Source organism: Micromonospora sp. NPDC047756, from assembly GCF_055587245.1.
On sequence record NZ_JBVJGQ010000009.1, the window covers coordinates 56,200 to 169,566 of the forward strand.

At 71.6% G+C, this 113,367-nt stretch carries 101 protein-coding genes, 1 tRNA gene and 2 pseudogenes (2 of these 104 cut by a window edge); 49 read left to right on the forward strand and 55 right to left on the reverse strand.

The window, feature by feature from the left end:
* Positions 1-178: the 3' end of a trehalose-phosphatase gene (gene otsB, locus ACZ6NZ_RS27900; RefSeq protein ID WP_366612781.1), read on the forward strand. It extends 2,387 nt beyond the left edge of the window; only the last 178 of its 2,565 coding nucleotides appear in the window; its start codon lies beyond the left edge, outside the window; the stop codon is at positions 176-178.
* Positions 179-372: 194 nt separating this feature from the next.
* On the opposite strand, the gene cobA is transcribed toward otsB, so the two are convergent.
* The 3 genes from cobA to cobC are packed head-to-tail and all read right to left on the reverse strand — an operon-like array spanning position 373 to position 4,047.
* Complete coding sequence (gene cobA / locus ACZ6NZ_RS27905) at positions 373-1,740, reverse strand: uroporphyrinogen-III C-methyltransferase (protein ID WP_465860944.1); 1,368 nt, start codon at positions 1,738-1,740, stop codon at positions 373-375.
* Between the two features lie 40 nt (positions 1,741-1,780).
* The gene (locus ACZ6NZ_RS27910) at positions 1,781-2,962 is read right to left on the reverse strand and encodes a nicotinate-nucleotide--dimethylbenzimidazole phosphoribosyltransferase (protein WP_465860945.1); all 1,182 of its coding nucleotides are present in this window, start codon (positions 2,960-2,962) and stop codon (positions 1,781-1,783) included.
* Positions 2,962-4,047 (reverse strand): Rv2231c family pyridoxal phosphate-dependent protein CobC, encoded by a 1,086-nt coding sequence (gene cobC, locus ACZ6NZ_RS27915; RefSeq protein ID WP_465860946.1) that lies wholly within the window; start codon positions 4,045-4,047, stop codon positions 2,962-2,964. The genes ACZ6NZ_RS27910 and cobC overlap by 1 nt, the downstream gene beginning before the upstream one ends.
* Before the next feature lie 121 nt (positions 4,048-4,168).
* Between cobC and ACZ6NZ_RS27920 the strand changes: the two genes are divergently transcribed.
* The gene (locus ACZ6NZ_RS27920) at positions 4,169-6,298 is read left to right on the forward strand and encodes a transglycosylase domain-containing protein (protein ID WP_465860947.1); all 2,130 of its coding nucleotides are present in this window, start codon (positions 4,169-4,171) and stop codon (positions 6,296-6,298) included.
* A gap of 66 nt (positions 6,299-6,364) precedes the next feature.
* Here the strand turns inward: ACZ6NZ_RS27920 and ACZ6NZ_RS27925 are convergent, their stop codons facing one another.
* Both ACZ6NZ_RS27925 and ACZ6NZ_RS27930 read right to left on the reverse strand, forming a co-directional pair.
* Positions 6,365-6,934, reverse strand: a complete 570-nt coding sequence (locus ACZ6NZ_RS27925) for a GNAT family N-acetyltransferase (protein ID WP_465860948.1) — start codon at positions 6,932-6,934, stop codon at positions 6,365-6,367.
* Positions 6,931-8,334, reverse strand: coding sequence for a cobyrinate a,c-diamide synthase (locus ACZ6NZ_RS27930; RefSeq protein ID WP_465860949.1), 1,404 nt, complete (start codon positions 8,332-8,334; stop codon positions 6,931-6,933). The genes ACZ6NZ_RS27925 and ACZ6NZ_RS27930 overlap by 4 nt, the downstream gene beginning before the upstream one ends.
* A gap of 205 nt (positions 8,335-8,539) precedes the next feature.
* Between ACZ6NZ_RS27930 and ACZ6NZ_RS27935 the strand changes: the two genes are divergently transcribed.
* Positions 8,540-9,361, forward strand: a complete 822-nt coding sequence (locus tag ACZ6NZ_RS27935; RefSeq protein ID WP_465860950.1) for an SURF1 family cytochrome oxidase biogenesis protein — start codon at positions 8,540-8,542, stop codon at positions 9,359-9,361.
* 10 nt (positions 9,362-9,371) lie between these two features.
* Here ACZ6NZ_RS27935 and ACZ6NZ_RS27940 read toward each other — a convergent pair whose 3' ends face one another.
* The 5 genes from ACZ6NZ_RS27940 to ACZ6NZ_RS27960 all read right to left on the reverse strand — a co-directional run bounded on the left by ACZ6NZ_RS27940 (position 9,372) and on the right by ACZ6NZ_RS27960 (position 14,642).
* Positions 9,372-10,964 (reverse strand): ATP-dependent DNA ligase, encoded by a 1,593-nt coding sequence (locus ACZ6NZ_RS27940; protein ID WP_465860951.1) that lies wholly within the window; start codon positions 10,962-10,964, stop codon positions 9,372-9,374.
* 141 nt (positions 10,965-11,105) lie between these two features.
* A complete protein-coding gene (locus ACZ6NZ_RS27945) occupies positions 11,106-11,312 on the reverse strand; it encodes a hypothetical protein (protein WP_030333429.1) in 207 nt (68 codons plus the stop codon).
* A 77-nt stretch (positions 11,313-11,389) separates the two neighbouring features.
* Entirely contained in the window at positions 11,390-12,733 is a 1,344-nt protein-coding gene (locus ACZ6NZ_RS27950; protein ID WP_465861125.1) for a M20/M25/M40 family metallo-hydrolase, read from the reverse strand.
* A gap of 36 nt (positions 12,734-12,769) precedes the next feature.
* Positions 12,770-13,915, reverse strand: a complete 1,146-nt coding sequence (locus ACZ6NZ_RS27955; protein WP_465860952.1) for a M48 family metallopeptidase — start codon at positions 13,913-13,915, stop codon at positions 12,770-12,772.
* A gap of 67 nt (positions 13,916-13,982) precedes the next feature.
* Positions 13,983-14,642, reverse strand: a complete 660-nt coding sequence (locus tag ACZ6NZ_RS27960; RefSeq protein ID WP_465860953.1) for a uridine kinase family protein — start codon at positions 14,640-14,642, stop codon at positions 13,983-13,985.
* 422 nt (positions 14,643-15,064) lie between these two features.
* Here ACZ6NZ_RS27960 and ACZ6NZ_RS27965 point away from each other — a divergent pair, with 422 nt between their 5' ends.
* A complete protein-coding gene (locus ACZ6NZ_RS27965) occupies positions 15,065-15,466 on the forward strand; it encodes a rhodanese-like domain-containing protein (RefSeq protein ID WP_366612779.1) in 402 nt (133 codons plus the stop codon).
* Between the two features lie 399 nt (positions 15,467-15,865).
* Here the strand turns inward: ACZ6NZ_RS27965 and ACZ6NZ_RS27970 are convergent, their stop codons facing one another.
* From ACZ6NZ_RS27970 to ACZ6NZ_RS27980, 3 genes and pseudogenes are all read right to left on the reverse strand, one after another.
* Positions 15,866-17,407 (reverse strand): cobyric acid synthase, encoded by a 1,542-nt coding sequence (locus tag ACZ6NZ_RS27970; RefSeq protein ID WP_465860954.1) that lies wholly within the window; start codon positions 17,405-17,407, stop codon positions 15,866-15,868.
* 146 nt (positions 17,408-17,553) lie between these two features.
* A pseudogene (locus tag ACZ6NZ_RS27975) lies at positions 17,554-18,513 on the reverse strand (cobalamin biosynthesis protein); the annotation flags it as partial.
* A gap of 303 nt (positions 18,514-18,816) precedes the next feature.
* Complete coding sequence (locus ACZ6NZ_RS27980; RefSeq protein ID WP_465860955.1) at positions 18,817-19,614, reverse strand: single-stranded DNA-binding protein; 798 nt, start codon at positions 19,612-19,614, stop codon at positions 18,817-18,819.
* Positions 19,615-19,916: 302 nt separating this feature from the next.
* Between ACZ6NZ_RS27980 and ACZ6NZ_RS27985 the strand changes: the two genes are divergently transcribed.
* Positions 19,917-20,336, forward strand: coding sequence for an HPF/RaiA family ribosome-associated protein (locus tag ACZ6NZ_RS27985; protein ID WP_465860956.1), 420 nt, complete (start codon positions 19,917-19,919; stop codon positions 20,334-20,336).
* Positions 20,337-20,487: 151 nt separating this feature from the next.
* On the forward strand, positions 20,488-21,498 hold the full coding sequence (locus ACZ6NZ_RS27990; protein WP_465860957.1) for an alpha/beta hydrolase: 1,011 nt from the start codon (positions 20,488-20,490) through the stop codon (positions 21,496-21,498).
* Positions 21,499-21,515: 17 nt separating this feature from the next.
* Here ACZ6NZ_RS27990 and ACZ6NZ_RS27995 read toward each other — a convergent pair whose 3' ends face one another.
* Positions 21,516-22,211, reverse strand: coding sequence for a hypothetical protein (locus ACZ6NZ_RS27995; protein WP_465860958.1), 696 nt, complete (start codon positions 22,209-22,211; stop codon positions 21,516-21,518).
* A 160-nt stretch (positions 22,212-22,371) separates the two neighbouring features.
* Between ACZ6NZ_RS27995 and ACZ6NZ_RS28000 the strand changes: the two genes are divergently transcribed.
* A tRNA-Arg gene (locus tag ACZ6NZ_RS28000) sits at positions 22,372-22,444 on the forward strand.
* A gap of 162 nt (positions 22,445-22,606) precedes the next feature.
* Positions 22,607-23,341 (forward strand): LPXTG cell wall anchor domain-containing protein, encoded by a 735-nt coding sequence (locus ACZ6NZ_RS28005; protein WP_465860959.1) that lies wholly within the window; start codon positions 22,607-22,609, stop codon positions 23,339-23,341.
* Positions 23,342-23,712: 371 nt separating this feature from the next.
* On the opposite strand, the gene ACZ6NZ_RS28010 is transcribed toward ACZ6NZ_RS28005, so the two are convergent.
* A complete protein-coding gene (locus ACZ6NZ_RS28010) occupies positions 23,713-24,015 on the reverse strand; it encodes a MerR family transcriptional regulator (protein WP_203122548.1) in 303 nt (100 codons plus the stop codon).
* A 706-nt stretch (positions 24,016-24,721) separates the two neighbouring features.
* On the opposite strand from ACZ6NZ_RS28010, the gene ACZ6NZ_RS28015 reads away from it, so the two are divergent.
* Positions 24,722-25,219, forward strand: a complete 498-nt coding sequence (locus ACZ6NZ_RS28015) for a SigE family RNA polymerase sigma factor (protein WP_465860960.1) — start codon at positions 24,722-24,724, stop codon at positions 25,217-25,219.
* The gene (locus tag ACZ6NZ_RS28020; RefSeq protein WP_465860961.1) at positions 25,219-26,259 is read left to right on the forward strand and encodes a hypothetical protein; all 1,041 of its coding nucleotides are present in this window, start codon (positions 25,219-25,221) and stop codon (positions 26,257-26,259) included. Before ACZ6NZ_RS28015 ends, ACZ6NZ_RS28020 begins: the two co-directional genes overlap by 1 nt.
* Before the next feature lie 8 nt (positions 26,260-26,267).
* Here ACZ6NZ_RS28020 and ACZ6NZ_RS28025 read toward each other — a convergent pair whose 3' ends face one another.
* Positions 26,268-27,260: a hypothetical protein gene (locus ACZ6NZ_RS28025; protein WP_465860962.1), complete on the reverse strand. Its 993-nt coding sequence runs from the start codon at positions 27,258-27,260 to the stop codon at positions 26,268-26,270.
* 196 nt (positions 27,261-27,456) lie between these two features.
* Between ACZ6NZ_RS28025 and ACZ6NZ_RS28030 the strand changes: the two genes are divergently transcribed.
* The 5 genes from ACZ6NZ_RS28030 to ACZ6NZ_RS28050 all read left to right on the forward strand — a co-directional run bounded on the left by ACZ6NZ_RS28030 (position 27,457) and on the right by ACZ6NZ_RS28050 (position 31,822).
* A complete protein-coding gene (locus tag ACZ6NZ_RS28030; RefSeq protein WP_465860963.1) occupies positions 27,457-27,852 on the forward strand; it encodes a VOC family protein in 396 nt (131 codons plus the stop codon).
* 118 nt (positions 27,853-27,970) lie between these two features.
* On the forward strand, positions 27,971-29,149 hold the full coding sequence (locus ACZ6NZ_RS28035; protein ID WP_465861126.1) for a sensor histidine kinase: 1,179 nt from the start codon (positions 27,971-27,973) through the stop codon (positions 29,147-29,149).
* Complete coding sequence (locus tag ACZ6NZ_RS28040; RefSeq protein ID WP_465860964.1) at positions 29,139-30,341, forward strand: hypothetical protein; 1,203 nt, start codon at positions 29,139-29,141, stop codon at positions 30,339-30,341. Before ACZ6NZ_RS28035 ends, ACZ6NZ_RS28040 begins: the two co-directional genes overlap by 11 nt.
* Entirely contained in the window at positions 30,314-31,027 is a 714-nt protein-coding gene (locus ACZ6NZ_RS28045) for a response regulator (RefSeq protein WP_091405585.1), read from the forward strand. The genes ACZ6NZ_RS28040 and ACZ6NZ_RS28045 overlap by 28 nt, the downstream gene beginning before the upstream one ends.
* A gap of 72 nt (positions 31,028-31,099) precedes the next feature.
* Complete coding sequence (locus ACZ6NZ_RS28050) at positions 31,100-31,822, forward strand: hypothetical protein (RefSeq protein ID WP_465860965.1); 723 nt, start codon at positions 31,100-31,102, stop codon at positions 31,820-31,822.
* 108 nt (positions 31,823-31,930) lie between these two features.
* Here the strand turns inward: ACZ6NZ_RS28050 and ACZ6NZ_RS28055 are convergent, their stop codons facing one another.
* The 4 genes from ACZ6NZ_RS28055 to ACZ6NZ_RS28070 all read right to left on the reverse strand — a co-directional run bounded on the left by ACZ6NZ_RS28055 (position 31,931) and on the right by ACZ6NZ_RS28070 (position 35,827).
* Positions 31,931-32,683: a lysophospholipid acyltransferase family protein gene (locus tag ACZ6NZ_RS28055; protein WP_465860966.1), complete on the reverse strand. Its 753-nt coding sequence runs from the start codon at positions 32,681-32,683 to the stop codon at positions 31,931-31,933.
* A 95-nt stretch (positions 32,684-32,778) separates the two neighbouring features.
* The gene (locus ACZ6NZ_RS28060; protein WP_465860967.1) at positions 32,779-34,839 is read right to left on the reverse strand and encodes an amylo-alpha-1,6-glucosidase; all 2,061 of its coding nucleotides are present in this window, start codon (positions 34,837-34,839) and stop codon (positions 32,779-32,781) included.
* The gene (locus tag ACZ6NZ_RS28065; protein WP_465860968.1) at positions 34,839-35,210 is read right to left on the reverse strand and encodes an SCP2 sterol-binding domain-containing protein; all 372 of its coding nucleotides are present in this window, start codon (positions 35,208-35,210) and stop codon (positions 34,839-34,841) included. The genes ACZ6NZ_RS28060 and ACZ6NZ_RS28065 overlap by 1 nt, the downstream gene beginning before the upstream one ends.
* A gap of 200 nt (positions 35,211-35,410) precedes the next feature.
* Positions 35,411-35,827 (reverse strand): CBS domain-containing protein, encoded by a 417-nt coding sequence (locus ACZ6NZ_RS28070; protein WP_030333361.1) that lies wholly within the window; start codon positions 35,825-35,827, stop codon positions 35,411-35,413.
* A gap of 255 nt (positions 35,828-36,082) precedes the next feature.
* Here ACZ6NZ_RS28070 and ACZ6NZ_RS28075 point away from each other — a divergent pair, with 255 nt between their 5' ends.
* Positions 36,083-36,664 carry a nucleotidyltransferase family protein gene (locus tag ACZ6NZ_RS28075; protein WP_465860969.1) on the forward strand — a complete coding sequence of 194 codons (582 nt, stop codon included), beginning with the start codon at positions 36,083-36,085 and terminating at the stop codon, positions 36,662-36,664.
* 136 nt (positions 36,665-36,800) lie between these two features.
* Here ACZ6NZ_RS28075 and ACZ6NZ_RS28080 read toward each other — a convergent pair whose 3' ends face one another.
* The 4 genes from ACZ6NZ_RS28080 to ACZ6NZ_RS28095 all read right to left on the reverse strand — a co-directional run bounded on the left by ACZ6NZ_RS28080 (position 36,801) and on the right by ACZ6NZ_RS28095 (position 41,296).
* Positions 36,801-37,241: a PPOX class F420-dependent oxidoreductase gene (locus tag ACZ6NZ_RS28080; RefSeq protein WP_465861127.1), complete on the reverse strand. Its 441-nt coding sequence runs from the start codon at positions 37,239-37,241 to the stop codon at positions 36,801-36,803.
* A 242-nt stretch (positions 37,242-37,483) separates the two neighbouring features.
* Entirely contained in the window at positions 37,484-38,509 is a 1,026-nt protein-coding gene (locus tag ACZ6NZ_RS28085; protein WP_465860970.1) for an aspartate-semialdehyde dehydrogenase, read from the reverse strand.
* A gap of 163 nt (positions 38,510-38,672) precedes the next feature.
* On the reverse strand, positions 38,673-40,010 hold the full coding sequence (locus ACZ6NZ_RS28090; protein ID WP_465860971.1) for a M16 family metallopeptidase: 1,338 nt from the start codon (positions 40,008-40,010) through the stop codon (positions 38,673-38,675).
* Positions 40,007-41,296 (reverse strand): M16 family metallopeptidase, encoded by a 1,290-nt coding sequence (locus ACZ6NZ_RS28095; protein WP_465860972.1) that lies wholly within the window; start codon positions 41,294-41,296, stop codon positions 40,007-40,009. The genes ACZ6NZ_RS28090 and ACZ6NZ_RS28095 overlap by 4 nt, the downstream gene beginning before the upstream one ends.
* Positions 41,297-41,398: 102 nt before the next feature.
* Between ACZ6NZ_RS28095 and ACZ6NZ_RS28100 the strand changes: the two genes are divergently transcribed.
* Complete coding sequence (locus tag ACZ6NZ_RS28100; protein WP_465860973.1) at positions 41,399-42,148, forward strand: phosphodiesterase; 750 nt, start codon at positions 41,399-41,401, stop codon at positions 42,146-42,148.
* Here ACZ6NZ_RS28100 and ACZ6NZ_RS28105 read toward each other — a convergent pair.
* Positions 42,115-42,333, reverse strand: coding sequence for a hypothetical protein (locus ACZ6NZ_RS28105; RefSeq protein ID WP_366608120.1), 219 nt, complete (start codon positions 42,331-42,333; stop codon positions 42,115-42,117). The genes ACZ6NZ_RS28100 and ACZ6NZ_RS28105 overlap by 34 nt on opposite strands.
* 281 nt (positions 42,334-42,614) lie before the next feature.
* Between ACZ6NZ_RS28105 and ACZ6NZ_RS28110 the strand changes: the two genes are divergently transcribed.
* The 3 genes from ACZ6NZ_RS28110 (at position 42,615) to ACZ6NZ_RS28120 (ending at position 44,631) form a co-directional block, all read left to right on the forward strand.
* Positions 42,615-43,700, forward strand: coding sequence for a 3-deoxy-7-phosphoheptulonate synthase (locus ACZ6NZ_RS28110; RefSeq protein WP_465860974.1), 1,086 nt, complete (start codon positions 42,615-42,617; stop codon positions 43,698-43,700).
* 479 nt (positions 43,701-44,179) lie between these two features.
* Positions 44,180-44,413, forward strand: a complete 234-nt coding sequence (locus ACZ6NZ_RS28115; RefSeq protein WP_465861128.1) for a hypothetical protein — start codon at positions 44,180-44,182, stop codon at positions 44,411-44,413.
* Between the two features lie 23 nt (positions 44,414-44,436).
* Entirely contained in the window at positions 44,437-44,631 is a 195-nt protein-coding gene (locus tag ACZ6NZ_RS28120) for a hypothetical protein (RefSeq protein ID WP_465860975.1), read from the forward strand.
* A 53-nt stretch (positions 44,632-44,684) separates the two neighbouring features.
* Here ACZ6NZ_RS28120 and ACZ6NZ_RS28125 read toward each other — a convergent pair whose 3' ends face one another.
* The 3 genes from ACZ6NZ_RS28125 to ACZ6NZ_RS28135 all read right to left on the reverse strand — a co-directional run bounded on the left by ACZ6NZ_RS28125 (position 44,685) and on the right by ACZ6NZ_RS28135 (position 45,968).
* Entirely contained in the window at positions 44,685-45,221 is a 537-nt protein-coding gene (locus tag ACZ6NZ_RS28125; protein WP_355008951.1) for a DUF1360 domain-containing protein, read from the reverse strand.
* Positions 45,222-45,288: 67 nt separating this feature from the next.
* Positions 45,289-45,627, reverse strand: coding sequence for an SRPBCC family protein (locus ACZ6NZ_RS28130; protein WP_238678168.1), 339 nt, complete (start codon positions 45,625-45,627; stop codon positions 45,289-45,291).
* Positions 45,627-45,968, reverse strand: coding sequence for a DUF6158 family protein (locus ACZ6NZ_RS28135; protein ID WP_465861129.1), 342 nt, complete (start codon positions 45,966-45,968; stop codon positions 45,627-45,629). The genes ACZ6NZ_RS28130 and ACZ6NZ_RS28135 overlap by 1 nt, the downstream gene beginning before the upstream one ends.
* A 131-nt stretch (positions 45,969-46,099) precedes the next feature.
* Between ACZ6NZ_RS28135 and ACZ6NZ_RS28140 the strand changes: the two genes are divergently transcribed.
* Together ACZ6NZ_RS28140 and ACZ6NZ_RS28145 are read left to right on the forward strand one after the other, a co-directional pair.
* Positions 46,100-46,522 carry a hypothetical protein gene (locus ACZ6NZ_RS28140; protein ID WP_465860976.1) on the forward strand — a complete coding sequence of 141 codons (423 nt, stop codon included), beginning with the start codon at positions 46,100-46,102 and terminating at the stop codon, positions 46,520-46,522.
* Between the two features lie 25 nt (positions 46,523-46,547).
* A complete protein-coding gene (locus tag ACZ6NZ_RS28145; protein ID WP_465860977.1) occupies positions 46,548-46,880 on the forward strand; it encodes a DUF3817 domain-containing protein in 333 nt (110 codons plus the stop codon).
* 55 nt (positions 46,881-46,935) lie between these two features.
* Here the strand turns inward: ACZ6NZ_RS28145 and ACZ6NZ_RS28150 are convergent, their stop codons facing one another.
* Positions 46,936-47,451, reverse strand: a complete 516-nt coding sequence (locus ACZ6NZ_RS28150; protein ID WP_465860978.1) for a DUF6232 family protein — start codon at positions 47,449-47,451, stop codon at positions 46,936-46,938.
* 500 nt (positions 47,452-47,951) lie between these two features.
* Here ACZ6NZ_RS28150 and ACZ6NZ_RS28155 point away from each other — a divergent pair, with 500 nt between their 5' ends.
* A complete protein-coding gene (locus tag ACZ6NZ_RS28155) occupies positions 47,952-48,929 on the forward strand; it encodes a C40 family peptidase (protein WP_465860979.1) in 978 nt (325 codons plus the stop codon).
* Positions 48,930-49,001: 72 nt separating this feature from the next.
* Here ACZ6NZ_RS28155 and ACZ6NZ_RS28160 read toward each other — a convergent pair whose 3' ends face one another.
* From ACZ6NZ_RS28160 to ACZ6NZ_RS28175, 4 genes are all read right to left on the reverse strand, one after another.
* The gene (locus ACZ6NZ_RS28160) at positions 49,002-49,991 is read right to left on the reverse strand and encodes a sigma-70 family RNA polymerase sigma factor (RefSeq protein WP_091405669.1); all 990 of its coding nucleotides are present in this window, start codon (positions 49,989-49,991) and stop codon (positions 49,002-49,004) included.
* Positions 49,992-50,369: 378 nt separating this feature from the next.
* Positions 50,370-51,311 carry an N-acetylmuramic acid 6-phosphate etherase gene (murQ, locus tag ACZ6NZ_RS28165; RefSeq protein WP_366608111.1) on the reverse strand — a complete coding sequence of 314 codons (942 nt, stop codon included), beginning with the start codon at positions 51,309-51,311 and terminating at the stop codon, positions 50,370-50,372.
* The gene (locus ACZ6NZ_RS28170) at positions 51,308-52,222 is read right to left on the reverse strand and encodes a MurR/RpiR family transcriptional regulator (RefSeq protein ID WP_355008959.1); all 915 of its coding nucleotides are present in this window, start codon (positions 52,220-52,222) and stop codon (positions 51,308-51,310) included. The genes murQ and ACZ6NZ_RS28170 overlap by 4 nt, the downstream gene beginning before the upstream one ends.
* Before the next feature lie 75 nt (positions 52,223-52,297).
* Positions 52,298-53,314 carry an NAD-dependent epimerase/dehydratase family protein gene (locus tag ACZ6NZ_RS28175; RefSeq protein WP_465860980.1) on the reverse strand — a complete coding sequence of 339 codons (1,017 nt, stop codon included), beginning with the start codon at positions 53,312-53,314 and terminating at the stop codon, positions 52,298-52,300.
* 306 nt (positions 53,315-53,620) lie between these two features.
* On the opposite strand from ACZ6NZ_RS28175, the gene ACZ6NZ_RS28180 reads away from it, so the two are divergent.
* On the forward strand, positions 53,621-54,313 hold the full coding sequence (locus ACZ6NZ_RS28180; RefSeq protein WP_465860981.1) for an SDR family NAD(P)-dependent oxidoreductase: 693 nt from the start codon (positions 53,621-53,623) through the stop codon (positions 54,311-54,313).
* Here the strand turns inward: ACZ6NZ_RS28180 and ACZ6NZ_RS28185 are convergent.
* On the reverse strand, positions 54,298-54,966 hold the full coding sequence (locus tag ACZ6NZ_RS28185; protein WP_355009013.1) for a nucleoside/nucleotide kinase family protein: 669 nt from the start codon (positions 54,964-54,966) through the stop codon (positions 54,298-54,300). The two genes, ACZ6NZ_RS28180 and ACZ6NZ_RS28185, sit on opposite strands and share 16 nt — an antisense overlap.
* Before the next feature lie 141 nt (positions 54,967-55,107).
* On the opposite strand from ACZ6NZ_RS28185, the gene ACZ6NZ_RS28190 reads away from it, so the two are divergent.
* The 5 genes from ACZ6NZ_RS28190 to ACZ6NZ_RS28210 all read left to right on the forward strand — a co-directional run bounded on the left by ACZ6NZ_RS28190 (position 55,108) and on the right by ACZ6NZ_RS28210 (position 57,593).
* Positions 55,108-55,734 carry a nucleotidyltransferase family protein gene (locus ACZ6NZ_RS28190; protein WP_465861130.1) on the forward strand — a complete coding sequence of 209 codons (627 nt, stop codon included), beginning with the start codon at positions 55,108-55,110 and terminating at the stop codon, positions 55,732-55,734.
* A complete protein-coding gene (locus tag ACZ6NZ_RS28195) occupies positions 55,731-56,006 on the forward strand; it encodes a hypothetical protein (RefSeq protein ID WP_366608107.1) in 276 nt (91 codons plus the stop codon). Before ACZ6NZ_RS28190 ends, ACZ6NZ_RS28195 begins: the two co-directional genes overlap by 4 nt.
* 10 nt (positions 56,007-56,016) lie before the next feature.
* Positions 56,017-56,793, forward strand: a complete 777-nt coding sequence (locus ACZ6NZ_RS28200; protein ID WP_465860982.1) for a metallophosphoesterase family protein — start codon at positions 56,017-56,019, stop codon at positions 56,791-56,793.
* A complete protein-coding gene (locus ACZ6NZ_RS28205) occupies positions 56,784-56,927 on the forward strand; it encodes a GPGG-motif small membrane protein (protein WP_007464364.1) in 144 nt (47 codons plus the stop codon). Before ACZ6NZ_RS28200 ends, ACZ6NZ_RS28205 begins: the two co-directional genes overlap by 10 nt.
* Positions 56,928-57,098: 171 nt before the next feature.
* The gene (locus tag ACZ6NZ_RS28210; RefSeq protein WP_465860983.1) at positions 57,099-57,593 is read left to right on the forward strand and encodes a TspO/MBR family protein; all 495 of its coding nucleotides are present in this window, start codon (positions 57,099-57,101) and stop codon (positions 57,591-57,593) included.
* Positions 57,594-57,644: 51 nt separating this feature from the next.
* Here the strand turns inward: ACZ6NZ_RS28210 and ACZ6NZ_RS28215 are convergent, their stop codons facing one another.
* Positions 57,645-58,418: a M23 family metallopeptidase gene (locus ACZ6NZ_RS28215; protein WP_465860984.1), complete on the reverse strand. Its 774-nt coding sequence runs from the start codon at positions 58,416-58,418 to the stop codon at positions 57,645-57,647.
* A 251-nt stretch (positions 58,419-58,669) separates the two neighbouring features.
* On the opposite strand from ACZ6NZ_RS28215, the gene ACZ6NZ_RS28220 reads away from it, so the two are divergent.
* From ACZ6NZ_RS28220 to ACZ6NZ_RS28240, 5 genes are all read left to right on the forward strand, one after another.
* The gene (locus ACZ6NZ_RS28220) at positions 58,670-60,016 is read left to right on the forward strand and encodes an ABC transporter substrate-binding protein (protein ID WP_366608103.1); all 1,347 of its coding nucleotides are present in this window, start codon (positions 58,670-58,672) and stop codon (positions 60,014-60,016) included.
* Positions 60,017-60,086: 70 nt separating this feature from the next.
* A complete protein-coding gene (locus tag ACZ6NZ_RS28225; RefSeq protein WP_366608102.1) occupies positions 60,087-61,133 on the forward strand; it encodes a carbohydrate ABC transporter permease in 1,047 nt (348 codons plus the stop codon).
* 1 nt (position 61,134) lies between these two features.
* Positions 61,135-62,103 carry a carbohydrate ABC transporter permease gene (locus ACZ6NZ_RS28230; RefSeq protein WP_366608101.1) on the forward strand — a complete coding sequence of 323 codons (969 nt, stop codon included), beginning with the start codon at positions 61,135-61,137 and terminating at the stop codon, positions 62,101-62,103.
* A gap of 69 nt (positions 62,104-62,172) precedes the next feature.
* On the forward strand, positions 62,173-63,219 hold the full coding sequence (locus ACZ6NZ_RS28235; RefSeq protein WP_366608100.1) for a LacI family DNA-binding transcriptional regulator: 1,047 nt from the start codon (positions 62,173-62,175) through the stop codon (positions 63,217-63,219).
* A 30-nt stretch (positions 63,220-63,249) separates the two neighbouring features.
* Positions 63,250-64,923, forward strand: a complete 1,674-nt coding sequence (locus tag ACZ6NZ_RS28240; RefSeq protein ID WP_465861131.1) for a glycoside hydrolase family 13 protein — start codon at positions 63,250-63,252, stop codon at positions 64,921-64,923.
* Positions 64,924-65,341: 418 nt separating this feature from the next.
* Here the strand turns inward: ACZ6NZ_RS28240 and ACZ6NZ_RS28245 are convergent, their stop codons facing one another.
* The 3 genes from ACZ6NZ_RS28245 to xylA all read right to left on the reverse strand — a co-directional run bounded on the left by ACZ6NZ_RS28245 (position 65,342) and on the right by xylA (position 69,495).
* The gene (locus ACZ6NZ_RS28245) at positions 65,342-66,775 is read right to left on the reverse strand and encodes an MFS transporter (RefSeq protein ID WP_465860985.1); all 1,434 of its coding nucleotides are present in this window, start codon (positions 66,773-66,775) and stop codon (positions 65,342-65,344) included.
* Between the two features lie 95 nt (positions 66,776-66,870).
* The gene (xylB, locus tag ACZ6NZ_RS28250) at positions 66,871-68,298 is read right to left on the reverse strand and encodes a xylulokinase (RefSeq protein WP_465860986.1); all 1,428 of its coding nucleotides are present in this window, start codon (positions 68,296-68,298) and stop codon (positions 66,871-66,873) included.
* A 9-nt stretch (positions 68,299-68,307) separates the two neighbouring features.
* Positions 68,308-69,495 (reverse strand): xylose isomerase, encoded by a 1,188-nt coding sequence (gene xylA, locus ACZ6NZ_RS28255; protein ID WP_465860987.1) that lies wholly within the window; start codon positions 69,493-69,495, stop codon positions 68,308-68,310.
* A gap of 78 nt (positions 69,496-69,573) precedes the next feature.
* Between xylA and ACZ6NZ_RS28260 the strand changes: the two genes are divergently transcribed.
* Together ACZ6NZ_RS28260 and ACZ6NZ_RS28265 are read left to right on the forward strand one after the other, a co-directional pair.
* The gene (locus tag ACZ6NZ_RS28260) at positions 69,574-70,812 is read left to right on the forward strand and encodes an ROK family transcriptional regulator (RefSeq protein ID WP_366608096.1); all 1,239 of its coding nucleotides are present in this window, start codon (positions 69,574-69,576) and stop codon (positions 70,810-70,812) included.
* Positions 70,813-70,938: 126 nt separating this feature from the next.
* The gene (locus tag ACZ6NZ_RS28265) at positions 70,939-72,552 is read left to right on the forward strand and encodes a SpoIIE family protein phosphatase (RefSeq protein WP_465860988.1); all 1,614 of its coding nucleotides are present in this window, start codon (positions 70,939-70,941) and stop codon (positions 72,550-72,552) included.
* 17 nt (positions 72,553-72,569) lie between these two features.
* Here the strand turns inward: ACZ6NZ_RS28265 and ACZ6NZ_RS28270 are convergent, their stop codons facing one another.
* Positions 72,570-73,226 (reverse strand): MarR family winged helix-turn-helix transcriptional regulator, encoded by a 657-nt coding sequence (locus ACZ6NZ_RS28270; protein ID WP_465860989.1) that lies wholly within the window; start codon positions 73,224-73,226, stop codon positions 72,570-72,572.
* Between the two features lie 67 nt (positions 73,227-73,293).
* Here ACZ6NZ_RS28270 and ACZ6NZ_RS28275 point away from each other — a divergent pair, with 67 nt between their 5' ends.
* Complete coding sequence (locus tag ACZ6NZ_RS28275) at positions 73,294-74,424, forward strand: PP2C family protein-serine/threonine phosphatase (protein ID WP_465860990.1); 1,131 nt, start codon at positions 73,294-73,296, stop codon at positions 74,422-74,424.
* 7 nt (positions 74,425-74,431) lie between these two features.
* Here ACZ6NZ_RS28275 and ACZ6NZ_RS28280 read toward each other — a convergent pair whose 3' ends face one another.
* The 7 genes from ACZ6NZ_RS28280 to ACZ6NZ_RS28310 all read right to left on the reverse strand — a co-directional run bounded on the left by ACZ6NZ_RS28280 (position 74,432) and on the right by ACZ6NZ_RS28310 (position 82,992).
* Positions 74,432-75,913 carry a sugar transferase gene (locus ACZ6NZ_RS28280; protein ID WP_465860991.1) on the reverse strand — a complete coding sequence of 494 codons (1,482 nt, stop codon included), beginning with the start codon at positions 75,911-75,913 and terminating at the stop codon, positions 74,432-74,434.
* Positions 75,914-76,128: 215 nt separating this feature from the next.
* The gene (locus ACZ6NZ_RS28285; RefSeq protein ID WP_465860992.1) at positions 76,129-77,886 is read right to left on the reverse strand and encodes a substrate-binding domain-containing protein; all 1,758 of its coding nucleotides are present in this window, start codon (positions 77,884-77,886) and stop codon (positions 76,129-76,131) included.
* Between the two features lie 158 nt (positions 77,887-78,044).
* Positions 78,045-79,082 carry a lactonase family protein gene (locus tag ACZ6NZ_RS28290; protein WP_465860993.1) on the reverse strand — a complete coding sequence of 346 codons (1,038 nt, stop codon included), beginning with the start codon at positions 79,080-79,082 and terminating at the stop codon, positions 78,045-78,047.
* Between the two features lie 87 nt (positions 79,083-79,169).
* Positions 79,170-79,772, reverse strand: a complete 603-nt coding sequence (locus ACZ6NZ_RS28295) for a GTP-binding protein (RefSeq protein ID WP_355008977.1) — start codon at positions 79,770-79,772, stop codon at positions 79,170-79,172.
* Positions 79,753-80,142, reverse strand: coding sequence for a DUF742 domain-containing protein (locus tag ACZ6NZ_RS28300; protein ID WP_465860994.1), 390 nt, complete (start codon positions 80,140-80,142; stop codon positions 79,753-79,755). The genes ACZ6NZ_RS28295 and ACZ6NZ_RS28300 overlap by 20 nt, the downstream gene beginning before the upstream one ends.
* Positions 80,132-80,554 (reverse strand): roadblock/LC7 domain-containing protein, encoded by a 423-nt coding sequence (locus ACZ6NZ_RS28305; protein ID WP_465860995.1) that lies wholly within the window; start codon positions 80,552-80,554, stop codon positions 80,132-80,134. Before ACZ6NZ_RS28305 ends, ACZ6NZ_RS28300 begins: the two co-directional genes overlap by 11 nt.
* A complete protein-coding gene (locus ACZ6NZ_RS28310) occupies positions 80,554-82,992 on the reverse strand; it encodes a sensor histidine kinase (protein ID WP_465860996.1) in 2,439 nt (812 codons plus the stop codon). Before ACZ6NZ_RS28310 ends, ACZ6NZ_RS28305 begins: the two co-directional genes overlap by 1 nt.
* Before the next feature lie 287 nt (positions 82,993-83,279).
* Between ACZ6NZ_RS28310 and ACZ6NZ_RS28315 the strand changes: the two genes are divergently transcribed.
* From ACZ6NZ_RS28315 to ACZ6NZ_RS28335, 5 genes are all read left to right on the forward strand, one after another.
* Complete coding sequence (locus ACZ6NZ_RS28315; protein ID WP_465861132.1) at positions 83,280-83,873, forward strand: hypothetical protein; 594 nt, start codon at positions 83,280-83,282, stop codon at positions 83,871-83,873.
* An 11-nt stretch (positions 83,874-83,884) separates the two neighbouring features.
* Positions 83,885-84,928 carry a hypothetical protein gene (locus ACZ6NZ_RS28320; RefSeq protein WP_465860997.1) on the forward strand — a complete coding sequence of 348 codons (1,044 nt, stop codon included), beginning with the start codon at positions 83,885-83,887 and terminating at the stop codon, positions 84,926-84,928.
* Between the two features lie 186 nt (positions 84,929-85,114).
* Complete coding sequence (locus tag ACZ6NZ_RS28325; RefSeq protein WP_465860998.1) at positions 85,115-86,773, forward strand: sodium:solute symporter family protein; 1,659 nt, start codon at positions 85,115-85,117, stop codon at positions 86,771-86,773.
* 16 nt (positions 86,774-86,789) lie between these two features.
* Positions 86,790-87,098: a hypothetical protein gene (locus ACZ6NZ_RS28330; RefSeq protein WP_124859979.1), complete on the forward strand. Its 309-nt coding sequence runs from the start codon at positions 86,790-86,792 to the stop codon at positions 87,096-87,098.
* Positions 87,099-87,204: 106 nt separating this feature from the next.
* Entirely contained in the window at positions 87,205-87,591 is a 387-nt protein-coding gene (locus tag ACZ6NZ_RS28335) for a hypothetical protein (protein ID WP_396790086.1), read from the forward strand.
* 125 nt (positions 87,592-87,716) lie between these two features.
* On the opposite strand, the gene ACZ6NZ_RS28340 is transcribed toward ACZ6NZ_RS28335, so the two are convergent.
* Complete coding sequence (locus ACZ6NZ_RS28340; RefSeq protein WP_465860999.1) at positions 87,717-89,504, reverse strand: glycoside hydrolase family 6 protein; 1,788 nt, start codon at positions 89,502-89,504, stop codon at positions 87,717-87,719.
* A 599-nt stretch (positions 89,505-90,103) separates the two neighbouring features.
* Here ACZ6NZ_RS28340 and ACZ6NZ_RS28345 point away from each other — a divergent pair.
* Positions 90,104-91,321, forward strand: coding sequence for a hypothetical protein (locus tag ACZ6NZ_RS28345; protein WP_465861000.1), 1,218 nt, complete (start codon positions 90,104-90,106; stop codon positions 91,319-91,321).
* Position 91,322: 1 nt separating this feature from the next.
* Positions 91,323-92,021 (forward strand): class F sortase, encoded by a 699-nt coding sequence (locus tag ACZ6NZ_RS28350; RefSeq protein WP_465861001.1) that lies wholly within the window; start codon positions 91,323-91,325, stop codon positions 92,019-92,021.
* A gap of 72 nt (positions 92,022-92,093) precedes the next feature.
* Here ACZ6NZ_RS28350 and ACZ6NZ_RS28355 read toward each other — a convergent pair whose 3' ends face one another.
* Positions 92,094-97,175: an NAD-glutamate dehydrogenase gene (locus ACZ6NZ_RS28355; protein WP_465861002.1), complete on the reverse strand. Its 5,082-nt coding sequence runs from the start codon at positions 97,173-97,175 to the stop codon at positions 92,094-92,096.
* Positions 97,176-97,464: 289 nt separating this feature from the next.
* Here ACZ6NZ_RS28355 and ACZ6NZ_RS28360 point away from each other — a divergent pair, with 289 nt between their 5' ends.
* Positions 97,465-99,429, forward strand: a complete 1,965-nt coding sequence (locus ACZ6NZ_RS28360; protein WP_465861003.1) for a penicillin-binding transpeptidase domain-containing protein — start codon at positions 97,465-97,467, stop codon at positions 99,427-99,429.
* 629 nt (positions 99,430-100,058) lie between these two features.
* On the opposite strand, the pseudogene ACZ6NZ_RS28365 reads toward ACZ6NZ_RS28360, so the two are convergent.
* The 6 genes and pseudogenes from ACZ6NZ_RS28365 to ACZ6NZ_RS28390 form a co-directional block, all read right to left on the reverse strand.
* Positions 100,059-101,024: pseudogene (locus ACZ6NZ_RS28365) on the reverse strand (arginase family protein); the annotation flags it as partial.
* Positions 101,025-101,093: 69 nt separating this feature from the next.
* A complete protein-coding gene (locus ACZ6NZ_RS28370; protein WP_465861004.1) occupies positions 101,094-102,017 on the reverse strand; it encodes a tetratricopeptide repeat protein in 924 nt (307 codons plus the stop codon).
* 200 nt (positions 102,018-102,217) lie between these two features.
* Positions 102,218-103,906, reverse strand: coding sequence for an acyl-CoA mutase large subunit family protein (locus tag ACZ6NZ_RS28375; RefSeq protein WP_366608077.1), 1,689 nt, complete (start codon positions 103,904-103,906; stop codon positions 102,218-102,220).
* Positions 103,907-104,020: 114 nt separating this feature from the next.
* A complete protein-coding gene (locus tag ACZ6NZ_RS28380; protein WP_465861005.1) occupies positions 104,021-104,437 on the reverse strand; it encodes an Asp23/Gls24 family envelope stress response protein in 417 nt (138 codons plus the stop codon).
* A 208-nt stretch (positions 104,438-104,645) separates the two neighbouring features.
* Positions 104,646-105,647, reverse strand: a complete 1,002-nt coding sequence (gene meaB / locus ACZ6NZ_RS28385) for a methylmalonyl Co-A mutase-associated GTPase MeaB (RefSeq protein WP_366608075.1) — start codon at positions 105,645-105,647, stop codon at positions 104,646-104,648.
* A complete protein-coding gene (locus ACZ6NZ_RS28390; RefSeq protein WP_465861006.1) occupies positions 105,644-106,843 on the reverse strand; it encodes an acetyl-CoA C-acetyltransferase in 1,200 nt (399 codons plus the stop codon). Before ACZ6NZ_RS28390 ends, meaB begins: the two co-directional genes overlap by 4 nt.
* Before the next feature lie 61 nt (positions 106,844-106,904).
* Between ACZ6NZ_RS28390 and mce the strand changes: the two genes are divergently transcribed.
* The 4 genes from mce (at position 106,905) to ACZ6NZ_RS28410 (ending at position 112,938) form a co-directional block, all read left to right on the forward strand.
* Complete coding sequence (mce, locus tag ACZ6NZ_RS28395; protein ID WP_366608073.1) at positions 106,905-107,381, forward strand: methylmalonyl-CoA epimerase; 477 nt, start codon at positions 106,905-106,907, stop codon at positions 107,379-107,381.
* A gap of 360 nt (positions 107,382-107,741) precedes the next feature.
* Positions 107,742-109,097 carry a crotonyl-CoA carboxylase/reductase gene (ccrA, locus tag ACZ6NZ_RS28400; RefSeq protein ID WP_366608143.1) on the forward strand — a complete coding sequence of 452 codons (1,356 nt, stop codon included), beginning with the start codon at positions 107,742-107,744 and terminating at the stop codon, positions 109,095-109,097.
* A gap of 307 nt (positions 109,098-109,404) precedes the next feature.
* A complete protein-coding gene (locus ACZ6NZ_RS28405) occupies positions 109,405-110,670 on the forward strand; it encodes a DivIVA domain-containing protein (protein WP_465861007.1) in 1,266 nt (421 codons plus the stop codon).
* Between the two features lie 177 nt (positions 110,671-110,847).
* A complete protein-coding gene (locus tag ACZ6NZ_RS28410) occupies positions 110,848-112,938 on the forward strand; it encodes a coiled-coil domain-containing protein (protein WP_465861008.1) in 2,091 nt (696 codons plus the stop codon).
* A 72-nt stretch (positions 112,939-113,010) separates the two neighbouring features.
* Here the strand turns inward: ACZ6NZ_RS28410 and ACZ6NZ_RS28415 are convergent, their stop codons facing one another.
* Positions 113,011-113,367, reverse strand: the end of a protein-coding gene (locus ACZ6NZ_RS28415; RefSeq protein WP_465861009.1) for an endonuclease domain-containing protein. It continues 618 nt past the right edge of the window; the window shows 357 of its 975 coding nt (coding positions 619-975); its start codon lies off the right edge, out of view — the gene reads right to left on this strand; its stop codon occupies positions 113,011-113,013.

Below are 113,367 nucleotides of genomic sequence, written 5' to 3' on the forward strand. Positions count from 1 at the left end.
CCGCACCGACGCCGAGGAGCTGTTCGCGCAGATGGTGCTGACCGCCGGCCCGACCGGGCTGCTCCCCGAGCAGTACGACCCGCTCGCCGAGCGCGGCCTGGGCAACCACCCGCAGGCGTACAGCCACCTCGGTCTGATCCGCTGCGCCCTGCTGCTGGACAACATGCTCAAGCAGTAGTCGACGCAGAGACCACGACGGGCCGGAGCAGCGCTGCTCCGGCCCGTCGTCTGTCCCAACTCCCGGCTCCCGGCTTCCGGCTTCCGGCTTCCGGCTTCCGGCGAGATCTTGGACAGTTTCCGTCAGCGCGTGACTATTCAGCGCGTGACGGAAACTGTCCAAGATCTCGAATCGCTGCGGATGCAGCGGCTCCCTCAACCGTCGAGGGTGTTGACCACGTCGCCTATGACGACGACGGCGGGTGGCCGTACCTCGGCCGTGAGCACGTCGGCGGCCACCGCGTCGAGCGTCGACCGCAGCACCCGCTGGGTGCCCGTCGTGGCTTCCTGAACGACGGCGGCTGGGGTCTGCGGCGACCGACCGTGGGCGATCAGGGTGGCCGTGATGGCGGCGAGGTTCTTCAGCCCCATCAGGATCACCAGGGTGCCGTGCAGACCAGCGAGGGCGTCCCAGCGCACCAGCGAGGCGGGGGCCTCGGGTGCCAGGTGTCCGGAGACCACGGTGAACTCGTGCGCCACTCCCCGATGGGTGACCGGGATTCCGGCCGCGGCCGGGGCGGCGATCGAGCTGGTCACCCCGGGCACCACTGTCACCGGGACACCGGCGGCGGCGCAGGCCAACAACTCCTCGCCGCCGCGCCCGAAGACGTACGGGTCGCCGCCCTTGAGCCGCACCACGAACGCGCCGGCCAGCGCACGGTCGACCAGGATCTGGTTGATCTCCTCCTGGGCCCGGGACGGGCCGTAGGGGATCTTCGAGGCGTCCACCAGTTCGACGTCCGGGCGCAGTTCGTCCAGGAGCAGTCCGGGCACCAGCCGGTCGGCGACCACCACGTCGGCCTCGGTGAGCAGCCGCCAGCCCTTCACGGTGATCAGCTCCGGGTCCCCCGGCCCCGCCCCGACCAGCGCCACCCGCCCGACCCCCCGCAAGCCGCCCGCACCGGCACCGAGCCCGCCAGACCGCGCGGCGACGGCACCGAGCCCGGCAGCCGGCGCAGCGACGGCACCGAGCTGACCAGGCGGGGCAGCGACGGCACCGGTCTCACCGGGCGGCGCAGCGACGGCACCGGCCTGACCAGACGGCGCAGCGACGGCACCGGCGGGTGCCAGGCGTACCGCGAGAAGGTCGCGGACGGCGTCGCGGACGGTCATCGCCCGGTGCGGGTCGCCGCCGCCGAGCACCGCCACGGTGACCAGGCCGTGCCGGGTCACGGCCGGGGTCCAGGCGGTGGCGGCGGTCCGGTCGTCGGCCCGGACGCAGAAGATCCGCCGCTCGGCGGCGACGGCGCTCACCGAAGCCGCCGCCATCGGGTCGTCGACCGCGACCTGGACCAGCCAGGCACCGTCCAGGTCCTCGGGCTCGAACCGGCGCGGCACCCAGTGCAGCCGACCCGCGTCGGCCCGGGCGCGCAGCGCCGGAGTCAGCTCCGGGGCCACCAGCAGGACGTCCGCGCCGGCATCCAGCAACGCGGGTACGCGCCGGGTGGCGACCGCGCCGCCGCCCACCACGACCACCCGCCGCCCGTGCAGCCGCAAACCCAGGGGGTACGGATTGGAGGTCACACCGCACCACCGAGGCGGACGGCTCGTTCGCGGTACGTGCTCACTTCTCGGCCACCCCCGCCGAGTCGAAGGTGGCCACCTCGTGCAGCACCCGGACCGCGCCGGTGACCACGGGCAACGCCAGCAGCGCGCCGGTGCCCTCACCGAGGCGCAGCCCCATATCGATCAGCGGATCGAGGCCGAGGTGTCGCAACGCGACAGTGGCACCGGGCTCGGCCGAGCGGTGGCCGGCGACCATGGCGCAGACCGCGTCCGGGGCGAACGCGGCGGCGGCGAGCGCGGCCGAGACCGCGATCACACCGTCCAGCAGCACCGGTGTGCGGCGCGCCGCAGCCCCCAGGATCAGCCCGGCCAGGGCGGCGTGCTCCAGACCACCGACGGCGGCCAGCACGCCCAGCGGGTCGGCCGGGTCGGGGGTGTGGCGGGCCAGGGCGGCCCGCACCACAGCCACCTTGCGCGCGTACGTCGGGTCGTCGACCCCGGTGCCCCGACCGGTGGTGTCGAGTGGGTCGGCGCCGGTGAACGCGGCGATCAGCACGGCGGCCGGGGTGGTGTTGCCGATGCCCATGTCCCCGGTGAGCAGGATGCCGGCGCCGGCGTCGATCAGTTCGTCGGCGATCCGGATGCCGGTCCGCACCGCCGCCAGCGCCTCGTCCCGGGTCATCGCGGCCGTCACCGTGAGGTCGCCGGTGCCCCGGCGGACGGACGAGACAACCAGCCGGGGCACGGCCGGATCGAGCACGGCCGGGTCGACGGCCAGGCCGCTTCCGGGGTCGAGCACGGCCGGGTCGCGCACGACCGGGGCGACGGCCCGGCCGCTGCCCGGGTCGAGCGCGGCCGGATCGAGCACGGCCGGGTCGGTGGGCAGCGGGGTGGCCACGCCGACATCGACCACGGTGACCGAGGCACCGGCCTGCCGGGCGAACGCGTTGACCACCGCTCCACCGGCCAGGAAGTTGCCGATCATCTGGGCGGTGACCTCCTGCGGCCAGGGGCTGACCCCCTGGGCGTGCACCCCGTGGTCGCCCGCGAAGATCGCCACAGCGGCCGGTTCGGGCAGCGGTGGTGGGCAGACTCCGGCCAGGCCGGCGAGGCGTACCGAAAGCTCCTCCAGCGCGCCCAGCGATCCCGCCGGCTTGGTCAGCCGGCCGTGCAGCTCCCGGGCGGCGGCCATTGCCGCTTCGTCCGCCGGGCGGATCGCCGCGATAGTGGTCTCCAGCATCATGCCTCCATGGTCTCGCGCAGCACGTCGATGAACGCGTCGGTGGTGTTTCGGTCACGTACGGCCACCCGCAGCCAGTCCGGGCCGAGGCCGGGGAACGTGTCGCCTCGGCGTACCGCCCAGCCGCGCTCGCGAAGGGCGGCCCGGACCGCTGTCGCGCCCGGCAGGCGTAGCAGGACGAACGCGCTGGCGGGACGGCCGACGACGCGTACACCGGGCAGTTCGGCGAGGCGCGCGACCAGGTGCTCGCGGTCGGCGGCGAGGTCGGCGGCGATCGCGCGTTCGGCCTGGACCGCGACGGTGCCGGCGCAGGCCGACGCGGCCGCCAACGCGGGTGTGCTGACGGCCCAGAGCGGTTGGACGGCGGCCAGCCGGGACAGCAGCTCCGGCGCGCCGAGCAGGTAGCCGACCCGCAGCCCGGCCAGGCCCCACGTCTTGGTGAGGCTGCGCACCACGAGCAGCCCGGGGAGGTCGCGGCGTTCGGCCAGCGACTCCGGTTCGCCGGGGTGCCCTGCGGCGATGGTGGTGTCGGCGAACGCCTCGTCGACCACCAGCACCCGGCCGGGGCGGGCCAGCGCGGCCACCGCCTGGGCGGGGTGCAGCACCGAGGTCGGGTTCGTCGGGTTGCCGATCATCACGAGGTCGGCGTCGGCGGGCACCCGGGACGGGTCGAGCCGGAAGTCGTCGGCGGCGTCGAGCAGCACCCGCTCGACCGGGTGACCGGCGGCCCGCAGCGCCGCCTCCGGCTCGGTGAACTGGGGGTGCACCACCACGGGGCGGCGCACGCCGCGCAGCGCCTGGGCGATCAGTACGAACCCCTCGGCGGCGCCGGCGGTGAGCAGCACCTCGTTCGGGTGACGGCGGTGTCGGGCGGCGACCGCCGCCCGGGCCGGCGCCGGGTCCGGATAGCGGGCCAGATCGGTCAGGGTCGCGGCGATCGGATCGGCCAGCCAGGCGGGCGGCCGTGCCCGACGGACGTTGACGGCGAGGTCGATCAGGCCGGCGGTCGCCTCCGCGTCACCGTGGTGGGCGAGGTCCGGCTCGACCCCGGCGGGTGGGACGACCGCGCTCGGCTGATCAGACATGTCCGCGATCCTGCCGGGAAGGCGGCCGGTGGGACAGCCGATCTCGGCGTAAGCCGCGTCACCACTCGCCGGTTTAAGAGTTCTTCTCATGTACGAATCGGAAATGTCATAACTTGACCAGGTGAGCAACCGACCCCTTGCTGCCGCTGGTCGTCTCGTCCCTCTCCTCCGCGCCGGGCTGATCGCCGGAATCGTGATCGCCGCCGTCGCGTACCCGGTCGTCGCCCTCACCGGGCTCGGCGCGAAGGCCACCGCGCACGCCGTCGACCAGAAGACCCGGGTGCTGAAGACCGCCCTGCCCGCCGAGACCTCGTACGTCTACGGCCCGGACGGCAAGACCGTGCTGACGATGTTCTACGAGGAGTACCGGCAGTACACGAAGCTGTCGGACATGTCGCCGAACATCCAGCAGGCGATCATCGCCGCCGAGGACTCCCGCTTCTACCAGCACCACGGTGTCGACCCGAAGGGCGTGGCCCGGGCCTTCGTCTCCAACGCCCGCTCCGGAGGCTCCCAGGGCGCGTCGACACTGACCATGCAGTACGTCCGGATGGCGCTGCGGGACAGCGCGACCACGCCCAAGCAGGTCCAGGAAGCCACCCAGCAGACCAGCCTGCGCAAGGTCAAGGAGATGCGGATGGCGCTGGACCTGGAGAAGGAGATCAGCAAGGACGAGATCATGGAGCGCTACCTGAACTCGGCGTACTTCGGGCACCGGGCGTACGGCATCTACGCCGCCAGCGAGATCTTCTTCTCCAAGACCCCGAAGGACCTCACCCCGGTCGAGGCCGCCACCCTGGCCGGACTGGTCAAGTCCCCCTCGGAGTACGACCCGGCCGACTCCGACCAGAAGGAGGCCACCGGGCGGCGCAACTACGTGCTGGACCGGATGAGCCAACTCGGCTACCTCTCCCCCGACTCGGCCGCCGCCGCCAAGGCCGAACCGATCCGGCTCAAGCTGACCACCCCACCGCACGACTGCGCCGCGGTGGCGGAGAAGTACAACAGCTGGGGCTTCGCCTGCGACTACCTGAAGAACTGGTGGAGCGCGCAGCCCGCGTTCGGGGCGAACCGGCTGGAACGGATGGACAACCTGCGCCGGGGCGGCTACCGCATCGTGCTCAGCCTCGACCCGAAGATCCAGGCGGCCGCGGAGAAGAACGTCGGCGCGAAGGAGGCCACCGGCAGCCCGTTCGCCAACGGAATCGTGGTCTCCGAGCCGGGCACCGGGCGGGTGAAGGCCATGGCGGTGAACCGGACGTACTCGCTGGACCTGGCCGAGAACCCGCTCAGCTCCAACCCGGAGGCCGGGCCGAAGGTGAAGGCCAACTACCCGAACACCGTGGCACCGCTGCTCGGCGGCGGTGACCTGGCCGGCTACCAGGCCGGATCGACCTTCAAGATGTTCCCGATGCTGGCCGCGCTCGACGCGGGAATGCCCCTGTCCACCTCGTTCAACGCCCCACACCGCTACCGCTCCGAGGTCTACGACGGCTGGGCCCCCTCCAACGCCAGCGGCGCCATGTCCGGTCAGCAGACCATGTGGTCCGGCTTCGGCAAGTCGGTGAACACGTACTTCGTCTGGCTGGAGGAGAAGGTCGGCGCGGACCGGGCGGTCCGGTTGGCCGAACAGCTCGGGCTGCGGTGGCGCACCGACGTCGACCGGGACCACGCGTCCCCGGACAAGGCGAAGAAGTGGGGCGCGTTCACCCTGGGCGTCTCCGACGCCACCCCGCTGGAGATGGCGAACGCGTACGCCGCCATCGCGGCCGACGGCCGCTACTGCGAGGCCATCCCCGTACAAGCGATCATGAACCGAGACGGCACGCCCGCCACGTACGCCACACCGGGCGGTCTGCACCGTGAGGTGGCCAAGCCGCGCTGCCGGCAGGTGGTGAGCGCGGACGCGGCACGGGCGGCCACCGACGCGGCCCGCTGCCCGACCGGCGACACCCCGGCGCGCGGCAGCTGCGGCGGCTGGTCCACCGCCGACAGCGTGCGGGGCACCGTCGGACGCCCGGTGGCCGGCAAGACCGGTACGACCGACAGCACCCGGTCGGCCTGGTTCGTGGGCTACACCCCGGAGTTGGCAGCGGCGAGCTTCATCTCCGACCCGGACAACCCGTTCAACGCGGTCGGTGACGGGCAGTCCCAGATCCCGATCAAGGCGGTGTCGGAGACCCTGCGCGACGGCTTGAAGGGCACCCCGACCCGTCAGTTCACGCCACCGTCGGACGCCATCGTCGGCTGACCCGCGCACCAGTCAGCCGAGAACGCTCAGCGCAGGCCGGCAGGGCGCAGCGCAGGCCGAGGACGCTCAGCGCAGGTCGGCGGCGACGAAGGACCACAGCTCCAGATCCACCCGGCCGCCGCTGACGAACCCGGCGTTGCGCAGCAACCCCTCGTAGCTGAACCCGGCCTTCTCGGCGACCCGGCGCGAGGCCAGGTTGCCGGGAGCCACCCGCAGCTCGACCCGCTGGAAGCCGTGCTCCAGGATCAGCGCGATGGCCACCGCGTCGACCGCCTCGGCGGCGAAGCCGAAGCCCCGCGCGTGCGCCGCCATCGCGTAGGAGATCTCGGTGAGGCGGGCGCCCCAGTCGGTGCGCCGGGTCCACAGCGAGCCGACCACCTGGTCGTCCTCCCGCCGGAGCACCGCGTAGTGGTCGCCCTCTCCGCTGTCGCGCCGCTGCCGGGCCAGATCGGTGCACCAGGCCAGCCCGTCGATCGGGCCGGAGTCGTCGGGCAGCGGCAGCCAACGCCGGGTGAGCTTGTCGGCGAAGATCTCCCCGGCCGCCGCCGCGTCGGCCGCCGTGAGCTGCCGCACCTCGGTACGCGGGGTGGAGACGGTCAGCACCGGGAATCGGCGCACCGCCACCTGACCGATCACACCGACACCTCGCCCGACTGCGCGGGCACCACCTCGCTCGTCGGATCGGCAGCCGCCGCGGCGACCAACCGGGCCGCCGTCGCCGGATGGCTCGCCCAGTGCAGCGTGAGCTGCGAGGCGTGCACGTTGCGCCAGACGAAGCCCTCGGGCGTACCGCCGTCCCAACTCCAGGCCGGGCGCTGACCGGCGCGGGGGGTGAGCACCGCGCGGTGTGCCTTGTGCCCCACCAGCACCGTGCCGTTGGCGGCGACGACGCTGTCGGTCTGGGCGGCCGCCTCCCGGTAACCGGCCACCACCCCGTCGCGGCTGACGCCCACCGCGTCCAGGACACCGCACATCGGCAACCCGTCCAGCTCCCGGGCCAGCCAGAGCAGGCCGGCGCCCTCGGCGATCACCGGGCGACCGGTCCGCGCCAACTCGGCCACCGCGATGCAGAGCCGCCGGTTGGCCGACAACTGCTCGGCGTACGCCTCGGGCAGCGCGCCGCCGACGACCAGCGCGCGGGTGCCGACCGGCAGCGCCTCGTCGCGCAGCGGGTCGACGACGACGACCTCGGCGCCGGCGGCCCGGAGCAACTCAGTGGTCTCCGGGTGGCTGAAACTGCCGCCGGGCCCACCGGCCACCGCCACCAGTGGGCGGTTCGCCGGCGGTGTGAAGGTGCCGAGGGCCTCCTCGGGAGACCAGGCCGGCGCCGGCAGCGGCGGGGCGGAGCGGGCCAGCCCGAGCAGCCGTTCCAGGTCGACGGTGGCGGCGACGGCCTCGCCCAGCCGGCGGACCGCACGACCGGCGTCGGCCGAGCCCTCGACCACCGGGGCCACCCCGTGCCGCCGCGACGGCAGCACCGCCGGAAGGTCCTGTCGACGCAGCGCGCCGTAGACCGGCACCCCCACGTCGTCCAACGCCTCACGCAGCATCCCCTCGTGCCGCGACGACGCCACCCGGTTGAGGATCACCCCGCCGAGCCACAACTGCTCGTCGTAGGAGCGGAAACCGTGCACCAGGGCCGCCACCGACTGACCCATCGCGGCCACGTCGACGACGAGCACCACCGGGCTGCGCAGCGCGGCGGCCGCGGCAGCGGTGGACTCCTGCTCGGGACGGCCACCGACCGAGTCGTACAGGCCCATGCTGCCCTGCACCACGGCCAGCCCGGCACCGGCGGCACCGTGCGCCACCAGCGGGGCGAGCCGGTCGAGGCCGACCAGTCGGGGGTCGATCACCCGGCCCGGCCGGCCGGAGGCGAGACCGAGGTAGGCGGCGTCGACGTGGTCCGGCCCGAGCTTGAACCCGGCGACGTCGACCCCTCGCTCGGCCAGGGCGGCTAGCAGCCCGATCGCCAGCGCGTTCTTACCGTGCCCGGAGGACGGCGCGCTGAGCACCAGGCGCGGCACGACGGTCATCATCGACTCCTCGCGAGCGGCGGTGGGTACGCGACGGGACGACCGAGGCCGATCCGTCGGCGTGACGATACCCGCCCCGCCGCAGGCGCGAGCACCGCCAACCGGGGTGCCCGGCCCGGCCCTGGCCGGATCCCCGGCCGCCGGCCCCGGCCACTCCGGCCCGGTCCAGGTCAGTGGCGCCGGTCATACGAGTAGCCTCGGTGCCGTGTACCGGTTCCTGCTGAGCCCACGCTGGCTGGGCGCTCTCGCGCTGACCCTGGTCGCGGCCGCCGTCATGGTGTTCCTCGGCAACTGGCAGCTCGACCGCTACCGGGGGCGCACCGAGGTCAACGAGCGGATCGACGCGGGCCAGCGGATGGCGCCGGTGCCGTTCACCGATGCGCTGCGCGCTCCCGCCGGCGGCGCGGGGACCGCCGGTCCGGCCCCCGCCGAGGACAAGGTCTGGACCCGGGTCACCGTCACCGGCCGGTACGACCCCACGAACACCGTGCTGGTCCGTGGCCGCACGGTGGACAGCCGGGTCGGTTTCGAGGTGCTCACCCCGCTGGTGCTCGCCGACGGCACGGCGGTGCTGGTGGACCGGGGCTGGATCCCGCCGGCGCCCGGTGGGGCGACCGCGCAGCCGTCGGTGCCGGCCGCGCCGACCGGCGACGTGACCGTGGTCGGCCGGGTGCACGAGACCGAGAGCGGCGCCGGCGCGGTGGCCCGACGCGACGGAGTGCTGGAGATCCGGCGGATCGGGGTGTCGCGGCTGGCCGGCGAGCTTCCCTACCCGGTCTACGGCGCGTACCTGCTGCTCGACGAGCAGACCCCGGCAGCCGATCCGGTGTTCAAGGCGGTGCCGGTGGGGCACGCCAACAACTGGCAGAACTTCGGCTACGTCGTGCAGTGGTGGCTGTTCGCGGTGATGGCGCTGTTCGGCTACGGCTGGGTGGCCCGCCGGGAGGCGCGCCGGGCCGCCGGAATCGGCACCGCCCCGGCTCCGCTGGACCGGGCCGCCGAGCCGACGCCGACCGCTTCCGCCTGACCTCGCCCGGTCAGCCGGTGACGCGCCCGGCGTGGATGGCGCGGACCGCCTCGATGGTGTCCGCCTCCGCGGCGGACTTGTCGTCGCGATAGCGCACCACCCGGGCGAACCGCAGCGCCATCCCGCCGGGATAGCGCGAGCTCGTCTGCACCCCGTCGAAGGCGATCTCCACCACCTGCTCGGGCCGGACCCGGACCACCCAGTCGCCGCGTTCCACGGCGAGGCCGAGGAACCGTTCGGTCTGCCACCGCAGCAGCTCGTCGGTGAGCCCCTTGAACGTCTTGCCGAGCATCACGAAGTCTCCGGTGCGCGCGTCACGCGCACCCAGATGCAGGTTGGACAGCCAGCCCTTGCGTCGGCCGCTGCCCCACTCGACGGCGAGCACCACCAGGTCGAGGGTGTGCCTCGGTTTCACCTTGACCCAGGCGGCACCGCGCCGGCCGGCGTCGTAGGGGGCGTCCGGCGCCTTGACCACGACGCCCTCCTGCCCGGCGTCGAGCGCGGCGGCGAACGCGGCACCGGCCTGCTCCGGGGTCTCGACCTCCATCCGGCCGACCAGCAGCGACGAATCCACCGAACCGGCGAGGGCCGCCCACCGCTCCCGGCCGGGAAGGTCGATCAGATCCTCACCGTCGAGGTGCAGCAGGTCGAAGAAGTACGGGGTGAGCACTGTGGCGCCCGTGCTGGCGGCCGCCGCGAGCACCGCCGGAGCGACGGGTGTGCGCCCGGTGGTGCTGGGGGTGGTGCGTCGGGCGGCCCGGCTCGACGTCTGCTGGAACGGCAGCGGGCGACCGGCCTCGTCCAGGCCGATCGCCTCGCCGTCGAGGACCAACTCCCGGCCCGGCAGGGCACGGACCGCGGCGACCACCTCGGGCACCCGGGTGGTGATCTCGTCGAGGCTGCGGGTGAACACGGCGATGTCGGTGCCGGAGCGGTGCACCTGGATGCGGATGCCGTCGAGCTTGACGTCGACCACCGCGGGCGTGCCGGTCGCGGCGAGCGCCTCGTCGACCGAGGGGGCGCTCTGCGCGAGCATCGGCGCCAGCGGGCGGCCGACCTGTAGGCCGAAGCCGGCCAACTCGGCGGCCCCTCCGGCCAGCGCGGCCACCGCCACCGCCCGGAGATCACCGGCGAGCAGCAGCGCCCGGCGAACCGCCGCCACCGGCACCTCGGCGGCCCGGGCCACCGCGTCCGCGAGGAGGCCGGCCTGGGCGCCCTGCCGTAGCTCGCCGCTGAACAGGCCGGTGAGCAGCCGCTGCTCGTCGGCCGTCGCCGCCGCGTAGAGGGTGCCGAGCAGGTCCCGCCGACGAGCCTGTGAGCCTGAGCCGCGCACCGCGGCGATCTGCGCGATGGCCGCGTCCACGCCGGCCACCGTCAACGTCGGCTCGGCGGCCGGTGGCGGCAGGTCACGCAGACTCGCGTAGCCGACGCCGGTCTGCCGTTGGCGCAGCTCACCGGCGAGATAGCCGGCCCCGGGCTCGACCTCGTCAGGGTCGAGCCGACGCAGCGCGTCAGCGAGCAGCTCCACCTTGGCCCGGCGGCCGCTGGTGGCGCCGACGGCGGCGGAGGTGGCTGCCAGATCGAGGAACCGCACGCAGCTCATCCTGCCAGTCACCTCCGACACCGCCCGGGCATTGCCGTGCCCGGGCGGTGTCGGCAGGGTGCCGCCCACTCACTGGACGACGGATCAGGGCCTGGGCGTGTGTCAAAGTCCTCGGTCGAGCCGAGGGCTTTGACACACGCCCTAAGCGGAGACGGGTTCCTCGATGCGCAACCCCCGGGCGCGGACCTCGCCGGCGACCCGGGAGAGCACCGAGTCGAGGGCGACCAGTGCGGCGGAGAGCTCACCGAGCTGTTCGTTGAGCGTGTCCTCGGACCACGCGGAGACATCGACATCTCCCAGCGCGCTGACAGCGGCCCCCAACCGGGCCATCACCTCGTTCGTACTCATGTACGAAAGGCTATAACAGCTGACCATCCGACACGCCGTAAACTCCCAGATCAGCCCCAAAGTTGCCGTTCTGACGCCTAACTGCTCACCGCCGCCACGTTGCGCAGGAGCAGCGCCTCGGCCAGGCAGACCCGGGCGAACTCACCCAGGTGCAGACTCTCGTTCGGGCCGTGCGCGCGGGCGTGTGGGTCCTCCACGCCGGTCACCAGGATCGCCGCCTTCGGGAACATCTCCTGGAAGGTGGCGATGAACGGAATCGATCCGCCGACGCCGATGTCCACCGGGTCGGTGCCGTCCCAGGCGGTCCGGAAGGCCGAGCGGGCGGCGTCGAACATCGGCCCGGACGCGTCGATCACGCACGGGTCACCGTCGTGTTCGAAGGTGACGGTCACCTGCGCACCCCAGGGCGCGTACCGCTCCAGGTGCGCGCGCACCGCCGCGTACGCCCGCTTGGGGTCGTCGCCCGGGGCGAGGCGGATGCTGAGCTTCGCCTTCGCGGCCGGGACCAGGGCGTTCGGCGCCTCGCCGGTGGACGGCGCGTCGACACCGAGAATGGCCAGCGCCGGCTTGGTCCAGAGTCGGTCGGTGATCCGGCCGGTGCCGATGAACTGCACGCCGTCGGCGAGCCCGGCCTCCGCCCGGACCCGGTCCTCCGGGTAGTCGACGGTCGCGCCCTCCCGGCCGACCAGGCCGTCCACGGCCACGTCACCGGCGTCGTCGTGCAGCGTCGCCAACAGCCGGACCAGCGCGGTGAGCGCGTCCGGCACGGCGCCACCGAACATGCCGCTGTGCACCGCGTGGTCCAGCGTGCGCACCTCGACGAAGCAGTTGACGATGCCCCGCAGCGAGGTGGTCAACGCCGGTACGCCGATGTCCCAGTTGCCGGAGTCGGCGATCACGATGACGTCCGAGGCGATCTCGTCGCGGTGCTCGGCCAGCAGTTGCTCCAGCGAGTCCGAGCCGTACTCCTCCTCGCCCTCGATGAAGAGGACCACGCCGACCGGCAGCGCGTCCCCGTACGCGCGCAGCGCCGCCACGTGCGCCATGATGCCCGCCTTGTCGTCGGCCGCGCCCCGGGCGTAGAGCCGGCCGTCCCGTTCCACCGGCTCGAACGGGTCGGACTCCCACAGCGACCGGTCGCCGACCGGCTGGACGTCATGGTGGGCGTAGAGCAGCACGGTGGGCGCGCCGGGCGGGGCGGCCCGACGGCCGATCACCGCCGGCTGGCCACCGGATCGCACGATGTCGACGTCCAGGCCACAGCCGCGCAGCAGTTCGGCGACCGCCTCGGCGGAGCGTTCCACGTGTGAGTGGTCGAAGCCCTCGAAGGCGATACCGGGGATGCGGACGAGGCGCTCCAGGTCGGCCCGGACGCCGGGCATCTCCCGCTCGACGGCGGCCCGCACCTCGGACTCGGTCATGATCGGTGAGGTCATGACCGGCATCGTATGCCGGCCTTACCTGGGCGTGCCGGCGGAGCCCGTACCGTCACCGCTGTCCGCGGTGCCGGCCCCGGCCCGCGCGCCCGGGGCGGCCCGGCCGGCGCGGTGTGCGCGGCCCGCCGCCTCGGTGGCGGCGTCCATCCAGGAACGGGCCCGACCGGCGGTGCCACCCACCCACTCGCCGACGTCGCTGGCGCCGTCGCCGAGCCGGCGCAGCAACCCGACCAGCGGGTCGGTCGACCGGCTGAACTCCTCCCGGTACGACTCGGCAGCCGCCTTGATCTCCTCCGACACGCTTGTCGAGCTGTCGTCCTCGCGGCGGGGATACTCCCCCGCCAGCACCCGCCCGTACGCCCCGGAGTCGATCCACTGGCGCAGCGACGCCGCCCGCGCCACCGGCGCCGGGTGGGTGCTCCACGCGGTCATCTTGATCTTGTGCAGGCTGTCGCGCAGGTCGCCGCCACCGGCGTACTCGGCGGCCTGCTCCAGGAAGGCCGTGGTGTCGACCTGGGACAGGTCGCCGCCGCCGGCGAGCTTCATCAGCAGCCGCAGCGCGGCGGCCGGGTCCTGCCCGGCGAGCAGGCCGGCCCGGTCGGCGGACAACTCCGCCTTGCGCCACCACTCGAGCATCGCCGCGATGATGGCGCGCAGCGCGATCGCGCCGACCGGCAACCAGCTCAGGTTGGCCGCCCACCGGGTGAGGATCATGAGCATGGTCTTGTAGACCGCGTGCCCACTGCCCACGTGGCCCAACTCGTGGCCGAGCAGGCAGCGCAGTTCGTCCTCGTCGAACTGCTGCACACAGGCGGAGTTCAGCACGATGAACGGCCGCTCCAGCCCGACCGCCTCGGCACCCAACCAGGGCGACTGGGTCACGTACAGCTCGGGCAGTTCGGCCACGTCGAGCGCCGCCGCGGCCTCGGTGTAGCGCTGCCACACCGCCGGATACTGCCGGTGGTCGACCCGGATGCCGGAGGCCAGCACGGACAGCCGGAAACCCCGCTCGTTCCACATCCCGAAGAACGCCCGCACCACGTCGTCGAAACCGCGCAGCTCCCGCAGCGCGACCAGGGCACCCCGATCGGCCGGGTGCTCCCAGGCCCGTGAGCTGATGCCGGTGAGGGTGATCCGACGTCGCGCTGGCGCGTCCGCTGCCGTCATGGTGGCTCCCCGTTCGCCGTAGCTCTCCGCATCGTGCCGCAGACCGTGGCCCACGTCCATGCCCCGCTCAGCAACGCCGCACGTAGTACCGGTCCGCGTCATTGGGCAGTGTCGGCGCGCCGTCCACCACCAGGTCGGCGTGGGTCGCGGTGTCGTCGACGGCGAAGTGCGCCCGCTCCCCGTCATGCCAGCGGCGCAGCTCGGCCAGGATCTCCGGCCCGTCCCGGGCTACCGCGCGGGCCAGCCGCAGCGACGCGGGCGCGGTGACGAACACGGCCAGCGTCAGCTCTGGCCGGACGACCGCCCGAGCGGCGCTGACCCCCTCGACCACCAGCACCGGAGCCACCGGAACCGGGACCGGCCGGGGCAGGAAACTCCGCCGGACCCAGCTGTACCGCAGGTAGGTTCCCGGCTCCCCGATACGCAGCGGGGCGAGCACCCCCTCGTCGAGCCGGGGCCAGAAGGTGACCTGGTCTTCCCACCCGTCGAGCAGGTCGTCGGTGTGCACCACCGGCGGTCGGCCGCCGAGCGGCCCCGCCAGGGCGTCCGCAAGCCGCGCGGCGAAGCGGCTCTTACCCGCGCCACTCGGCCCGTCGACCGCGACCAGCCGGGTCCGCCCCAACCGCGCCGGGCCCGCGAGCACCCGACGAGCCAGTTCGGCGTACGCCTCGACAACCGCGACTGTCGGTCCGCCGGTTTCCGGGTTCAGCGCAGCCCCCGAGCCCAACGCAGCGTGGCAGCGCGCGGTCTGACGTGGCCCGACCTTCCGTGGCCCAACCTCACGCGAGCCGACCTTCCGTGGCCCGACCTTCCGTGGCCCGGCCTTCCGTGGCCTGACCTCGCTTGGCGCATGACCGCAGTATGCCGCGACGGTCGCTGAGCACGGTGATCGACTCGGTTTTAGAAGTCGCGGTATCCCTGTCGGCCGGACACCGCGACTTCACTGAAGCCGTGTCGATCATGCCTGTTGGGCCGTGTCGATCATTCGTGGTGGGGTGGCATGGTGGGCCACTGTGACACGTCCGGCTGACCGCGCTGGGCGGCCACCGTCACGTCCGGGGGAATTGGTGCGGCGACGGGTGACGGGCGGCCCGTTCGCCGCCCGGGGTGCCACCGAATCGGCATGATCGGGTGGTGCTCCGAGACGTGATGAGCCCCGGTATAGACGCCCTGCTCGAACAGGCCCGCGCCGGGCTGCACCGACTGACTCCGCAGCAGACCGTCGAGGCGGTCCGCGGCGGCGCGTTGCTGGTCGACACCCGTACCGAACCGCAGCGCCGCGAACAGGGCGACTTGCCGGGGGCGGTCGTCGTCGACCGGACCGTACTGGAGTGGCGCCTCGATCCGGCCAGCGCCTGGCGGATCCCGGAAGCCACCGGGTACGACCGGGAGATCATCCTGGTGTGCCGGCAGGGTTACAGCTCCAGCCTGGCCGCCGCCAGCCTGCAGACTCTCGGGCTGCGCCGGGCCACCGACATGATCGGCGGCGTGGACGCCTGGCTCGCCGCCGGCCTGCCCACCACCGACCGCCCAGCCGACATCCGCCCCTGATCCTCACCGCCGTGCCGCCGGGTCCGCCTGGCCACCTCGCGGCCGAACCACCTCGAGCCTCGCCACCTAGGGCCTCGCCACTTCACGGCCGAGCCCGACCCAAGCTCGCCACTTCACGGCCGAGCCTGGCTCAAGCTCGCCTTCACGGCCGAGCCCGTCCCAAGATCGCGCTAGATCCAGGAAACAGGCCCCTCGTCGCGCGGACGAGGCCACTACAACAAGGATCCAGCACGATCATGGACGGTTCGCGCCTCCCACTCCCTGTGGGACAGCGGACCGACCAGGTCCACGCCCGGGTCAAGACCACGCACCGGCCAAGACCGATCGCAGGTCAAGACCAATCGCAGGTCAAGACCAATCGCAGGTCAAGACCAATCGCAGGTCAAGACCGTTCGCAGGTCAAGCGGGCGGCGGGCCGGGTGGGATGAAGGGCAGGTCGGCGGGGGGGCCGGCTTCGATGAGACGCCAGAGGGCATCGGTGTCCAGGTGTTCCTCGACCAGGTCGCCGAGCAGGTCGAGCGAGTGCTCCCGGGCGGCGGCGAAGCTGGTGGACGGTGCGACCCGGAACCCGCTGCGGCCGGCCAGGCGAGCCGCCTCGGTGAGGAACCATCGCCGGAACTCGTCGGACTCGAACGCCCCGTGCCAGTGCGTGCCGTGCACCACGCCGCGCACTGCGCCCTCCGCGACACCGTCGTCGCCGGTCAGCAACGGGGTCAGGTTCGGGTCGGCCTGCGAGACGTACCCATGGTGGATCTCGTAGCCCCGGACCGGAAGGCCACCGGGGCCGGTGCCCACCGACTGCCGGACGGTCTTGCGCGGGTCGAAGGTGATGTCGATGGGCAGCAGACCGAGCCCCGGCACGCTGCCCTGCCGGCTCTCCACCGGGTCGTGGATGGCGCGGCCGAGCATCTGGAAGCCCCCGCAGAGGCCGAGCAGGGGCTTGCCGGCCGCCACATGGGTGGCCACCGCGTCGGCGAGACCGGTCTCGCGCAGCCAGCCGAGGTCGGCGACGGTGGACTTGGAGCCGGGTAGGACGATCAGATCGGCGGCGGCCAGTTCGGCCGGTTCGATGGTGAGGCGCACCCGGACGCCCGGCTCGGTGGCGAGCGCCTCCACGTCGGTGGCGTTGCTGATCCGGGGTAGGCGGACGACGGCCACATCCAGCCATTCGCTGCCGTGCGGGGCGGCCGGTCGACCGAGCACCCGACCGTAGGCGAGTGAGTCCTCCGCGTCGAGCCACAGGTCCAGTGACCAGGGCAGCACCCCGTACGTGGGGCGGCCGGTGACCTGACGCAACATGTCCAGACCCGGCTGGAGCAGTCCGAGGTCGCCCCGGAACTTGTTGATCACGAACCCGGCGATCAGCGCCTGGTCGGCCGGGTCGAGCAGGGCCACGGTGCCGAACATCGAGGCGAAGACGCCGCCCCGGTCGATGTCGCCGACCACGATGGTGGGCAGGTTGGCGTGCCGGGCCAACCCCATGTTGACGTAGTCACCGGCCCGCAGGTTGATCTCCGCAGGGCTGCCGGCGCCCTCGCAGATCACCACGTCGTACGTCTCGCGCAGCTCGGCCAGCGCGGCGTACGCGGTCTCGGCGAGCCGGGGACGCAACTGCCGGAAGGTGCCCGCGGTGATCGTGTCGACCGCCTCGCCCAACAGCACCACCTGACTGGCCAGGTCGCTGCCCGGCTTGAGCAGCACGGGGTTGAACCGCAGGTCGGGTGCGAGCCCGCACGCCGCGGCCTGCATGGCCTGGGCGCGCCCGATCTCGCCGCCGCGCCCGTCCGCCCCGACGACCACCGCCGAGTTGTTCGACATGTTCTGCGCCTTGTACGGCGCCACCTTCACGCCCTGCCGGTGCAGCCAACGGCAGATGCCGGCGGTGAGCACGCTCTTGCCGGCGTCGGACGTCGTGCCGGCCACCAGCAGCCCGCCGCTCACCTCGCGCTCCCTCGACGTACAGCAGCGCCCATACCGACCGCCCGCAGCCCATGCTCACCGGCACCGGCCGGCCGCAGGGCCCCGGCCACACCACCCGAACCGCGCCCGCCGGCCGTGCCCGCCGGCCCTGGCCGGCCCCCGGCAGCGGTGAGCGCACGCCTGCCCAGCGCACCAACCAGCCGGCCGAGCGTCACCGGGTACGCGGCGGCCAACCCGACGGCGGCCAGCCCCACCGCGCCGGAGATCCGGGCGGCCCGTTTCAAATGCCGCGCCTCCGGGCGGGGACCGTCGCCGAGGAACGGCCGCACCTCGGAGCGCCCGAAGTAGACGTTGCGACCACCGAGGCGGACCCCGAGCGCGCCGGCCATCGCCGCCTCGCACTGACCGGCGTTGGGGCTCGGGTGGTCGTTGCGGTCGCGCCGCCACACCTGCCAGGCGCGCTGCCGGTCTCCGTGGGCGACCGGCGCGACGGCGATGGTGAGCAGCCCGGTCAGCCGGGACGGCAGGAGGTTGAGCGCGTCGTCCAGTCGAGCGGCCGGTGTGCCGAACCGCGCATAGCGGGTCGACCGGTGCCCGACCATCGCGTCGAGGGTGTTCGCCGCGCGGTAGCCCAGCAGCCCGGGCAGACCAGCGACCGCACCCCAGAGCAGCGGAGCGACCACCGCGTCGGAGGTGTTCTCCGCGACCGACTCGACGGTGGCACGGGCCAACTCCGACTCGCCCAGCGTCGACGGGTCCCGCCCGCAGAGGTGACCGAGGCGACGCCGGGCGGCGGGCAGGTCACCGTTACGCAGCGTACGACCCATGACGGTCGCCTCGTGCCGTAGCGTGCGGCCGCCCAGCACGGTCCAGGTGCCGGCCGCCACCAGCACCGCCCGGGTCACCGGCCGGTGGCGGGTAGCCGCCGCGGCGACCGCCCCGAGCAACACCGGCCCGCCCACGGCCAGCGCGGTGAACGCCGTACCCGCCGCTCGGTCCGGGCGGTAGAGGCGGCGCTCCAGCGCGCCCGCTGCCTGCCCGAAGCCGGCCACCGGGTGCCACCGGCGGGGGTCGCCGAGCGCCCTGTCCAGCGCGTACCCGGCCAGCAACCCCACCGCGTTCGCCATCGGCGCTGTCCGTCGCACCCGCACCACCTCCGGCCGGCCAGCCTAGACGAGCATTCCGTGAACCAGTCCAACTCACGGCCCCGCACCGACAGCGAGCACCCGTGGAGTGACCGGCCGGCAGACCTGCCGACGTCCGGTCACGCGGGGTGACGACGCTGGTCGCGCCGCCACCCCGCCCCCGTCGTGCCGCACCGCGCCGGGCCGGGTGGTGCCGCTGCGTCGCGGCACCGCTTCACCGCGGCGACCGGCAGGGTGCCTCGGTCGGCTCGACCGGTACCCGACCGCGACGGCCGAGCCGACCGGTCAGGCCGGCTGCGGAATCCGGCCCCGACCACGCCGCCCCCGACCGGGCTGCGTCGGCTCCGGCTGCCCCTCGTCGGGCACCGACCCCAACTCGATGTCCAGGTCACCGTCGGCGTTGTCGTCGGCCGCCTGGGGCGACGGGGCCAACTCGTCGTCGAGCGCCGACGCCGCGTCGGCCGGCCCGCCCGGTCCACCGCTGGCAAGCGCTCCGCCGTCACCGAAGACGCCGCCGCTCGGAGGGCTGTCGTCGTCGGTCGGGACGTTGCCGAACGGGCTGCTTCGCAGCTCCGCGTAGTCGGGCAGCTCGAAGTCGTCGTCCAGCGGACCGTCGTCGGGCAGCGCTGGCGCCTGCCCAGCCGGCACCGGCTCGGTGGGCTCGCCGTGCACCCGGCTCTCGGCCTCCGCGTCCTCCACCGTGCTGGTCGCCATGCTCGGCCGGTTGCGCAGGAAGCGGGCGCGCCCCCGGGACAGGTCATGACCGACGGCCACCGCCTCCAACTCGTAGAGCGTGCGGTGGTTACCGCCGTCGTCGGTCCAGTCGCGGGTGTAGAGCCGCCCGCAGACCACCACCGGATCGCCGACCATGACGGAGGCCGCCACCCCCTCGGCGAGCTTGCGCCAGCAGTTGACGCGGACCCGGAGCGAATTGCCGTCGACCCACCGGCCGCTGTCCCGGTCGAGTCGGCGGGCGGTGGAGGCGACCTTGAAGTTGGCCACCAGGGTGTTGCTCTGGGTCGTACGCCGCCACTCGGGCGTAGTCAGCACATTGCCGACTATTGTCACATAAGTGTCGAACATCGTCCCTCCAGGGAGATCGGGGCTGCCAGCGCGAGTCGACTCGACACGAGCATCGACACTCCGGACGCCCTCCGTGAGCGCCCGTCCCCGACCTGTGGATGACGAACCCACCTGTGGACAACGCCCTGATCAAGCCCGGATGTGGTACGCCCGACCCACCCGACCCGCCGTCCACGGTTTCCCAGGCCGCCCGAACTGGGTAAGGACTTGATCAACGCACCACCGACAGCTCCACGTCGACGAGAGGTCAGCGCCATGATGATCACTACCATCGGCTCCGCGAACGCTTCCGAGGCGCAGCGATGAGCGCCGCGGCGAACCCGGCCACCGTGGCGGAGTGCCTGCGGGTGGGCGCCGGGTTCTCGCAGGGCGACCGCAACTGGATCGCCGAGCAGTTCGGCACCCTCGACGCCCGGCTCGCCAGCTTCCACGCCGACGCCACCGAGCTGGAGGTGTCGGTGAAGGACCGGGAGGCGCGCGGCCAGAAGGTGACCCTGGAGTGCTGGATCGCCGGCCGACAGAAGATCGTCACCACCTCCGCCGAGGAGGACCTGCACGCCGCCCTCAACGACGTCCGGGACGACCTGCGCCGCAAGCTCAACGACGCCAAGACCCGCCAGGAGCCCCGGCACAACAAGCACCTGCGCGACCTCCCCCAGCCGCAGCTGGATGCCGACGAGCCCGCCGACCCAACCCTCCGCGCCGACGCGGAAACCGCCTGACCCACGCCATATCCCCGCGATCTTGCACTTTCGAACGCCGAATGGCGGCAATCGCCCCTTATGCCGGGACACAAAGTGCAAGATCGCGGGGGTGAACAGCGGCGGGGCGTGGGCTACCGCTGGGTAGGGGCGGCGGCGTAGCGTCGCGTTCGTGGAACCGGACGTGTTGGGGCCGCCGTACGAGCGGCAGACGATCGACCTGGGCACCGACGACGAAGGCCCCGTTGTCGCGACACTGGTCCGACGGCGGGCCGAGCGCCCCACCGGCCGGGCCGTGCTCTACGTGCACGGCTTCGTCGACTACTTCTTCCAGACCCATCTGGCTGACTTCTTCGCCGAGCGAGGCTGGGATTTCTACGCGCTCGACCTGCGTAAATACGGCCGGAGTCTACTCCCGGCCCAGACCCCGAACTTCTGCCGCGACATCAGCGACTACTTCCCCGAGCTGGACGCCGCCGCCGAGATCATCCGCAAGGACGACGGGCACGACACCCTGCTGACGATGGGCCACTCCACCGGTGGCCTGATCATCTCGCTCTGGGCAGACGCCCGCCGCGACACCGGCACCATCGACGGCCTGGTGCTCAACAGCCCCTTCTTCGACCTGAACGCCCCCTGGGCGGTCCGTCGACCCCTCGCGGCCGCCGCGTCCCGGCTGGGCCGCAGGGCGCCGCACCGCATCCTGCCGTTCGGGCTGGGCACCGTGTACGGCGAGAGCCTCCACGCCGACCACCGTGGCGAGTGGACCTACGACCTGGCGTGGAAGCCGCTGGCCGGGTTCCCGGTCCGGGCCGGCTGGCTGAACGCGATCCGCACCGGGCAACGCCGGCTGCGCGCCGGGCTGGACATCCAGGTCCCGGTGCTGCTGGCCTGCTCGACCCGGTCATTCCGGGGCACCAAGTGGCACGACAACGCGACCCTGGCCGACGCCGTCCTGGACGTCGAGCACATGGTCCGCTACGCGCCCCGGCTGGGTCGCCACGTCACACTGGCGCGCTTCGACGGCGGGTTGCACGACCTCACGCTCTCCGGCCCGGCCGTGCGGGCGAAGGTCTTCGACGAGGTGGGCCGCTGGGCCGAGGCGTTCCTCGCCGCCGGCCCCACCGCACCGGCCGACGGGCAGCCGGCCGACCCGGCGAAGGTGACGACGCCCGGCGGCTGACCGGGCGGAGCCGCGGTTCAGACGTCGCCGGACGTCGCCGGAAGGACGGCGCTGATCCGGTCGAAGGTCGCCACCGGGTGCGCGCCGACGCCGGGCAGGACCAGGCCCAGGCAGTACGGGGAAACCTCACCCGTGGCTTCGGCCTGCACGATGAAGACCGGCGCGCCGACGTACCCCGGCGGCAGCTCGGCGGTGATCAGCACGGCGTCCCCGTCGCGGACCACCCGCTCGATCGCGACCTCCAGCGGCCGCGACCCGTCTTCGCGTACCCCGTGGGCCAGCACGAAAGCGGAACTGGTGTCGGCGCCGAGGCGGGCGACCACCTCGGGCCCGGCGGCGATCCCCGCCGGCACCGGCTGGACGCGCCACCGCCAGCCTCCGTCGCCGGCATACCGGTGCAGGCCGGCGGTCGGCAACACGGCCACCCCGTCGCCGGCGAAGCGGGCCCAACCGGGCACGATCTCGGCCTCGGAAATGACGGCGGGGGCCACCCCCGCCGGCTCGGTGACGCTGGCCCGCAGGCTCAACTCACCACCCGAACCGCCCACCAGGTCGGCCGCCGTCAGCAGCGACTCTCCCACCGGGTCGTCGCCGCCCTGGAAGAAGAACGCGGTGCCGACGTCGCCCGATGACCGGTACGGCAGGATGGCGCGACCGACGACCTGGCACAGCTCGTAGGCGACGTCGCTCTCGGCGTCGGAATCCAGCAACACCAGCCCACGGTACGGTCCGGGGCCGGGCCGCCTAGCGGTAACCCGGATGCCCGCTACGAGGCGGACGTGAGACTCTGCTCGGCAACGTGGACGCGGGCACCCTTTTCGCCGTCGGGCAGTGGGACGGCGGTACCCTCTGGGCGCGACATCCACGCCACACGCGCCCGTAGCTCAGCGGATAGAGCAGGGGACTTCTAATCCCAAGGCCGCAGGTTCGAATCCTGCCGGGCGCACTTCACCACCGCAGGTCAGCGGCTTGCCGTGCCCGGTCCCGCCGATCACCTCATCTGAAGGCGGCAGCCAGGGCGCGGGCTGAGACGTCCATCCATCTTGCCTCTTCGCATACTGACGGTAGTATCTCCGTGTTTTTTGCTGATCACGGGGAGGAAGACCACATGCGATGGAAGTTCCCGGCCGGCGCCCTATTGGCGCTGGCCCTTCTGATTCCGGCGGCACCGGCGGCGGCTCACATCGAATCGCCCGGACTGAACGAGTCCTGCCAGACGGTCGAACGCAAGGCGTACAAGGACATCCGCGAGCTTTTCACCATCGACCTGGACACCGCCCCCGAGCAGGAGGTACGGGTGTTGGCGGCCCAGATCCTGTCCGCCGCGAACGCCGACTCGTTGCCGGTTCTGCCGGGTGCCATTCAGGAGGCACTGAAGGGCACCGAGGAAGAACTCCGCGCATTCCTGAAGACGGATGTGCAGAAAGCCTGGTCGGTGGCTCTGCGGATCACTGTGGTTCGCACGCTGACGGATGCTGGCCCCAACGTGGAGGCCGCCGCGCAGAAGGTGCTCGGCGAGACGGCCGTCGATGCCTACCTGGCTTACCTCAACGACGGCCTGTACGCCGCCCGTGAGCTTGACTGCGCGTCTCAGCCCACCCCGACGCCGACGGCCACTCCGAGCGCCACGCCCAGCGCGACGGCGACCGCGGCACCGACTCCTACTGCCTCCGCCAGCCCGGGTGCCCCCGGCGGCGAAAGCGGCGAAGGCGGCGAGGGCGGCGGGCTCCCCGTGACCGGTGCCAACACCCTGACCGTGGCCGGCATCGGCGGCGTGCTCCTGCTCCTCGGCGGCGCGGGCTACCTGATCGGACGCCGACGCCGTTCCCGCTTCGTGGCATAGCTCAGCCCGACGCGCCCGGCTCGATGCGTCGTCGGGCCGGGCGCGTCCGCGTCTGCCTGGCCGTCGTGGCTGCGGCGGCCAGCGCTCCACCGCCGGCGAGAACGGCATGATCCACACGGCTGTGGCCGCCAGGCTAGCGGGAACGTCAGGCCAGCGAGTCGAGCAGGACCAGCCACGACGGCCGCCCGGTTCGCAGCGCCAATTCCTTCCAGCGCCCTGTCGATGACCTCTCCGGCGTCAGCGGGTAGTTCCTGCGGTTGCGGCCACTGTGGCGTACCCGGGGATGGTGAACGTCGCTCCGATCGTCAGCGACATGACCGGCATTCAACACGACCTGTCAGCACCGCAACCCCTCCGCACGAAGAGATTGCTCAGCCCTGCTGGTGGCGCTCATTGCGCCGAAGGGCCTCTTCGAGTTGGTCCTCAAGAATGATGATTCGGCAGGCCGAGGCCATGTCGGTGCCCTGGTCGCACATCTCCCGGGCCCTCGCGGCTAGGCGCAGTTGGTAGCGGGAGTAGCGGCGGTGCCCACCACTGGAGCGCTGCGGGTCGATCAGTTTGGCGTCGCCGAGTCGGCGTAGGAAGTCCTGCGAGCAGCCGAGGATCTCGGCGGCACGGCCCATCGTGTAGGCGGGGTAGTCCTCATCGTCGAGCATGTCATCGGGTTGAGCCATGGAACCTCCGTCACGAGGGCCCCGGTGCTCGGAAGCACCGGGGCCCAAGGGTTGTGGGTCAGGAACACCATCTACCGACAGAACGTCGGCTTGTCTTGTCCGCACCAGCCGTCAGGGACGACTTCGGGTGCGAGGATCGCATATGCGTGACCGGAGACCACCTCTCGTTCGATGGAAACTGCGGTGTCCGCGCCCAGCCCACGAACGCGACTGGCAGCGGGCGATCCAACGGTGTAATGCCCTCCCTTGCCTCTGGTTTCCTCTGTCGTACTCGGTGCTGTCCGTCGGTGTCCGAGCCCACGCGACTTCATGGCCCTGACACGTGCGACGAACACTTCTCAAGCTCGGGTGAAGCCCTGAACAAGCGTCGGCCCCACCCGCTGTCACACGCCTTCCACCTACCACCCGGCGACGGCAACTGCTCCGTCGCCGAGCTGAGCAGGCCCTACAGGCTTCCTGGGCCCCGCTCCTTCGCCCTCGTGCGGGGCGGCAACGTCAGCGTCTTTTTTTACTCTCTCGACCTCAGGAACATTAGTCAGCGACGGCACGAATGTCTAGCGCTTCGCTCATAGATATTCTGCCGACACGGACGGAGGTGCCCGCCGGCGTCTCGACAGCCGGGCGCGTCTCGAGGTTGGCCGGCATGCCGCGCAGAAAGTGCCCGGCGCCTGTCTACGGGTCGGCCGGCCTACGGCGTTAATAGGGCGTGACGTTCGAGGAGTACGCGTTCGCTCGCACGTCGGCGCTGGTGCGGCTCGCCCGGCTGCTGACCGGTGACGAGCATCGAGCCGAGGACCTGGTGCAGGAGGTCCTCGCCCGGGCGTACGCCCGCTGGGGCCGCATCTCGCGGACGGACCAGCCGGACGCGTACGTCCGGCGCATGCTCGTCAACACCCACAACTCGTGGTGGCGTCGGCTCAGCAGCCGGGAGATCTCGGTTGCCGCGGTGCTCGACCGGGCCGGCGGGGTGGACGAGGCCGCCGGGGTCGCCGAGCGCGACGCGCTGTGGCGGTTGGTCTGCGATCTGCCGGCACGTCAGCGCACCGTGATCGTGCTGCGCTACTACGAGGATCTGGACGACACCTCGATCGCCGAGATCCTCGCCTGTTCGACCGGGACGGTACGCACACATGCCAAGCGCGCCCTGGCGGCGCTGCGTCGACGACAGGATGCGACAACCCACGCCTGGGCGGGAGACCTCTGATGTTCAGTGACCTCGACGAGCAGCTCGCCAGCACGCTGAGGCATCGGGCGGGAGGCGACATCGACCCGACGCCGATAGTGCGACAGGCCCAGCACCGGGGCCGGCGGTTGCGTCTGCGGCGGCGGGGGCTGATCACCGGTGGCGTGGCGGCGGCGTGTGTCGCTCTCACCTCGGTGGTGCTGGCGATTCCGGGCGTTCGGAGCGCCGATGACCCGGTCATGCCGGCCGCGGCGCTGATGCTGCCGGAGGCGCAGAGCAACGGGACCGTACGCCCGGAGGAGGTCGGTGCCGATCCCGCGACCGTGCACTTCACGACCGAAGCCCTGGTGAGGGGTGCCGACGTCGCCACGTGGCGCACCGGTCGCGGCATCGAGAGCGTCGAGTTCCGGGGTCCGAGCGATCAGGCGCGTTTCGCGCTGGCGCGCAGCGAGGCGTTGCTCGACGGGCTCCAGCAGACGTTGTCCTCGCAGGGACGACCGCAGGGACGGACCGAGGTACGGGTCGGCGACCGCTCGGGGGTCGCCTGGTTCGATCCGTCCGGCGACCGAAGGCTGTGGTTCGTCCGCTGGCAGCCCGCCGACGGGCTCTGGGCCCAGTTGGACAGCTACGCGAGCACCCTTGACGACGCGACGGGTACGGCGAGCCGGGTCCGGTTCGACGGCGCCCACCGCTGCGTCGTGCCGTTCCGCCTGGAGTCGCTGCCGCCGGACGGACGGCTGCTGGAGTGCTCGGTCACGCTCGGCAGGTCAGCGCGGGACCCTTTCGTCGAGGGCGCTCTGGTGGTCGGTGACGCGTCCGGCCGTTGGCTGACTGTTCGGGCGCAACCCGCCCCGGCCCGCGACTCCCGGCCCGGCGATCTCGTCGCCGGCCCGTACCGGGCCCGCCGGCAGGGCAGCGACGTGCTGGAGATGACCGTCAAGCCCTGCGTCGTCGAGGCGTTCCGCAAGGGTTGGGGGAACGGCTACAGCGAGGCGGAGGGCCTGGCGATCCTCGGCGGTTACCAGCCGGCCCGCGATCTCACCCGCCCGGCGACCTGGTGACACGAGCCCTAGACGGGTCCCAGCAGGGCGGTCAACGTCTCGTCGCCCTGGCCGAGTTGCACAGCGTCCGTCGCGGGCGCGATCAGGAACCGTCGGCAGCCGTCGAGTTCCACGTACCGGTCGGGGCCTGCTCCTTCGAGGGGGCGCAGCACCGCGAAGCGGCTGGCCGGGGTGGCACAGTCGACGACCGCCCGGCGGTTGGACAACCCCCGGAGCACACCCGCCTGACGCTCGGCGGGCAGCGGGCCGCCGTACACGAAATCACCCGGCGGTTTCTCGCTCTCCTGAAGCGACGCCGGCACCTCGTAGACGCAGAGGCGCAGCGGCCCGGCGGTCGAGCGGGCCGGCGGAGGCGGCCCGGGGCGGCCGTTGCGGGTCTCCACCCACACCAGGTCCGTCCACTGCTGGGCGCATCCGGCGGCCTCGGCCGCCGCGGATTCGACCTGCCGGATGGTACGGGTGGCCACAGTGGTCCACTGCGGCCCGGCCAGAGCGGCGATCACCTCGGGGCGCGGCTTGTCGCAGGAGTCCGTCGGGATCCGCGGCCGCAGCCACCGTCCCCGGTCGTCGAGCAGCGCCACCCATGGTGGGATGACCAGGTCGAGGGTGCAGGCGACATCTCCACCGCCCTGCTCATCGGGTAGCCGCAGCGCGCTGAGCAGCGGCGCGATCTCCTTGGCGCGTCGCTCGGTGGCGACCTGCTCCTGGCCGCCGTTGGGGCCCGGTCGAATCTCCCGCCCGCAGGTCACGGCCGCGACGGGCGTGAACGTGGGGTCGATGCGACCGATCGTCGGCTCGTCCACGGCCGGCGACGACGCCTCCGTGGTCATCTCGCCGGCCCGGGGCGCGTCGGTGGCGCAGGAGGCCCACCCGTCGACGATCTGAGCCGGAGCGGGCTCGTCGGCCCGACCCGGCCCAACCGCCGTACCACCGCAGCCGCCCAACGTCATGCCGAGCAGCGCCACCGCGAGTGCCGTACGGGACGAGCGCATCCGGCTCACCACCTCTCCATCCGGGGATGAGACGGACGACGGGCAGCCGCGGTTCCGGCCGGGTGCTCGCTGCATCGCAGCCGGTGATCGACTCGGTCGCCATGATGTCCGGGTGTCAGTCGGCTCCGGACACCCCGACTTCCGTGCACGCGAGTGGATCAGACCCGCACGCCACGGCACCCGTATGCGCCGGCAGAATGGCCGAATGGCACATCTGGGACTTGTCGCGCTGCTGGTCAGGGAGTACGACGAGGCGATCGACTTCTACGTCGGCGACCTCGGTTTCGAGCTGGTGGAGGACACCGCCCGACCGGATGGCTCACGCTGGGTCGTGGTCCGCCCGGCGGGGGCCCGGGAGACGGCGCTGCTGCTGGCTCGGGCGAGCAGCGCCGAGCAGCAGGCTCGGATCGGCGACCAGACCGGCGGCCGGGTCGGGCTGTTCCTCAACACGGAGGATTTCGCCCGGGACCATGCCCGGATGGTGGCGGCCGGGGTGCGTTTCCTGGAGGAACCGCGGCACGAGGCGTACGGTTCGGTAGCGGTGTTCGTCGATATCTACGGCAACCGCTGGGACCTCCTTCAGCCTCGCAGCACAGAGTGACACATTAGCGACACTCCGCACACAAGGGATCACCCCGTCACGGTCCGCATGCTATTGTCCGATGTCGATCTACGCCGTGTGGACCCGGACCGGGTCGTTGTCGGAAGGACACTTCCCGATGCCGGCCGTTGCCACCCCAACCGTGCCGCCGCCCACGCTGGACAATCCGGCCGGCGGGGCCCTGGGCCTCATCTTCACCACGCTGCCAGCGTTGCTGCGGCTGAGCTGCGGGTTGTTCGGGGCGGCGGTGGCCGTGTCGGTGCAGACCCCGCCGGTGCGGCAGGCGGTGCTGCTGCCCGCTGTGGCGGTGCTGACCGGCTGGTCCCTCTGGTACGCACACCGGGCGTTGCGCCACGGCATCGGCCCCCGTCTCGTCGGCGGTGACGTGGCGGTCACCGCGCTGACCTGCCTGCTCATCCCGGTGCTGGTGGCCCCCGAGGTGCTGCCCGGCGAGGGCAGTTGGATCGCCGTGCTGGCCAGCACCACGGTGATCAACACGCAGGCCACGACCTCGGCGCGCTGGTCGATCCCGGCCGGACTGCTCGTGATAGCCACCTACGTCATCGGGGCGCAGGCCGCCGGCAACCCCACCGAAGCCCGGGCGCACGCGGCCACGCTGCTGGCACAGACCGCCTGCACGGCGATGATGGCGGCGGTCATGCGCCGACGCATCGGCCGGGCGGACCGCGCCTTCGTCGAACACCAGCGGCTGACCCGGGAGGCGTTGGTCGCGCGCGCCGCCCGCGAGGCCGAACGCCAGCAGAACCGCGACCTGCACGACACGGTGCTCGGGACGCTGACCATGGTGGGGCTGGGCGCGGTGGCCGGCCCTTCGGCAGTCTTCCGGGAACGCTGCGCGGCCGACCTGCGTACCCTCGTCACGCTCACCGACGTCGGCCCGGTGGCCGGCGACGGCCCGGTGCCGCTCGACGGGCGGTTGCGGTTGGTGGCCGGCCGGCTGCCCGAGCTTGCGGTCCGGCTGGACCTGGCGTCCTGCGCCGTCCCGGTCGGCGTGGCCGACGCGATCAGCGAGAGCGCCTACGCGGCGTTGTCCAACGTGGTCCGCCACGCGCAGGGCGCCGGGGCCACGCTGCGACTGACCCGCGACGCCATCGGCGTCGTGGTCGAGGTCGCCGACGACGGCCCGGGCTTCGACCTGGCTACCGTCCCCCCGCACCGGTACGGGTTGCGCGAGTCCATCCGTGGCCGGATGGCGACCGTCGGTGGCCGGGCCGACGTGCACTCGGCCGTCGGCGCGGGCACCCGGATTCGGCTGGAGTGGCCCGGTGTCGGCTGACCTGAACGCCCCGGCGACCGACGCGCCGGAGGCACCGAAGCGCACCAGCGTTCCGACGCCCCGGGAGCCGGACTCCCCCGCGGCGCTCGCCGCGCCGGCCGCCGTGGCGCACGCGTCCGACCGGGGTGCCCGGATCGCCGCCGTCGCCATCGCGTTGGCCTGGCACGTGGCGATCGCGCTGCCGGCGGTGCTGTCCGCCCGTGCGGAGTTCGCCGCGCCAGCGGTGGTGCTCGGCGCCTGGGTACTGGTCGCCGTGACCGGCGCGGTCGCCGGGGTACGGCTGCTGCAAGGCTCACCACTGCCACCGTGGCCGCTGGCCGGGCTGCTGCTCGTCGTCGACGCGGCCGTCTTCGCGGCGGCCGGTGAGCGGCAGTTGTTCACCGCCGCCAACTGGGTGTGGGGCACGCTCGGCTGGTTCTTCGTGCTGGCGGTGTGGGGCCGGCGCGTCGCGGGGCTGATCGCGCTCCTCGGCACGCACGCGTTGATCGCCCTGGTCGCCGTGCTCGGGCACGGCCCGGACCCGGCCGACGTGGCCCGCTACGTGATGTACGTCTACGGCACCTTCTCGCTGCCGGTGGCGGTCTTCGTGGGCAGCACCGTCATCGTCGGCCTGGCTCGGGAACGGGCCGCCGTCTCGGCCGCCGGTCACGCGATGGCCGCCGAGCGGGACGCCGCCGAGCGGGGCCTTCGGGAACGCCGGGACCGGCTCGCCCTGGTCAGCTCGGCGGCCGGGCGGGTCCTCGGGGACCTGGCCGCCGGCCAGGCCGACCCGGACGACCCGGAGGTGCAGCGCCGCTGCATGCTGGCCGCCGCCCGACTGCGCCGGCTGATCGCCGAGTCCGACGATGTGCCCGACCCGCTGTTGCACGAGTTGCGAGCCGCCGCCGACCTGGCGGAACGCAACGGCCTTCCGATCGACCTGGTCACCATCGGCACCCCGCCGCCGCTGCCGGTGGAGGTCCGCCGCCGACTGGCCGACCCGCTCACCGGCACCCTCGCCGACGCTCGCGAATGGGCGCGTCTGACAGTGGTCTCCGGCCCGGACGAGGTGGTGGTCAGCCTGGTCACACCGGACCGGGAGGGGCCGGAGTCGACCGGCCCGCCCCCCGGGGAGCACGACGACGGGCCGGTGGAGTACCTCTACGAACGGGACGGAAACATCAGATGGGCGCAGACCCGGTGGCGGCGGTGACCGGCGATCGACCGGTCGGGGTGGCGATCGTCGACGACCATCCGGTGGTGGTCGAGGGGGTCCGCGCCTGGCTCGCCACCGAGCCTCGCCTGACGGTGCTCGCCACCGGCGACGACCCGGACGCGGTGCTGCGGGCGGCACCGCACGCCGACGTCATCCTGCTCGACCTGCGACTGCACGGGCGGATGGCGTTGGACAAGTTGGCCGAGCTGAGCGCCGCCGGCCGGCGGGTGGTGGTCTATTCGGAGCACACCGACCCGCAGACGATGCTCGCCGCGCTGGACGCCGGGGCGGTGGCGTTCCTGGCCAAGCACGAGGGCCGGGAACACTGCGTGGAGACGGTGCTGGCCGCCGCGAGCGACCGTCCGTACGTGCCGCCGGCGCTCGCCGGTGCGATGGTCGGCGACCCACGGCCGGACCGGCCGATGTTGTCCGACAAGGAGCGTGAGGCGCTGCTGCTCTGGTTCCAGTCGATGTCCAAGGCGTCGGTGGCCCGGCGGATGCAGATCAGCGAGCACACGGTGAAGCAGTACGTCGACCGGGCACGGATCAAGTACACCCGGGCGGGGCGACCAGCCGCCACAAAGGCGGCGCTACTCGCCCGTGCGATCGAGGACGGTCTCGTCCGCCCGGAGGAGATCGGCATCTACCGGTCACAGGCGACGCACGACCGGCCGACCCCCTAACAGGCGTCATGACAGGGGCGCTGCGGTCCGGAAGGCTTCCTTACACAGCCAGCTGACCGGAAGGTCGTGACGATGCACGCCGACGCGTCCCCCTTCTTCATCGGTCCCCACCGGTTCGACGCCCCCGACGACGACGTGGGCCCGACCCTGGACCGCCGCTACAACCTGCGACCGATGCCCGGCGAGCGGTTGCTCGGGCGACACCGGCTGCTGGTCGCGGGCTACCTGCTCGGGCCGAGCGAGGTGCGACGCCGCTGGCAGTTGCCCGAGCCGGTCGCGGTGACCGTCACCGACCAGCGGATCTGCTGGGTGGGCAGTGGCTCGCACCTGTCGCTGGTCGCCGACGGCACGCACCGGGCCCGGCCGCCGGCTCGACACAACGGCCTGATGAGCGGTCAGATCCGCTGGCAGTGGCCGTCCCGGTTGGAGCTGCCGACGAGCGCGCCGGACGCGCCGGCCCAGCTGCTGATCGTCTGCGACGCGCTGCGCACCATTCAGCAGCCGGCGTTGGCCCTCAGCGGAATGACAGCCGAGGTCGTGGCGCTGGCCCGGCAGGTCCGCCGGGCGGTTGCCATGTTCCGGCTCAACCGTCCACAACTGGTCGACCTCTCGGCCCAGGAGCGCGACGTGCTGCTGCTGCGGGCCGGCCCCGGTCTGCTCGCCGGCGACACCCGGATCACGCTGCCCGGCTCGTTGCCGGTGGAGTTCCACTCCCGGGACGACTACTACCGCTCAAGACCGGACCCGACCTCGTGGGGCGGGCTCGCCGGCGGCGCAGCATCCGGGCAGCGGTGACACCGACCGCCCGCGTCGGTGGACACCGCTGTGTCCGGGCTCCAAACGATCCGGCCTGCTGAGGCGTACGTCGAAGCCCCTGGCCCGCCGAGAATGTCGCCGTCGGTGTCAGGCGCTGGAAGCGGGGTGTTCGGCGGCGGCGTCCAGAGCGGCGGCCTCCTCCGGCGTGGGCGCGCTGCCGCCCAGGTGCGCGGGCTGCCACCAGGTGTCGTCCGGGCCGGCCGGGGTGTCCGGATAATCCCGCTGCGCCCGGTCGACGAGGGCGCTGAGGCGGGTGGTCAGCTCGGCGGCCAGCACGTTCGGGTCCGGGAAGTCCGCCGGGTTGATCGGCTCGCCGATCAGGATGGTGATCGGCGTGTGCCGCCGGGTCAGGGTGCGCGGGCGGCCCTTGGTCCAGAGGCGCTGGGTGCCCCACAGCGCGACCGGCAACACCGGCACCTTCGCCGAGCGGGCCATCCGGACGGTGCCGCTCTTGAGCTCCTTCACGGTGAACGACCGGCTGATCGTCGCCTCGGGGAAGACGCCGACGACCTCGCCCTGCTTGAGCGCGCCCACGGCGGCGCGGAACGAGGCAGCGCCGGCCTGCCGGTCCACCGGGATGTGCCGCATACCGCGCATCAGCGGGCCGGAGATCTTGTGCGTGAAGACCGAATCCTTGGCCATGAACCGCACCAGCCGGCCCGAGGCGTTCGCGCCCAGACCGGCGAAGACGAAGTCGAGGTAGCTGACGTGGTTGCTGGCCAGCACCGCCCCGCCCGTTCGGGGTACGTGGTGGGCGCCCTCAATGATGATCTTCAGGTCGAGGACCCGGAACAGCGTCTTGGCGGTGGCGATAACGGGCGGGTACACGAGCTCCGGCATTCGCAGAATCTACCCTGACCGGCCGAGGATCGGCTGGGTGGAGAGCCGGCGGCGGCGCGGGAGACGCGCCACCGCCGGCTCGGCGGCCTGATCGGTCACTCGGCGAGGTTGTCCAGGTCCAGCCGACCCCGGGCGAACGCGTCCACCCGGCCCCAACGACCGGGGATGTCCAGCACCTCGATGCGACCCATCCCCACCGGCAGCCGTGGCTCGACCGCCAGGTGACCCTCGTGCGGCTCCAGACCGAGCATCGTGCGCAGCAGCAGCAGCGGGGTACCTGTCGACCAGGCCTGCGGGCTGCACGCCGTCGGGTACTCCACCGGGAACTTGGTCAGCTCCCGCGGGTAGCCGCCGAACGCCTCCGGCAGCCGGCCGTCGAAGTACGTGGCCGCGTCCAGCATGCCGTTGGCGATGGTCGCGGCCTCCTCGGCGAAGCCGTAGCGGCGTAGGCCCCAGGCGATGAACGAGTTGTCGAACGGCCAGATCGTGCCGTTGTGGTAGCCGATGGGGTTGTAGCGGGCCTCCCCCTCGGCGAGGGTGCGCACCCCCCAGCCGGAGAAGAGCCGCGGCCCGACCAGGTGCGCGGCGAGCTTCTCCGCCCGCTCGGGTTCGACGATCCCGCTCCACAGCAGGTGGCCGATGTTGGAGCTGAGGATGTCGCACTGTCGACCGTCCGGGTCCAGGGCCAGGGCGAAGTACTCGCCGTCGTCCACCCACCAGTCCCGGTTGAACCGCTCCTTCAGCTCTGCCGCCTCCCGCTCCAACTGGTCGGCGAACTCCGGGTCGCCCCAGAACTCGCGCGCCAACCGGGCCGCGCGGACCTTCGCGTCGTACGCGTACCCCTGCACCTCGCAGGTGGCCCGAGGGAACGGCGGCAGCGTGCCGTCGGAGTAGGAGATCGAGTCCCAGGAGTCCTTCCAGCACTGGTTCTCCAGGCCGGTGTCGGTGTTGCGTCGCTCGTACCAGATGTAGCCGGTGCCCACCAGGTCGGCGTAGTTGTCGATCCACCTCAGCGCCGCCCGGGACTCCTGCTCCAACTCCTTGACCAGCGCGACGTCCCCGCTCCACCGCTCGTACTCGTCGAGCAGCACGATGAACAGCGGCGTCGCGTCCACCGAGCCGTAGTACGGCGAGTGTGGCTGCTCCTCGAAGGCCGCGGTCTCGCCGTAGCGCATCTCGTGCAGGATGCGCCCCGGGTCCTCGTCCCGGAAGTCGTCGAACCGGCTGCCCTGCAGGGACGCCAGAATGCGCAGCGTCGTCTTCGACAGCTGCGGGGTGAACGGCAAGGTCTGCAGGCAGGTGAGGATGCTGTCCCGGCCGAACATGGTCATGAACCAGGGCAGACCGGCGGCGGGCAGGGTGGCGCCGCCCAGCGACAGCGGCGAGAAGCGCAGCGCCGCCAGGTCGATCAGACTGCGCCGGTACGTGCTGGCCACCCGGCCGTGCTCACTGTTGACCTTCGGTGCGTCGGCGATCCACTTCTCCAGGTCGTGCTGGAGGGCGAGCCGCTCGGTGCCGTGTGTGCGAAGCCCGAACCGCAGGTCCCGGCCGCCGGGCCCGACCGCGTGGGTCTGGACGTCGATCGAGGCGTCCCACTGCTCGTTGGGCTCCAGGTGCACGGTGTAGGAGAAGCCCTTGCTGTCGTACCGGGCCGACACCGACGACGAGATGGTTGTCTCCCGCCGGAAGTTCCCCCGCCGGTACCCCAGCGTCAGCCGGTCCGACTCCACCTCGGTGTAGATCTCGCCCTTCTTGTTGAGGATCTCGTCCTTCACCTGGAACAGGTCGGCGAAGTCCGACGCCGCGTCCATCCGGACTTCCAGGTCGACCGGCTTCTCGTCGTGGTTGAGGATGGTCAGCTGCTCACAGAAGCTGCCGCCCACCGCGCGCTCGCGGATGATCGACAGCTTCGCGTCCACGTAGTGCGTGGCCATCCCCGGGACCAGGAAGAATCGCGACTCGAAATACTGCAGGTCGTCGTAGGAGAGCGAGTTGAGTCGCTCACCGTTGATGGTCAGCACCCAGGTCGACAGGAACCGGGTGTCGATGGAGAAGAGCCCGGTGGGCTCGCTCGGCGTCGCCTCGATGTCACCGGTGTCCTCGCAGACGACGAACGTGTTGCCGTCCAGGATCCGGATCGTGTTGCTCTGCCCCATCAGTGCTCCTCCCCCGCGAATCGCCGGCGCGGCCCGCGGGCGTCCGGGGAACCCGGAAAGATCCGCTCCACCTGTACGACGAGGCGAGCGTCACCCGACACCGTCATGTCCCCCCGCAACAGCGCGGCCAGGCCGTGCTCGCGCCCCGAGGCGATGTCGTCGAAGAGCAGCGGGCTGGCGCCGATCACCGTGTCGGCCTCCTGCTCCTCCTGACTGACGTTCAGCCGGCCGTGATCGATCCTCAGCAGCCAGTGCCGGGTCTGCGCCCCCTCGTGCAGGTCGATCCGCAGCGTCCCGGAGGTCTTGGCCAGCAGGGGTTCGTACCCCCGCCGGTCCAGGTCCTCGAAGAACCTCGTGGTCGCGTCCACCATCGGGTCCACTCCTCCCAGTTGCCGGGCCGGGGATCCCACCCACCGCGCTCGCGTCGCACGGACGGCCGGCGTTGCACGTCCCCGCACGGGTCCCCGCCGCTCCCCCGCCCAACCTCGCCCAATCCGGGTGAGCAGGGGGTGGAGACGCCACGCGCCGGCCCTCCCGGAAGGGAGAGCCGGCGCGCGCCGCGGCGGACGGGTCAGTTGTTCGGGTCGTCGGCGCTGATGTCGGCCAGGACCGACTGCGGTTCGCGCTCGACCGCGAGGTCACCCATCGACACCAGGCCGACCAGGCGCCCGTCGTCGATCACCGGAAGTCGGCGTACGGCGTACGTCCGCATCAGGTCCGCGGCGGCCACGGCATCGTCGTACTGACTCACCGTGATCACGTCGCGAGTGGTGATCTGGTTCAACCGGGTCGAGCCCGGGTCCATGTTCTCCGCGACACCGCGGACCGTGATGTCCCGGTCCGTGACGATGCCAACCACACTGTCACCATCAGTAACCACCACATCGCCGATCGCGCTGTCGCGCATCTCCTGCGCGGCGGCGATGAGCGTGTCGTTGCCGTCCATCGTCACCAACCGGGTCGTCATGAACTCTCCGACCGTTGTCATGGTGCTCCCCTCTCGGTGTCGGCACGGCCCGTCTACCCGCCGCCCGGGAGGGGGTAACGCCGAGTGCCCGCCGGGGCTGTCCGTGCGGGTGTCGCACCCGCCCGCAGCGTCGGGCCCGCCGGCTCGGTCCCGTCGCTGCTCGTGCCGGCGCCCATCGCCCACCCCTCCCCGACGTCCCGCAAGGGCGAGGTAGGGCGGTTTACCCGTCGACGGGCGGCACCGGCGCGCGTCGACCCCGCCGCCTACCGTGGGCGGATGAGAACGGACGAGGAGGAGCTGCGGGACCTGGTCGCGGGCAGCAGCTGGCTGACCCGGGCACTGGCGGTGGTACGTGATTCCGGGCTGCCGGACGCCTGGATCGGCGCTGGCGCGCTGCGCGACCTGGTCTGGGGCGAGCGGTACGGCGACGGGTTCGACCCGACGCGGGTCCGCGACGTGGACGTGGTCTTCTTCGACCCGGCGACGCTCACCCGAGCCGACGACGACCGGGCCACCGCGTTGCTGACGGCGATGTGGGCGCAGCCGCCGTGGGAGGCTCGCAACCAGGCCGCTGTGCACACCTGGTACGCGACCACGTTCGGCGGCGACCCGATCGAGCCGTACCGAAGCGTGGCCGAGGCGGTCGCCACCTGGCCGGAGTACGCGACAGCGGTGGCCGTCCGCCTGGACCAGACCGGGCGGCTGGACGTCTGCGCGCCGTACGGCCTGACGGATCTGCTGGGCGGAGTGTGGCGGCACAACCCGGCCCGGGTGGACGTGGCCCGGTCGCGGCAGCGGTTGGCCCGGCACCGGCCGGCGCAGCGCTGGCCCGGTGTGACAGTGATCGAGCCGGGCTGACCGACCGTGGGCCGCTCAGCCCGGGGCTGGTCGGCCTGGGCGTCCGGTTAGCTGGGCGCGCCGGTCAGCCTCGGCGCGCCGGTCAGCCTCGGCGCGCCGGTCAGCCTCGGCGCGCCGGTCAGCCTCGGCGCGCCGGTCAGCCTCTGGGCGGCATGCCGTAGAGCCGCTCGACGTGCAGGCGTAGCACGATGCGGCCCTCGTCGACCATGGCCTGGCGGTACTCGTCCCAGTCGGGGTGTTCGCCGCTCAGCCCCCGGTAGAGCGCCACCAACTCCTCGACAGTCTCGTCGTCGAGTTCGGTGGCCGGCGGGGTCAGCTCGGCGCGACCGTCGACCACCGCGTACGCCCAGCCGTCCGCGCTGCTGACGTGGAAGCTGGCACGTGGGTCGCGGCGCAGGTTGGCGGTCTTGGCACGACCCTCGGTGACCGAGACCCGGATCAGGCCCGCGTCCCGGTCGAAGGAGTACAGCACCGTGGACAGCTGCGGACGCCCATCCCGCTTGATGGTGGCGAGCACGCCCATCGAGCGGCCGGCCACCAGATCGGTCAACGCCTGCTGGGTCCGGTCATCCGGCATGGTGTCCTCCAGGTTGGACGATCGTCTCCGACCCATCCAAGCACGACCTGCCGGCCGCCGCGGGCGACCACCCGGGACGGCAGGGCGACCACCCGGGACGGCACCAAGCCCCCGGGACGGCACGAGCCCTCGGAACGGTACCGAGCCCTCGGGACGGCACCGAGCCCTCGGGACGGCACCGAGCCCCCGCCGGCGAACGGCGAGGGCTCGGTGAGAGTTCGATGTTTCGGCGACCGTGCCGGTCAGCGGCGCTCGGCGGCGACCAGCTCGGCGAGTTGCACCGCGTTCAGCGCGGCGCCCTTGCGCAGGTTGTCGTTGGAGCAGAACAGCGCCAGCCCGTGCTCGACGGTCTCGTCGGCGCGGATCCGGCCCACGTAGGTCGGGTCCTGACCGGCGGCCTGCAACGGCGTCGGGACGTCGGTCAGTGCCACCCCGGGCGCGTCGGCCAGCAGTTCGTGGGCGCGCTGCGGGGTGAGCGGCCTGGCGAACCGGGCGTTGATCTGGAGTGAGTGCCCGGTGAAGACCGGCACCCGGACACAGGTGCCGGAGACCAACAGGTCGGGGATATCCAGGATCTTGCGGCTCTCGTTGCGGAGCTTCTGCTCCTCGTCGGTCTCGAACGAGCCGTCGTCGACGATCGAACCGGCCAGCGGGAGGACGTTGAAGGCGATCGGCTGCGTGAACGAGCGCGGCGCGGGGAACTCCACGGCCGACCCGTCGAAGGCCAGCCCGGCGGCGTGCTCGGCCACCTTGCGGACCTGCTCGTCCAGCTCGGCGACGCCGGCCAGCCCTGCGCCGGAGACCGCCTGGTAGGTGGAGACGACAAGACCGACCAGGCCAGCCTCGGCGTGCAACGGACGCAGCACCGGCATCGCGGCCATCGTGGTGCAGTTCGGGTTGGCGATGATGCCCTTGGGTCGGTTCAGGGCGGCGTGCGGGTTGACCTCGGCGACCACCAGCGGCACCTGCGGATCCATCCGGAACGCCGACGAGTTGTCGATCACCACGGCGCCGGCCTCGGCGACCCGGGGGGCCAACTCCCGGGCGGTGCCCTTACCGGCCGAGAAGAGCACGATGTCCAGCTCGGAATAGTCCGCGGTCGCGGCGTCCTCGACTGTCACCTCGCCGTCGCGCCACGGCAGCGTACGCCCGGCGGACCGCGCCGAGGCGAACAACCGCACCTGCTCCGCTGGGAACTCCCGCTCCGCCAGCACCTGCCGCATCACGCCACCGACCTGGCCGGTGGCACCCACAATGCCGATCCTCATGCCCGCGAGGCTACCGACCCCACCCCCGAAACCGGGACTCCTTTCCCACCCCCCGGGTCGACCTCACACCGCGCCCGACAGCCGTCGATCAAGAGATTTGCGTCAGGAATCGCGCTCCGGGTGACGCAAACCTCTTGATCAACGGCGTTTTCGGCGGGGCGGGTCAGGGAAGAAGGTCTCCCAGGGCGGTGGACTCCAGGTCCTCGCGGATCACTGCGGCGTCGCCCTCGATGACCAGGGTGAGGGCTTCCGGGTGCAGGTGGGTGGCTGCCGCCGCGGAGACCTGGTCCACGTCGGCGGAGAGCAGCGACTCGCGCAGCCGCGCGTGGTAGTCGTCCGGCAGGTCGTGCACCACCAGGGTGGTCAGCGCGGAGGCGATCGCCCGAGGGCTCTGCAACTCGACCGAGAGCTGCCCGGCCCGCCAGGAGCGGGCCACCTCCAGCTCCTCCTCGGTCACCCCGGTGGCCTGGGTACGGGTGATCTCGCCCACCGCCTCGACCAGGGCCGGCGCGGTGACCGCCGTCTGCACGCCGGAGCTGACCGCGAACCGACCGAACCGCCGCGACGCGGCGAAGTCGCCCCGGATGCCGTAGGTGTAGCCGTGCACCTCCCGCAGCAGGTGGTTGAGTCGGGAGGTGAACGCGCCGCCGAGCACCGTGCCGGCGAGCGTCATCGGCACGTAGTCGGGGTGCGCCCGGTGTGGTGACGGGTGGCCCAGCCGCAGCGTGGACTGCACCGAGCCGGGCCGGTCCACCAGGATGATCCGTCGACCGTCGTGCAACGGCACCTCGATGGGACCGCCCCGCTCGGCGGGACCACCACCGGTGCCGGCGAACGCCGCGGCGGCCAGCGCGTCCAGGTCGATCCGGTCCAGGTCACCGGCGACGATCAGGGTGCCGGGGCGCAGGAACCACTCCGAGTGGAAGACCGTGACGTCCTCCACGTCCAACCCGGCGACCGACTCCGGGTCGCCGTGCATCGGCCGCCCCCAGCGGTTCTGCGCGCCGAACAGATCGGCGCGCAGCGCGGCGTCGGCGCGCGGGCCGGGGTTGGCCCAGTCCATCCGGAGCGCGGTCGCCTCGTCGTCGCGGACCCGGCGTACGTCGGCGGGGTCGAGCTTCGGCGTCCGGACCGCCTCGGCGAGCAGTTCCACGGCGGCACTCAGTCGGTCCACCGGGATCACCACGCTGGCCTGGAACGAGTCCCAGTCCAGACCGGTCGACAGTGCGGTGCCGAGCCCTTCGACGGCGAGCGCGTACGCGGCGGCGTCCCGCTGCGCGGTGCCCTCCTCCAACGCCTTGGCCAGCACGCCGGACAGCCCCTCCTTACCGACCGGCTCCTGGCCCGCGCCCACGTCGAGCAGCAGCAGGGCCACGGCGAGGTTCTGCCCCGGCAGGTGCGCGGCGACGACCTGACCACCGGCCGCAGCGCGGCGGACCACCGGCGGGAACCGGTACGGGCGGGCGGCGCCCGGGCCGGGACGGTCGGCGATCAGCGTCATGAGGTCTCCTCGGGCAGGTAGGTCAGGGTCACCCGGTCGGTGGCAAGCACGTCGGCGGCGGCCTCGGCGATCTGCTCGGCGGTGACAGCGAGCAGGGCCGGCAACTGCTCGGCGATGCGGGCCGGGTCACCGAACTGCGTGGCGTACCGGCCGAGCAGGTCCGCGCGGCCGTCGACGGTGGACAGCTGACGCCACCACCCGGTGCTGAGCAACGCCTTGGCCCGATCCAGCTCGGCGGCGGTGACCGGCACGGTGGCCAACTCGTCGACGACCTCGGCCAGCCCTTCGGCCAGCCGCTCGGCGCTCACTCCGGGACGGGCGGTGGCGGTGGCGATCAGCGGTGCCGGGGCGTGTGCGAGGTCCACCCCGTACGCCCCGACCAGGTCCGGTTGCGCGATCCGCTCGCCGTCGGCGAGGCGCTGGTAGAGCCGGCTGCCCCGGCCGCTGCCCAGGATGGTGGCGAGCACGGTGATCACGTTGTATCCGGGAGTGCCGAACGGGTAGCTGCGGTGGGCGATGTAGACCCGGGGCGCCGGCACGTCGGCGCTCACCGACTCGACGGCCGTCTGCCCGGTGGCGGGGACGGTGCGGCCGTCCGGTGCCGCCGGGATGTCGTCGCGGGCGGGCAGCGCGCCGAAGTACTTGTCGGCGAGCGCGAACACGTCGGAGGCGGTGGCGTCGCCGACCACTGTCAGCACCGCGTTGTTCGGCGCGTAGTAGGTCTGGTGGAACGCCTGGAAGGTGGCCAGGTCGGCGGCGTTCAGGTCGGCCATCGAGCCGATCGTCGCGTGGTGGTAGGGGTGCCCCGGTGGGTAGAGCAGCGGCAGCAACCGCAGCCAGGCGTCGCCGTACGGCACGTTCTCGTAGCGCTGCCGGCGCTCGTTCTTCACCACGTCCCGCTGGTTGTCCAGCGTCTCCTGGGTGAGGGCGGGGACCAGGCCGCCCATCCGGTCGGCCTCCAACCAGAGCGCCAACTCCAGGTGCTCGGCCGGGACCGTCTCGAAGTAGTTGGTCCGGTCCGGGTTGGTGGTGGCGTTGAGCGAGCCGCCGGAGCCCTGAATCAACTTCATGTGCTCGGTCTTCGCCACGTTCACCGAGCCCTCGAACATCAGGTGCTCGAAGAGGTGGGCGAAACCGGTCTGCCCGGCCGGCTCATGTCGGGAGCCGACGTCGTACCAGAGGTTGACGGCCACTGCGGGCGCGGTGCGGTCCTCACTCACCACCACGCGCAGGCCGTTGTCCAGTCGGGACGTCTGAATGGGCCAGGGGTAACCGCTGTCGGGCATGCCCCGACGCTATCCGATCTCGGGGGCGGAAAGGTGACGTGCCGTCGGTCGGCGAGCCGACCCGGGCGGCATCGGAGCCGCCGCGCGGGGTACCGGAGAGCAATGACCGTCACCCCGCCTCCGATCCGGTCCGCCGGCCGGGCCGCCGCCGCCGTCGAACGCGCCGCCACCGCACTCGGCCGGCTGCGCCGCGGCCGGTTGCTGCATCCGGCCGGTCGCTCGTTCGTCGGCGAGACGGTGATCTGGGGTACGCCCGGACCGCCCACCGGGGTTGCTCTGCTGGACCAGCCCGGCCGGTACCGGACCACAGTCCGGCTCTCCAAGGGAACGCCCACGCCCGGCAGTTGGCCCGACGTCCTGGGCCTCGCGCTGCGCCTGCACAGCGACGGCGGCCGGCAGTTCGACCTGCTGGTCAGCTCCAGTGGCGCGGCCCCGGTGCTGCGGAACCTGCCGCTGCCGCGACGCCGCTTCACCGGCACGTACAGCACGATCACGTGCTATCGAGCGGGCCGACGCCGCCTCTGGCTGGCCGCGCTGGCCGATCCCGACTCGGCCGACCTCGGGCGCAGCCTGGCCGCGGCGTCCGCCGCGACCCGGACGGACACCCCGCGCCTGGTGCTCGCGGTCGCCTCGGCGGTGGGGCCGTGGCGACCGGTCGGGCAGGTCAGCCTCGGCGCCCAGCTCAGCACCGAGGAGGACGGGGCGCTCGCGTTCGACCCGGTGCGCAACCTGCCACCCGAACTGCGGGTGGCAGGTCCGCTGGCCTGGCTGCGTGACCAGACTTACCGGGGGTCGCGCCGGGCACGCGGGGCGACCGCTCAGTCCGGCGGTTCGACCGCCACCACCGTCTGATCCGAGGTACGCCGCTCCAGCACCGTGTCCGGAGCGGCGTTCTGGTCCGCGGTGCGGATGTCCGACTCGGCGAGGATGGCCTCCGCCTGCGCCTGCGGGTCGTCGCTGCCCACCGCCTTCTCCTCGGGCAGGAGGTGGTGCGCGCGGGATTCCACCCGGTCCTGATCGCTCTGCTCGTGTGTCATGGCACCCCTGTTACCCCGAGCGCGTCCCCGGCACGCGATCTCCGCCCCGCATCCTGGGACGACAGCACGGGTGAAGACGTCCGGTCGGGTACGCTGGCCCGGTGACGCGTTCCTATCGATGGTTTAGGCAGCCGGCTCGCACGCCGGTGACTTCACCATGAACTGATGTCACCACGGACCGAGCCGGCTGGGCAGGAGCTGTCGTTCCTGCCCTTTTGCGTACGAGCAGCCGGCTCGTCCCGGGCACCGGCCCCGGGCACGGTCGGCGAAAGGATGCCACCGTGACGACCCCGGAGACCGATCGGGTCAGCGATCAGCGGATCGACCGTGTCGTGCCGCTGACCACACCCGCCCTGCTGCACCACGAGTTGCCCCTGGACGCCCCGCTCGCGGCGGCCGTGCTGACCGACCGCCGTGCGGTCGGCCGCGTGCTGGACCGCGAGGACGACCGCCTGCTGGTGGTGGTCGGTCCCTGCTCGGTGCACGACCCGGCCGCCGCCCTGGACTACGCGCAGCGTCTGCGGACCGCAGCCGACCGGCTCGCCGACGACCTGCTGATCGTCATGCGGGTCTACTTCGAGAAGCCGCGCTCCACCGTCGGCTGGAAGGGCCTGATCAACGATCCCGGCCTGGACGGCAGCGGGGACGTCAACACCGGTCTGCGGTTGGCCCGGGCGCTGCTGCTCGACGTGCTCCGCCTCGGCCTTCCGGTGGGTTGCGAGTTCCTGGACCCGATCACCCCGCAGTACATCGCGGACACGGTGGGCTGGGGTGCGATCGGTGCCCGCACGGTGGAGAGCCAGGTGCACCGCCAGCTCGCCTCCGGTCTGTCCATGCCGATCGGCATGAAGAACCGCCCGGACGGCAGCATCGGCACGGCCGTCGACGCGATCCGCGCCGCCGGGGTGCCACACGTCTTCCCCGGTATCGACTTCTCCGGCACTCCGGCGATCATGCACACCCGAGGCAACACCGACGGGCACCTCGTGTTGCGCGGCGGGGGCGGCCGACCCAACTACGACGCCGAGTCGGTCGCCCGGGCACTCGACCTGCTCCGCGCCGCCGACCTGCCGGAGCGGCTGGTGATCGACGCGAGTCACGCCAACAGCGGCAAGGACCACCGTAACCAGCCGCTGGTGGCCGCGGACGTGGCCGCCCAGCTGGCCGCCGGCCAGCGTGGGATCACCGGCGTGATGCTGGAGTCGTTCCTGCTGCCCGGCCGGCAGGAGCTCGACCCGACCCGCAAGCTGGAGTACGGGCGGTCGGTCACCGACGCCTGCCTGGGTTGGGACGACACCGCCGAGGTGCTCGACCACCTCGCCTCGGCCGTGCGGGCCCGAAGGGCCACCCTGCCCACGGCGGTGTGACCGCCGACACCACGGCCGGCGGAACACGAACGGGGGGTCGGCTCGTTGACTGGGGTGTCGGTGTGTCCAGTGTCCCCGGGCCTCACCTAAATAGCCTTCGCGGAATACCGTCCGGCTGGAGCCGCGTAGTGCCACTCGCCGAGAGGCGACCTGCACACCGACACCAGCGCCGCCCCCGGCCCACAAGGCCGGGGGCGGCGCTGTCTGTCCGGTCCCTGGCCGGCACCGGCTCACCCGAGATGGCCGCACCATCACCCCAGCCAACGCCCTGCCCATCCCTCCCCCGCCCCGGCTCCGCCCGCCCCGCCCCGCCCCGGCTCTGCGCTGTGTCTCCCTTTGCTCTGCACCCCTGGGCGCACCACTCACAGAGGGTGACCGTCGCATCGGCGGGTGCAGAGCAAAGGAAGGGTTACGGGGCCGTCGACCAAGCGCGCAGACCCGCCGACGGGGTGACGTTTGACCGATTCCGCCCCGGGTAGCTGATCGAGGTGACCGACGACTCACCACTGGCCGACGAGCCGGACACCCGGGCACTCGACGACCTGCTCGACGGCATCTTCCGCGCGCAGGAGCGGGTTGAGCAGGCGGAGATCTACCGTCAGGCGGTGGCCGCGGAACTCCCGCCGGAGCTGCTCGCCCGCATCGACGCGCTCCCCGAGGGTGAGTACACGGTGGACGAGGCCAGTGACCTGCTGGGCGGCTCGGTCGGCTGAGCGACCGCGGAAGGGACACCGACATGACGCACCGCGAGGACCACGACGAGAAGGTGACGGCGCTGGGCCAGCCCCCGAAGGGCAGGGACACCACGCCCGAGCCGGACTTCGCCAACGAGCACGACCGCACGGCGGTGGATCGGGACATCATCACCGGGGCGGACGAGGACGAACGGGAACCGGAGTCGCCGCACGGTTGGTCCGGCATGCAGCGCTGACGCGTACGAAAAAAAGGGGGCCGGCTCGCGTCGGCCCCCTTTTTCTGGGGCTTTCAGTCGTCGTGCCCACCCTCGGCGGCCTGCTGCGCCGTCGCGTACGCCATCTGGAGGAAGTCGGACGCGGCGACCGCCGTCAGCGCGGTCGCCACCAGGCGGGTGAGCCGGGGCGCGAGCACCAGGCCACCGGTCAGCCCGGTGGCCACCCAGACTGCCAGGCAGAACGGGCAGCTCAGCAGCTCGCCGATGGCGTGCCGGGTGGGGCTGCCCGAGTCGCGGACCTGCTCCATCACCTCGCCGCTGCCGATCGGGCGGTCGTAGCGGGTGAACGGCGCCCGCAACGGGCTGGTCACCGCGTCCTTGGACAGCAACCGGCTCAGCTTGTGCGTGGCGATGGAGAGCAGCACCACGTCGGACGGCGCGGGACGCTCCGGCACCGGTCGGCCGGTCGCCTTGACCAGGCCGGCGAGAGCCCCGGTCACCCCGGCGTAGGCGCCCATCGCCACCAGGTAGCCGCCGAGCGGCCGGTGCTCGTGCGGCGCGTACGCCCGGCGCAGCCGGGCCGCCTTCTGCCGCAGGCCAGTGTCGCTCACCCGATCTCCTCACGTGTCGTGGTGGTGCGGGAGTGGTGGTGCGGGAACGGCGTCCCGCGAGGCCGGCTCAGCCGGCCTGGAGGTTGTCGGCGACCTCGCGTGCCAGGTTGGTGAGCGCCTCGTCGGCCAGTTGGTCCGGACCGGGCCCGCCGGACCCGTCGGCCAGGTCCAGCTGGATGCGCGCGCCACCGGAGTCGGCCGGCTCGACCCGGATCTCGGCGGACCAGTCGTCGGCGTCGCCGTCGCCCCAGCGGGCACGCAGCTCCTCGCCGCTGATCTCCGCGGCGGGGCTGCCGTCGCCGCGCAGCGGCTCCGGCAGCCAGGCCGAGGCCCGGTCGGGGTCGGTTGCCGTGCTGAAGACCACCTCGGGTGGCGCGGACATGCCGCGCACGGCGCGCGCCGGCATCAGGCGTCCCGCAGGCGGCTGGGATCGACCTCGCGACCCGGGTGTCGGGCCAGGTACTCGGTCTCCAGCTCCGCCGTGCGCCGGAGGTGGTTCGCGAGTGCGGAGTCGGCAGCGTGCCGCAGGGTGTCCAGGCGGGTTCGGTGCAGGCTGTGCATCTCGCGGATCAGGTCCTCGTCGGAAAGTTCCGTCGGGTCGATGCCGGGCAGGTCGTCGTCGAGGCCGGGAGCGCCGGCCGGGTCGGCGAGCTGTTCGCCGCCCCACTCGGGCACCCGCTGCTCCGGGCTCGTATCCGCGCTGCCGCTGGACGCAAAGCCGTCCTCACGTACCGATCCGGTCATGATCGCCCCCCTTGATCTCGTTTGGGCTGGCGTCTAAACGATTGCCCAGGCGCGGTGACGCCAAACCCAGCCGACAAGTCGACGACTACGACACGGTGTCGGAGACCGGTGGCGTCCCCGGTACCCTCAATGTCATGAGGCGGCTCTGGACCCCGGCGTGGATCGCACGCCACGTCGCCATGGTCGTGCTGGTCGTGGGTTTTCTCGGGTTGGGCTGGTGGCAGATCAGCCGGGCCACCGCCGGCAACAGCCTGAGCTGGGGGTACGCGGTCGAGTGGCCGATCTTCGCCGGCTTCGTGGTCTACGTCTGGTGGCGTGAGGTGAAGCTGGCCCGCCGCCGGGTGGCGGAGGCCGACGCGCCGTCCGCGGAGCAGGCCGTCGAGCCGGAGCCGGCGGTCACCAGCGGGTCCCGACCGGGGGTACGCCGACCGGTGCGGGTGCACCGGATGCCGGCCACCGGCGACGGCGTCGAGGACAACGACCTGGCCGCCTACAACCACTACCTGTCATGGTTGAACGCCAATCCGGGCGCCCGGCCCGGTGACTATCCCGGCTGAGCCGGGCTCGGAAGGACGGACGAAGGTGGGCGCTGCCCTTACCCGGTACCGCGTGATCGCCTGGATCGTGGGCGTGGTGCTGATCCTGCTGGTCGTGGTCGGCATGCCGCTGAAGTACGCGTTCGACAACCCGGTCGTCGTGGAGACGATCGGGCCGGCGCACGGCTTCCTCTACATGATCTACCTGGTGGCCGCGTTCGACCTGAGCCGCCGAGCCGACTGGCCGCTGAAGCGGATGCTGCTGGTGATGCTGGCCGGTACGGTGCCGTTCGTCTCGTTCTACGCCGAGCGCCGGGTCAGTGCCTGGGTGGCCGCGCCGCAGACCGAACGGACTCCGGAGCCCGTCCTCCCAGGCTGACGGTTGAGCGGGCGTGAAGATCGGTTACGCCGACCTTCACGCCGACCGCGCCGCATCAGCGGTTGGGCCGCCACGGCTCCGCTCCGGCGAGCGGGTCGACCCAACTGCCGTAGCGGTTGACCTCCCGGGCCCGCAGCAGCGACCGGGTGACCTGGCCGAACTGCCGTTCGTCGTCGGCGCTGAACAGCAGCATCTCCGAGCCCTGGTACCACCCCCACAGTTCGTGTGGCGGTGGGCGCCAGCGATCGCCGACCAGGGCGAGAGCGGCAGGGATCAGGAAAACCGCGCCGAGGATCAGGTACGCCCCGGCGGTGAGGCGGTGCAGACCGCCGGTGAAGCCCAGAAGCACCCCCACACCGCCGAGCATGCCGGCGGTGATGACCACGGCCCGGACGGCGATCCGGTCCTGCGGACCCCGGGTGGTACGCAGATGGGTCAGGTCGGCGACCCGGTAACTGTTCCGACCGATGGTGAACCGGTCGACGGTCACGATGATGCCGGGCCGCGCGTACAGCAGGGTCGACCGGGCACCCGTTCGCGGCGGTCGCGTCTTTGCGCCTTCACGATTCACGGTTCCTCCCGCAGGGGACGGTTGGCCGAGGGGCCCGCTGAGGACAGTCATCGCTGTCCGTCGACGGGATTCCCGGCTCCGGACTTCATTGTGTTGCGACGCCGCCAGTCGACCTGGGCATTTACCGGGTCACGACAGCTCACCCCGGCGGGGTGAGATCGCCGAGAAACCGCATCCATTTCAGCTTTTATCGGTTATGGACGGCAGGAATCCGGCGGCATAAGCCCGGAACGACGAAAGTCATAAATCTGTCAGTACGCCGTGAAAAGGACAATGTTCCCTCGCCCGCAGGCGTCATCAGCCACGATGGCGCCACCCAGCCCACCGGCCCGACCCGCAACTCTCCCAACTTTCGCCCCTGCTTCAACTGCGAGTCACATCAGTCTCGGGTTAGGTTGGGCGAGCCGGTCCGGCCCAGTGCCGTCCGCCCGGGTGGCCCCGGCCGGTGTCGTCGAGGGCGTCAGCAGCCCCGACGGCCGTGGGAGAGGGGCCTTCCGCTCTTGTCATCCCTGAGAAATCTGCTGCGCACCGTGGCGCTGGTCGGCATGTCGGCCGCGCTGATCGCCCCGACGGCGGTGGCCCAGGCCGAGCCGTCCCCCGCCGACCTGACCCGCCGGATCGAGACGTCCTCGGCCGAGTTGGAGCGGGTCGTCGAGTCGTACAACAAGTTGCGTGAGGAGATCAAGACAAACGAGGCCGCCGTGGCCCGATTACAGACCCGCATCGGCCCGCTCGAACAGCAGGTCGAGCAGAGCCGGGCCGACGTGGCCGAGATCGCCTCCACCGCGTACAAGAGTGGCGGCCTGCGCACCGCGGACGCCCTGCTGCGCGCGGGCGGCTCGACGGCGCTGCTGGATCGGCTCGGCACGATCGAGCAGTTGACCCGTCAGCGGCAGGAACGCATCTCCGGCTTCACCGCCGACCAGCGGCGGCTGCTCGACGAGAAGGCCCGGCTGGGCACGACCTTGACCCGGCAGGCCGCACAGGCCCGTCAGCTCGCCGCGGCCAAGAAGCAGATCGAACAGGACCTGGCCAAGCTGTACGAGCTGCGCCGGCAGGCGTACGGGGCCGCCACTGAGCGACCCGAGCCCAAGGCTGCGACGGCCGAGGCCAGGAACGTGCCCGCCGTGTCCGGTGCTGCCGGAACGGCGGTGCGCTACGCGTTCGGGGCGATCGGCAAGCCGTACAAGTGGGCGGGCGAGGGGCCGGACGGCTACGACTGCTCCGGGCTGACCCTGGCGTCCTGGCGGGCGGCCGGCAAGTCGCTGCCGCACAGCGCGCGGATGCAGTGGGGCGCTGTCGCCCACATCGGGCGGAGCGAGCTACGCCCCGGCGACCTCATTTTCTACAGCGGGCTCGGGCACGTCGCCCTCTACGTCGGCGACGGTCAGGTGATCGACGCGCCCAGCGCCGGTCGCAACGTGCTCAAGCGTGGCATGAACATGATGTCCATCCACGGTTACGGCCGGGTTCGCTAACCACGGTCATTGACGGCGAACGGCCGGCGTCCCCCTATCGGACGCCGGCCGTTCGCCGTCATTACTACCAGGTCAGGCTGCCTGCAGCCCCTCCGCCCGGGCCAGCTCACGGAGCCGGCCGAGAGCCTGGATCTCCAGTTGCCGGATCCGCTCGCGCGACAGCGAGAACCGTGACGCGACCTCGGTGAGCGAGTGCTCCCGGCCGTCCTCCAGCCCGTAGCGGGCCCGCATGATGCCGGCGGACCGGTCGTCGAGGTGGTTGAGCAGCCCCTCGATGCGCTGCCGCTCCAGGCCACTGAGAACGATGTCCTCCGGCGACGGCGCGTCACTGTCGGCGACCAGGTCACCGAGGTTCGTGTCGCCGTCGTCGCCCACCGGGGTGTCCAGCGAGACGGTGTCCTGCGACCAGCGGCGCAGCTCGTTCACCCGCTCGACGGTGACGCCGAGGGCGTTGGCGATCTGCTCCGGCTCCGGGTCGCTGCCCAACTCACGGGTCAGCTGCCGGGCCACGTTGCGCATCCGGTTGACGTCCTCCACCAGGTGCACCGGCAGTCGGACGGTGCGCTCCTGCTGGGCGATCGCCCGGCTGATCGCCTGGCGGATCCACCAGGTGGCGTAGGTGGAGAACTTGTAGCCACGTTCGTAGTCGAACTTCTCGACCGCCCGGACGAGGCCGGTGTTGCCCTCCTGGATCAGGTCCAGCATGGGCATCCCCGAGCGCACGTAGCGCCGGGCGATCGACACGACCAGTCGGAGGTTGGCGCGGATGAAGAGGTCCTTCGCCCGCTCGCCCTCGACGACCAGCCATTCCAGGTCGGCCCGGTCGACACCGGCGGGAACGGCTTCCTCACCGAGCAGGTGCTCGGCGTAGAGGCCGGCCTCGATCGCCTTGGAGAGATCGACCTCCTTGGCGGCGTCCAGCAGTGGCGTCCGGGAGATCTCGTGCAGGTAGACGCCGACCAGGTCGCGCTCCTCGGCAACCTCGTCGGTTCGCATGCCGATGTTCTTGTCCACGTTGCCCACGGTCCCCTCGCTCGCGCCGGTTGCCCGGTTCCTTGCCATTCCCCACACCTGTCAGCCCCTGGTAACTTCTGCTGTGCCCATCGGTGCTGACACCTACACAACAGATGAGACGTGTCGGGGATTCCTCGTCGTGAGTCGAAAGTGTCACGAATGCCTGAGTAGTAGCTGAGAGCACGGTCCATGTTTGCTGTCAGCACCCGTCGGGTTGCTCGCCACTGGGCACCACGTACGGGTTACCGCACCATGGCAACACCGCCCGTCGCGGGGGCACAGCGACCCGGATCACCACCACGATGCGATCCTGGTCACTGCCAGATACGCACCGGTGAGCCGGTCGGTTCATTCAGGGGGGTGTTATTACCCCCCGGCCAGATGAACAATCCGAGGGCCCATTCGCTTCCCGGGGGACGGGTGGCGCTATGAGGTGAGCAGGGCGAGGGCGCCGCGCACCTGGTCCGCCGAGCGGGCCAGCGCGGCCCGGGCGGCGTCGATCTCGGCACCCGAGACGAGGGCGACGAGCGCCGTCTTCAGGTCCCCGTCGGCCTCGGTGAGGGCCTGCCGGGAAAGCTCCTCCGAGCAACCGGTGGCCTCGACCAGAATCGAGATCATTCGTCCGCGGAGTTTCGCGTTGGTGGCGACCATATCGATCATGAGGTTCGAGTAGACCCGCCCCAGACGCACCATGACGGCGGTCGAGAACGTGTTGAGCACCAGTTTCTGTGCCGTGCCCGCCTTCATCCGGGTCGACCCGGTGACCACCTCGGGTCCGGTGTCCACCCCGATGAACACGTCGACCGACCGGGCGGCCTCCGCCTCCGGATTGGCGCAGAGCAGCACCGTCGAGGCCCCCTTGGCGCGGGCCGCGGACAGCGCCCCAAGGACGTACGGGGTGCGTCCGCTGGCCGCCAGACCAACCACCAGGTCTCCGGCCCGTACACAACTGGCCGCTTCGACCGCGCCGCCCCGGTCGTCGTCCTCGGCGTCCTCGACGGCCCGCCACATGGCGTCCGGGCCTCCCGCGAGGTGCGCGCAGAACCAGTGTCGGGGCGAGTTGAAGGTGGGGGCCAGTTCGGCCGCGTCGAGCACGCCCAGGCGGCCGGAGGTGCCGGCCCCGAAGTAGTGCACCCGGTGACCGCCGCGTAGCGCCGCAACAGCCAGGTCGACGGTGGTGGCGATCTCGTCGAGCACCGCGGCGACCGCCGCGGGCACCCGCCGGTCCGCCTCGTTGATCACGGTGAGCACGTCCCGGGTCGACATCAGATCAAGGTCGACGCTGAGCGGGTTTCGCCGTTCGGTGGGGGCACCCACCCGGACCGTGGGCCGAACGGGCCGTGCGGGCATCTCCGCACCGGCCGTCATGCCCGCCTCCGGTTGGCACCCACCCGGTGCGACTGGACCGCCTCGGCGGTCGCCTCCAGGGCCTTGCGGGCCCGGGCCCGGTTGCGGGCGGCCACCCCGACGAAGAGGCAGTCGACCACTGTGAGCTGGGCCAGCCGGCTGGCCGTCGCGCCGGAGCGGTAGGTCGTCTCCCGGGCCGCCGTGGTCAACACGAAGTCCGCCACGTCGGTGATCGGCGAGCGCGGGAAGTTGGTCAGTGCCACGGTCACGGCACCGCGGGTACGGGCCTGCTCCAGCACCTCGATCACGTCGGAGGTGGTGCCGGTGTGCGAGATGCCGATCGCCACGTCTCCCCGGCCCAGGAGGGCGGCCGAGGTCAGCGCGGTGTGCACGTCCGGGAAGTAGAAGGCGATGCGGCCGATGCGGTGCAGCTTCTGCTGGAAGTCCGAGGCGACGAACCCGCTGGCGCCGGCTCCGTAGATGTCGATCCGAGCGGCGCCGCTGATCGCCTCGACCACCTGCTCGCAGACGGCGGGGTCGAGTTGCTCGGCGGTCTCCTCGACGGCGCGAGCGTCGTTGAACGCGATGGTGGCGATGATCTGGGCGAGGTCGGCACCGGGCGGGATGTCACCGCCGACCACGCGGGCGTCCGGTGGCTCGATGCGGCGGGCGGCCTCGGCGGCGAGACGGATGCGCAGTTGGGGGTAACCGTCCATGCCCACCGAGCGGCAGAACCGGATGACTGTCGCCTCGGATGTCTCGGCTGCGGTGGCGAGGTCGGTGATTGTCCGCCGGGCGGCGGCCGCCGGGTCGGAGACGACCAGCCGGGCGACCCGCTGCTCGGCGGGCGACAGCGACGGCAACAGCCCGCTGATGTGGACGATCAGCCCACCGGGCTCGTGACTCGCAGAAATCTTCGGACTCTTCGCCACGGGTGAAACTTACTTTCACCAAGCGTGAGCGTCAACCATGACTGTCCGACGTGGGGGAAACTTCGATCGCCGGGATCACCGGTCCCGCACAGCCTGCCACTTCCGCAGGATCGCCGCCTCATCCGCCGGGTCGAGTCCACCCTGCCGGACGGCCGCCGGGTGTGCGGCCATCCACGACGCGGTCGCCCGAACGGTATCGGCCAGCGGACGGACGGTCAGACCGGCGTCCAGGGCCGGTCGAACGTCCCGGTCCATCAGGCCGGCGGTCTCCGGCAGTCGCACCCAGAGCGGCAGCGCCCGCTCCCCCGACCACTCGCGTACGTCGTGGGACAGCAGGAACTCCTGGTCGACCCAGGTGAGAGCCGGATCGGCGACGCCCAGCCCGGCGGCCACCCCGACCAACAGATCGGCCCGGGACATCGCCGGACCGGAGCCGTCGTACGTGCCGCTGAGGCCGGTGCCGGCGGCGTGCAGCAACCAACGCGCCAGATCGGCGACGTCCACGAACTGCACCCGGTCGGTCGGACGCCCGGGGGCCAGCACCTCACCACCGGCCGACAGCCGCCGCACCCAGTACGGAAAACGATCGCTCGGATCCTCCGCACCGACGATCAGCCCCGCCCGGCAGATGAACGAACGGCCCACGCCCACCCGCTCCCGGACCAGCTCCTCGATGCTCACCTTGCACTCGCCGTACCAGCGGTGATCCGGGCCGACCGGACCGTCCACGTCCGGCGGGGCGGGCGCCAGGATCGGCGCGTCCGCAGCGGTCTGGCCCGGGGTGGTGTCATCCGCGTACACCGAGATCGTCGACACGAACGACCAGTGGCCGACGTGGTCGGCGAGCGCGGCGAGCGCGTGCCGGGCGTGGCTGATCTGGCGGGTCACGTCGACCACGGCGTCGAAGCCCGCGGCGGCGAGCGGAACGAGCGACTCCGGATCATCCCGGTCGGCCACCACGAACCGCGCCCCGGCCGGCACCGCCCCGGACACGCCCCGGGCCGCGCAGGTCACGTCGTGCCCCTGCTCCACGGCGAGCTGGGCCGTGGCCCGACCGAGAAACCTGGTGCCACCGAGAATGAGGATCCGCATCCGCCGATCCTGCGCCCCGACACCCGAACAACCCAACACATTCTGCCCATGGCAGACCTCGATCAAGAAACATCACCCCGCCTCGCCCCGCTGCCGTCCTGCCCCCGCTCCCCCGAGCCTCCCTTTGCTCTGCACCCGTACTCGCGCCACCTACCGCCCCCCGTTCACCGAGCGTGACTGTCGCCTCGGCGGGTGCAGAGCAAAGGGGGATTCTCGCGGCAATGGACCCCGAGCGCGGGCTCCCGCGACCACCGACCACGAGCGCAGGTCGGCGCGGGGGACGGTAGGGGTATTAGCGTGAGGCGCATGGCGGAGCGCAGCGTGTTGGTGACCGGGGGTTCCGGCGGGCTCGGCGGGGCGGTCGTCACCGCGTTCGTCGAGGCGGGCTGGCGGGTGGTCGTACCGGAGCGGAAGGCCCGGCCCGGGTCGGAGCCGGCGGTGGCCGGACTGGTCCGCGTGGTCGCGGACCTGGGCGAGGCGGCGGGCGCGGCGCAGGCGGTCGAGGCCGCGGCCGGCGAACCGGCGGCACCGCTGCGGGCGGTGGTCAACCTCGTCGGTGGGTACGCCAGCGGCGGGTTGGTGCACGAGACCCCGGTCGAGGAGTTCGAACGGATGCTCACCGTCAACCTGCGGCCGACCTATCTGGTCACCCAGGCCGCGCTCCCGCACCTGGTGGCGTCCGGCGGCGGCGCGGTGGTCTGCGTCTCGGCCCGCGCGGCGGTCACGCCGTTCCGCGGCGCGGCCGGCTACTCGACGGCCAAGGCGGCGGTGCTGGCCTTCGCCAACGCGGTCGCGGTGGAGTACCGCTCGCAGAACGTGCGCTGCAACACCGTCCTGCCCAGCGTCATCGACACGCCGGCGAACCGGGCCGCCCAGCCCGACGCCGACCATTCCCGCTGGGTCACCCCGGCCGAGATCGCGCCGGTGATCCGGTTCCTCGCATCGGTGGATTCCGCCCCGACCAGCGGCGCCACGGTGCCGGTCTACGGGCGGGCCTGAGCCACCACCGGGCCGAGGTCCTCTCCGCCCGGGGCGGACGGCGGTAGCCAGGTCTCCAGGTGCGCCTGGATCTGCTCGGTCACCTCCTCGGCCGGGCGGCCCGCGTCCACCAGCACGAAGCTGGGGTACTCGGGCAGTGCCCGGTAGGCGGTGTCGGCGGCGGTCAGCCACCCCATCGTCTCGTGGTCGGTACCGCGTTCCTCAATGCGCCGGTACGCCTCCGCCGGGTCGACGGCGAGCAGGAAGGTCACCTGCGGCGTCGGGAACAGCCGGTAGCCGGCCCGGGCGAGCCGCTCCCAGCGCTGCCCGCCGTGCGCGCGGATGGACGCGTACTGACAGGCCGAGTAGCGGTCCATCACCGCCGTCCGGCCGGTGAGCAGACAGCTGATCAGGGCGATGGCGATGGCGAGCCAGCGCAGTACCGACTCCACCGCCAGCACGCCGTCGCGGCCGACGAGCCGCTGCGCGTCCGGCCGGCCGAGGCGTTGGGCGATCCGGCCGAGCCAACGGCGACCACTGGCGTTGCGGCGGTAGGTGGCGGGGCGCCCGGCGGCGGTCAGCGCGTCGGCCAGCCGGTGTGCCTGTGTGGTCTTACCCGAACCGTCGATCCCGATCAGGGCGACGGTGCGCAATCGGGCCTTGCGTCGTCGCATCCCCGATGATCTGGCCACTCTCCACAGGTTATCCGACCCACGCACGTGGTCCGCGAGGTTTGTGGTGCTTTATCCCGGTTGACGCCCGACCGAGACACCCGCAGGTGTGGACGACCGGAATGCCGGGTACCGGAGTTCGAAATCCAACCGCCGGTCCACCAACACGACGACGGAGGAACCCAGATGGCTGAGCGCGGAGACGAGAGTCTGGTGCACACCCTCAAGAAGGTCGCCGCCGTGCTCAAGCAGTCCGAGATTCCGTTCGCCCTTGGCGGCAGCTTCGCGGTCTACGCCCACGGGGGGCACTCCAGCGATCACGACGTCGACTTCCTGATCCGCGAGGCCGACGTGGAAGACGCGTTGGAGGCCCTGGTGGCCGCCGGTTTCGTCGCCGAGCGTCCGCCGGAGGACTGGCTGGTGAAGGTCTTCGACGACGGCCGGATGGTGGACCTGATCCACCGGCCGATCGAGACGCCGGTCACCGAGGAGACGTTCGCCGACACCGTCATCCGACCGGTGGACGCGATCCGCATGCCGGTGCTGTCCGCGACCCAGCTGATGGTGCACAAACTGCTCAGCTTCTCCCAGCACTACTGCGACTTCGCCCGCGGTCTGCCGCTGGCCCGCTCACTGCGGGAGCAGATCGACTGGGAACGGGTACGCAAGGAGACGCAGCACTCGCCGTACGCCGAGGCGTTCCTGGTGCTGCTGGACCGGCTGGAGGTGGTGTCGGCCGCCGACACCCAGTCAGGAGAGGGGACATCGTGACCCATCATCGCGACATCGACACCGGGCCACCCGACGAGTACGTCGAGGCGGAGATCCAACGGCTGCTCGTCGAGGACCCCGCCGTCGCCGAACAGGGGATCACAGTGGTTCGACGGGAACGCGCCCTCGTGCTCTACGGCGAGGTCGAGAGTCCGCAGCGGCGGGAGGAGATCCTGCGCCGGGTGTCCGAGCGCTTCCCGGACGTGCCGGTCACCAGCGACATCGGGGTGATCCGCGCCCAAGCGCCCACGGAGATCGAGCAACTGCCCTGAGGGAGGTTCCATGGTGATCCGGATTGCCGCTGTGGGCGACGTGCATCTGGACGAGGACGTGGTCGGCCGGTTCCGACCGGCGCTGGAGGAGCTGCCGGAGTGCGCCGATGTGCTGCTGTTGGCCGGGGATCTGACCCGGCACGGCACCGAGGCCGAGGCGCGCTGCGTGGCAGAGGAGTTCGGCGGGTTGGCCGTACCGGTGGTGACCGTGCTGGGCAACCACGACCACCAGTGTGACCAGGTGCCACAGGTGACCAAGGTTCTGGAGGACGCGGGCATCACGGTGCTGGAGGGCAACGGCGTCGTGCTGGACTGCGCGGGCGGCCGGCTCGGCATCGCCGGCGTCAAGGGCTTCGGCGGCGGGTTCGCCGGGCGGTGCGCCAGTGACTTCGGCGAGCCCGAGATGAAGGCCTTCGTGCGCACCACCACCGAAAGCGCGGACCGTCTCGGCGCGGCGCTGCGCTCGCTGGACTGCGACATGCTGGTCGCGCTCACCCACTACGCGCCGGTGCCGGACACGCTGGCCGGCGAGCCGTTGGAGATCTACCCCTTCCTGGGCTCGTACCAACTGGGGCAGGCGATCGACTCGGCGCCCACGGCGCTGGCCGTGCACGGGCACGCGCACGCCGGCACCGAGCGCGGCACGACCCCCGGAGGGGTACGCGTCCGCAACGTCGCGCACCCGGTGATCAAGCAGGCGTACAGCGTCTTCCACGTTGGCGATCAACTTGACACCGACCAGGTTTCCCCGATCGGCCAGTCGGGTAGTCAGAGGTCATGGAGCTGATTCTCTGGATTCTCGCAGTCGTACTCGTGGTCGCCGGCATCCTCGCGCTGTTCCGCCGGCAGATCCTGTGGGGCATCGTCCTCATCGTCGTCGGGCTGTTGGTCGGCCCGGGTGGCGTCAGCATCTTCAATTAGCGCTCTCACCTTCAACACCGGGACCCGTCGGGGTCGCCGCGACCGGAGCTTCGTCCTCCCGACAGAAGCACCGGCCGCGGCGATCCCGGCGCTTTTTTGTAGCTGGCCGGCCCGGTGAACCGCCCCTCCGCTCGGCGGTTTGAGCGGGCGCCGAGAGGAAATATCTCGACCATGGAGATATCTCGGGACGCGTCGGCGACGTCCGGGCGCCGCGCGTGGTGGGCCCTCGCCGGCTTCGCGGCGGCGGTCTTCGTCGCGGCCGCGATCGGCGGCCTGGGTGTGCAGGGCACCACCGAGGAGTACGCGAACCTGCGGCAGCCCGGCTGGGCCCCGCCCTCGTGGCTCTTCGGCCCGGTCTGGTCACTGCTCTACGCGCTGATCGCGGTGGCCGGCTGGCTGGTGTGGCGCCGGGTCGGCTTCTCCGCCGCCCTCTGGGCGTGGACCGCCCAACTGGTGCTCAACGCGATCTGGACCCCGCTGTTCTTCGGCGCCGGGCAGTACGGTCTCGCGTTCGCCGAGATCGTGCTGATGTGGCTGGCGATCGGCCTGACCGTGGTGCTGTTCGCCCGGGTGTCCCGGGTGGCGATGGCGCTGCTGCTGCCGTACTGGGCCTGGGTCACCTTCGCCGCCGCGTTGAACCTGTCGATCTGGCAGCTCAACAACTGACCGCACGGTCCCCGGCGGCGGCGCCCGCCGGGGACCGTGACCGTCACCGGGTCAGCAGCGGGGCACGCCCGGGATGTAGCCGTCGGAGCCGGTGTAGACGTACGCGTCGGCGATGTAGCGGCCGGAGCCGATCCGGTCCCAGATCGAGCTGGTGCCGTACGTGCCGGTGACCGTGGTGCCACTGGTCTGGCAGGCGATCGTCACCCGGGTGCCGTCCGCGACGGTGCCCACCGAGGCGTACCCGGTGCCGGGCCCGGAGCGGACGGTCAGTGGCGTGCCGCTGGTGTCGACGGTGCCGTTGCCGCTGCCCGAGGAGCACCCGTTGTCACTGGTGTAGTTCTTGGTGCCCCAGTAGAGCGCGAGGGTGCCGTTGAAGCGGACCTGGATGTCGCCGCCGTTGAGGCGCTGCTCGTAGTGCAGGTGGGGGCCGGTCGATCCACCGGTGCTGCCGACCCAGCCGAGCACCTTGCCGTACCCGACCGTCTGCCCGACCGAGACGTTGAAGCCGTTGAGGTGCGCGTAGTAGGTGCTGTAACCGCCGCCGTGGTTGATCCGGACGTACTTGCCGTAGCTGGTGCCACCGAGGTCGGTCACCCGGTCGACGGTGCCCGGGGCGCTGGCGACCACCGGGTCGCCCAGGTCGTCCGTGCGGTTGAAGTCGACCGCGTTCGCCGGGCTGTGGCCCGACCGGGTCTGCCCGGACCAGGACTGGCCGCACGGGAACGGCACCTTGAAGGTCGGCGCGGCCAGGGCCGGGGTCGCCGGCACCAGCGCTCCCCCGACGAGGAGACCCGTCACCAACAGGCTGATCCACCGCTTTCGCATACAGCTCCTCCTATGTCGAAAACCTTCGATCCGGTGGGGCTAGCCTGACAGATATCGTCAATCTTCGAAAGAGTCCTCAGCCTGTCCCGCAAACGCGCCCACCAGGCAGCCCGCAGGTTTCCGGATTGTTACTCGCTCGTGTCTGACAGGGGGTGGACCGGGCCGGATGCAAGCGCTTACATGTGTGCACGCCCAATCGGACCGGCGACGGGTCACCAACGAAGACCGCGCCGGCTAGGAAGGAGGACGGCATGGCGGTCTTTACCAGACCACGCCAGGCCTTCGTGATCGCCGGTGTAGTCGGGCTGGCGCTCAGCGCCACCGCCTGCGGTACCGGCGACGACAAGAAGAGCAGCAAAGCGGGTTCCGCGGAGTGCGCCGCATACGACAAGTACCAGGGCCACGACGGCAAGAAGGTCTCCATCTACGCGTCCATCCGTGACGCCGAGGCCGACCTGCTGGAGCGGTCGTGGTCGCAGTTCACCGACTGCACCGGCATCGAGATCGACTACGAGGGCAGCGGCGAGTTCGAGGCGCAGCTCCCCGTCCGGGTCGACGGTGGCAACGCCCCCGACATCGCCTTCGTGCCGCAGCCGGGCCTGGTGAAGCGGTTCGCGGACGCCGGCAAGCTGAAGTCCCTCGGCGCCGACACCAAGGCCCTCGCCGAGCAGAACATGCCGGCCGACTGGCTGAAGTACGGCACCGTCAACGGGACGCTCTACGGCGTGCCGCTCGGCGCCAACGTGAAGTCCTTCGTCTGGTACTCGCCGAAGACGTTCAAGGAGAAGGGCTGGGAGGTTCCGACCACCTGGGACCAGCTCATCGCCCTGAGCGACAAGATCGCCGCCAGCGGCACCAAGCCGTGGTGCGCGGGCGTCGAGTCCGGTGACGCCACCGGCTGGCCGGCCACCGACTGGATCGAGGACGTGGTCCTGCGTACGCAGGGTCCCGAGGTCTACGACCAGTGGACCACCCACGCCATCCCGTTCAACGACCCGAAGATCGTCGACGCGGTCGACCGCGCCGGCAGCATCCTCAAGAACGAGAAGTACGTCAACGGCGGCTTCGGCGGCGTCAAGAGCATCACCACCACCGCCTTCCAGGAGGCGGGCCTGCCGGTGACCACCGGCAAGTGCGCGATGCACCGACAGGCGTCGTTCTACGCCAACCAGTTCCCCGAGGGCACCAAGGTGGCCGAGGACGGCGACGCGTTCGCCTTCTACTTCCCGGCCATCGACCCGGCCAAGGGCAAGCCGGTGCTGGGCGCGGGCGAGTTCGTCGTCGGCTACGCCGACCGTCCCGAGGTCCAGGCCGTGCAGACCTACCTCGTCTCGGCGGAGTACGTGAACAGCCGCGCGAAGCTCGGCAACTGGGTCACGGCGAACAACAAGCTGGACATCAACAACGTCGCCAGCCCGATCGACAAGCTCTCCGTCCAGATCCTGCAGGACAAGACGGGCACCTTCCGCTTCGACGGATCCGACCTGATGCCGGCCGGCGTCGGTGCGGGAACGTTCTGGAAGGGCATGATCGATTGGCTGAACGGCAAGGCGACCGTCCCGGTGCTCCAGGGCATCGAGAGCAGCTGGCCTAAGTGATCCCGGCGGTGGCCCGGTCCGCGTTCGCGGGCCGGGCCACCGGCCGAGGTGGACCCGGAAGGGAGGGTTGATGAAGTTCGACTTCGCCGATCAGCAGCCGAAGTTCCTCATGCTGATGTACGGGCTGGTCGCCTTCGTGGTGGTGGTTGGCGGTCTGCTCCTGCTGCTCGACGTGGTACCGGCCTGGTTCGCCCGGCGACGGGAGGCACAGCTCGTCGCCGCCTCGACGGGTGGTGCTCCACTCCCCCGCCGACTCAAGCAGCGGGAGGGGGTCTTCGCGTTCTTCTTCCTGTTGCCGACCCTGCTGCTGCTCGTCATCGGTCTGGTCGTGCCGGCCATCCGCACCGTGCTGCTCTCCCTGATGGACAGGACCAGCACGGAATGGGTGGGGCTGGAGAACTTCGGCTGGATGTTCTCCGACGACGCCATCGTCCGGGTCCTGATCAACACCCTCATCTGGGTGCTCCTCGTGCCACTGGTGGCGACCGGGTTCGGCCTGATCTACGCCGTACTGGTGGACAAGGCCCGGTTCGAGGCCGTGGCCAAGTCACTGATCTTCCTGCCGATGGCCATCTCCTTCGTCGGCGCCAGCATCATCTGGAAGTTCGTCTACGCCTACCGGGGTGACGGGGACCAGATCGGTCTGCTCAACCAGATCGTGGTGAGCCTGGGCGGTGAGCCCAAGCAGTGGCTCCTCGAATCCCCCCTCAACACCCTGCTGCTGGTCGTCATCATGATCTGGATCCAGGCCGGTTTCGCCATGGTGGTGCTCTCCGCGGCCATCAAGGCGATCCCCGGCGACATCGTCGAAGCCGCCCGGCTCGACGGGGTCAGCCCGTGGCAGATGTTCTGGCAGATCACCATGCCGAGCATCCGACCGGCGCTGATCGTCGTGATGGTGACCCTCACGATCGCCACGCTCAAGGTCTTCGACATCGTCCGGACCTCGACCAACGGCAACTACGACACCAGCGTGATCGCCAACGAGATGTACAACCAGGCGTTCCGGTACAGCGAGAACGGGCGCGGTTCCGCCCTCGCGGTCTTCCTCTTCGTCCTGGTCATCCCGGTCGTGATCTACCAGATCCGTAACCTCCGTCAACAGCGGGAGGGCTGAGATGACCACCGCAACGCCCACCGTCGCCGCCGGCGCCCAGAAGACCGGCGGCACCCCGACCAGCGCGGCCGGCCGGGTCCGCAAGCGGTTGAACAGCCGTACCGCGACGCTGGTCTCGATCGTCATCGCGGTCGTCTGGACGATCCCGACCTTCGGCCTGCTCGTCTCCTCCCTCCGACCGGAGGACGAGATCAAGACCACCGGCTGGTGGACGGCCTTCACCAACCCCCAGTTCACGTTCGAGAACTACGAGCAGGTCCTGTTCGGGCGGTCGGGGTCCTCCGGGCAGCTCGCCGGTTCCTTCATCAACTCGCTGGCGATCACCATCCCGTCGGTACTCTTCCCGCTCGCCTTCGCGTGCCTCGCCGCGTACGCCCTCGCGTGGATCAACTTCCGCGGCCGGGACTGGCTCTACATCGCGATCTTCGCGTTGCAGATCGTGCCGCTGCAGATGGCCCTGGTGCCGCTGCTGAGGTTCTTCTCCACCGGGGTCACCGTCGGCGGCGTCACCCTGATGCCCGCCTGGGACCTGGTCGACGAGCAGAAGTTCGCCCAGGTGTGGTTCGCCCACACCTGCTTCGCGCTCCCGTTCGCCGTCTTCCTGCTGCACAACTTCATCTCGCAGCTGCCGGGTGACCTGATGGAGGCGGCCCGCGTCGACGGGGCCACCCACCCGAAGATCTTCCGCACCATCGTGCTGCCGCTGATCACCCCGGCGCTGGCGGCATTCGGCATCTTCCAGTTCCTCTGGGTCTGGAACGACCTGCTGGTGGCGCTGATCTTCGCGGGCGGCGGCAACGAGACCGCCCCACTCACCGTCCGGCTCGCCGAGATGGCCGGCACCCGGGGCAACGAGTGGCAGCGCCTCACCGCCGGCGCGTTCGTCAGCATCGTCGTACCCCTCATCGTGTTCCTGTCCCTGCAGCGCTTCTTCGTGCGAGGTCTGCTCGCGGGCAGCGTCAAGGGCTGACCCGAGCGCCCGCCGCCGCCTGGCCCCTCGGGCGGCGGCGGGCGCTCCGGGCACCGAGCGGGGGAAACCGTGACGAGGATCGATGATGTGGCCCGGCTGGCCGGTGTGTCCACGGCCACCGTCTCGCGGGCGCTGCGCGGACTACCGACGGTCTCGGCCGCCACCCGACGCCGGGTGCTCGCCGCCGCCGAGCAACTGGACTACGAGGTCTCGCCGAGCGCGTCCCGGCTCGCCGGGGGCCGGACCGGCACGGTGGCGGTGGTGGTCCCCCGGATCACCCGCTGGTTCTTCAGCACCGTCGTCGAGGCGGTCGAGGAGTACCTCCACCAGTCCGGCTACGACCTGCTGCTCTACAACCTGGGCGGCCGGGAGCAGGTCCGCCAGCGGGTCCTGCGGACGGCCAACCTGCACAAGCGGGTGGACGCCATGATGCTGGTCGCCACACCGCTGCGTCCGGCCGACCTGACCGCGCTGGCCACGCTGGAACTGCCCGGCGTCACCATCAGCTCGGGCAGCCGGGTGCCGAACTGGCCGTGCGTACGCATCGACGACGTGGCGGCCGCGCGGGTCGCGACAAAGCATCTGATCGACCTCGGCCATCACCGCATCGCCCACATCTCCGGCGACCCGGACGACGAGTTGGCCTTCACCACCCACCTCGACCGACGGCGGGGTTACCAGGCGGCACTACGCTCCGCCGGCCTGCGACCCGACCCCACCCTGGACATCGAGTCCACCTTCACCATCGACGGTGGCAACCGGGCCGCGGCCGAATTGCTGGCCCGCGGCGAGCCACCGACCGCGATCGTCGCCGCCTGCGACGAAATGGCGATGGGCGCGATGACCGCCCTGCGCGACGTCGGACTGCGGGTGCCGCAGGACGTCAGCGTGGTCGGCATCGACGACCACGACCTGGCCGGCGTGCTCGGGCTCAGTACCGTCGCCCAGCCCGCTGCCGAGCAGGGCCGGCTGGCCGCCCAGATGTTGCTCGACCCGCTCGGCGCCCGACCGCCGGGGCCCGTCGTCAGTCAACGGGGCGCCGGTTGCGACACTCCGGTGGTCCTGCCCACCCGGTTGGTGGTCCGGGACTCGACAGCACCGCCCCGGGCACACTGAAATCCACACACCGCAACACGGGAGACGACCCTGAACACCGACCCGACCCAGCAGACCCCCTCCGGTCCCCCGGCCACCGGCTGGTGGACCGAGGCCGCCATCTACCAGATCTACCCCCGCTCCTTCGCCGACTCGGACGGGGACGGCATCGGTGACCTGCCCGGCATCACCGCCCGCCTCGACCACCTGGTCGAGCTGGGCGTGGACGCGGTGTGGCTCTCCCCCTTCTACCCCTCGCCGCAGGCCGACGCCGGCTACGACGTGGCCGACTACCGCGACATCGACCCGCTGTTCGGCACCCTCGCCGACGCGGACAAGCTGATCGCCGAGGCCCGGGCCCGCAACCTGCGGGTGATCGTCGACCTGGTGCCGAACCACACCTCGTCGGCGCACCGCTGGTTCCAGGCCGCGCTGCCGGCCGCGCCCGGCAGCGCGGAACGGTCGCGGTACGTCTTCCGGGACGGCCGTGGTCCGGCCGGCGACCAGCCGCCGAACGACTGGCAGAGCGTCTTCGGTGGCCCGGCCTGGACCCGGACGGTCGACGCCGACGGGCAGCCCGGCCAGTGGTACCTGCACCTGTTCGACACCGGGCAGCCGGACCTCAACTGGGACAACCCGGAGGTGCACGCGGAGTTCCTGGACGTGCTGCGCTTCTGGCTGGACCGCGGCGTGGACGGCTTCCGGGTCGACGTGGCGCACGGCCTCATCAAGCAGGCCGACCTGGCCGACTGGCAGGAGCCGCAGGAGATCCTCTCCGGCAACGAGATCGACAAGCCCCGCCCGCCGATGTGGGACCAGGACGGCGTGCACGAGATCTACCGGCAGTGGCGGCAGGTGTTGGACAGCTACCCCGGCGAGCGGGTGCTGGTCGCCGAGGCCTGGGTGGAACCGGCCGAGCGACTGGCCCGCTACGTGCGCCCGGACGAGATGCACCAGGCGTTCAACTTCGAGTACCTGCTGGCCGCATGGAGCGCACCGGCCCAGTACGCGGTGATCACCCGTTCGTTGGAGGCGACCGACTCGGTCGGCGCGCCGACCACCTGGGTGCTGTCCAACCACGACGTGGTGCGGCACGCCTCCCGGCTCGGCCTGCCGATCGGCACCGTACGCCCCAACGGCATCGGCATCGGCGATCCGCAGCCGGACGCCGCACTCGGTCTGCGCCGCGCCCGGGCGGCCACCCTGCTGATGCTGGCGCTGCCCGGCTCGGCGTACCTCTACCAGGGTGAGGAGCTGGGGCTGCCCGAGCACACCACCCTGCCCGACGAGGCCCGGCAGGACCCGACCTGGGCGCGCAGCGGTCACACCCAGCGCGGTCGGGACGGCTGCCGGGTGCCGATCCCGTGGGAGGCCGACGCCCCGTCGTACGGCTTCGGGCCGACCGACGCGAGCTGGTTGCCGCAGCCCGCGCTCTGGGCGGAGTACGCGCTGGACCGCCAACGCGACGTGCCCGGTTCGACGTACGAGCTGTACCGCGCGGCGTTGCGTCTGCGCCGTGCCCACGGGCTGGGTCGCGGCACCCTGGAGTGGTTGTCCTCGGGCGACGAGGTGCTGAGCTTCCGCAACGGTGAGTTGACCGTGCTGACCAACTTCGGTGCCGTGCCGGTGCCGGTGCCGGCCGACGCCGAGGTGCTCACCAGCAGCGCCCCGCTCGACGACGACGGCGCGGTCCCCACCGACGTGACCGTTTGGCTGCGCGGCTGACCCACACGCCAACCGGCCCGTCCCGCCGATCGGTACTCGCGGGCGGGCCGGTCGACGTGGAGCGGGCCGCTATGGAGCTGATGTCGTAAACGATTCACCCCGCGCCGACAGCCCTGCTGACCGTGTCCAGCCGAGCCAAGGACACGGCAACGCACCCCGCAGCCCGGCTCGTCTCTGCAGAACGCGGCACCCGCGCCGATCTGTGAGTTGCTGTTGTCGAGATGCGCAGAATGTCAGCTATGCCATGACACAAAGTGCAAGATCGCGGAGGAGTGCGGCCTGACTTTGTCGATCATGGGGTTGTGGTGCCCGGATTGGGGGCATGTGGGTTATTTGTCACCCACCACAACTCCTTGATCGATCACGGGGGGCGGGTCGAGGGGTGGGGGCGCGGGGTGGGGGCGCGGGGTGGGGGCGGTCAGAGGTGGTCGGCTCGGGTGTGTAGCAGGTCGTGGACGTTGTCGATGTCCGCGGGTGAGGTTCGCGAGGCGAGCCAGTACATGACCCCCGTCGGGATGAAGAAGAGCTGGAACGCGGCCAGCCCGACGGCGAAGTTCAGCGGTGGCGGGAACGCCACTCGCAACGCCTGGAAGGCCACCCCGACCAGCCCGTTGCCGGCGGCGCGACCGACCCCGTTCACCAGGTTGCCCAGGCTGTAGACAGTGCCCCGGTGCTCCGGCGGGTTGACGTCGGCGATCAACGCGAACCAGTTCGGCGAGTTCGCCGACGTCAACGCGAGCGCCACGACGGCGGTGAGCAGGCTCAGCCCGACCGACGGCTCGGTGAACACACTGGCCAGTACCGCACCCACCACCGCGCCGCCGCTCGCGCCGTCCGGCACGTCGATGGTGACCGGCACGAAGAACAACACCAGGTAGAACGGCAGCGCGGCGAGGATGCCGATCGAGGCGACGAGCGCTCGCCCTCGCGGCGTACGCCGTTGCACGGCGTCACCGATCAGCCCGCCCACGATGGACAGCACCCCACCGAGCTGGAACAGGGTGGCGAAGACACTACCCACCACCACGGCCGTCGACGTGGAGTAGCCCTGGGCCTCGGCCCGTTCGGCGAACAGCACCGGCAGCCAGACCAACGAGCCGAACGCGGCCTGCGCGGTCAGACCCTGCAGGATCAGCCACCGGTTGGTCCGTCGGGCCAGGATGCGCGGCAGGTCGGCGCGGCTGATCCGGTAGTCGTACTCGGCGCCGGCGTCCAACCTGCCGGCCAGTTCCGGCTCGCTCTGGCCCCGCCGCACGTCGTACGTGAACAGGTAGGCGACCGTGGCGACCAGGCCGACGCCGGTCAACAGCAGGAACGGCCGACGCCAGTCGGCAGCCCCGAGCAGCCCGCCGACGAGGGTGCCCGCGAGGGTGCCGACCCCCTGAGAGAGCCCCCAGAAGCTCATCACCAGCCCGCGCCGGGTCGGTGAGATCAGGTCGGTCACCACGGAGAAGCCCACCGAGCCGACCGCGCCGAGGCCGACCGCCGCGACCAGTTGCGCGGCCAGGAACGTCAGGTAACCGCTGGCGAGCGCGCTGCCGCCGGTGCCCGCCGCCCAGAGCAGGGTGCCCACCATGAGCAGCGGCTTGCGGTTGGTGTGGTCACCGACGTACGCCCAGCCGACCGCCGCGACCGCACTGACCAGGAAGCTGACCGCGGTGACCACGCCGAGCAGCCGACCGGACACGTCGAATGCGTCGGCGATCGGGCCGTACAGCGGGGGGACCAACCCGATCGCCACGTTGTCCAGCGAGGCGAGCAGCACGAACACCACCACGCTGTAGAACCGGTGCGCCCGCCCACCGCCCCGACCGTGCGGGCGCAGGCCGGGCCCGCCACTGGTCACCGTCATGAACGGCAGCCAACCAGACCGCGTACGGGAGGTCGTCACGCGGGTGGGTGCCGGTCGACGGTGACCGGCACCCACCCGCGCGTCGATGCCGACGGTCAGCGCCGGTCGAGCACCAACCTGCGGGCCGCGGCGTACTGGTCGCGCACCGCGGGGACGGCCGCTGCCGCGTACTCCTCGGTGCCCTCGACCGCCCAGACCGGCGGCGCGTCGCCGCCCAGGGCGACCCAGGCGGCCTGGCGGGCGGCACCGTCGGCGACGTACTCCCCGGCCGGCGGGACGACGACCGGGCAGCCAAAGACCTGCGGGGCGATCTGCCGCACCGCGGCCGACCGGGCCCCGCCGCCGATCAGGATGACCCGGCGGGCGGTGGCGCCCTGCGCGGTCAGCGCGTCCAACCCGTCGGCGAGCGCACAGAGCATGCCCTCCACGGCGGCCCTCGCCAGGTGCGCGGGGGTCGACGTACGCAGGGTCAGGCCGTGGACCGCACCGGTGGCGAGCGGTCGGTTGGGCGTCCGCTCACCCTCCAGGTAGGGCACCATGACCAGCCCGTCCGCCCCGGCCGGCGCGGAGAGGGCCAGCTCGGCCAGCTCGTCCAGGTTGACGCCGAGCATCGCCGCGGCGGCGTCCAGCACCCGGGCCGCGTTGAGCGTGGCGACCAGCGGCAGGAAACGGCCGGACGCGTCGGCGAAGCCCGCCACCGCACCGCTCTCGTCAGCGGCGGGCACGTCGGCGACGCTGAACACGGTGCCGGAGGTGCCGATCGAGACGATCACGTCACCGGACCCGGCGCCGACACCGAGCGCGGCGGCGGCGTTGTCCCCGGTGCCCGCGCCGAGCAGGGCCCCGCCCGAACCACCCAGTACGTCGGACAGCTTTCCCGCCGAATCCGCCGGACCGAGCACCTCGGGCAGCACCAACCGCCGGCCGAAGCCCCGCTCCAGCAGGTCCAATCGGTACTGCCCGGTGGCCGGCGACCAGTAGCTGGTGCCGCTGGCATCACCCCGGTCGGTACGCAGCGCGTCCAGCCCCGGTGCTCCGGCCAGTCGCCAGGTCAGCCAGTCGTGCGGCAGGCAGACGGCCGCCACCTGGGCTGCCTTCTCCGGCTCGTACGTGGCCAGCCAGCGCAGCTTGGTGAGGGTGAAGCTGGCGACCGGAACGCTGCCGGTGGCCTCGGCCCAGAACCGGCTCCCGGCCGCGCCGCCGCCGGCCTCCTCGATGAGATCGGCGGCGGCGTCGGCGGACCGGGTGTCGTTCCACAGCAGCGCCGGGCGGACCACCCGGCCGTCCTCGTCGAGACACACCATGCCGTGCTGCTGGCCGGCAACGGAGATCGCCGCCACGTCGGCCAACCCGCCGGCCTGGTCGGCGGCGTTACGCAGCGCCTCCCACCAGGCTTCCGGGTCGACCTCGGTGCCGTCCGGGTGCGGTGCCCGGCCCTGCCGGAGCAGGGCGCCGGTTTCCGCGTCCCGGATCACCACCTTGCAGGACTGGGTGGACGAGTCGACGCCCGCGACCAACGGCATGGCGCGGCCTCAGCGGGCGCCGAGCAGGTGCTCGACGGCGAGCTGGTTGAGCCGGACGAAGGCAAAGCCCCGGGCGGCCACCGCGTCCACGTCGACGTCCTCGAACGCGGACCGGTCGGCCAGGAACTCCTCGTAGCCCTCGCCGTCGCCGAGCGTCGGCGTGCTCAGCTCGCCGACCTTGCTGGCGGCGAGCGCCTCGACCACCTCGGGGTCGGCGCGGAACGCCGCTGCCCGCTCCTTGAGCAGCAGGTAGGTGCTCATGTTCGCCGCTGCGGAGGCCCACACCCCGTCCATGTCCTCGGTGCGGGACGGCTTGTAGTCGAAGTGCCGAGGGCCGTCGTAGGCCGGACCGCCGTTGGGGCCGCCGTTCTCCAGGAGGTCCACCAGAGCGAACGCGTTCATCAGGTCGCCGTGGCCGAAGACCAGGTCCTGGTCGTACTTGATGCCGCGCTGGCCGTTGAGGTCCAGGTGGAACAGCTTGCCCTGCCAGAGCGCCTGGGCGATGCCGTGGGCGTAGTTGAGCCCGGCCATCTGCTCGTGCCCGACCTCGGGGTTGAGGCCGACCAGCTCCGGGTGCTCCAACTGCGAGATGAAGCCGAGCGCGTGCCCGATGGTGGGCAGCAGGATGTCGCCGCGCGGCTCGTTGGGCTTGGGCTCCAGCGCGAACCGCAGGTTGTAGCCCTTGTCGATGGAGTACTGGGTGAGCAGATTGACGGCTTCGCGGTAGCGGTCCAGGGCGGCCTGGACGTCCTTGGCGAGGTCGTACTCGGAGCCCTCGCGGCCACCCCACATCACGAAGGTGTTGGCGCCCAGCTCGGCGGCCAGGTCGACCTGACGCAGCACCTTGCGCAGCGCGTACCGGCGGACGTCGCGGTCGTTGCTGGTGAAGCCGCCGTCCTTGAAGATCGGGTGGGTGAAGAGGTTGGTGGTGACCATCGGCACCACCAGGCCGGTCTCGTCGAGCGCCTTACGGAACCGGGCGATGTGCTGGTCCCGGGTGGCCGCGTCGACGCCGAACGGGATCAGGTCGTCGTCGTGGAAGGTGATGCCGTACGCGCCCAGCTCGGCGAGCCGGTGCACTGCCTCGACCGCGTCGAGCTCGGGACGGGTGGCGTCACCGAAGGGGTCGCGGGCCTGCCAGCCCACGGTCCAGAGCCCGAAGGAGAACTTGTCGGCGGGGGTGGGACGGGGTGCCATGAGGGACCTCCGGGGTGGTGTTGTCAGGTATTTGTTCAGCGATTGAATTATTTGCCCACCCTATGGCAGTGTCAAGGGGTGAGCCTCACCCACGCCCCGGCCGGCGCAGTCCGTCAGGGCAGCCTCCGCGAGCTCAACCTCGCCCTGGTGCTCGGCCGGATCGCCGCAGCCGACCGACCCCCCTCCCGGGCCGACCTGGCGACCGCGACCGGCCTGACCAGAGCCACCGTGTCCGCCGTGGTCGAAGATCTGCTCGCCGGCCAGTTGGTGAGCGAGTCCGACCCCGCGCCCCGCTCGGGCGCCGGCCGTCCGGCGCGCGGACTGGTGCTGGCCGATCAGGGGCCGGCCGGGCTCGGCCTGGAGGTCAACGTCGACTACCTGGCGGTCTGCGTGGTGGACCTCGCCGGCCAGGTCCGGCACCGCACCGTGCACCGGGCCGACCTGCGCCCGGTGGCCCCCGCCGACGCCCTGGCCCGCCTTGTCGACATGGCCGGGGCAGCCCGGGAAGACGCCGCCGACCAGGGCCTCACCCTGGTCGGGGCCGCCCTGGCGGTGCCCGGCCTGGTGGACGACGCCGGGCTGGTCCGGCTCGCGCCGAACCTCGGCTGGCACGACGTGCCGGTGCCGGCGCTGCTCGCCGAGCACCCACCGCTGATCGAGCAGGTGCCCGGCATCCCCGCACTGGTGGTGGACAACGAGGCCAACCTCGCGGCGCTCGGCGAGCTGCACTCGCAGCCGACCGGCACGTCCAGCTTCCTGCACATCTCCGGCGAGGTGGGCATCGGTGCCGGCATCGTGCTGGACGGCGCCCTCTTCCGGGGCGTACGCGGGTGGAGCGGCGAGATCGGGCACCTCCCCGTGCACCCGGAGGGCCGTCCGTGCCGCTGCGGCGGGCAGGGCTGCCTGGAGCAGTACGCCGGTCAGGAGGCGATCGTGGCCGCCGCCGGGCTGGCTCGGGCGGAGCTTCCCGCCGACACCGCGACGGCCCGGTTGGCCGAGTTGGCCGAGGGCGGTGACCCCGACGCGCTGCGGGCGCTGCGCGACGCCGGAACGGCACTCGGTGTGGCGGTGGCCGGCGTCGTCAATCTGCTCGACCTGGACACCGTGGTGCTCGGTGGCGGTTACGCGGCGCTCGCGCCCTGGCTGTGCCCCCCGGTCCTCGCCGAGATCGGTGCCCGGGTGCTCACCGCGGCCTGGTCGCCGGTCACGGTCCGCCCGTCGACGCTCGGCGCGGAGGCCGCAGCGGTGGGCGCCGCCGGATCGGTGGCCCGCCGGATCGTCGCCCAGCCCGCCGGCTGGCTGGCCCGCGCCGGCTGATCGCCACCCCGCACCGTGCATCGCTGTCGGGGGGCATCGGTACCCTTGCTATCAGGCAACGATCCCCGGTGAGGAGTCGAGAAGAAGCATGCGCACACGTCGTCAGACGCGCGCCGGCGTCCGGCGGTGACCACGACCCAGCATCCCGGCGGCACCCCGTTGCCGGCCGACGAGCGGTTGGCCCGGGAGCTGCTCGACGGGCTCGCCGAGGCCGTGCTGACAACGGACGAGACCGGTCGGGTCACCCTGGTCAACGCCATGGCTGCCGAGTTGATCCCGGAGGTCGACGCCGGCACCGAGCTGGCCGGGTGCCCGGTGACGGCACTGGCCCAGGCCGTCGCCAGCGGCGCTGACCGCTTCGACGCCGACCACCACGGCCGACGACTGCGCGGCGTCCGACGGCAACTCGCCGGCACCCGGTGGGCGTGGTATGTCCGCGACGTCACCGAGGAGCACGCCCGCGCCGACGCCCTGCTCGTCGAACGCCGCCGGACCGCGTTCCTCGCCCAGGCCGGCAGTCGGCTGGCGCTGGCCCTGCACCGCGACCAGGTCCTGCTGGCCACCACCACGCTCGCCGTCCCCTACCTCGCCGACGTCGCCGTCGCGCTCCCCCGACCGACCGCTCCGGCCGAGCCGCACCCCCGCTGGATCCGGTACGCCGACGGCGAACCCGCCCCGATCACCGGGCTGGCCAGCCCCGCGCTGACCAGCTCCGTGCCCGGGCTGGCCGAAGCGCTGGCCGGCGACCGGGCCGAACCGGGCCCCTGGCCGGACGCCCCGCTCACCGACCTGGCCGACCTGCTGCCGCCCGGGTTCGGCCCCCCGGGCATGGTGCTGGTCAGCCCGCTGCTCAGCGCCAGCGGCTCGGCCGGTGCGCTGCTGCTCATCCGTCGGGCCGGGCGGGCCGCCTTCGACCGGCGCGACGTGGAGCTTGCCCGGGAGTTCGCCACCCGCGCGGGGGCCGCGCTGGCCACCGCCGACCTGCACGGCGAGCAGGCTCACCTGGCCCGGGTGCTGCAAACCAGTCTGCTCCCGCCCGAGCTGCCCGTGGTGCCCGGCGTGAGCCTGGCCGGCGGCTACCGGGCAGCGGGCGACACCCTCCGCATCGGCGGCGACTTCTACGAGGTGTTTCCGCACCCGCGCGGCGCCCTGTTCGCGCTCGGCGACGTGTGCGGAAAGGGTGTGGGCGCGGCGGTGCTGACCGGCCGGGTCCGCCAGTCGTTGCAGACGCTGCGGCTGGTGGAGCAACGCCCGCTGGAGCTGATCCACCTGCTCAACCAGGCGCTGTTCGACGCGCCGGACGCGGCACGTCGCAACCAGTTCACCACCCTGTTGCTCGGATCCCTGGAGCGGGGGCCGACCGGGCTGGACCTTCGGATCGCAGGCGGGGGCCACCCGGCGCCACTGCTGGTCACCGCCGACGGCACCGTCACCCCGGTCCCGGTCGGTGGCATGCCGGTGGGGGCGCTGACCGCCGCACGCTTCGCCGAGAGCCGGGTGCACCTCGACCCGGGCGATCTGCTGCTCGCGTACACCGATGGGGTGACCGAGGCGCGCGACCCCCGCGACCCGCGCGACACGGCGATGTTCGGCGAGGCCCGGCTGCGGGCCGCGCTCGTCGCGGCGGCCGGGCAACCGCCGGGGGCGCTGATCGACCGGGTGCTCCGCGCGGTCGACGACTGGGCGGGCGGGCAGGCCCACGACGACATCGCGATGCTGGCCGTCGGCGTCTCGGCATGACCGACCGGTCGGCTCGATCAGGCGGTACGCGCCACCGGCGGGCCGCCGCCCGGCCATTCCCTGGTGGTGCCGACCGATCGTTCCGAACCGCCCGACGAACCCGTCCACCCCGTTCGGGGCTGCCGACCCGGATCGCCCGACCAGTCCCCCGACCGCCCACCGGGCCGGTCCGGGCCGTCCGGCCAATCGCCCTGGCCCGTCGGCTCGTCCGACGTCGGCCCGTGCTGCGCCTGCTGGCGGCGGGCGGTCTCGCCGAACTCCCGCATCCCGCGCAGCAGCGCGTCGCGGCCCTCCCGGCTCATCCCGGCCAGCACGGCGGCGAGCTGGCCCTGGCGGTCGGCCCGCAGCTCGGCGAGGAGCCGGCGAGCCTCCGGGGTGAGGCGCAGCGAGATCTCCCGCCGGTCGAAGCGGCCCGGCTCACGCTCCAACATGCCGGCGGCGACCAGCCGGTCGCAGAGCCGGCTGGCGGAGCTGAGCAGCATGTCGAGTCGGGTGGCGAGCCGACGCAGGTTGATCCCGTCGTACTGCTCCACCACCATCACCGCCCGCAACTGGGCGCCGGACACGCGGTTGGCGGTCCCCTCCCGGGCAGACTCCCAGATGCCCAGCAGGGCAGCGGCTGTCGCGTCCAGCGCGGCAGCCATACTCGTCTCAGGGTCCGTCGGACGGTTCATGTCGGCCATGGTGGCCCGAGAGTACTCCGAACCTCCTGGTGGTCGAGCTTTCAGTGAAGGACTGACGATGAACGAACCGGTCAATCAGGCACGACGTGCCCTGAACGAGACACCAGCCGACCGTCTTGTCGGTGGGATCCGGGACGTGCTCGCCCAGTCGTACGGGATCACCGACGTCGAGCTCTACCAGGTCGACTACCGGATCGCGGAGCTGCTGCCACTCGGCGAGGACGACTCGATCACCAGCCCCGGGCACCCGGCCTGGCGCGCCTTCGACCACCAGTCGCCGATACTGGCCGACGGCACCGCCTGGGTCCCGGTCACCATGCGTGGCGAACGTCGAGGGGTGCTCCGCCTGTCACCCGTCGTGGACGACCGCGACGTCGTCGCCGCGCTGGCCGAGATCGCCACCGCGCTCGCCCACGAGGTGGCGGCGGTCTCCGCCGGCACCGACGTCTATCTGGCGGCCAAGCGCACCCAACGCCTCACCCTGGCCGCCGAGATGCAGTGGGACCTGCTCCCCGGCCGCAGCCGCATCCGACCCTCGTTCAGCCTGGCCGGGCAGTTGGAGCCGGCGTACGCGGTGCGCGGCGACAGCTTCGACTGGTCCGACGACGGGGAACGGGTCTGGTTGTCCACCATCAACGGCACCGGTGAGGGGGTGGCCGCGTCCCTGCTCACCTCGCTGGCCACCCACGCGCTGCGCAACGCGCGGCGGGCCGGGCTGAGCCTGGCCGACCAGGCCGCCCTCGCCGACCAGGCGATCTACGACCTGTACCGGGGCGAGCAGCACCTATCCGCGTTGCTGATGGAGTTGGACCTTCGCTCCGGGATGATGACGGTGGTGGACGCCGGATCACCCCGGCTGGTCCTGCTCCGCGACGGGGACGTCACCGAGCAGCCGCTGGAGGCGCAGTTCCCGCTGGGCATGTTCGAGGCGACCGACTACCACGAGCAGAAGGTCCCCCTGCTGCGCGGCGACCGGGTCTTCGTGGTCAGCGACGGGGTGGTGGAGGCCACCGGTCAGCACATGCGCTACGGCGAGACGGCACTGGACCGGTTCCTGCGGCGGACCGGGCCGATGGCCCCCCTGGACGCCGTCCGGTCGCTGATCGGTGATCTGCGCGCGTTCGTGGCCGGCGACCTGGTCGACGACGCGGTGGTGGTCTGCCTGGACTGGACCGGCCCGCAGCCGTGATCGGTGGTCAGTACGCGCCGCGGCCGTTGAGCACCGCGCCGACGGTCTTCCAGAGGATGGTGAGGTCGGCGGCGAGGGACCAGTTCTCCACGTAGTAGAGGTCCAGCCGGATGCCGTCCTCCCAGCTCAGGTCGGAGCGGCCACTGACCTGCCACAGGCCGGTCATGCCGGGCTTGACCAGCAGCCGTCGGGCCACGTCACCGTCGTAACGGGCCACCTCCGAGGGCAGCGGTGGGCGGGGCCCGACCAGGCTCATCTGCCCCAGCAGCACGTTGACCAACTGCGGCAGCTCATCCAGTGACCACTTGCGCAGCAGCCGGCCGACGCGGGTCACCCGGGGGTCCTGGCGCATCTTGAACATCAGGCCGTCGGTCTCGTTGCGCGCGGTCAGCTCGGCCAGCAGCGCGTCCGCGTTCACCACCATGGTGCGGAACTTGAACACGCCGAACTCCTGCCCGCCCCGGCCGACCCGGACCTGCCGGAACAGCACCGGGCCGCGGCTGTCCAGTTTGATGGCCAGCGCGATGAACGCGATCAGCGGCAGCAGCACCGCCAGCGCCAACGACGAGACGGACCGGTCGACGAGACCCTTCACCAGCTTGCGCACCCCGCGGAACTCGGGCGCCTCGACGTGGATCAGCGGCAGGCCGGCGACCGGGCGGGTGTGGATGCGCGGGCCGGCGACGTCGGTCAGCGCGGGTGCCACGACCAGGTCGATGCCGGTCCCCTCCAGTTGCCAGCCGAGGCGGCGCAGCCGGGCCGCGGTCAGCTCACCGGAGGCGGTCACCGCGACCGTGTCCGCGCCGATCGCGGTGGCGGCCTCCGGGATGCCCCGGAAGGACCCCACCACCGGCACGTCACCCAGCCGCTGCGCCACCGGCGCCAGCAGCGCGTCCGGGATGCAGGCGCCCACCACCTGGTAGCCGGCGTACGGCTCACGGCGCAGCGTGTGGACCAACTCCAACACGTGAGCGGTGTCGCCGACCACCAGCACCTTGCGGGACCAGCCGGCCCCCAGCGAGCGGGCCCGGTGCAGCCGCTTGCGGGCGGCGAACCGCGCCACCTCCAGCCCGACGGTGCCCACCGCGAAGGAGATGCCCAGGAAGCCCCGGGAGACGCCGACATCGGCGATGTAGCCGATGATCGCGATCGCCCCGGCCAGGCGCAGGCTGGCTGAGCTGACCCGCCGGTACTCGTCCGCCCCGTAGCCGATCACCCGGTCGTCGTAGCAGCCGAGCGCCTTGAGCGAGATCAGCCAGGCCAGCACCAACCCGGGGGCGACCAGCACGTACGGGATCTCCGAGCCGGTCGGCTCGTCGTCACCGAAACGGGCGACGTACCCGATCAGCAGCGCGATGATGAGGATGGTGGTGTCCAGCACCACCAGGACCCGGATGTAGGACCGTTCGTCGGCGCGCGCCACCAGCCCGGCGCGTCGACCGTCCGGCTCCGCCGACGTGGCGGGGGTCAACAGTGTCGCCACGCTCACCGGCCCTCCCACTCTGTACAGGATGGCCCCGGCCGACGCGTCGGTCCGGAGGCGGACCGACTATGCCGGAACAGTCGACATCCTGCCTTGACAACTATGACTGCCGATTGCTTCCGACGTATTGCCGTCACTTTTCTTCAACAACCTGTAGCCGAAAGGGGGCCTGCCACACCGGATCGACGGTACGGCAGGCCCCTGGACGTCTGAGCGTCGGATCAGCGCGGCGCTGGCGGACGCCGTGCGATGGCGCTGAGGAAGATGCTGCCGATCTCGCTCGGGTCCTTGGTGACGAAGACGTCGCCACCGGTGACCTTGGTGATCGACTCCAGCTCTGCCTTGCTGACGCCCTCGCCGATACCGATCATGATGACCTGGACCGGCCGCTCCGGGTCGGCGATCTGCTTGAGCTTGCTGAGCAACTGCTGCTGGTTGAGGCCGTTGTCGTCCTCGTTCTTGCCGTCGGTGAACAGCACGATCGAGTTGACCCGACCGGGCTGCCAGTTCTCCTGCACCGCCTGGTACGCGGCCAGCATGGTGTCGTAGAGGCCGGTGTCACCGCTGGAGGGCTTGACGGTGGCGAGCGCGCCCTCCAACTGGGCCCGCTGACCCGAGAGCGGCCCGATCGGAACCAGCTCCCGGTAGTCCCGGTTGCCGACGAGCTTGGTGGAGAAGGTCCACAGGCCGATCGACCAGGAGTCGTCGAAGAGGCCGAGGCCGCGACGGGCCGCGTCGACGGTGACCTCCTCCCGGCTGCGGTTGTTGGCGCTGGGCACCGGTTCCTTCATCGAGCCGGAGACGTCGATGACGGCGAGCATCCGACCGGACTGGGTGGCGATCGACCAGCTGGAGACGACCCGCTGGATGGCGGCCGGGTCGAGGCCACCCGCCGCGGTGCCGCCGTTCGCCGGTGCGGTCGGCGCGCCGCCGGACGGGCTCGGAGCACCCTGCGGCGCCTTGAAACCATCGCCCCAGTTGCCGTCCGGCGCGCGCAGCGACTGCGCGGCGAGCCGGTTACGGAAGGTCGGACTGGTGAGCAACTCGTACAGCACCTTGGCCGCCGACGCCTTGCTCGGCTCGATGCCGGGCAGCACCGCGTACGGGTAGTCCAGCGGCATCGGCGCCGGCTCCATGTAGAGCGCGGCCAGCGGCACCGGCGGCTTCTTGCTGTTGTACGCGATCACGTCTTCTTCGGACAGAGCCGCCGCACCGAGACCGCTCGCGATGGACGTCGCGTCGTTGGCCGTGGGGAAGCGGGCCAGCAGGTCGTTGCGGAGCGAGGAACGCCCTGTGGCCAGTGCGCGGAGCGCGCCGACGGTGTTGCGCTGGGCGTCGCCGCCAGCGCCGTTCGCCGCAGCGGTCAGCGAGAGCAGACCGGACAGCCCCGCGGCGTCGCGGGTCGGCTCGACGATCCCGGTCCGCAGCGGAGAGCTGGTGTTGTTGACCTGCTTGAGCAGGTCGGTCCAGTTGAACTTCTTGTCCGGCCAGCCCAGTCGGGTGGCGACCGGCTCGGGCATCGCGACGACGATCGGGCTGCGAGCGATGGACTGGCCGTTGGTCGGGGCGAACGCCGTCGCGTCCTTCTTCAGCCGCAGCAGCCAGGTCGAGGAGTCGGGCACCCAGACGTCCGGGCTGACGGCGGTGCCGCTGGCCTGCCCCACACCGGCCAGCACGGCCCCGTGCTTGGCCGCCACCACGGCCGCCACGTCGACCGGGTCGGACGCGGACACGTCGACGCGGATGCAGGTCGGGCCCACCGCCGCGCCGTCCTTCACCCACTGGGACGCGGCGGCATCCACCGCTGGCGCGAGTTCGGAGGCGACCGCCACGGCCAGTCGGATCTCTCCCGAGCAGCTGGGCTGGATCAACTCCTGGTAGCCGAACCACGCGCCCGTCGTCACGACGAGCACACCCGCCGTTGCGGCGGCGGCGGCTAGGTGGAGTTTCGAACGCATGCGATGGCGGCCTGCTGACACGGTGACCATCTTGCGTACTAGGTGCCGTCTCTGCCACATCCGTTCGGACTAAAGTTACGGAGGAGAAACAGTTGACCACTTTTTTGCAACAGAGAGTGATGGGGCCGCCTCGCGGCGTTGCCAAACCAGTGCCACCCTCACATCCTCTTAGTGAGCGTTCAGGGCAGGATGCACGTCGGGCTCGGCACCGGCACCGGCTCACCGGACGCCTCCAGGACGCCGGTTTCGGCGTCGCGCCGGAACACCCGCACCATGTCCGCCCGCTCGTCGGCGACGTACAGGTGCTCCCCGATGAGGGCGAAGTGCCGAGGCCACTCCCCGCCGGTGTCCACTTCGGCCACCAGCTCGGGCAACTCCCCGGCCAGCGCGAAGACCGCCAGCGTCCCCACCCCACGGTTGGCGACGTAGAGGAACCGGCCGTCCGGGGCGACCGCGACCTCCGACGGCTGGACGTGACCGGCGTGGTTGCTCGCCTCGACCCGCCCGCGCTGGTGCAACGCGCCGTCGTCGGTCAGCTCGTAGGCGGTCACCGAGGCGTCCAGCTCACCGACGACGTAGCAGCGCCGTCCGTCCGGGTGCCGGGCCAGGTGCCGGGGGCCGGTGCCGGGCTTCGTCCGCATCCGGGGCGCACGCGGCACCAGCCGTCCGGTCGCCTCGTCCAGGTCGTACCGGTAGACCGAGTCGGTACCGAGATCCACGCCGAAGATCGGCCCCTGAGCCGCGCCGGGCGAGACCATGTGGGCGTGGGCGTGGTCCTGGCGCTCCGGGTCGGGGCCGTGCCCCTCGTGCGCCACCAGGTCGGTGCGCTCGCCGGGCACGCCCTGCGGGTCGAGCGGGAAGACCGCGATGCTGCCGCTGCCGTAGTTGGCCGCCAGTAGGTGACCGCCACCGGGCAGCACCGCCAGGTGGCACGGCTCCGCACCGCCGGTCGACCGACTGCCGAGCGGGTCCAACGCGCCGTCCGCACCGACCTGCCAGGCGCTGATCTCGCCGTCCGTCAGCTCGTTGACCGCGTAGAGCACCGGCTGGGTGGGGTGCCGCACCAGGAAGGAGGGGGACGGGGTGACCGCCACCGTGCCGAGCGGGGTCAGCGCCCCGGTTCTCGGGTCGCGACGCGCGGCGACGATGCCGCTGCCCCGCCCACCGCTCTGCGCGGTGTAACCCCCGATGTGGACGACCTCACCCTGACCGCTCACGCCCAACTCCTCCGCCGGCAACCTTCGTTGATCCAACCAGAGGCTGCCCGCGTTGCCCGCCCGTTAACCGGCTTTCCGGCCCGGATCTCAGGCCGCCGGCACCGGCTCGCCGCGCTGTCGGGCGACGTGCTCCACCAGAGAGATCAAGACCATCTTCCCGGACTGCCGGTCCCGGGCGTCGCAGAGCACCATCGGCACGTCCGGATCCAGGTCGAGCGCTCGGCGTACGGTCTCCAGGTTGAACCGGCGGGAGTCGTCGAAACAGTTCACGCCCACCACGAACGGGATTCCCCGCTGCTCGAAGTAGTCGATGGAGGGGAAGCAGTCGGCCAACCGCCGGGTGTCGGCGAGCACCACGGCGCCGAGCGCGCCGAAGGCCAACTCGTCCCAGAGGAACCAGAACCGGTCCTGGCCCGGCGTGCCGAACAGGTAGACCTGAAGGTCCTCGTTGATGGTGATGCGGCCGAAGTCCATCGCCACGGTGGTGGTGGACTTGCCCTCCACGCCGGAGAGGTCGTCGGTGCCGATCCCGGCACCGGTGAGCACCTCCTCGGTCTGCAACGGACGGACCTCGCTCAGGGCGCTCACCAAGGTCGTCTTGCCAGCTCCGAAGCCTCCCGCGATGAGGATCTTCAGTGCCAGCGGGATCGTGGTGCTGGTGCCCACCTGGTCATAGCGCACGGAGTCCACTGACCACCGCCTTGAGGATGTCGTCGTCGGGAAGGATGCCGGGGGCCGGCGGCTCGTGCACCGCGACCAGGCCCTCGGCGAGAAGATCACCGAGCAGTACCCGGATCACGCCGACCGCGAGGTCCAGCTCGGCTGCCAGTTCGGCCACCGACACCGGCCGGTGGGCCAAGGTGACCAGCCGTCGATGCTCCGGCAGCAGATGCGAATGGCTCGTCGCGTCGACGTCCGAAACGGCCAGCACGAACGCGACCAGGTTGAATCCGTCGACGGCGGAGCGTACGCGGCCTCCGGTGAGGGCGTACGGGCGCATCACCGGGCCGGCTTCACCGTCCAGCCACTCGTGCTGCGGCCCGGGCGGCTCAGTCCGCATCTCCGGCACCCGCCGTCGATCGGGCCGGCGCGGCGAGGCTCTCCCCCACCCGGATCACCAGCATCGCCATCTCGTACGCGACCAGCCCGATGTCCGCGTCGGCGTCGCTCACCACGGCCAGGCAGGCGCCCTGCCCGGCGGTGGTGACGAAGAGGTACGCCTCCTCCATCTCCACCACCGTCTGCCGGACCGGGCCGCCGTCCACGTGCCGGCTGGCGCCTCGGGCGAGGCTGGAGAAGCCGGCGGCGAGCGCACAGAGGTGCTCGGCGTCGGAACGCTCCTGCTCGGCCGAGCAGCCGAGCAGCAGCCCGTCGGCGGAGAGCACCACCGCCTCGCGGGCGGCGGGTACCCGTTGCACCAGTTCGTCGAGCAACCAGTCCAGACCTGCGCTCTGCTTCGTCGAATGCCGCACTAGGCGTCCCTCTCAGTCACGGTCGGGGGTTCGGGGGTCGTCGGCGGGTCGGTGGGGGCCGCCTGGACCGCCGGCCCGGTCGGCGGTGGCGGGCCGGTCGGCGGTGGCGGGCCGGTCGGCGGTGGCGGGCCGGTCGGCGGTGGCGGGCCGGTCGGGCGGTTCGGCGGTGGCGGGGTGATGGCGGTGGCGCGTCCGCGCGCCGTGCCGGCCTGGAGCGCCGCCATCACCTGGCGGACCTCCTCCGGCGAGCGGGGCGACGGTGTGTCGGTGACGGTCGAGCGGGGCTGGGCGGCAGGGGTACGACGTCGCACCCGGCGGGGCAGGCCATCCAGCTCGTCGTCGGGCTCGTCGGGCGTGGCCGACCCCTCGTCGCGCCCATTCGCGGGCGGGACGGCCGAGCTCGGCGCTCCGGCGGGCGGGGCCGTGCTGGCGGACGGGGCCGTCGGCGGGCGGGTGCGGGGGCGGGTCACGGCGCCCCGGCGCGCCGTCCGGACCAGTCGCCGGCCCGGGTCGGCCGACGCGGCGTCGAGCGTGGCGGGGTCGGGGCCGGCCGGCGGCTCGGTGGTGACCAGGTCTCCGGGGACCAGCACCACGGCGGTCACGCCACCGTCCCCGGACGGGCCCAACCGCACCCGTACGCTGTGCCGGGCCGCCAGCCGGGCCACCACGAACAGGCCGAGTCGGGCGCTCTGCGCCGGGTCGAACTCGGGCGAGCTGGCCAGTCGGGTGTTGGCGGTCTCCAACGCCGCGTCGGACATGCCCAGCCCCCGATCGGTGATCTCCAGGGCGTACCCGTTGGCCACCTGCGCCCCGGTGACGGTGACCCGGGTGTCCGGCGGGGAGAAGGCGGTGGCGTTCTCGACCAGCTCGGCAAGCAGGTGGATGACGTCGCCGACCGCCCGCCCGAGCACGCCGGCCGGCTGCACGGCCTTGACGTCCACCCGTTCGTACGCCTCCACCTCGGAGATCGCGCCGCGGATCAGGTCGACCATCGCGACCGGGTTCCGCCAACCCCGACCGGGCGCGGAGCCGGCGAGGATGACCAGATCCTCGGCGTGCCGGCGAAGCCGGGTGGCCAGGTGGTCGACCTGGAACAGCTCGGCCAGCTCGTCCGGGTCCTCGCTACGCCGCTCCATCCGGTCCAGCAGGTGCAACTGACGGTGCACCAGGCTCTGACTGCGTCGGGCGATGTTGAGGAAGACCTCGTTGAGCCCGCGACGCAGGGTGACCTCGTCCACCGCGGCCTGGACGGCGGTGCGCTGCACCTCGGTGAAGGCTCGCCCGACCTCGCCGATCTCGTCGTGGCCGTACTCCAGCGGCGGAGCCTCCCGCGCGACGTCGACCTGCTCGCCACGGCGCAGCCGGGCCACCACGTCGGGCAGCCGGTGCTCCGCCAGCTCCAGCGCGGCGGTCCGGACGCCGCTGAGCCGGCGGACCAGGGTGCGGCCGACCCGCAGCGCCACCAGCACCGAGACGACGACTGCGGCGAGCCCGAGTACGCCGGCGGCGGCCAACCGCACCAGGATGCCCACCGCCATCGGCACCGAACGGTCGGCGAGAGCGTCGGCCTCGGACAGTTCGAAGTCCCGCAACTGCTGCTGCACCGCGTCCTGGCTGGCCTGCCAGGCAGCGGCGTCGACAGCCGGCCGACCGGACCGGTTGGGCACGACCAGCGCGTCCTGCATACGGCGCAGCCGGGTGAACGCCTCGCTCTCGGTCAACCGTTGGTACGCGACCCGGCTGCTCTCGGGCAGGTCCGCCACGGCGTTCTCGGTGAGCCACCGTTGGTTGCCGATGGCCTGGACGAGCTGTGTGTGCTCCCCCTCGGCGAACCGTCCGGCGGTCAGCGCGCCGGCCAGCAGCGCGTCGCTCTGGCCGAGCAGTTCCCGGGAGCGACCCAGCGCGGTGAGCGCCAGGGCCTCCCGGTTGATGTCCGGGTCGCTGAGGGTCGCCATGCCGGCGAACGCGTGGAAGGCCGCGGTGACCATGCCGCTGTAGAGGCCGATCGCACCGGCCCGGTCCACCTTGCGCTCGTCGATGAACCTCCGCCCGTCGGGTAGCGCCGCCAGCGAGTTGACCAGCTCGTCGACCCGGCTTTCCAGCGGGTCGTCAGCGGCGTCGCGCAGCGGTTCCCCGTTCACCCGGCGTCGCAGCTCGGCGACCGCCCGGTCGGTGCGCCCGCGCTGCTCGGCGAGGGCGGGCACGTCGGTACCGCCGGCGAGCTGCACCACCGAGAGCCGGCGTTCCCGTTGCAGCTCGGTGACCACTGTCTCGCCGGGTCGACCCAGGTCGTACAACAGGGTGCGGGCGGAGAGAAGGTCCAGGGCGGGACCGAAGGTCAGCGTGGTCGCGAAGATCCAGAGCGCCAGGAGCGCGGTCACCGGCGCGACGACCAACGCGGTCAGCTTCGAGCGGATCGGCCAGTCGCGGGTTTTCATCAGACCTCGCCCGTACGGGGTGGCAGGAGGGGTGCCGGCACCGCCGGACACCGCGCCTGCCGGCTGCGCGCCCGGCCGCGTCGCCGGGCACCGGCGCGGGCGCCTTGGGCAGGATACGTAATCGGAGGCTGTTTCACTACCGCCCGTGTCGACACCACCCAAGCGCCTCTTCCGGGGTGAATCAGGCCTCGACAGGTGAGTGGTTGCGCCCCTCGTCAGGAAAGTGTCTCGGATCGGGATTGGCGATCACTGCGCGGAGGGAATAGCAGATGACGAAGGAGGAGCCCATGTCGCCCACGCAGATAGTCGTCATCGTGCTCGTCGTGCTGGTGATCGTCGCGGTGCTGGCCGTGGCCGCCCGCTCGCTCAACAACCGCCGTGCCCTGCGCAACCGGTTCGGGCCGGAGTACGACCGGGTGGTGGCGGAACAGGACAGCCGGTCCGCCGCCGAGCGCGAACTGCGCGACCGGGAACGCCGGCATGCCGAGCTCACGCTCACCCCACTCACCGCGGAGTCCCGGGCTCGCTACGCCGCCGCCTGGGAGGAACTCCAGGTCCGTTTCATCGACTCCCCCGGCGAGACGGTGGGCGATGCGGACGAACTGGTCACCCGGCTCGTCGAGGAGCGGGGCTACCCGACCGGTGACTTCTCCGACCAGATCGCCCACCTCTCCGTCGAGCACGCCCGCACCCTGACCAACTACCGGGACGCGCACGAGATCCACCTGCGCAACTCCCGGGGCGAGGCCAGCACCGAGGAGCTGCGGCAGGCGGTCGTGCACTACCGCGCACTCTTCGCCGACCTACTCGGCGAGGAGCCGGTCGGCCACCACACTCCCGAACAGCGCCATCACCCGGACCACGACGCCACGAGCCGCTGAGGAGGCCACCGATGCGCCAGGAAGAGCAGCAGGTGAGCAACGACCACCCGGAGGCCGTCCGGTCCGCGCCCGTGCCGGTACCACCGGCCGGCGACCGGGCCGACCGCTCCGACGTCCCGGAGGACGCCCTCGACGACCGGGGCACCTTCGACGACCAGACCGCCGCCCACGGGCGGGCCGACGACACCGACCGGGACGCCGCGTACGACCCGGCCGACGACGAGCTGACCGACGACTCCGACCCGCGCCACCGACGTGACGACCGGTCCACCGACGAGGGCGGTTTCCACGAGCCGGGGCCGCTGCCGACGACGTTCGGCGCCACCACGGTGGCCGACGCGGTGGCCGCCTCCGCGCTGGCCAGCCCGCACCCGCAGGATCAGCCGGACCCGAGGGCCGAGCGGACCGCCCAGCCGGGCGACGGCGCCGAGGACGGTGAGCGGGAGGGTCTGCGCGCCGACCCCACCGCCGAGCTGCACCGCCGCGACGCGGAGTTCGACGACGGCGCGGGTGTCGACGACCGCGCCGACCTGGACGACCGCGCCGACGCGGACACGTCCGCTCGCACCGTCGTCGCGCCGGGGAGCACCGACGGCGACCCCGAGCGGCGCGGCGACCTGACCGGCGACCGGGACGCCGCTACGGCGGGCGCGGCCGGATACGGCAGCGCGACACCCGAGATGGTCGACCCGGACGCGGACGGCGAACCGGTCCCCGGCGACGACACCAGCCCCACGCTGGAGTCCGCCGGAACATCCCGACCCGCCGGGTCGACGGTCGCGGCCGAGCCGGCCACGCTTCTCGACACGGACACCGCGCAGGGCTTCCGGGACCGTTGGCGGGACGTGCAGCTGCGTTTCGTCGACGACCCGCAGGCGGCGGCCGGCGAGGCGCAGTCGCTGGTGGAGGAGGCCATCCAGGCCCTGTCCTCGGCGCTGGCCGCGCAGAAGAACACGCTGGGTGGGTGGCAGGACGCCGGCTCGGCCGACACCGAGCAACTGCGGATGGCGGTCCGCAACTACCGGGACTTCCTGGACCGCGTACTCGGTCGCTGAGTCCACCCGACCAACACTGGCGCCCCGGCCGAAACGGCCGGGGCGCCCTTCTGCGTACCGGACCAGCCAGATCGCCCGAAGGGGCCAGACACGCCGGTCGCGACCTCGGGGAGTGAAACCGCGCGGACCGGGTAATAGGGCGCGCGCGGACCAACCAGCGCGGACGTCGGGACGAGGGGTGACGGGGTGGACGGCGACGGTCTTCGGCTCAACATGAACGGCCTGGACTACCTGATCCTGGCGCTGTACTTCGTCACCGTCCTCGGGGTCGGCTTCGCCGCCCGCCGGGCCATCCGGACCAGCGTCGACTTCTTCCTCTCCGGCCGCTCCCTGCCGGCCTGGGTGACCGGTCTCGCCTTCGTCTCGGCGAACCTGGGCGCGTTGGAGATCATCGGGATGGCCGCCAACGGGGCCCAGTACGGCGTCATGACGGTCCACTACTACTGGATCGGCGCGGTCCCGGCGATGGTCTTCCTGGGCATCGTGATGATGCCCTTCTACTACGGCTCCAAGGTTCGCAGCGTGCCGGAGTACCTGCGGCTGCGCTTCAACCGCCCCACCCACCTGCTCAACGCGATCAGCTTCGCCGTCGCCCAGGTGCTGATCGCCGGCGTGAACCTGTACGCGCTGGCCCTCGTCATGCAGGCGCTGCTCGGCTGGCCGCTCTGGACGGCGATCGTGGTCGGCGCGGCGATCGTGCTGGCGTACATCACCATCGGCGGCCTGTCCGGGGCGATCTACAACGAGGTGCTCCAGTTCTTCGTCATCCTGGCCGGCCTCATCCCGGTCACCGTGATCGGTCTGGTCAAGGTCGGCGGCTGGAACGGCCTGATGGACGCGGTCGGCGACACCAAGCTCGGCGAGGCCGGTCTGCACGCGTGGCAGGACACCGGCAGCACCGCCAACCCGCTCGGCGCGCACTGGATCGGCATCGTCTTCGGTCTCGGCTTCGTGCTGTCGTTCGGCTACTGGACGACGAACTTCGCCGAGGTGCAGCGGGCCCTCTCGGCCAAGAACATGAGCGCCGCCCGGCGTACGCCGATCATCGCCGCGTACCCGAAGCTGTTCATCCCCCTGGTCACGGTCATCCCCGGCCTGGTGGCCCTGGTCACCGTGAAGGGCCTCGGCGCGGAGAGCGGCGACCTGCAGTACAACAACGCCATCCCGCTGCTGATGCGCGACCTGCTCCCCAACGGCGTGCTCGGGGTCGCGGTCACCGGCCTGCTCGCCTCGTTCATGGCCGGCATGGCGGCCAACGTGAGCGGCTTCAACACCGTCTTCACCTACGACATCTGGCAGGCGTACATCCGCCGTGACCGGTCGGACGAGTACTACCTGCGCGTCGGCCGGTGGGCGACGGTCGCCGCCGTGGTGATCGGGATCGGCACCGCGTTCATCGCGGCCGGGTTCAGCAACATCATGAACTACATCCAGGCGCTCTTCTCCGTCTTCAACGCGCCGCTGTTCGCCACCTTCATCATCGGCATGTTCTGGAAGCGGATGACCGCGCTGGCCGGCTTCTGGTCGCTGCTGCTGGGCACCCTGGTGTCGCTGAGCCTCTACCTGCTCTACAAGGGCGGGGTGATCGATTTCAACTCCGACCTGGAGGAGAGCTTCTGGGGCGCCGGTCTGGCGTTCGTCACGGCGGTGGTGGTCGCCGCGATCGTCACCCCGCTCACCGCACCCAAGCGGGACGAGGAGTTGCGCGGGTTGGTGTACGGCATGGGCGGCGTCGACCTGAAGGGCGACGTGCTCGCCGGGGACGCCGTCTGGTACCGCTCTCCGGTGCTGCTCGGTCTGATCGCGGTCGCGCTGGCCGCCCTCTTCTACATCCCGGTCTTCTGAGGAAAGGGGTCGGCAGATGAGCAACGACGGCCAGCCGGCACAGGACCCGCTGATCGACGAGGCGCAGGCGGAGCAGCGGCGCTCCGCCGCGGCCCGGTTGTTCGACATCCGCCGGGTGATCGGTGGCCTCTTCGTCGCGTACGGGGTCATCGTGACGCTGATCGGCATCTTCGACAGCCGGGCCGAGATCGACAAGGCCGAAGGCGTACGGATCAACCTGTGGGCCGGGCTGGCGATGCTCGTGTTCGGTCTGCTCATGCTGCTCTGGCAGTGGTGGCGCCCAGCGGAGGCGCCGTCCCCGAACGAGCAGCAGCCCGACGCCTGACCGGACCGCGTGAACACGGCCCGGCCGCCGGGCGGTCCGGCATGAGCGCGGCACGAAGGGGTACGCGGGGGAATCAGGCACCGTGTCGGACCCAGGAGGCAGCACCATGACCGATCGCGATCGCCAACCGCCGCTGGAGGACAGCCCCGAGGTGGCCTCGGCGGTGGACGATGACGCCACCGTGCCGCAACTGCGCACCGGGGGTGGCCCGGACCGGGACACGCCGGGCTTCGCCGAACCTCGCAGCCGACCAGGTGACCTCGCGCCCGACACCGACGAGCTGATCGGCGACCCGTACGCCGCCGGCACCGGGGCCACCGGGACGGGCACCGGCGCCGGCGGGGACAACATCCGCACCGGGGGCGAGCAGCCCTGGGAGCCGGAGGACCTGGTGATGGCCCGCGGGCAGGATCTGACACCGGAGAACCTGGAGAAGGCCCGCCGCGACCTGGCCGAACAGGGCCAGGCGGCGATCGAACGCACGGTGCCCTGATCGGGCCGGCAAAAGGGGGGGTCCCCGGCCCGACCTGTGACGGTCGAGCCGGGGACCCGGGGGGAACCTGCTGCCAACAGTGCCTCACCAACCACTGGCAGCGGGTTGGTGCGTGAGCTACCCGATCAGAGCGCCGGGTAGGCGTTGCGCATGAGCTCCTGGAACTGGGCGGAGAACCAGGCACCGGAGATCGGCGCGTCGCCCAGGGCACCCGACGGGTTGTTGCCGTTACGGGCGTTGCCGCCGTACGTCGGGTCGCACATCCGGTCGAAGCCCTTGCCCTCGTTGTTCGGGATCTCCTTGCTGGAGCCGTCCGACTCGCCCGGCGGCTTCACCCAGACGTAGGCGTCGATACCCGTGGCCGGGGCCACCCGAGGCCGCTCACCGAGACCGGCACCGGCCTGGTTGCACCAGTTGCCGAGGTGTGCCCGACGGTCGATGCGACCACCGTTGACGTACGTGTCGACGCTCGTCGTCGCACCCGGGCCGGTGGGCCGGGCGGAGCCGCCCCAACCGTTGCGCGAGGTGTCGATCAGCATGCCGATGTTCGAGTTGAAGCCCAACGAGACCAGCTTGGTCCGGAACGCCTGGGCGAACGACAGCTCGTCGACGTAGTAGTTCCAGTCGACCCACTTGGACTGCCGCACCGTCTGGCCGTTCACGTTGTCGGTGACCTTGAAGTACGGCTCCTGCAGCGCCGAGTAGTTGGCGGTGTTGGTGATGAAGCCGTGCACGTTGTTGACAGTGCTGCCGGAGGCGACAGCCGCGGTCTTCAGGATCTCCGCGCTCGGGTTGAAGTTGCTGTCCCAACCGAGCCAGCCGTGGTGGCCGGAGTCGATGTAGTTGTAGACGTTGCCGATCGAGCCCAGCTTGGCCAGGGCGTAGCCGACGCCGTTGACGTAGGCGCCGTTGGCCTTGACCGTGTCACACATGACCGTGCCGCCCGGCTGTCCGGAGGTGTTGGTCACCAGGTTCGGCAGCGAGTCGATCTCGATGATGTTGATGATCCGCAGGCTGCTGTACTTGGCCTGGCTCTGGATCGCGGCGATCGGGTCGATGTACTCCGCCTTGTACTTCGGCAGCTCGTCCGGGCCCAGCTCACCGTTGGAGGCGAGCGCGGAGCAGTCCCGGCCGGGCAGGTTGTAGATCACGAACTGGATGTAGCCGGCACCCTGGCGCAGCGCCTCGTCCAGGTGCTCCTTCACGCCGAAGGCACCGTTGGAGCTGCTGTTCGGCGTGCCGTTGATCGCGGCGATCCGGTCCAGCCAGACGGCGGTGGGGTTGTTGGAGACCCGGCTGCCGCCGGGCTCGGCGTCCGCCTTGGCCTTCCACTCCGGGTTCACGTAACCGCGCACCCCGGCGTACGGGTTGTCGACCTTGGTGCCGGGCGGGTTGGTCGTGGGCGGGTCGGTCGGCGGGTCGGTCGGCGGATCCGTCGGCGGGTCGGTGGGCGGATCGGTCGGCGGGTTGGTCGGCGGGGTGGTGCCACCGTTGCAGACCACGCCGTTCAGGGTGAACGAGGTGGGTTTCGGGTTGCTGCCGCTCCACGCGCCGTTGAAGCCGATGCTCGTCGACGCGCCGGTGGCCAAGGTGCCGTTGTAGGACATGCTGCGCGCGGTGACCTGGCTGCCGGACTGGGTGTACGTGGCCGACCAGCCCTGCTGCACCCGCTGGCTGGAGTTGGGGAAGGTCCAGCCGAGCGTCCAGCCGTTCAGCGCGTCGCCGACGTTCTTGATGGTGATGTTCGCGGTGAAGCCGCCCTGCCAGTCGTTGCTCGTGTACGCGATATCGCACTGCGTCGCGGCCTGCGCCGCGGTAACCGGAATCGTTACGAGCCCACCCGCGACCAGGGCACCCGCGCCGGTGAGCGCGAGGGCCCGGCGTGGGCCGGTTAGCCTTCTCCACACATTCATGCCACTGATCTCCTTGGGCGAGACCGGGCCCAGGTGCAGCCCGGCGGGACGGCCCGATGGGCGTCCTGCACGGACGGCCGTCGGCGCCACGGGATTCTTTGGGGGCGCCCGACCCGGACGGGCGATAGTGGTGGTGGTGCCCGACCGATGCGTCGGCCGGTCGATCGGCGGCGGGTGCGTCGCCCGGTGAGAAACCGGGTGCCCTCGACTCCCTGCCTGCGCGGTATGGCTCTCTCAACCGCGTTCGCCGATTCTTGCATGGGAGCGCTTCCATGGCAATGGCTCGATGCGTTGCCGGAGACGCTTCGGACGATACCTCCGTGGACGCCGGGCCGGCATGGGCCGCCTGCGGCCGCAGCGATCGGATGCCGGGGCAGGGCAGGTGCGGGAAGCGCGCAACGGCGCGACACACCCACGAAGCCTCGGGACACCTGACACGACACTCAGCGCCGCGAAAGCCGCGTACCACCCCTTCACCTCTTACATGCATCAAAGGTAAAACGCGAATCTTTCACTTCATAAGTCATGAAACGGTCTAACGTCGGTCTTAGCTCGGTTGTCGCCGAGCTCAGGACAACAGGGATGGAGTGACGCAGGTCATGGCTAAGAAGATGCTCGGGAAGGTCGTCGCGGGCGCCGCGCTCGGCGGCGCGTCGCTCCTGGTGTTCGCACCGGGGATCGCGTTCGCCGACGGCCACGACGACGGCAAGGTCTACGCCAAGCCGCACGTCGTCAAGGCTGGCGACGAGGTCAAGCTCCTCGAGATCTGCCCGGATCGGCAGGAGCACGCGTACGTGTGGTCCAAGGTCACCGGCAAGGTCAAGCTCAAGCCGGCGGACGAAGACCGGGGCGAGGACCGCGAGTGGCGTGAGGAGGAGAACTCCTCCGACCACGACAAGGGCAAGGACGAACACGGCAAGGACGACAAGGGCAAGGACGAGCACGGCAAGGACGACAAGGGCAAGGACCACGAAGGCAAGGACGACAAGGGCAAGGACGAACACGGCAAGGACGACAAGGGCAAGGACGAACACGGCAAGGACGACAAGGGCAAGGACGAACACGGCAAGGACGAGAACGGCAAGGGCGGCCAGGGTGGCGGCGCTGCCGCCGACGCCTACGGCGACGAGGGCAGCAAGGACTGGAAGGGCGAGGAGCACGGCCAGGACGCCGAAGAAGGCCGTGACAAGAAGGACTGGGACTCCAAGGACGAGCACGGCTCGGACTACGGCTCGGACAAGGGCTGGGAGAACAAGGACGAGCACGGCTCCGACTACGGCTCGGACAAGGGCTGGGACAGCAAGGACGAGCACGGCTCCGACTACGGCTCGGACAAGGGCTGGGAGAACAAGGACGAGCACGGCTCCGACTACGGCTCGGACAAGGGCTGGGAGAACAAGGACGAGCACGGCTCCGACTACGGCTCGGACAAGGGCTGGGACAGCAAGGACGAGCACGGCTCGGACGAGCGTGGCGGTTACGGCAAGGACGAGCGCGGCTCGGACGAGCGTGGCGGTTACGGCAAGGACGAGCGCGGCTCGGACGAGCGTGACTGGGACAAGGAGCGCGAGTTCGTCTACTACGGCGAAGCCAAGGTCGACAAGGACGCCAAGCCGGGTCGCTACGAGCTCAAGGGCTCCTGCGGCGAGGGCGAGCTCGTCGTGCTGCCGCACGGCGGCGTCGACGGTGGTGACGGTGGCGCCAGCACCGGCACCGACCGCGGCCTGGCCACCGGCGGGGCGGGCCTGCTCGGCGCTGCCGCGCTGGGCGGGATCGTGTTGATGCGTCGTCGGCGGACCGATGGTTCGCTCGTCTGACGTGACGACGACACCGGCCGGCGGCCGTCGCGGGAGACCGTGGCGTGCCGCCGGCACGGCCGTCGTCGTCACCATGGCCATGATCGGCGCCGGCATGATCGGCGCCTCCCTGAAGACCACGCCCACTGCCCGGCCGCCGCAGCCGCTGGCCCAGGCCGGCCCGGAGCCGACCGCGCCGCCGAGCACCGCCGACGACGCCCCGCCGGTCGACGGGCAGCCGGTCGGTCAGGCGGCGGTCGGTTTGGCGCGGTCGGCGCCGACGAGCATCGAGATCCCCCGGATCGGCGTCAACGCGACGATCATGTCGTTGGGCACCAACCCGGACGGCACCGTCCAGGTCCCTCCGCTGGACAAAGCCGACCAGGCCGGGTGGTACGAGCCGGGTGCGAGCCCGGGCGAGACGGGCAACGCGGTCATCGTCGGGCACGTGGACTCGGCGGTGCTCGGCCCGGCCGTCTTCTTCGACCTCGGCGCTCTCACCCCCGGCGACACCGTCACGGTGCGCCGCGCCGACGGGGTGCCGGCCACCTTCACTGTCGACTCGGTCAAGTCGTACCCGAAGACGGCCTTCCCCACCGAGTTGGTCTACGGACCGAGTGACCGGCCCGGCCTGCGGGTGGTCACCTGCGGCGGCCAGTTCGATCAGGCCGCGAAGAGCTACCCGGACAACATCGTCGTCTTCGCCACGCTGGCGGTCTGACCGACGAGGAACGAAAGAGGTCCGGCCGGTCGGGTCACCCCGACCGGCCGGACCGCGTCCGGCGTAGCTGAATCAGGCTGCCGCGGAGGTCCGCACCAGGGTGCGGATCTGGCGCAGCAGCACCGACAGGGCGGCGAGATCCGCCCGCGACTCGTCGAACTCACCCATCGCCCGTCGGGCGCGGTGGATGGAGGTGGCGTTCGACTGCTCCCACTGCTGCACCCGCTCGTGCGGCGGCAGGTCGCCCGGAGTGGAGTCGAGCACCTCCGCGGTGAGCGCGGCGAGCGCGGCGTACAGGTCGTACCGCAGCGCCATTCGCGCGAGGGTCTGCCAGCGGTCCTCGCGCGGCAGCAGGGAGATCTTCGACAGCAGCGAGTCCACCCGGAACAGGTCGGACAGCACGAAGTAGACCGAGGCCACTTCGCTGACGTCCCGCCCACTGGCGTTCGCGGTCTCCACCACGTCCATCAGACCGAAGCTGTACATCAGCCGGGTGGCCCGCTCCGCCAGCTCGCGGGGCAGCCCACGCTCGGTCATCGAGTCCATGTGCGCGGCGATGCCCTGGCGCTCGTTGCCGTAGAACAGCTCCTCCAGCCCCGGCAGCAGCCGGGTGACCCCGTCGCGCAGCCGGGCGATCTCGGCCGGCACGTCGATCGGCGAGCGCCGGTTGGAGACCAACCACCGCACCGCGCGGTCGAGCAGCCGACGGGTGTCCAGGTAGACGCTGGTCTGCAGCTCCGGCGCCACCTTGTTGTCCAGCGCCTCGACCTCGTCCCACAGCTCGCGCAGGCCGAACACCTCGCTGACCACCACGTAGGCCCGGATCACGTCGGCCGCGCTGGCCGCCGTCTCCTCGACCACCCGGAAGATGAACGAGATGCCACCCCGGTTGATCGCCTCGTTGACCAGCACCGTGGTGACGATGTCCCGGCGCAGCCGGTGCCGGCCCATCCGGTCGGCGAACCGCTCGCGCATTGGCGTCGGGAAGTAGTTGACCAGGACGTCGGTCGTCCACTCCTCGTCGGCCAACCCGTCGGTGAGGATCTCCCGCTCCAGGACGATCTTCACGTACGCGAGCAGCACGGCGAACTCCGGCGCGGTCAGCCCGGACTCGCTGCGGACCGCCAGTTCCTCGTCTGGCGGCAGCGCCTCCAACGCGCGGTCCAATCCGCCCGAACGCTCCAGCTCGTTGATCATCCGCCGGTGCACCGGGAGCAGCGAGGCGGCCTGGGCCTGGGCGTTGTTGATCGCCCGAGCCTGGTCGTAGTTGTCGCGCAGCACCAGCTCCGCGACCTCGTCGGTCATCCCGGCCAGCAGCTCGTCCCGGTCGGCCATGGTCAGCTCACCGTCGGCCACCGCCGTGTTGAGCAGGATCTTGATGTTCACCTCGTGGTCGGAGGTGTCCACCCCGGCCGCGTTGTCGATGAAGTCGGTGTAGATCCGGCCACCGGTCAACGCGTACTCGATCCGGCCGAGCTGGGTCCAGCCCAGGTTGCCGCCCTCGCCCGCCACCCGGCAGCGCAGGCCGCGTCCGTCCACCCGGATCGCGTCGTTGGACTTGTCGCCCACCTCGGCGTTGGTCTGGGTGGAGGCCTTGACGTAGGTGCCGATACCGCCGTTCCAGAACAGGTCCACCGGAGCGGTGACGATCGCCTTCATCAGGTCCTGCGGCGACAACTGCGTGACGTCGTCGTCCAGGCCGATCGCCGCCCGGACCTGCGGCGTGATCGGAATGGACTTCGCGGTACGCGGGAAGATGCCGCCACCTGCCGAGATCAGCTCCGGGTTGTAGTCCTCCCAGGAGGAGCGGGGCAGGTCGAACAGCCGTCGACGCTCCGCGTACGAGGTGGCGGCGTCCGGCTCCGGGTCGAGGAAGATGTGCCGGTGGTCGAAGGCGGCCACCAGCCGGATGTGCTCGGAGAGCAGCATCCCGTTGCCGAACACGTCGCCGGACATGTCGCCGACGCCGACCACAGTGAAGTCCTGGGCCTGGGTGTCCAGGCCCAGCTCGCGGAAGTGCCGCTTGACCGACTCCCAGGCGCCCCGGGCGGTGATGCCCATCTTCTTGTGGTCGTAGCCGGCGGATCCGCCGGACGCGAACGCGTCGCCCATCCAGAAGTTGTGGGCCTTGGAGATCTCGTTGGCGATGTCGGAGAACGTCGCGGTGCCCTTGTCGGCCGCCACGACCAGGTACGGATCGTCGCTGTCGTGCCGGACCACGTCCTCGGGCGGCACGATCTGCCCGCTGACGATGTTGTCGGTGACGTCCAGCATCGCGCCGACGAACTCCTGGTAGCAGGCGACCGCCTCGTCCCGGTCGCCCGGCTTCTGCTTCAACACGAAGCCGCCCTTGGCGCCGACCGGCACGATCACGGTGTTCTTCACCATCTGCGCCTTGACCAGGCCCAGCACCTCGGTCCGGAAGTCCTCCCGACGGTCGGACCAGCGCAACCCGCCCCGGGCCACCGGCCCGAACCGCAGGTGCACACCCTCGAACCGCGGCGAGTAGACGAAGATCTCGAACTTCGGTCGCGGCGCGGGCAGGTCCGGAATGGCCTGCGGGTCGAGCTTGAACGCCACGTACGCCTTCGGCCGCCCGTCGGCGCGCTTCTGGTAGAAGCTGGTCCGCAGGGTCGCCTCGATCAGCGTCAGGTACGAGCGCAGGATCCGGTCCTGGTCGAGGCTCGCCACGTCGTCCAGCGCGCCCCGGATCGTCTCCACCAGCTCACCGCTGCGCTGCTGCCGCTGCTCCGTGCTCAACTCGCCCGGCGCGAACCGGGTCTCGAAGAGCTCCACCAGCAACGCGGCGAGCTTCGGGTACGCGATGAAGGTCTGCTCCATGTAGTCCTGCGAGAAGACCGTGCCGGCCTGCCGCAGGTACTTCGCGTACGCCCGCAGCACCACCACCTGCCGCCAGGTCAGCCCGCCGCGCAGCACCAGCTCGTTGAAGCGGTCCACCTCGGCCTCGCCACGCCATGCCGCCGCGAAGGCGTTCTCGACGTGCGGGCGCACCTCGGCCAGCTCGTGATGCCCCTCGGGCAGCATGAGGCCGAAGTCGTACAGGTAGACCCGACCGTCGATCCGGTCCACCTCGTACGGGTGCTCGTCGACCACCCGTACGCCGAGCGAGTGCAGGACCGGCAGCACGGCGGAGAGCATCATCGGCTCGCCGTACCGGTAGACCTTGAACCGGACGTCCATCGCCTCGGCCAGGTCGGCCCCCGGCACCCGGGTGCCCGGCCGCGGCGCCAACTGCTTGCGGAACAGGTGCATCTCCAGCTGGCCGGGCTCCTCCAGCAGCTCCAGCTTCGCCAGGTCCTTCATCGCCTCGTACGGCGTGTGCCCGTCCTTGTAGCCCTCCGGGAAGGCGTCCGCGTACCGGGTGAACAGGTGCTTGGCCTGCTCGTCGCCGAGCTTGCGCTCCAGCACCAGCCGGTAGTCGTCGTCCCACAGGCGGGTGGCGTCGGCCAACTCCTCGGCCAGCAGGTCGGCGTCGATGTCGCCGGGTGGCCGCGTCGGGTCGGTCCGGACGATGAAGTGCACCCTGGCCAGCATCGACTCGGTGACCCGGGTGGTGTAGTCCACCCCGACACCGTTCAGCTCACGCAGCAGGATGTCCTGCATGCGCAGCCGGTTCTGGGTGGTGAACCGGTCCCGGGGCAGGTAGATCAGGCAGGAGATGAACCGCCCGTACGCGTCCCGACGCAGGAACACCCGCAGTTGCCGGCGGCCGGCCATCCGCAACACGCCGACCACCGCGTGGTACAGGTCGTCGGTCTTGATCTGGAACAGTTCGTCGCGCGGGTAGGTCTCCAGGATCTGGATCAGATCCTTGCCCGAGTGGCTGCGCTGGCTCAGACCGGAGCGGTCCAGCACCTCGGCCACCTTGCGGCGTACCACCGGCAGCTCGCGGACGCTGGTCCGGTAGGCGGCCGTCGAGAACAGCCCCAGGAAGCGCCGCTCACCGATCACGTCACCGGCGGAGTTGAAGATCTTGAAGCCGATGTAGTCCAGGTATGCCGAGCGGTGCACGGTGGCCCGGGAGTTCGCCTTCGTGATGATCAAAAGGCGCTTCTCCAGCACCTTCTCGTGCGCCTCGGGCGTCATCGAGGAGAGCGAGCGCGCATCCGGCGAATCGGAGCGCAGAATGCCCAGACCGGTGCCGAGCACCGCCTCCAACGCCTTGCCGTCGACCGGGTCGGCGGCGTCGCCGCCGTCGGCGTCCACCAACCGGTACTCCCGGTAGCCGAGGAAGGTGAAGTGGTCCTGGGCGAGCCACCGCAGCAACTCCACCGAGTCGGTGATGTCCTTTTCCGGCACCGGTGGGCGGTTGTCGGAGGTACGGGCGGACGCCAACTCGTCGGCGAGCGCGAGGGCACGCTGACGCATCTTCGGCCAGTCCTCGACCGCCTCCCGCACGTCGGTGAGCACCCGCTGCAACTCGCGGCGCAACCGGTCCCGTTCGGCCGCGTCCCGGACCGGGTCGATCTCGATCCGCATCCAGCTCTCGATGATGTCGCCGGCGATCGCGTCGTCCGGTTCCACATCGGCGGAGACCTCGGTGAGCCGGCCCAGCGGCTCCCGCCGCACCACCACCAACGGGTGCACCAGCAGGTGCACGTCGAGGTGGTACGAGTTGAGCAACGCCGTCACCGAGTCGACCAGGAACGGCATGTCGTCGGTGACGATCTCGACGACCGTGTGGTGCTGGTCGGCGTGCGGTTCGTGGATCCGCAGCTTCAACTCGCCCGGCACCCGCTGCTGGGCGAGATCCCGGTGTGCCCGGGCCGCGTCGAGCATCTCTTCCGCCGTGAAGCCGACCAGCTCCTCGTCCGGGGCGAACCGCCAGAAACGGCCGACAAGTGTCGCCGCGTCGTGGTCGTCCCCGGCGAGCGCGACGGCCTGGGCCACCAGGCGCTCCGCGTTGGGAACGGGTTCGTCGAGCTCGGCGTCCTCCACGTCGTCGGCCAGCGCCTCGGCTGGCAGACCCAGATCGTAGATGGTGTCGATGCTCGACCCGGTCAGCCCGGTGACTCCCGTGTCGAGTCGGCCGTAGCCGTCCCCGTCGGTCGCCGAATCGAAGCTGTCATCGTCCCGGCCGGAGTCATCCTGCCGGAGGTCGGGTTCCGGTTTGATCGCCGGACGCCGGTCCATCGGTGCCACTCCCCTCGACCCACCGCGTTGTGGGTCACTCTGCCGCCCAGCCTAGGCCCTGCCGTTGTGCGCCTTCGTCGGCGGACCACTGGCCAGACGTCCGGATCGGGACTTTGTCCTTTCACCCGTTGCGGGTCCGAGGTTGGCCGGCTGCGGGATACCCCGCCACGCGATGTTCATCACACGGGTACGGCTCGTCTTTGAGCGCGGCCGAGCACCTGGGGGACGTTGGGGACGGCGTTCCCGTACTACCGTGCGAGGGCAGTCCGAGATCGGAAGGACCAGCTTCATGCCCTTGTCGTACCCCCGGCCCCACCGGCCGAACCCCGCCCGCCGGCTCGCCGCCGGCGTCACCACGGCGCTGCTCACGGCGGGCGTCCTCGTCGGTTGTTCCGGTGACGACGGGCCGCAACGCACTGTCGACGCCTTCCTCGGCGGCTGGCGCAGCGGTGACCTCCAGGCGGTCGGTCTGATCGACCCGCTCGGCGCGAAACTGCCCTCAGCGGACGTGAGTCGCGAGATCAAGGAGCTTTCCGGCGAGTTGGCGGCCACCCCGCCCACGCTGACGCGTCGCGGCGAGCCGAAGATCACGAAGGACATCGCGACCACCACCGTCCAGGTGGAGTGGGCCCTGCCCGGTCAGACCCGCTGGGCGTACGACCGGGAGGTCCGGCTCGCCCACGGCGACGACGACCAGTGGCAGGTGATCTGGGAGCCGACGGTGGTGCACGAGCAGCTCACCAAGGGTGACCGGTTGGCGCTGCGTCGCGACGCCGGTGCCCGCGCCGCCGTGCTGGACAACGCCGGGAAGCCGCTGGTCACCCCCCGCACGGTGATCCGGGTGGGTGTGCAGCCCAACGGGGTCGCCGACCTGAAGAAGCTCGTCAAGGACCTCGACGCGGCGTTCAAGGCCATTCGTCCGGCGCTGGTTCCCGGCGTCGACCTGGCCGATCTGCCCGAGCGGGTGGCCAAGGCCGAGCCGGGCGCCTTCGTCGAGGTGGTGTCGCTGCGCGAGGAGGCGTACCTCCAGATCAAGCCCCGGATCTACGACCTGCCCGGCACCAAGTTCATCACCGACAAGATCGACCTGGCGCCCACCCGCGAGTTCGCCCGTGCGCTGCTCGGCACCGTCGACCCGGCGCAGGCCGACGACATCGCCGCGCATCCCGACCGGTACGTCGTCGGCGACCTGGTCGGGCACGGCGGTCTACAGGGCCGTTACGACGAGCGTCTGCGCGGCGGCCCCGGGCTGACCGTGGTGGTCGAGCGTCCGGCCGAGGGCGGCAAACTCGAACCCACCGGCGCGGAGCTGTTCCGCCGGGAGCCGCAGCCCGGGCAGGCGCTGAAGACCACGCTGGACGTCGCCGTCCAGAACGCGGCCGACGGGGCACTGCGCGCCGAGCCGCGCCGGTCCGCCCTGGTGGCGCTCCGGATCAGCGACGGCGCTGTGCTCGCCGCCGCCAACGGCCCCGGTCCGGCCGGGCAGAACCTGGCCTTCGACGCCCAGGTGCCTCCCGGCTCGACCTTCAAGATGGTCAGCACGCTGGGCCTGCTGGACCGGGGCGCGGTCACGCTGGACGGGCCGGTGGACTGCAAGAAGACCTTCACCGTGGACGGCCGGTCCTTCAAGAACTCGGACAACTTCGAGCTCGGCTCGGTGCCGTTCCGCACCGACTTCGCCAAGTCCTGCAACACGGCGTTCGCCGCGCTGGCCCCGAAGCTCGGCGGCGACGGGCTGGCCGCCGCCGGTCGCTCGCTGGGCCTGGAGGGTCAGTGGGACCTCGGCATGGACGCCTTCACCGGCAAGGTCTCGACGGGCGGCAGCCTCGCCGAGCAGGCCGCCGCGTCGTTCGGGCAGGGCACCACGCTGGTCAGCCCGCTCGCCATGGCGGGCGCCACCGCCGCCGTCGCCCGCGGCCGCTTCGAGCAGCCGAAGCTGCTGCTCGACCCGGCACCGGCCAAGCCGGCCCCGGCGGGCGAGCAGCTCAAGCCGGAGTCCGTCGAGGCGCTGCGCACGATGATGCGCGAGGTCGTCACGGCCGGCACCGGCAGCGCGCTCAAGGACGTGCCGGGCGAGGTGTACGGCAAGACCGGCACCGCCGAGTACGACGACAACCCGGCGCACACCCACGCCTGGTTCGTCGGCTGGCGCGGCGACGTGGCGTTCGCCGTCTTCGTGGAGAAGGGCGGGGCCAGCACCGCCTCGGCCGTTCCGATGGCCGAGCGCTTCCTCCGCGCTCTCCCAGCCCCCTGACCCCACCACCTGGACGCCCCACGGGGCGTCCGGCGCCTGGCCTTGATCCACTCGGTTTCGTTGAAACGGCGGTGTCCGAGCCAATCGGACACCCCTGATTACCCGAAACCGAGTCGATCAAGGCCAGGGGGCCGAGGGCCAGGTCAGGCGGTGTCGGCCTCGTGCCTCTCGGGCGTGTTCTGGGTCGACGGGGTGGTGCGTCGGAGAAGACCGGGGCCGGCCGACGCCGGCGGGCCGACGGGTTCACGCTCGACCAGGGACGCGATGCTGGCCGCGACGCCCGACGGCTCGGAGTGGGCCCGCCCGTTCGTGCCGGGTGACTCCCCCTCCGCCGGGACGTCGTGCGACACCGCGCTCACCGGCGAACCGACGCCGGGCACACCGACGCCGGCCGGACCGTCATCGGCAGACCCGAGCACGGCAGGCCTGAGCGCGGCGTGGTCGATGTCAGCGGGGTCATTGCCAGTGGAGTCGATGCCGGCGCGGTCGTTGCCCGTGGGGTCGATGCCGGCGGGGAGTTCACGCCGCGCTACCCGCTCGGCGCGGTCGAGTCCGTCGAGCACAGCCAGCCCGTCGAGCCGCTCGGCACGGTCGGACCGCTCGGTGGCGGTCGCGGCAAGGCCGTTGCCGCGCCGCGGAGAGGGCGTCGGCCGTGCCGACAGCAGTCGGGGCGGCACTGCCTCGGGGGCGGTCACCGGTGCCAGACCGGCGACCACGGTGTTGACGATCTCGGCCGCGTAGGAGCCGTCCGGGTCGTAGTCGGGGTCGAAGACGGTCAGCTCCACGCCGAGGCAGTGCGGGGTGTCGACCAGGCCGGCCAGCAGGATCTCCAGCTCGGCGAAGGCGATTCCACCCGGATCGGGGGCGTCCACGGCGGGCATCACCGCCGGGTCGAGCACGTCCACGTCGATGTGCACCCAGTAGCCCGCGCAGTCGGCGAGTTGCTCGTGCGCCCACTGGGCCGTCCGGGCGGCGCCTTCGGCGCGCAGCGCCGGCACCGGTCGGGTGGTGATCCCGGCGGCCTGGAGGTCGAGCCGGTATTCGTCCTGGGCGCGGATGCCGAGCACCACCACGTCGATGTCGCGGAAGTAGGGCCGACGGCCCTCCAGCGCGGCCAGGTCGGCCTGCCCTCGCCCGGTCACCAGAGCCAGATCCTCACCGGCGGCGGCGCCGACGTAGGAGGCGTTGCCGGGGTGCCGGAAGTCGGAGTGCCCGTCGACGAAGACCAGCCCGATCCGCCCGCCGACAGCCTCGCCGAGGCGGTGCATGGCCAGGGCCGAGCCGAGGAGCACGGAGCAGTCACCGCCGAGCACCACCGGGAACTCGCCCCGGTCGATGATCGAGCCGATGCGTTCGGCGAGGGCCAACGAGTAGTCGGCGATCTCCCGGGCGTGGCACACCCCGTCGCCGGGCCGCCAGTCGCCCGGGTCGTACCGGGCGGGGGTGACGCAGCCGGCGTCGCGGGCACGGAGCCGGGCCAGCAGGTCGTGGTCGCGCAGCGCCCCGGGGGCCTTGGCGCAACCCGGGACCGACGTGGGCGTCGGCGGCCGTAGACCGAGATTTGTCGGCGCGTCGAGGACGGCGATCCGGCGCATCGTGAGCTCCCGTCCTCGGTGGTCGGGCGGGCCGGCCGGAACGCCGGCCCGCGCTGGCGTGCTACGAACTCAGAACAGGGCGCTGGCCAGAGCCCGACGCGCCGAGGCGACCGCCGGATCGTCCGGGCCGGCGATGGAGAAGAGCGAGACCAGGTGCTGGCGAACCGTCTCACGGTCCTCACCGGCGGTGCGCCGGACCAGACCGACGAGCCGGGCGTACGCCTGCTCGGCCAGACCACTGAGCACCTCGATGTCGGCGGCCAGCAGCTGGGCGGCGACGTCGTCGGGGGCGCTCTCGGCGGCGGCCAGCGCGGTGGACGGATCGGCGCCGGCCACCCGGCGGGCCACTCCGACCTGGGCCAGCCCCGCCGTGGCCGCGGCGTCCGCCGGGGCGTCGGCAAGGATCTTCCGGTACGCCTGCTCGGCGGCGTCCAGATCGCCGCTCATCAGCGCGTCGTCCGCCTCGTCGAGGCGGGGGTCCTCCGGCTCGGCGACCGTCACGCCACCGGCCTTCAGCACTGCCTGGATCCACTGTCGCAGCTGAGCCTCGGGAACAACTCCGGAGAAGGCGTCGACCGGCTGACCGCCGACGACCGCGTAGACCATGGGGATGCCCTGCACCCGGAACATCTGGGCGATTCGGGGATTTTCCTGCACGTCGACCCGGGCCAGCACCCAGGTGCCGCCGCCCTCGGCGTTCAGCCGCTCCAGGACCGGGGCGAACTCGTCGCTCTCCGGGAAGCCGGCCGCACCGAAGAACACGACGACGGGCGTGGCCATCGAGCGTTCGAGCACGTCGGACTGGATGGTCGCCTCGGTGACGTCCACGATGGCGGTGTCACCGCCGGCGGTGGGCGCGCCGGGGACGCCGTTGGACGGGCCGCCCTGCGGGGGCGTGCCGGGGCGGGTACTTGCTGGTGCGGGGCCACGCAGCGTGCTGAGGTCGACCGCGCCGCGGGTGAAGATCGACGAGGTGATCCGTGGGTCGCTCATGGTTACCTAGTCTCGCACGTGACCCCGGATTCTCAGCTCACCCGCAACCCTGACGTTGCAACTCTCACGCCCCGCCCCCACCCCCGCGATCTTGCACTTTCTGTCGTCGCTATGCCGCATTCATGCCTTATGGCACTACCGAAACTGCAAGATCGACGCGGGTGGGGGGTGGGGCAGCGCGGGGGTGGGGTGGGGGTGGGTTAGAAGCGGGCTGGTTCTCGGTAGGTGCCCCACTCGGCTCGCAGGGCGTCGCAGATCTCGCCCAACGTGGCCTCGGCGCGCACCGCGTCGAGCATGGCGGGGATCATGTTCTCGTCGGTACGGCTCGCCTCGATCATCCGGGTGACCGCGGCGCGCACCGCCTCCTCGTCCCGCCCGCTCTTGCGCTCGGCGAGCACCCGGCGCTGCTCCAGCTCCACCTCGTGCGAGATGCGCAGGATCTCCAGCTCCTTGGCGACCGTGCCGGTGTGGCAGTTGACCCCGACGATCTTCTTGTCGCCCTTCTCGAGGGCCTGCTGGTAGACGAAGGCCGACTCGGCGATGTGCCCGGTGAACCAGCCGTCCTCGATGCCGCGCAGGATGCCCGAGGTCATCGGGCCGATCTGGTGGGGCCCGTCTCCGCCGAGCTGCCGGATCCGGGCGAAGATCTCCTCCGCCTCGGCCTCGATCTTGTCGGTCAGCGCCTCGACGTACCAGGAGCCGCCGAGCGGGTCGGCGACGTTGACCACGCCGGTCTCCTCCATCAACACCTGCTGGGTACGCAGGGCGATCTCGGCCGACTCGTCGGTGGGCAGTGCCAGGGTCTCGTCCAACGCGTTGGTGTGCAGCGAGTTCGTGCCGCCGAGCACCGCCGCGAGAGCCTCGACGGCGGTGCGTACGACGTTGTTGACCGGCTGCTGCGCGGTCAGCGACACCCCGGCGGTCTGCGTGTGAAACCGCAGCCAGAGGGCCTTCTCGCTGGTCGCGCCGTAGACGTCACGCAGCCAGCGGGCCCAGATCCGGCGGGCGGCGCGGAACTTGGCGATCTCCTCGAAGAAGTCGAGGTGCGAGTCGAAGAAGAAGCTCAGCCCCGGCGCGAAGACGTTCACGTCCAGCCCACGCGAGAGCCCCAGCTCGACGTAGCCGAAGCCGTCAGCCAGGGTGTACGCCAGCTCCTGCGCGGCGGTCGAGCCGGCCTCACGGATGTGGTAGCCGGAGACCGACAGCGGCTTGTAGCGCGGGATCTCGGCCGCGCAGTATTCCATCAGGTCGCCGATCAGGCGCAGGTGCGGCTCCGGGTCGAAGAGCCACTCCTTCTGCGCGATGTACTCCTTGAAGATGTCGGTCTGCAGGGTGCCGTCCAGCGTGGACAGGTCGGCGCCCTGCCGCTCGGCGGCGACCAGGTACATGCAGAACACCGGCACGGCCGGGCCGGAGATGGTCATCGAGGTGGTGACGCCGGCCAGGTCGATGCCGTCGAAGAGCGCCTGCATGTCGGTGGCGGTGTCGATGGCGACGCCGCAGTGGCCGACCTCGCCGAGCGCCTGCGGGTCGTCCGAGTCGCGGCCCATCAGCGTCGGCATGTCGAACGCCACCGAGAGCCCGCCGCCGCCGGCGCCGAGGATCATCTTGTAGCGCTCGTTCGTCTGCTGGGCGTTGCCGAAGCCGGCGAACTGCCGGATCGTCCAGGTCCGACCGCGGTAGCCGGTCGGATACAAACCCCGGGTGTACGGATACTCGCCCGGCCATCCGATCCGCTCGAAGCCCGGATAGGTGGCGCCCTCCGGCGGACCGTACACCGGCTCCACCGGCATTCCGGAGAGCGTGGTGAAGTCCGCGTCCCGCTTGCGCGCGGCGTCGTACCGGGCCTGCCAGCGCGCCCGTCCGGCGTCGATCTCGTCGGCGTCCATGAGCAGGGCTCCTCCTCGGGTCCTCGACTGCCTGTCGAGTGTAAGGCCCCTACCTGAACGATCGCTAAGTCAGGCCGTACCCACGGGTAACGTGAGCTGGTCGGCGACGGCCCCTCAGACCGCCGCCGCGCCCGGCTGGTTCAGCTCGATGTCGTCCACCGTGACGTTCACCTGCGTGACGGTCAGGCCGTACTTCTCCACGGCCTCGATCACCGCGGCCCGCACCGCCTCGGTCACGTCGACCACCACGTGCCCGGCGTCGATCACCAGAACCACGTTGATGACGGCGGAGCTGCCCTTCACGTCGGCCGAGACACCCCGACGGGCGTCGCCCACCTCGTCGAGGCCGACCTTGTCGAGCACGCTGTTGAAGAACCGGGCCACGTCACCGCCGAGGTCGGCCACGCCCGGCACCGCGCGAGCGGCCACGCTGGCGATCTTCTCCACGACCTCGTCGGAAACCGAGGTGACACCCCGGGCCGCGCCCGTCGCGGGCTGCACCGCACCGGCGTTCTCCACCGCGTCCGTCATGATCACATCTCCCCTGGTCCGACGCATGTGGACCGATCGTCTCGTCAGCCCGCCGCGTAGCGCCTCACTCGCGGCGAGCCTACTAAAACCGGAGCGACCTTCGCGTGCGGGCGGGCGGCCCGGTCACACCGGCGACGACGTCGGCCCGTACCGGACGGTGCGAGCCGGGTTCGTCCAGGCTGGACGCGTCGGCCGACGCGACGTCGGCTCAGCGCGCGAGCTGGGCGAGCAACTCGTCCGCCGCCGTGTACGGGTCGGTCGCGCCCTCGGCGACCTTGCTGGCGAGCGTGGCCAGCTCCGTACCGTCGCGAAGTGAGCCGATCCGGGCGCGCAGGGTGCCGAGCGCGATCGCCTCGATCTCGGCGGCGGCCCGCGTCTCCTGACGGCGGCGCAGCTCGCCGTGCTCGACCAGCCAGCCCCGGTGCTTGTCGATGGCGGCGGCGATGTCGTCGATGCCCTCGCCCCGCGCGGCGACGGACCGGACCACCTGGGGCCGCCACTGCCCCGGCCCGCGCTCGCCGAGCGCGATCATGCCCTGGATGTCGCGGACGGTGGCGTCGACGCCGTCCCGGTCCGCCTTGTTGACCACGAACACGTCGGCGATCTCCAGAATGCCGGCCTTGACCGCCTGGATCGCGTCACCCATCCCGGGTGCCAGCAGCACCAGCGTCGTGTCGGCGAGCGAGGCGACCTCCACCTCGGCCTGCCCGACGCCGACGGTCTCCACCAGCACCACGTCGCAGCCGGCGCCCTCCAGCACCCGGACCGCCTGCGGCGTGGCCGCGGCGAGTCCGCCGAGGTGTCCCCGGCTGGACATCGACCGGATGTAGACGCCCGGATCGGTCGCGTGGTCCTGCATCCGCACCCGGTCACCGAGGATGGCCCCGCCGGTGAACGGGCTGGACGGGTCGACCGCCAGCACGCCGACCCGGTGCCCGCGCGCCCGCAGCGCGCGGACCAGCTCGTTCGTGGTGGTCGACTTGCCCACCCCAGGCGAACCGGTCAGCCCGACCACCTGGGCCTGCCCGGCGTACGGCGCCAGCGCCGCGGCGATCTCCGGCAACAGCGCGTCGCCGTTCTCCACCAACGTGATCAGGCGAGCCACCGCCCGGGGGTCGCCCGTGCGAGCCCGCTCGACCAGCAGCGGTACGTCCCGGCTGCGGCGCACCGACGTGGTGCCCGCCGCCGGGACGTGCTCAGTCTCGCTCACCGGTCCGTCTCGGCCTTGCCCGGCACGTGGATGATCAGCGCGTCACCCTGGCCACCGCCGCCACACAGCGCGGCCGCGCCGGTGCCACCGCCGCGGCGCTTCAGCTCCAGGGCGAGGGTGAGGACGAGACGCGCGCCGGACATGCCGATCGGGTGCCCCAGCGCGATCGCGCCGCCGTTGACGTTGACCTTGTCCGGGCTGATCCCGAGGTCACGGGTGGACTGGACACCGACCTGCGCGAACGCCTCGTTGATCTCGATGAGGTCCAGGTCCGCGACGCTCAGGCCGCCCTTCTTCAGGGCGTGGTTGATCGCGTTGGACGGCTGCGAGTGCAGGGAGTTGTCCGGGCCCGCCACGTTGCCGTGCGCACCGATCTCGGCCAGCCAGGTCAGCCCCAGCTCCTTCGCCTTCGCCTTGCTCATCACGAGCACCGCGGCCGCGCCGTCGGAGATCGGCGACGAGCTGCCGGCGGTGATGGTGCCGTCCTTGGCGAAGGCGGGGCGCAGCTTGGCCAGCGACTCGACAGTGGTGTCCGGACGGATGCCCTCGTCCTCGGTGATCACCAGTGGGTCACCCTTGCGCTGCGGGATGACCACCGGGGCGATCTCGTCGGCGAAGTGACCGTTCTTCTGGGCGGCGGCAGCCCGCTGGTGGCTGGCGGCGGCGAAGGCGTCCTGCTCCGCGCGGGAGATGCCGTGCCGGGCGCCGAGCCGCTCGGTCGACTCTCCCATCGAGCAGCAGTCCCAGGCGTCGCTGAGCCCGTCGTGTGCCATGTGGTCCTTGACCACCACGTCGCCGTACTTGTAGCCGGTCCGCTGACCCATCAGCAGGTGCGGGGCGTTGGTCATCGACTCCATGCCGCCGGCCACCACGATGTCGAACTCGCCGGCGCGGATCAGCTGGTCGGCCAGGGCGATAGCGTCCAGGCCGGAGAGGCAGACCTTGTTGATGGTCAGCGCCGGCACGGACATCGGCACACCGGCCTCGACCGCCGCCTGCCGAGCCGGGATCTGACCGGTGCCGGCCTGCAGCACCTGCCCCATGATCACGTACTGGACCTGGTCCGGGCTGACGCCGGCACGCTCCAGCGCGGCCTTGATGGCGATCCCACCGAGCTTCGTGGCCGGGAGGTCCTTGAGGTTGCCCAGCAGCCGGCCCATCGGGGTCCGCGCGCCGCTGACGATCACCGAAGCCATGCCTGCCTCCGAGGGGGTGCCGAGCTGTACGCCTTAACGATTGTTCGGCCAGACTAGCGCCATGGCAGAGAACTCCCCCGTCGAGCCCGGTGCGGACTACGTCACAGACATCGGACTTCGCAAGATTGACCACGTCGGGATCGCCGTGGCCGACCTGGACGCCGCGATCGACTTCTATCAGCGGACGTTCGGGATGCGCTGCGTACACGTGGAGACCAACACCGAGCAGGGCGTCCGGGAAGCGATGCTGGCCGTCGGACCGACCACCGAGGGCGGCTGCGTGCAGTTGCTCGCCCCGCTCACCCCGGAGTCGACGATCGCGAAGTTCCTGGACCGCAACGGGCCGGGCGTGCAGCAGGTCGCGTACACGGTGGTGGACATCGACGCGGCCTGCGCGGCGCTACGGGAGCGCGGGATGCGCCTGCTCTACCCGACCCCGAGGCGTGGCACCGCCGACAGCCGGATCAACTTCGTGCACCCCAAGGACGCCGGCGGCGTCCTCGTCGAACTGGTCCAACCCGCCCCCACCCCCCACTGACCCCCGCTCCCGCCCTGTTGATCAAGAGGCTTGCGTCAATCTCGGCCCCTCAGGTGACCGAAAGCTCTTGATCAACGTGGGTGGCGGTCGCGCGGTGGGGCGGTGTGCGCGCACACCCGTCGCGGCGGGTGGGCGCGCACGTCAGTGCGCGATTGGCGGGGCGGTTGGACACCTTCACGCATCGGCGGATGCAGTTTTTCACAGAGGACTTCCCGGCCTAGCTACCGTTCAGTAACGTCCGGCTCCACCGGAGCGCGACCGGTGCCGGATGTGTCGAATGCCGACATGGCGGTCGTGCCCACCGGCGCCGACGATGGCAGCACCCGGGCCCGTGCGGGTGCGGATGAACCGGAGGTCACCGTGCAGGACATCCTCGAAGCGATCATGGCGGCGGAGGAATCGAACGATCCGGACCGCGAACTCGCCGGCGTCGCCGGACTGCCCGTACCGGAGAGCTACCGGGGCGTGGTGGTCCGCGCCGAGGAGTCCCGGATGTTCGACGGCATGGCCACCCGGGACAAGGACCCGCGCAAGGCGCTGCACGTGCAGGAGGTGCCGACGCCGGAGCTGGCCCCGGGCGAGGCGCTGGTGGCGGTGATGGCCAGCGCGATCAACTACAACACGGTGTGGACCAGCATCTTCGAGCCGGTGAGCACCTTCAGGTTCCTCCAGCGCTACGGCCGGGTCTCCGAGCTGACCCGCCGGCACGACCTGCCGTACCACGTGGTCGGCTCGGACGCGGCGGGCGTGGTGCTGCGCACCGGCCCCGGGGTGACCCGCTGGGCTCCCGGCGACGAGGTGGTCGCGCACTGCCTCTCCGTCGAGCTGGAGGACGCGGCCGGGCACGACGACACGATGCTCGACCCGCAACAGCGGATCTGGGGCTTCGAGACCAACTTCGGCGGGCTGGCCGAGCTGGCGGTGGTCAAGGCCAACCAGCTGATGCCCAAGCCGCGGCACCTGAGCTGGGAGGAGGCGGCCAGTCCCGGGCTGGTCAACTCCACCGCGTACCGGCAGCTCGTCTCGCACCACGGCGCCAACATGAAGCAGGGTGACGTGGTGCTGATCTGGGGCGCCTCCGGCGGCCTCGGTGGGTACGCCACCCAGATGGCGCTCAACGGCGGCGCGATTCCGGTCTGCGTGGTGTCCTCGCCGGAGAAGGCCGAGCTGTGCCGCCGGATGGGCGCGGAGCTGGTCATCGACCGGGCCGCGGAGGGCTTCCGCTTCTGGAAGGACGAGGAGACCCAGGACCCGGACGAGTGGCGGCGTTTCGGCGAACGGATTCGCGAGCTGACCGGCGGCGAGGACCCGGACATCGTGTTCGAGCACCCGGGCCGGGAGACGTTCGGCGCCAGCGTCTACGTGGCCCGACGCGGTGGGACCATCGTCACCTGCGCCTCCACGAGCGGCTTCCTGCACCAGTACGACAACCGCTACCTGTGGATGCACCTCAAGCGGATCGTGGGCAGCCACTTCGCCAACTATCACGAGGCGTGGCAGGCCAACCGCCTGGTCGCACTCGGCAAGGTGCACCCGACGGTGTCCCGCACCTATTCGCTGGAGCAGACCGGCCAGGCCGCGTACGAGGTGCACCGCAACGCCCACCAGGGCAAGGTCGGCGTGCGCTGCCTCGCACCCACCGACGGGCTGGGTGTTCGTGACGGAGAGTTGCGGGCCCGGCACGAGGACGCGATCAACCGGTTCCGGGGTCGCTGACCGTCCGGCATCCGGAGCGCCGGGGCGGTCCCGGCCGGACGGTGGAACGCCGGTTGACCATTGCGCTGATCGCTCATTGTTCTTCCGCCCCCATTAGCGGATAGGTCACCCGGATCGAACAAAGGGCCTCGGGGTAACCCCGGGGCCCTTTTCCGCGTCACGCTGCGTGGCGTCCGACCGGCCGGGACCTGCCAAGATCGCCGATTGGTCCAACCTCGCCGATCGCGGGAGTTGACCATGTAAAGAGGGCACGAAAGCTTCGCACCGCTCTTGCGAAGCACCCTGGGGCGTCTGCCAGTATGTCCCAATGCCCCAGCAGCAGTCCTCCCCTCTCGCGTTCTTCGATAACGCGAACTCGCAGCCAGATTTCACCGTTGGCCTGCGCGGATACAACACCCATCAGGTCGACGACTTCCTCGGCCGGATGACCGCCGCGCTGACCCAGTCCGAGCAGGCCCGTGCCGAGGCCGAGCAGCGGATGAACGACGCCCAGCGTCGGCTCCGCCAGGCCGAGCAGCGCATGAGTGCGCTGGAGCAGAAGCTCACCGACACGAACAAGCAGCTCGAAGAGAACAGCCGACCCACCCTCTCCGGGCTCGGCACCCGCGTCGAGCAGATCCTGCGGCTCGCCGAGGAGCAGGCGAACGACCACCGCAACGAGGCCAAGCGCGAGTCGGAGGGCATCCTCTCCGCCGCCCGCCTCGAGGCCCGCGAGATCACCGACAAGGCCCGCGCCGAGGCCGCCGCCATGAAGGCGAGCGCCGAGCGCGAGGCGGGCAACCTGCGCACGGCCGCCGAGCGCGAGGCCGCCGAGGTCCGGGTGCAGGCTCGCCGCGAGGCCGACACGCTGCGCGCCGACGCCGACCGGGAGACCAAGCAGCTGCGTACGGTCACCGCGCACGAGGTGGCCGAGCTCAAGTCGACGGTCGAGCGGGAGGTCGCCACCCTGCGGGCCACCGCCGAGCGGGAGATCACCCAGCAGCGGGCGAAGGCAGCCCGCGAGGCTGAGGAGAAGCGCGCCGAGGCGACCAAGCTGCTCACCGACGCGCGGGACAAGCGCGACAAGGACCTGCAGGCCCTGGAGCTCCAGCTGGCCGAGCGGCGGGAGAAGGCCGAGCGCGAGGAGTCCGAGCGGCACGCCGCCCAGGTCGCGCAGACCCAGAAGATGGTCAGCGAGGCCGAGCAGCGTGCCCGGGCCGCGCAGGAGCGGGCCAAGGAGATCGAGCAGCGCGCCGAGGCGCGGCGGGTCGAGTCGGAGCGCAACGCGGCCGAGACCGTCGACAAGGCCAAGGCCCACTCGGAGAAGACCCTCAACGAGGCGAAGGCCGAGTCGCAGCGCCTGCTCACCGAGGCCCGCACCGAGGCGGAGCTGACCACGCAGGCCGCCCGCCGCGAGGTCGAGGACCTGACCCGGCAGAAGGACGCGGTCACGTCGCAGCTGGGTCAGATGCTCTCCGGTCTCGCCGGCATCGTTCCGGGAATGCCGGCGCAGGCCGCTCCGACTGCCAAGCCGGAAGCAGCAAAGAAGACCGATGGTGGTCAGGAGCGGGTGCCCGCGGAGACCGCCGGCTGACGCGAGGCGTCAGGTAGGGGCATCGACGGCGCGAGGTGACACCGGGTAACCGGTGCCACCTCGCGCCGTATGCGTTTCCTCACCGCCGGTATCGGCTGACAGCAACGGAGTGAAGTAGCTCCCACATGGCCCGTCCGTATCGCCCCAGCAGGGCCCGTTGCGTGTGAGGATGGGGGCATGTCGCACGGCGAGGAACTGTTCGCTCTCGGCGGGGACGTGACGACGGAGCCCAGCTTCGAGTCCGCTCTGCGGGGGTACGAAAAGAAACAGGTCGACCGTTATGTCGCACGTGCTGAGCACGAGATCGCGACCCTCGCCTCCGAACGGGAACAGGCGTACACACAAATCCACAAGCTCGCCGGCCAGGTCGAGGTTCTCCAGCGCGACCTGACCCAGGTGCGCAAGCAGATGAACGTGGTCGACCGGGCGTCGTTCCGGCACCTCGGCCCCCGGGTCGAGTCGATCCTCGCTCTCGCCGAGGAGCAGGCCGAGGAGATCATCGGCGACGCGAACGGGGAGATCGAGGCCCGCCGCGCCGCTGCCGAGCACATCATCGAGGAAGCCCGCGAGCAGGCCGACCGGGCACTGAAGGACTTCGAGATCGCCCTCGCCGCCCGACGCGCGGAGGAGGAGCGGCACAGCGCCGCGCAGCGGGCCGAGGCGGACGCGGCCCTGCGGTCGGCGAAGGACGAGTCGGCGCAGCTGCGCAAGGCCGCGCAGGACGCTCTGGCGAAGGCCCAGCAGGAGGCCACCCAACTGCGGGACTCCGCCAAGGAGATCCACACTCGGGCCCAGCAGGAGGCCACCAAGCTGCGCGAGACGGCCCGGGAGACGCTGGCCAACGCCCGGCAGGAGGCCAGCGATCTGCGCGACGCCGCCAAGGAGGTGCACGCCAAGGCGCTCCAGGAGGCCAAGCGGCTCACCGACACCGCGACCGAAGCGGGGCGGGCCACCCACGCCAAGGCGCAGCAGGAGGCCAAGCAGATCATCGACGACGCGTCGATGGCCGGTCGGGCCACCCGCGCCAAGGCGCAGCAGGAGGCCGAGCGGCTGACGACGCAGGCCACCGAATCGGCGAAGCGCAGCCGTGCTGAGACGGAGGCGTACGTCCAGCGGATGCGCACCGAGACCGAGGCGTACGTGCAGCACACCCGGGCGCAGACCCAGCAGGAACTGGGTGCGTGGCGGGCCGGGGTGGAGCAGGAGGTCAACTCCCGTCGGGAGGCGGCCGACCGGGAGTTGGCGCAGCGACGGTCCGCGTCCGAGCAGGAGTTCGCCAAGCGCCGCGACGAGTTGGACAAGCACCACGCGTCGCGCCAGCAGGAGCTGGAGGCCGGGCTCGCCAGCCGTCAGCAGGAGCTGGAGACCGGGTTCAGCACCCGCCGGGACGAGCTGGAGACCGAATACTCCACCCGGAAGAACGAGCTGGAAAGCGAGTACACGGCTCGCAAGAACGAGATCGAGCAGGGCGCGGCCGGCGTCCGTCAGGCGGCCGAGCAGGACGCGGCGGGGCTGCGTCAGCGCTCCGAGGCGGAGGCCGCCGAACTGCTGAAGCAGGCCGAAGCCGAGGCCGGCGACAAGCGGCGCAAGGCCGACGAGCATGTCGCGGCGTCCCGGCGGCAGTTCGAGGAGTACGCGGCCACCACGCAGCAGCACCTGGCCACCACCCAGCAGCACCTGGCGGCGACCCAGCAGGAGTCGGCGGCGGGTCGTCAGCAGTTGGCCCAGGTGATGTTGGAGATCGCCCAGGCCCAGCAGCAGTTGGCGGACCTGCGGCAGGAAACCTGGAAGGCCCGACAGGAGTCCGACGAGCTCCAGCGTCAGATGTCCGAGCTGCGGTTGCAGAGCGTCGCCGGTCCGATCGACGGCCCGACCGCGCCGGCCGCGGACGCCAGCGCGGGCGAAGGTGTACCCGATGGTGGGGACGACGGCGTGAGCGTCACCGCCGGCGCGGGCACCGGGTCGGGCGCGGGCACCGGGCTGAAGACGGAGCCCGCCGACACCAGGCAGCCGGTGAACGCCGCCGCGGACGAGTCCGGGCAGCCCACGACCCGGCCGGTGGCCGAGCCGGTGACGACTGTGGACGGTGGCACGGCGAGCGCCGGGGTGGACGGGGAGCCGACAGTGGCCGCCGTACCGGGCGAGGGTGGCCGGGGCGCCAAGCCCACCAAGATCACTAGCACCGGTGAGAACGGCAAGCGACCCACCAAGCCGACCACCGACGAGCGCAGCGCCAAGCCCAGCAAGGTCACCATCGAGAAGGAGTGACGGGCACCGGCCCGTCGAAGCGTCGAGATCTTGGACACTTTCCGTCATCGGTTGACGGAAAGTGTCCAAGATTCACTTTTGCGCCGGGTGGCGTAGCGGTGCGGTGGGGGTCCAGCCGGCCGCGACGAGGGTGCGGCGGACCGTGTCGGCCACCTCGTCCGGGCGGGCGCGGACCAGCCAGGCGGGGAAGCGCAGAATCCGGTCGCCGCTGGTCCAGACGTCGTTCTGCCGACGCATGTCGGCAGCCCACTGCTTGGCATCCATGTGGTGCGCCCCGTCGATCTCCACCTGCACTCGCCACTCCCGCCAGTACGCGTCCAGCCAGCGGTTCCGGCCGGCCGCGTCGACTCGGTGTTCCTGCAGGTCCGGGGCGGGCAGCCGATGTCTGCGGCACAGCCGCAGGAAGTCGATCTCCGAGAGCGCCTGGGC

Coding starts and splice junctions, on each gene's coding strand:
- ACZ6NZ_RS27910 (WP_465860945.1), bottom strand. CDS start 2,962: ATGCTGGAGACCACTATCGCGGCGATCCGCCCGGCGGACGAAGCGGCA.
- cobC (WP_465860946.1), bottom strand. CDS start 4,047: ATGTCTGATCAGCCGAGCGCGGTCGTCCCACCCGCCGGGGTCGAGCCG.
- ACZ6NZ_RS27930 (WP_465860949.1), bottom strand. CDS start 8,334: ATGACCGTCGTGCCGCGCCTGGTGCTCAGCGCGCCGTCCTCCGGGCAC.
- ACZ6NZ_RS27940 (WP_465860951.1), bottom strand. CDS start 10,964: ATGAGCTGCGTGCGGTTCCTCGATCTGGCAGCCACCTCCGCCGCCGTC.
- ACZ6NZ_RS27945 (WP_030333429.1), bottom strand. CDS start 11,312: ATGAGTACGAACGAGGTGATGGCCCGGTTGGGGGCCGCTGTCAGCGCG.
- ACZ6NZ_RS27950 (WP_465861125.1), bottom strand. CDS start 12,733: ATGACCGAGTCCGAGGTGCGGGCCGCCGTCGAGCGGGAGATGCCCGGC.
- ACZ6NZ_RS27955 (WP_465860952.1), bottom strand. CDS start 13,915: ATGACGGCAGCGGACGCGCCAGCGCGACGTCGGATCACCCTCACCGGC.
- ACZ6NZ_RS27965 (WP_366612779.1), top strand. CDS start 15,065: ATGAGCCCCGGTATAGACGCCCTGCTCGAACAGGCCCGCGCCGGGCTG.
- ACZ6NZ_RS27980 (WP_465860955.1), bottom strand. CDS start 19,614: ATGTTCGACACTTATGTGACAATAGTCGGCAATGTGCTGACTACGCCC.
- ACZ6NZ_RS27985 (WP_465860956.1), top strand. CDS start 19,917: ATGAGCGCCGCGGCGAACCCGGCCACCGTGGCGGAGTGCCTGCGGGTG.
- ACZ6NZ_RS28005 (WP_465860959.1), top strand. CDS start 22,607: ATGCGATGGAAGTTCCCGGCCGGCGCCCTATTGGCGCTGGCCCTTCTG.
- ACZ6NZ_RS28010 (WP_203122548.1), bottom strand. CDS start 24,015: ATGGCTCAACCCGATGACATGCTCGACGATGAGGACTACCCCGCCTAC.
- ACZ6NZ_RS28020 (WP_465860961.1), top strand. CDS start 25,219: ATGTTCAGTGACCTCGACGAGCAGCTCGCCAGCACGCTGAGGCATCGG.
- ACZ6NZ_RS28030 (WP_465860963.1), top strand. CDS start 27,457: ATGGCACATCTGGGACTTGTCGCGCTGCTGGTCAGGGAGTACGACGAG.
- ACZ6NZ_RS28035 (WP_465861126.1), top strand. CDS start 27,971: ATGCCGGCCGTTGCCACCCCAACCGTGCCGCCGCCCACGCTGGACAAT.
- ACZ6NZ_RS28045 (WP_091405585.1), top strand. CDS start 30,314: ATGGGCGCAGACCCGGTGGCGGCGGTGACCGGCGATCGACCGGTCGGG.
- ACZ6NZ_RS28050 (WP_465860965.1), top strand. CDS start 31,100: ATGCACGCCGACGCGTCCCCCTTCTTCATCGGTCCCCACCGGTTCGAC.
- ACZ6NZ_RS28055 (WP_465860966.1), bottom strand. CDS start 32,683: ATGCCGGAGCTCGTGTACCCGCCCGTTATCGCCACCGCCAAGACGCTG.
- ACZ6NZ_RS28060 (WP_465860967.1), bottom strand. CDS start 34,839: ATGGGGCAGAGCAACACGATCCGGATCCTGGACGGCAACACGTTCGTC.
- ACZ6NZ_RS28065 (WP_465860968.1), bottom strand. CDS start 35,210: ATGGTGGACGCGACCACGAGGTTCTTCGAGGACCTGGACCGGCGGGGG.
- ACZ6NZ_RS28070 (WP_030333361.1), bottom strand. CDS start 35,827: ATGACAACGGTCGGAGAGTTCATGACGACCCGGTTGGTGACGATGGAC.
- ACZ6NZ_RS28075 (WP_465860969.1), top strand. CDS start 36,083: ATGAGAACGGACGAGGAGGAGCTGCGGGACCTGGTCGCGGGCAGCAGC.
- ACZ6NZ_RS28080 (WP_465861127.1), bottom strand. CDS start 37,241: ATGCCGGATGACCGGACCCAGCAGGCGTTGACCGATCTGGTGGCCGGC.
- ACZ6NZ_RS28085 (WP_465860970.1), bottom strand. CDS start 38,509: ATGAGGATCGGCATTGTGGGTGCCACCGGCCAGGTCGGTGGCGTGATG.
- ACZ6NZ_RS28090 (WP_465860971.1), bottom strand. CDS start 40,010: ATGACGCTGATCGCCGACCGTCCCGGCCCGGGCGCCGCCCGCCCGTAC.
- ACZ6NZ_RS28095 (WP_465860972.1), bottom strand. CDS start 41,296: ATGCCCGACAGCGGTTACCCCTGGCCCATTCAGACGTCCCGACTGGAC.
- ACZ6NZ_RS28100 (WP_465860973.1), top strand. CDS start 41,399: ATGACCGTCACCCCGCCTCCGATCCGGTCCGCCGGCCGGGCCGCCGCC.
- ACZ6NZ_RS28105 (WP_366608120.1), bottom strand. CDS start 42,333: ATGACACACGAGCAGAGCGATCAGGACCGGGTGGAATCCCGCGCGCAC.
- ACZ6NZ_RS28120 (WP_465860975.1), top strand. CDS start 44,437: ATGACGCACCGCGAGGACCACGACGAGAAGGTGACGGCGCTGGGCCAG.
- ACZ6NZ_RS28130 (WP_238678168.1), bottom strand. CDS start 45,627: ATGCCGGCGCGCGCCGTGCGCGGCATGTCCGCGCCACCCGAGGTGGTC.
- ACZ6NZ_RS28140 (WP_465860976.1), top strand. CDS start 46,100: ATGAGGCGGCTCTGGACCCCGGCGTGGATCGCACGCCACGTCGCCATG.
- ACZ6NZ_RS28160 (WP_091405669.1), bottom strand. CDS start 49,991: ATGGCAAGGAACCGGGCAACCGGCGCGAGCGAGGGGACCGTGGGCAAC.
- murQ (WP_366608111.1), bottom strand. CDS start 51,311: ATGACGGCCGGTGCGGAGATGCCCGCACGGCCCGTTCGGCCCACGGTC.
- ACZ6NZ_RS28175 (WP_465860980.1), bottom strand. CDS start 53,314: ATGCGGATCCTCATTCTCGGTGGCACCAGGTTTCTCGGTCGGGCCACG.
- ACZ6NZ_RS28180 (WP_465860981.1), top strand. CDS start 53,621: ATGGCGGAGCGCAGCGTGTTGGTGACCGGGGGTTCCGGCGGGCTCGGC.
- ACZ6NZ_RS28185 (WP_355009013.1), bottom strand. CDS start 54,966: ATGCGACGACGCAAGGCCCGATTGCGCACCGTCGCCCTGATCGGGATC.
- ACZ6NZ_RS28200 (WP_465860982.1), top strand. CDS start 56,017: ATGGTGATCCGGATTGCCGCTGTGGGCGACGTGCATCTGGACGAGGAC.
- ACZ6NZ_RS28205 (WP_007464364.1), top strand. CDS start 56,784: ATGGAGCTGATTCTCTGGATTCTCGCAGTCGTACTCGTGGTCGCCGGC.
- ACZ6NZ_RS28210 (WP_465860983.1), top strand. CDS start 57,099: ATGGAGATATCTCGGGACGCGTCGGCGACGTCCGGGCGCCGCGCGTGG.
- ACZ6NZ_RS28215 (WP_465860984.1), bottom strand. CDS start 58,418: ATGCGAAAGCGGTGGATCAGCCTGTTGGTGACGGGTCTCCTCGTCGGG.
- ACZ6NZ_RS28220 (WP_366608103.1), top strand. CDS start 58,670: ATGGCGGTCTTTACCAGACCACGCCAGGCCTTCGTGATCGCCGGTGTA.
- ACZ6NZ_RS28225 (WP_366608102.1), top strand. CDS start 60,087: ATGAAGTTCGACTTCGCCGATCAGCAGCCGAAGTTCCTCATGCTGATG.
- ACZ6NZ_RS28230 (WP_366608101.1), top strand. CDS start 61,135: ATGACCACCGCAACGCCCACCGTCGCCGCCGGCGCCCAGAAGACCGGC.
- ACZ6NZ_RS28245 (WP_465860985.1), bottom strand. CDS start 66,775: ATGACGGTGACCAGTGGCGGGCCCGGCCTGCGCCCGCACGGTCGGGGC.
- xylB (WP_465860986.1), bottom strand. CDS start 68,298: ATGCCGTTGGTCGCGGGCGTCGACTCGTCCACCCAGTCCTGCAAGGTG.
- xylA (WP_465860987.1), bottom strand. CDS start 69,495: ATGGCACCCCGTCCCACCCCCGCCGACAAGTTCTCCTTCGGGCTCTGG.
- ACZ6NZ_RS28270 (WP_465860989.1), bottom strand. CDS start 73,226: ATGAACCGTCCGACGGACCCTGAGACGAGTATGGCTGCCGCGCTGGAC.
- ACZ6NZ_RS28275 (WP_465860990.1), top strand. CDS start 73,294: ATGAACGAACCGGTCAATCAGGCACGACGTGCCCTGAACGAGACACCA.
- ACZ6NZ_RS28300 (WP_465860994.1), bottom strand. CDS start 80,142: ATGCGGACTGAGCCGCCCGGGCCGCAGCACGAGTGGCTGGACGGTGAA.
- ACZ6NZ_RS28310 (WP_465860996.1), bottom strand. CDS start 82,992: ATGAAAACCCGCGACTGGCCGATCCGCTCGAAGCTGACCGCGTTGGTC.
- ACZ6NZ_RS28315 (WP_465861132.1), top strand. CDS start 83,280: ATGTCGCCCACGCAGATAGTCGTCATCGTGCTCGTCGTGCTGGTGATC.
- ACZ6NZ_RS28320 (WP_465860997.1), top strand. CDS start 83,885: ATGCGCCAGGAAGAGCAGCAGGTGAGCAACGACCACCCGGAGGCCGTC.
- ACZ6NZ_RS28330 (WP_124859979.1), top strand. CDS start 86,790: ATGAGCAACGACGGCCAGCCGGCACAGGACCCGCTGATCGACGAGGCG.
- ACZ6NZ_RS28335 (WP_396790086.1), top strand. CDS start 87,205: ATGACCGATCGCGATCGCCAACCGCCGCTGGAGGACAGCCCCGAGGTG.
- ACZ6NZ_RS28340 (WP_465860999.1), bottom strand. CDS start 89,504: ATGAATGTGTGGAGAAGGCTAACCGGCCCACGCCGGGCCCTCGCGCTC.
- ACZ6NZ_RS28345 (WP_465861000.1), top strand. CDS start 90,104: ATGGCTAAGAAGATGCTCGGGAAGGTCGTCGCGGGCGCCGCGCTCGGC.
- ACZ6NZ_RS28355 (WP_465861002.1), bottom strand. CDS start 97,175: ATGGACCGGCGTCCGGCGATCAAACCGGAACCCGACCTCCGGCAGGAT.
- ACZ6NZ_RS28360 (WP_465861003.1), top strand. CDS start 97,465: ATGCCCTTGTCGTACCCCCGGCCCCACCGGCCGAACCCCGCCCGCCGG.
- ACZ6NZ_RS28370 (WP_465861004.1), bottom strand. CDS start 102,017: ATGAGCGACCCACGGATCACCTCGTCGATCTTCACCCGCGGCGCGGTC.
- ACZ6NZ_RS28375 (WP_366608077.1), bottom strand. CDS start 103,906: ATGGACGCCGACGAGATCGACGCCGGACGGGCGCGCTGGCAGGCCCGG.
- ACZ6NZ_RS28380 (WP_465861005.1), bottom strand. CDS start 104,437: ATGACGGACGCGGTGGAGAACGCCGGTGCGGTGCAGCCCGCGACGGGC.
- ACZ6NZ_RS28390 (WP_465861006.1), bottom strand. CDS start 106,843: ATGGCTTCGGTGATCGTCAGCGGCGCGCGGACCCCGATGGGCCGGCTG.
- mce (WP_366608073.1), top strand. CDS start 106,905: ATGGCAGAGAACTCCCCCGTCGAGCCCGGTGCGGACTACGTCACAGAC.
- ACZ6NZ_RS28405 (WP_465861007.1), top strand. CDS start 109,405: ATGCCCCAGCAGCAGTCCTCCCCTCTCGCGTTCTTCGATAACGCGAAC.
- ACZ6NZ_RS28410 (WP_465861008.1), top strand. CDS start 110,848: ATGTCGCACGGCGAGGAACTGTTCGCTCTCGGCGGGGACGTGACGACG.